This window comes from Brachybacterium sillae (genome assembly GCF_025028335.1).
GTDB classification, from domain to species: domain Bacteria; phylum Actinomycetota; class Actinomycetes; order Actinomycetales; family Dermabacteraceae; genus Brachybacterium; species Brachybacterium sillae.
Genome location: NZ_JAFEUW010000001.1, coordinates 915,708 through 1,030,094, shown reverse-complemented (window position 1 = coordinate 1,030,094; position 114,387 = coordinate 915,708). Strand labels below are relative to the sequence as shown.

104 protein-coding genes, 2 tRNA genes, 5 pseudogenes, 1 riboswitch and 1 other annotated feature (2 of these 113 running past the window's edge) are annotated in these 114,387 nt (G+C 70.6%); of the genes and pseudogenes, 66 read left to right on the top strand and 45 right to left on the bottom strand.

Annotated features, from left to right (window positions below; translation table 11 throughout):
• Positions 1–467: the 5' portion of a phosphotransferase family protein gene (locus tag JSY14_RS04765; RefSeq protein WP_259557609.1), read on the bottom strand. Its footprint begins 790 nt before the window's first position; only the first 467 of its 1,257 coding nucleotides appear in the window; it begins with the start codon at positions 465–467; the stop codon falls past the left edge of the window.
• Between the two features lie 94 nt (positions 468–561).
• Between JSY14_RS04765 and JSY14_RS04760 the strand changes: the two genes are divergently transcribed.
• The 7 genes from JSY14_RS04760 to purM are packed head-to-tail and all read left to right on the top strand — an operon-like array spanning position 562 to position 6,342.
• Positions 562–990: a DUF3151 domain-containing protein gene (locus JSY14_RS04760; protein ID WP_259557607.1), complete on the top strand. Its 429-nt coding sequence runs from the start codon at positions 562–564 to the stop codon at positions 988–990.
• Positions 991–1,039: 49 nt separating this feature from the next.
• Positions 1,040–2,335, top strand: coding sequence for an adenylosuccinate synthase (locus JSY14_RS04755; RefSeq protein ID WP_259557606.1), 1,296 nt, complete (start codon positions 1,040–1,042; stop codon positions 2,333–2,335).
• A gap of 1 nt (position 2,336) precedes the next feature.
• Positions 2,337–2,738 (top strand): sterol carrier family protein, encoded by a 402-nt coding sequence (locus JSY14_RS04750; RefSeq protein WP_259557605.1) that lies wholly within the window; start codon positions 2,337–2,339, stop codon positions 2,736–2,738.
• Positions 2,735–3,457, top strand: a complete 723-nt coding sequence (locus tag JSY14_RS04745; protein ID WP_259557604.1) for a copper homeostasis protein CutC — start codon at positions 2,735–2,737, stop codon at positions 3,455–3,457. Before JSY14_RS04750 ends, JSY14_RS04745 begins: the two co-directional genes overlap by 4 nt.
• Complete coding sequence (locus JSY14_RS04740) at positions 3,454–3,735, top strand: hypothetical protein (protein ID WP_259557603.1); 282 nt, start codon at positions 3,454–3,456, stop codon at positions 3,733–3,735. The genes JSY14_RS04745 and JSY14_RS04740 overlap by 4 nt, the downstream gene beginning before the upstream one ends.
• Positions 3,736–3,739: 4 nt before the next feature.
• A complete protein-coding gene (purF, locus tag JSY14_RS04735; protein WP_259557602.1) occupies positions 3,740–5,224 on the top strand; it encodes an amidophosphoribosyltransferase in 1,485 nt (494 codons plus the stop codon).
• On the top strand, positions 5,221–6,342 hold the full coding sequence (gene purM / locus JSY14_RS04730) for a phosphoribosylformylglycinamidine cyclo-ligase (protein WP_259557601.1): 1,122 nt from the start codon (positions 5,221–5,223) through the stop codon (positions 6,340–6,342). The genes purF and purM overlap by 4 nt, the downstream gene beginning before the upstream one ends.
• A gap of 9 nt (positions 6,343–6,351) precedes the next feature.
• Here the strand turns inward: purM and JSY14_RS04725 are convergent, their stop codons facing one another.
• Complete coding sequence (locus tag JSY14_RS04725; protein ID WP_259557600.1) at positions 6,352–6,570, bottom strand: DUF3073 domain-containing protein; 219 nt, start codon at positions 6,568–6,570, stop codon at positions 6,352–6,354.
• A 517-nt stretch (positions 6,571–7,087) separates the two neighbouring features.
• Between JSY14_RS04725 and JSY14_RS04720 the strand changes: the two genes are divergently transcribed.
• Positions 7,088–7,306, top strand: a complete 219-nt coding sequence (locus JSY14_RS04720; RefSeq protein WP_259557599.1) for a BldC family transcriptional regulator — start codon at positions 7,088–7,090, stop codon at positions 7,304–7,306.
• 104 nt (positions 7,307–7,410) lie between these two features.
• Entirely contained in the window at positions 7,411–8,265 is an 855-nt protein-coding gene (locus JSY14_RS04715; RefSeq protein WP_259557598.1) for an alpha/beta hydrolase, read from the top strand.
• Here JSY14_RS04715 and JSY14_RS04710 read toward each other — a convergent pair.
• Entirely contained in the window at positions 8,231–9,241 is a 1,011-nt protein-coding gene (locus tag JSY14_RS04710) for a flippase-like domain-containing protein (RefSeq protein WP_259557597.1), read from the bottom strand. The genes JSY14_RS04715 and JSY14_RS04710 overlap by 35 nt on opposite strands.
• A 43-nt stretch (positions 9,242–9,284) precedes the next feature.
• Between JSY14_RS04710 and pcrA the strand changes: the two genes are divergently transcribed.
• A complete protein-coding gene (gene pcrA / locus JSY14_RS04705) occupies positions 9,285–11,675 on the top strand; it encodes a DNA helicase PcrA (protein WP_259557596.1) in 2,391 nt (796 codons plus the stop codon).
• A 3-nt stretch (positions 11,676–11,678) separates the two neighbouring features.
• Here pcrA and JSY14_RS04700 read toward each other — a convergent pair whose 3' ends face one another.
• Genes JSY14_RS04700 through JSY14_RS04690 form a run of 3 tightly spaced genes read right to left on the bottom strand, consistent with a single transcriptional unit; the run spans position 11,679 to position 14,895 of the window.
• Entirely contained in the window at positions 11,679–11,990 is a 312-nt protein-coding gene (locus tag JSY14_RS04700; protein WP_259557595.1) for a hypothetical protein, read from the bottom strand.
• Positions 11,983–12,177 (bottom strand): hypothetical protein, encoded by a 195-nt coding sequence (locus JSY14_RS04695; protein WP_259557594.1) that lies wholly within the window; start codon positions 12,175–12,177, stop codon positions 11,983–11,985. The genes JSY14_RS04700 and JSY14_RS04695 overlap by 8 nt, the downstream gene beginning before the upstream one ends.
• 42 nt (positions 12,178–12,219) lie before the next feature.
• A complete protein-coding gene (locus tag JSY14_RS04690) occupies positions 12,220–14,895 on the bottom strand; it encodes a cupredoxin domain-containing protein (protein ID WP_349773588.1) in 2,676 nt (891 codons plus the stop codon).
• Positions 14,896–14,966: 71 nt separating this feature from the next.
• Here JSY14_RS04690 and sucC point away from each other — a divergent pair, with 71 nt between their 5' ends.
• From sucC to JSY14_RS04675, 3 genes are all read left to right on the top strand, one after another.
• Positions 14,967–16,136 carry an ADP-forming succinate--CoA ligase subunit beta gene (gene sucC, locus JSY14_RS04685; RefSeq protein ID WP_259557593.1) on the top strand — a complete coding sequence of 390 codons (1,170 nt, stop codon included), beginning with the start codon at positions 14,967–14,969 and terminating at the stop codon, positions 16,134–16,136.
• A gap of 12 nt (positions 16,137–16,148) precedes the next feature.
• Positions 16,149–17,039, top strand: coding sequence for a succinate--CoA ligase subunit alpha (gene sucD, locus JSY14_RS04680; RefSeq protein WP_259557592.1), 891 nt, complete (start codon positions 16,149–16,151; stop codon positions 17,037–17,039).
• 65 nt (positions 17,040–17,104) lie between these two features.
• Positions 17,105–17,977 (top strand): CPBP family intramembrane glutamic endopeptidase, encoded by an 873-nt coding sequence (locus JSY14_RS04675; RefSeq protein ID WP_259557591.1) that lies wholly within the window; start codon positions 17,105–17,107, stop codon positions 17,975–17,977.
• A gap of 10 nt (positions 17,978–17,987) precedes the next feature.
• Here the strand turns inward: JSY14_RS04675 and JSY14_RS04670 are convergent, their stop codons facing one another.
• Positions 17,988–19,157 carry a thermonuclease family protein gene (locus JSY14_RS04670; RefSeq protein WP_259557590.1) on the bottom strand — a complete coding sequence of 390 codons (1,170 nt, stop codon included), beginning with the start codon at positions 19,155–19,157 and terminating at the stop codon, positions 17,988–17,990.
• 84 nt (positions 19,158–19,241) lie between these two features.
• On the opposite strand from JSY14_RS04670, the gene JSY14_RS04665 reads away from it, so the two are divergent.
• Positions 19,242–19,970 carry a metal-dependent transcriptional regulator gene (locus tag JSY14_RS04665; RefSeq protein ID WP_259557589.1) on the top strand — a complete coding sequence of 243 codons (729 nt, stop codon included), beginning with the start codon at positions 19,242–19,244 and terminating at the stop codon, positions 19,968–19,970.
• Between the two features lie 194 nt (positions 19,971–20,164).
• On the top strand, positions 20,165–21,154 hold the full coding sequence (locus JSY14_RS04660; protein ID WP_259557588.1) for a C40 family peptidase: 990 nt from the start codon (positions 20,165–20,167) through the stop codon (positions 21,152–21,154).
• Between the two features lie 834 nt (positions 21,155–21,988).
• Here JSY14_RS04660 and JSY14_RS04655 read toward each other — a convergent pair.
• Positions 21,989–22,064 (bottom strand) — tRNA-Arg (locus tag JSY14_RS04655).
• Positions 22,065–22,097: 33 nt separating this feature from the next.
• On the opposite strand from JSY14_RS04655, the gene JSY14_RS12405 reads away from it, so the two are divergent.
• From JSY14_RS12405 to JSY14_RS04630, 4 genes are read left to right on the top strand one after another with little or no spacing between them, the layout of a single operon-like run.
• The gene (locus JSY14_RS12405; protein ID WP_285892249.1) at positions 22,098–22,643 is read left to right on the top strand and encodes a copper resistance CopC family protein; all 546 of its coding nucleotides are present in this window, start codon (positions 22,098–22,100) and stop codon (positions 22,641–22,643) included.
• Complete coding sequence (locus JSY14_RS04640; protein WP_259557587.1) at positions 22,640–23,452, top strand: DeoR/GlpR family DNA-binding transcription regulator; 813 nt, start codon at positions 22,640–22,642, stop codon at positions 23,450–23,452. Before JSY14_RS12405 ends, JSY14_RS04640 begins: the two co-directional genes overlap by 4 nt.
• A gap of 25 nt (positions 23,453–23,477) precedes the next feature.
• Positions 23,478–27,302, top strand: coding sequence for a DUF4011 domain-containing protein (locus tag JSY14_RS04635; protein ID WP_259557586.1), 3,825 nt, complete (start codon positions 23,478–23,480; stop codon positions 27,300–27,302).
• Entirely contained in the window at positions 27,236–27,820 is a 585-nt protein-coding gene (locus tag JSY14_RS04630) for a hypothetical protein (protein WP_349773617.1), read from the top strand. The genes JSY14_RS04635 and JSY14_RS04630 overlap by 67 nt, the downstream gene beginning before the upstream one ends.
• Positions 27,821–27,974: 154 nt before the next feature.
• Here JSY14_RS04630 and JSY14_RS04625 read toward each other — a convergent pair whose 3' ends face one another.
• Together JSY14_RS04625 and JSY14_RS12400 are read right to left on the bottom strand one after the other, a co-directional pair.
• Positions 27,975–28,487 carry a GNAT family N-acetyltransferase gene (locus JSY14_RS04625; protein ID WP_259557585.1) on the bottom strand — a complete coding sequence of 171 codons (513 nt, stop codon included), beginning with the start codon at positions 28,485–28,487 and terminating at the stop codon, positions 27,975–27,977.
• A gap of 35 nt (positions 28,488–28,522) precedes the next feature.
• Entirely contained in the window at positions 28,523–29,983 is a 1,461-nt protein-coding gene (locus JSY14_RS12400) for an HNH endonuclease signature motif containing protein (RefSeq protein ID WP_285892248.1), read from the bottom strand.
• A 143-nt stretch (positions 29,984–30,126) separates the two neighbouring features.
• On the opposite strand from JSY14_RS12400, the gene proC reads away from it, so the two are divergent.
• Positions 30,127–31,002 carry a pyrroline-5-carboxylate reductase gene (gene proC, locus JSY14_RS04615; RefSeq protein WP_259557584.1) on the top strand — a complete coding sequence of 292 codons (876 nt, stop codon included), beginning with the start codon at positions 30,127–30,129 and terminating at the stop codon, positions 31,000–31,002.
• A gap of 31 nt (positions 31,003–31,033) precedes the next feature.
• Here the strand turns inward: proC and JSY14_RS04610 are convergent, their stop codons facing one another.
• Both JSY14_RS04610 and JSY14_RS04605 read right to left on the bottom strand, forming a co-directional pair.
• On the bottom strand, positions 31,034–31,702 hold the full coding sequence (locus JSY14_RS04610) for a potassium channel family protein (protein WP_259557583.1): 669 nt from the start codon (positions 31,700–31,702) through the stop codon (positions 31,034–31,036).
• Positions 31,703–31,856: 154 nt separating this feature from the next.
• A complete protein-coding gene (locus JSY14_RS04605) occupies positions 31,857–33,272 on the bottom strand; it encodes a TrkH family potassium uptake protein (RefSeq protein WP_432803600.1) in 1,416 nt (471 codons plus the stop codon).
• Between the two features lie 93 nt (positions 33,273–33,365).
• Between JSY14_RS04605 and JSY14_RS04600 the strand changes: the two genes are divergently transcribed.
• The 4 genes from JSY14_RS04600 to JSY14_RS04585 all read left to right on the top strand — a co-directional run bounded on the left by JSY14_RS04600 (position 33,366) and on the right by JSY14_RS04585 (position 38,356).
• Complete coding sequence (locus JSY14_RS04600; RefSeq protein ID WP_259557582.1) at positions 33,366–34,577, top strand: acetoin utilization protein AcuC; 1,212 nt, start codon at positions 33,366–33,368, stop codon at positions 34,575–34,577.
• A gap of 18 nt (positions 34,578–34,595) precedes the next feature.
• Positions 34,596–36,407 carry a dynamin family protein gene (locus JSY14_RS04595; RefSeq protein WP_259557581.1) on the top strand — a complete coding sequence of 604 codons (1,812 nt, stop codon included), beginning with the start codon at positions 34,596–34,598 and terminating at the stop codon, positions 36,405–36,407.
• Complete coding sequence (locus tag JSY14_RS04590) at positions 36,404–38,086, top strand: dynamin family protein (RefSeq protein ID WP_259557580.1); 1,683 nt, start codon at positions 36,404–36,406, stop codon at positions 38,084–38,086. Before JSY14_RS04595 ends, JSY14_RS04590 begins: the two co-directional genes overlap by 4 nt.
• 171 nt (positions 38,087–38,257) lie before the next feature.
• Positions 38,258–38,356 carry a 30S ribosomal protein bS22 gene (locus JSY14_RS04585; protein WP_005504750.1) on the top strand — a complete coding sequence of 33 codons (99 nt, stop codon included), beginning with the start codon at positions 38,258–38,260 and terminating at the stop codon, positions 38,354–38,356.
• A 94-nt stretch (positions 38,357–38,450) separates the two neighbouring features.
• Here the strand turns inward: JSY14_RS04585 and JSY14_RS04580 are convergent, their stop codons facing one another.
• Together JSY14_RS04580 and JSY14_RS04575 are read right to left on the bottom strand one after the other, a co-directional pair.
• A complete protein-coding gene (locus tag JSY14_RS04580; protein WP_259557578.1) occupies positions 38,451–38,744 on the bottom strand; it encodes a glutaredoxin family protein in 294 nt (97 codons plus the stop codon).
• Between the two features lie 51 nt (positions 38,745–38,795).
• Entirely contained in the window at positions 38,796–39,338 is a 543-nt protein-coding gene (locus JSY14_RS04575) for a YceI family protein (RefSeq protein ID WP_259557577.1), read from the bottom strand.
• A 157-nt stretch (positions 39,339–39,495) separates the two neighbouring features.
• Between JSY14_RS04575 and JSY14_RS04570 the strand changes: the two genes are divergently transcribed.
• The 8 genes from JSY14_RS04570 (at position 39,496) to JSY14_RS04535 (ending at position 45,480) form a co-directional block, all read left to right on the top strand.
• Complete coding sequence (locus JSY14_RS04570) at positions 39,496–40,041, top strand: MarR family winged helix-turn-helix transcriptional regulator (RefSeq protein WP_259557575.1); 546 nt, start codon at positions 39,496–39,498, stop codon at positions 40,039–40,041.
• A 110-nt stretch (positions 40,042–40,151) separates the two neighbouring features.
• Positions 40,152–40,799, top strand: a complete 648-nt coding sequence (locus JSY14_RS04565) for a histidine phosphatase family protein (protein WP_259557573.1) — start codon at positions 40,152–40,154, stop codon at positions 40,797–40,799.
• Complete coding sequence (locus JSY14_RS04560) at positions 40,796–41,374, top strand: TlpA family protein disulfide reductase (protein ID WP_259557572.1); 579 nt, start codon at positions 40,796–40,798, stop codon at positions 41,372–41,374. The genes JSY14_RS04565 and JSY14_RS04560 overlap by 4 nt, the downstream gene beginning before the upstream one ends.
• A 6-nt stretch (positions 41,375–41,380) precedes the next feature.
• Complete coding sequence (locus JSY14_RS04555; RefSeq protein WP_259557571.1) at positions 41,381–42,154, top strand: cytochrome c biogenesis CcdA family protein; 774 nt, start codon at positions 41,381–41,383, stop codon at positions 42,152–42,154.
• On the top strand, positions 42,154–43,764 hold the full coding sequence (resB, locus tag JSY14_RS04550; protein ID WP_259557570.1) for a cytochrome c biogenesis protein ResB: 1,611 nt from the start codon (positions 42,154–42,156) through the stop codon (positions 43,762–43,764). Before JSY14_RS04555 ends, resB begins: the two co-directional genes overlap by 1 nt.
• Entirely contained in the window at positions 43,754–44,821 is a 1,068-nt protein-coding gene (gene ccsB, locus JSY14_RS04545; RefSeq protein ID WP_259557569.1) for a c-type cytochrome biogenesis protein CcsB, read from the top strand. The genes resB and ccsB overlap by 11 nt, the downstream gene beginning before the upstream one ends.
• 7 nt (positions 44,822–44,828) lie before the next feature.
• On the top strand, positions 44,829–45,158 hold the full coding sequence (locus tag JSY14_RS04540) for a PLD nuclease N-terminal domain-containing protein (RefSeq protein WP_259557568.1): 330 nt from the start codon (positions 44,829–44,831) through the stop codon (positions 45,156–45,158).
• A 4-nt stretch (positions 45,159–45,162) separates the two neighbouring features.
• Entirely contained in the window at positions 45,163–45,480 is a 318-nt protein-coding gene (locus JSY14_RS04535; RefSeq protein WP_259557567.1) for a DUF4229 domain-containing protein, read from the top strand.
• On the opposite strand, the gene JSY14_RS04530 is transcribed toward JSY14_RS04535, so the two are convergent.
• From JSY14_RS04530 to JSY14_RS04510, 5 genes and pseudogenes are all read right to left on the bottom strand, one after another.
• Positions 45,444–46,325 (bottom strand): 1,4-dihydroxy-2-naphthoate polyprenyltransferase, encoded by an 882-nt coding sequence (locus JSY14_RS04530; RefSeq protein WP_259557566.1) that lies wholly within the window; start codon positions 46,323–46,325, stop codon positions 45,444–45,446. The genes JSY14_RS04535 and JSY14_RS04530 overlap by 37 nt on opposite strands.
• Positions 46,326–46,327: 2 nt before the next feature.
• Positions 46,328–47,635, bottom strand: a complete 1,308-nt coding sequence (locus JSY14_RS04525; protein ID WP_259557565.1) for an AMP-binding protein — start codon at positions 47,633–47,635, stop codon at positions 46,328–46,330.
• Positions 47,636–47,687: 52 nt separating this feature from the next.
• Complete coding sequence (locus JSY14_RS04520) at positions 47,688–47,912, bottom strand: hypothetical protein (RefSeq protein WP_259557564.1); 225 nt, start codon at positions 47,910–47,912, stop codon at positions 47,688–47,690.
• A gap of 147 nt (positions 47,913–48,059) precedes the next feature.
• Positions 48,060–48,350 (bottom strand): annotated as a pseudogene (locus JSY14_RS04515) (integrase core domain-containing protein); the annotation flags it as partial.
• Between the two features lie 294 nt (positions 48,351–48,644).
• Positions 48,645–49,441, bottom strand: a pseudogene (locus JSY14_RS04510) (IS3 family transposase); the annotation flags it as partial.
• Between the two features lie 247 nt (positions 49,442–49,688).
• Between JSY14_RS04510 and JSY14_RS04505 the strand changes: the two are divergent.
• The gene (locus JSY14_RS04505; protein ID WP_259557563.1) at positions 49,689–50,615 is read left to right on the top strand and encodes a DUF4268 domain-containing protein; all 927 of its coding nucleotides are present in this window, start codon (positions 49,689–49,691) and stop codon (positions 50,613–50,615) included.
• A gap of 6 nt (positions 50,616–50,621) precedes the next feature.
• Here JSY14_RS04505 and JSY14_RS04500 read toward each other — a convergent pair whose 3' ends face one another.
• Together JSY14_RS04500 and JSY14_RS04495 are read right to left on the bottom strand one after the other, a co-directional pair.
• A complete protein-coding gene (locus tag JSY14_RS04500) occupies positions 50,622–51,413 on the bottom strand; it encodes a hypothetical protein (RefSeq protein ID WP_259557561.1) in 792 nt (263 codons plus the stop codon).
• A 62-nt stretch (positions 51,414–51,475) separates the two neighbouring features.
• Positions 51,476–52,246: a YfbU family protein gene (locus JSY14_RS04495; protein WP_259557560.1), complete on the bottom strand. Its 771-nt coding sequence runs from the start codon at positions 52,244–52,246 to the stop codon at positions 51,476–51,478.
• Positions 52,247–52,418: 172 nt separating this feature from the next.
• Between JSY14_RS04495 and JSY14_RS04490 the strand changes: the two genes are divergently transcribed.
• On the top strand, positions 52,419–52,640 hold the full coding sequence (locus tag JSY14_RS04490) for a hypothetical protein (RefSeq protein ID WP_259557559.1): 222 nt from the start codon (positions 52,419–52,421) through the stop codon (positions 52,638–52,640).
• Here the strand turns inward: JSY14_RS04490 and JSY14_RS04485 are convergent.
• The gene (locus JSY14_RS04485; protein ID WP_432803648.1) at positions 52,633–53,871 is read right to left on the bottom strand and encodes an IS256 family transposase; all 1,239 of its coding nucleotides are present in this window, start codon (positions 53,869–53,871) and stop codon (positions 52,633–52,635) included. The genes JSY14_RS04490 and JSY14_RS04485 overlap by 8 nt on opposite strands.
• A 39-nt stretch (positions 53,872–53,910) precedes the next feature.
• Positions 53,911–55,061 (bottom strand): IS3 family transposase gene (locus JSY14_RS04480; RefSeq protein WP_259557557.1). Its coding sequence is split into 2 segments (ribosomal slippage): positions 53,911–54,791 and positions 54,791–55,061, totalling 1,152 coding nucleotides; the frame shifts between segments, so codons are not numbered across the junction.
• Between the two features lie 427 nt (positions 55,062–55,488).
• On the opposite strand from JSY14_RS04480, the gene JSY14_RS04475 reads away from it, so the two are divergent.
• Positions 55,489–56,732 (top strand): IS3 family transposase gene (locus tag JSY14_RS04475; RefSeq protein WP_259557556.1). Its coding sequence is split into 2 segments (ribosomal slippage): positions 55,489–55,762 and positions 55,762–56,732, totalling 1,245 coding nucleotides; the frame shifts between segments, so codons are not numbered across the junction.
• Positions 55,758–55,892 (top strand) — a sequence feature (AL1L pseudoknot). It overlaps the preceding gene by 135 nt.
• Before the next feature lie 129 nt (positions 56,733–56,861).
• On the opposite strand, the pseudogene JSY14_RS04470 reads toward JSY14_RS04475, so the two are convergent.
• The 9 genes and pseudogenes from JSY14_RS04470 to JSY14_RS04430 form a co-directional block, all read right to left on the bottom strand.
• Positions 56,862–58,030, bottom strand: a pseudogene (locus tag JSY14_RS04470) (IS3 family transposase).
• A gap of 81 nt (positions 58,031–58,111) precedes the next feature.
• Entirely contained in the window at positions 58,112–58,408 is a 297-nt protein-coding gene (locus tag JSY14_RS04465) for a metal-sensitive transcriptional regulator (protein ID WP_144826720.1), read from the bottom strand.
• A gap of 137 nt (positions 58,409–58,545) precedes the next feature.
• Positions 58,546–59,118 (bottom strand): YdhK family protein, encoded by a 573-nt coding sequence (locus tag JSY14_RS04460; protein WP_144826719.1) that lies wholly within the window; start codon positions 59,116–59,118, stop codon positions 58,546–58,548.
• Positions 59,119–59,153: 35 nt separating this feature from the next.
• The gene (locus JSY14_RS04455) at positions 59,154–61,487 is read right to left on the bottom strand and encodes a heavy metal translocating P-type ATPase (RefSeq protein WP_144826718.1); all 2,334 of its coding nucleotides are present in this window, start codon (positions 61,485–61,487) and stop codon (positions 59,154–59,156) included.
• Positions 61,474–62,484: a DUF8832 domain-containing protein gene (locus JSY14_RS04450; protein WP_259557555.1), complete on the bottom strand. Its 1,011-nt coding sequence runs from the start codon at positions 62,482–62,484 to the stop codon at positions 61,474–61,476. Before JSY14_RS04450 ends, JSY14_RS04455 begins: the two co-directional genes overlap by 14 nt.
• Positions 62,484–62,693 (bottom strand): heavy-metal-associated domain-containing protein, encoded by a 210-nt coding sequence (locus tag JSY14_RS04445; RefSeq protein ID WP_144826716.1) that lies wholly within the window; start codon positions 62,691–62,693, stop codon positions 62,484–62,486. The genes JSY14_RS04450 and JSY14_RS04445 overlap by 1 nt, the downstream gene beginning before the upstream one ends.
• A gap of 213 nt (positions 62,694–62,906) precedes the next feature.
• On the bottom strand, positions 62,907–63,161 hold the full coding sequence (locus JSY14_RS04440) for a CDGSH iron-sulfur domain-containing protein (protein WP_144826715.1): 255 nt from the start codon (positions 63,159–63,161) through the stop codon (positions 62,907–62,909).
• Positions 63,158–64,429 carry an NAD(P)/FAD-dependent oxidoreductase gene (locus tag JSY14_RS04435; protein WP_144826714.1) on the bottom strand — a complete coding sequence of 424 codons (1,272 nt, stop codon included), beginning with the start codon at positions 64,427–64,429 and terminating at the stop codon, positions 63,158–63,160. The genes JSY14_RS04440 and JSY14_RS04435 overlap by 4 nt, the downstream gene beginning before the upstream one ends.
• Complete coding sequence (locus tag JSY14_RS04430) at positions 64,426–64,635, bottom strand: ferredoxin (protein WP_144826713.1); 210 nt, start codon at positions 64,633–64,635, stop codon at positions 64,426–64,428. Before JSY14_RS04430 ends, JSY14_RS04435 begins: the two co-directional genes overlap by 4 nt.
• A gap of 282 nt (positions 64,636–64,917) precedes the next feature.
• Between JSY14_RS04430 and JSY14_RS04425 the strand changes: the two genes are divergently transcribed.
• The 3 genes and pseudogenes from JSY14_RS04425 (at position 64,918) to JSY14_RS04415 (ending at position 68,002) form a co-directional block, all read left to right on the top strand.
• Positions 64,918–65,127: a heavy-metal-associated domain-containing protein gene (locus tag JSY14_RS04425; protein WP_144826712.1), complete on the top strand. Its 210-nt coding sequence runs from the start codon at positions 64,918–64,920 to the stop codon at positions 65,125–65,127.
• 131 nt (positions 65,128–65,258) lie between these two features.
• Positions 65,259–66,614, top strand: coding sequence for an MFS transporter (locus JSY14_RS04420; RefSeq protein WP_259557553.1), 1,356 nt, complete (start codon positions 65,259–65,261; stop codon positions 66,612–66,614).
• A gap of 219 nt (positions 66,615–66,833) precedes the next feature.
• Positions 66,834–68,002: pseudogene (locus JSY14_RS04415) on the top strand (IS3 family transposase).
• Positions 68,003–68,110: 108 nt separating this feature from the next.
• Here the strand turns inward: JSY14_RS04415 and JSY14_RS04410 are convergent.
• From JSY14_RS04410 to JSY14_RS04395, 4 genes and pseudogenes are all read right to left on the bottom strand, one after another.
• Positions 68,111–69,358, bottom strand: a complete 1,248-nt coding sequence (locus JSY14_RS04410; RefSeq protein ID WP_259557552.1) for an IS256 family transposase — start codon at positions 69,356–69,358, stop codon at positions 68,111–68,113.
• Positions 69,359–69,480: 122 nt separating this feature from the next.
• A pseudogene (locus JSY14_RS04405) lies at positions 69,481–70,181 on the bottom strand (transposase); the annotation flags it as partial.
• Positions 70,135–70,632 carry a hypothetical protein gene (locus tag JSY14_RS04400; RefSeq protein ID WP_259557551.1) on the bottom strand — a complete coding sequence of 166 codons (498 nt, stop codon included), beginning with the start codon at positions 70,630–70,632 and terminating at the stop codon, positions 70,135–70,137. The gene JSY14_RS04400 and the pseudogene JSY14_RS04405, both read right to left, overlap by 47 nt.
• Before the next feature lie 357 nt (positions 70,633–70,989).
• Positions 70,990–71,925, bottom strand: coding sequence for a 1,4-dihydroxy-2-naphthoyl-CoA synthase (locus JSY14_RS04395; protein WP_259557550.1), 936 nt, complete (start codon positions 71,923–71,925; stop codon positions 70,990–70,992).
• A gap of 61 nt (positions 71,926–71,986) precedes the next feature.
• On the opposite strand from JSY14_RS04395, the gene JSY14_RS04390 reads away from it, so the two are divergent.
• Genes JSY14_RS04390 through JSY14_RS04380 form a run of 3 tightly spaced genes read left to right on the top strand, consistent with a single transcriptional unit; the run spans position 71,987 to position 75,850 of the window.
• Positions 71,987–72,970: an o-succinylbenzoate synthase gene (locus tag JSY14_RS04390; protein ID WP_259557549.1), complete on the top strand. Its 984-nt coding sequence runs from the start codon at positions 71,987–71,989 to the stop codon at positions 72,968–72,970.
• Between the two features lie 4 nt (positions 72,971–72,974).
• Complete coding sequence (menD, locus tag JSY14_RS04385; protein ID WP_259557548.1) at positions 72,975–74,642, top strand: 2-succinyl-5-enolpyruvyl-6-hydroxy-3-cyclohexene-1-carboxylic-acid synthase; 1,668 nt, start codon at positions 72,975–72,977, stop codon at positions 74,640–74,642.
• The gene (locus JSY14_RS04380) at positions 74,639–75,850 is read left to right on the top strand and encodes a S1C family serine protease (protein WP_259557547.1); all 1,212 of its coding nucleotides are present in this window, start codon (positions 74,639–74,641) and stop codon (positions 75,848–75,850) included. Before menD ends, JSY14_RS04380 begins: the two co-directional genes overlap by 4 nt.
• A 45-nt stretch (positions 75,851–75,895) precedes the next feature.
• Here JSY14_RS04380 and JSY14_RS04375 read toward each other — a convergent pair whose 3' ends face one another.
• Entirely contained in the window at positions 75,896–77,170 is a 1,275-nt protein-coding gene (locus JSY14_RS04375) for an isochorismate synthase (protein ID WP_259557546.1), read from the bottom strand.
• A 122-nt stretch (positions 77,171–77,292) separates the two neighbouring features.
• Between JSY14_RS04375 and JSY14_RS04370 the strand changes: the two genes are divergently transcribed.
• Positions 77,293–78,624, top strand: a complete 1,332-nt coding sequence (locus JSY14_RS04370) for a cell division protein PerM (protein ID WP_259557545.1) — start codon at positions 77,293–77,295, stop codon at positions 78,622–78,624.
• On the opposite strand, the gene JSY14_RS04365 is transcribed toward JSY14_RS04370, so the two are convergent.
• Together JSY14_RS04365 and JSY14_RS04360 are read right to left on the bottom strand one after the other, a co-directional pair.
• Positions 78,589–79,008, bottom strand: a complete 420-nt coding sequence (locus JSY14_RS04365) for a hypothetical protein (protein ID WP_259557544.1) — start codon at positions 79,006–79,008, stop codon at positions 78,589–78,591. The two genes, JSY14_RS04370 and JSY14_RS04365, sit on opposite strands and share 36 nt — an antisense overlap.
• Positions 79,009–79,057: 49 nt before the next feature.
• The gene (locus JSY14_RS04360; RefSeq protein WP_259557543.1) at positions 79,058–80,377 is read right to left on the bottom strand and encodes a UDP-glucose dehydrogenase family protein; all 1,320 of its coding nucleotides are present in this window, start codon (positions 80,375–80,377) and stop codon (positions 79,058–79,060) included.
• A gap of 196 nt (positions 80,378–80,573) precedes the next feature.
• Here JSY14_RS04360 and purN point away from each other — a divergent pair, with 196 nt between their 5' ends.
• The 3 genes from purN (at position 80,574) to ppk2 (ending at position 84,056) form a co-directional block, all read left to right on the top strand.
• Entirely contained in the window at positions 80,574–81,158 is a 585-nt protein-coding gene (purN, locus tag JSY14_RS04355; RefSeq protein WP_259557542.1) for a phosphoribosylglycinamide formyltransferase, read from the top strand.
• Positions 81,159–81,199: 41 nt separating this feature from the next.
• Positions 81,200–81,278, top strand: a riboswitch (ZMP/ZTP riboswitch).
• 21 nt (positions 81,279–81,299) lie between these two features.
• The gene (purH, locus tag JSY14_RS04350; RefSeq protein WP_259557541.1) at positions 81,300–83,027 is read left to right on the top strand and encodes a bifunctional phosphoribosylaminoimidazolecarboxamide formyltransferase/IMP cyclohydrolase; all 1,728 of its coding nucleotides are present in this window, start codon (positions 81,300–81,302) and stop codon (positions 83,025–83,027) included.
• 123 nt (positions 83,028–83,150) lie between these two features.
• Entirely contained in the window at positions 83,151–84,056 is a 906-nt protein-coding gene (gene ppk2 / locus JSY14_RS04345) for a polyphosphate kinase 2 (RefSeq protein ID WP_259557540.1), read from the top strand.
• Between the two features lie 100 nt (positions 84,057–84,156).
• On the opposite strand, the gene JSY14_RS04340 is transcribed toward ppk2, so the two are convergent.
• From JSY14_RS04340 to JSY14_RS04330, 3 genes are all read right to left on the bottom strand, one after another.
• Positions 84,157–84,807 (bottom strand): polysaccharide deacetylase family protein, encoded by a 651-nt coding sequence (locus JSY14_RS04340; RefSeq protein ID WP_259559548.1) that lies wholly within the window; start codon positions 84,805–84,807, stop codon positions 84,157–84,159.
• A 302-nt stretch (positions 84,808–85,109) separates the two neighbouring features.
• On the bottom strand, positions 85,110–85,874 hold the full coding sequence (locus tag JSY14_RS04335) for a hypothetical protein (RefSeq protein ID WP_259557539.1): 765 nt from the start codon (positions 85,872–85,874) through the stop codon (positions 85,110–85,112).
• 171 nt (positions 85,875–86,045) lie between these two features.
• On the bottom strand, positions 86,046–87,569 hold the full coding sequence (locus JSY14_RS04330; RefSeq protein ID WP_259557538.1) for an aspartate ammonia-lyase: 1,524 nt from the start codon (positions 87,567–87,569) through the stop codon (positions 86,046–86,048).
• A gap of 90 nt (positions 87,570–87,659) precedes the next feature.
• Between JSY14_RS04330 and JSY14_RS04325 the strand changes: the two genes are divergently transcribed.
• On the top strand, positions 87,660–87,950 hold the full coding sequence (locus tag JSY14_RS04325; RefSeq protein ID WP_259557537.1) for a DUF3017 domain-containing protein: 291 nt from the start codon (positions 87,660–87,662) through the stop codon (positions 87,948–87,950).
• Positions 87,951–88,037: 87 nt separating this feature from the next.
• On the opposite strand, the gene JSY14_RS04320 is transcribed toward JSY14_RS04325, so the two are convergent.
• Positions 88,038–88,652, bottom strand: coding sequence for a carbonic anhydrase (locus tag JSY14_RS04320; RefSeq protein ID WP_259557535.1), 615 nt, complete (start codon positions 88,650–88,652; stop codon positions 88,038–88,040).
• Positions 88,653–88,718: 66 nt separating this feature from the next.
• On the opposite strand from JSY14_RS04320, the gene JSY14_RS04315 reads away from it, so the two are divergent.
• From JSY14_RS04315 to galK, 3 genes are all read left to right on the top strand, one after another.
• Entirely contained in the window at positions 88,719–90,176 is a 1,458-nt protein-coding gene (locus JSY14_RS04315; RefSeq protein ID WP_259557534.1) for a threonine/serine exporter family protein, read from the top strand.
• Positions 90,173–91,210 carry a lactonase family protein gene (locus JSY14_RS04310; RefSeq protein ID WP_259557533.1) on the top strand — a complete coding sequence of 346 codons (1,038 nt, stop codon included), beginning with the start codon at positions 90,173–90,175 and terminating at the stop codon, positions 91,208–91,210. Before JSY14_RS04315 ends, JSY14_RS04310 begins: the two co-directional genes overlap by 4 nt.
• A gap of 100 nt (positions 91,211–91,310) precedes the next feature.
• Positions 91,311–92,567, top strand: a complete 1,257-nt coding sequence (gene galK, locus JSY14_RS04305) for a galactokinase (RefSeq protein ID WP_259557532.1) — start codon at positions 91,311–91,313, stop codon at positions 92,565–92,567.
• A 4-nt stretch (positions 92,568–92,571) separates the two neighbouring features.
• On the opposite strand, the gene JSY14_RS04300 is transcribed toward galK, so the two are convergent.
• Entirely contained in the window at positions 92,572–93,645 is a 1,074-nt protein-coding gene (locus JSY14_RS04300) for an adenosine deaminase (RefSeq protein WP_259557531.1), read from the bottom strand.
• Positions 93,642–94,883, bottom strand: coding sequence for a pyridoxal phosphate-dependent aminotransferase (locus JSY14_RS04295; RefSeq protein WP_259557530.1), 1,242 nt, complete (start codon positions 94,881–94,883; stop codon positions 93,642–93,644). Before JSY14_RS04295 ends, JSY14_RS04300 begins: the two co-directional genes overlap by 4 nt.
• A gap of 124 nt (positions 94,884–95,007) precedes the next feature.
• Here JSY14_RS04295 and JSY14_RS04290 point away from each other — a divergent pair.
• The 17 genes from JSY14_RS04290 to fusA form a co-directional block, all read left to right on the top strand.
• Positions 95,008–95,080, top strand: a tRNA-Trp gene (locus JSY14_RS04290).
• A gap of 64 nt (positions 95,081–95,144) precedes the next feature.
• On the top strand, positions 95,145–95,417 hold the full coding sequence (gene secE / locus JSY14_RS04285) for a preprotein translocase subunit SecE (RefSeq protein ID WP_259557529.1): 273 nt from the start codon (positions 95,145–95,147) through the stop codon (positions 95,415–95,417).
• Positions 95,418–95,471: 54 nt separating this feature from the next.
• Positions 95,472–96,359, top strand: coding sequence for a transcription termination/antitermination protein NusG (gene nusG / locus JSY14_RS04280; RefSeq protein ID WP_259557528.1), 888 nt, complete (start codon positions 95,472–95,474; stop codon positions 96,357–96,359).
• A gap of 152 nt (positions 96,360–96,511) precedes the next feature.
• On the top strand, positions 96,512–96,943 hold the full coding sequence (gene rplK / locus JSY14_RS04275; RefSeq protein ID WP_259557527.1) for a 50S ribosomal protein L11: 432 nt from the start codon (positions 96,512–96,514) through the stop codon (positions 96,941–96,943).
• A 4-nt stretch (positions 96,944–96,947) separates the two neighbouring features.
• Positions 96,948–97,667, top strand: coding sequence for a 50S ribosomal protein L1 (rplA, locus tag JSY14_RS04270; RefSeq protein ID WP_259557526.1), 720 nt, complete (start codon positions 96,948–96,950; stop codon positions 97,665–97,667).
• 504 nt (positions 97,668–98,171) lie between these two features.
• Positions 98,172–98,519, top strand: a complete 348-nt coding sequence (locus tag JSY14_RS04265; RefSeq protein ID WP_259557525.1) for a hypothetical protein — start codon at positions 98,172–98,174, stop codon at positions 98,517–98,519.
• The gene (locus JSY14_RS04260) at positions 98,516–99,424 is read left to right on the top strand and encodes an oligopeptide:H+ symporter (RefSeq protein WP_259557524.1); all 909 of its coding nucleotides are present in this window, start codon (positions 98,516–98,518) and stop codon (positions 99,422–99,424) included. The genes JSY14_RS04265 and JSY14_RS04260 overlap by 4 nt, the downstream gene beginning before the upstream one ends.
• Entirely contained in the window at positions 99,421–99,873 is a 453-nt protein-coding gene (locus JSY14_RS04255) for a POT-type proton-dependent oligopeptide transporter (RefSeq protein WP_259557523.1), read from the top strand. The genes JSY14_RS04260 and JSY14_RS04255 overlap by 4 nt, the downstream gene beginning before the upstream one ends.
• A gap of 259 nt (positions 99,874–100,132) precedes the next feature.
• A complete protein-coding gene (rplJ, locus tag JSY14_RS04250) occupies positions 100,133–100,648 on the top strand; it encodes a 50S ribosomal protein L10 (RefSeq protein ID WP_259557521.1) in 516 nt (171 codons plus the stop codon).
• 156 nt (positions 100,649–100,804) lie between these two features.
• Positions 100,805–101,194, top strand: coding sequence for a 50S ribosomal protein L7/L12 (gene rplL / locus JSY14_RS04245; RefSeq protein ID WP_259557519.1), 390 nt, complete (start codon positions 100,805–100,807; stop codon positions 101,192–101,194).
• Positions 101,195–101,418: 224 nt separating this feature from the next.
• A complete protein-coding gene (locus tag JSY14_RS04240) occupies positions 101,419–102,150 on the top strand; it encodes a hypothetical protein (protein WP_259557517.1) in 732 nt (243 codons plus the stop codon).
• A gap of 342 nt (positions 102,151–102,492) precedes the next feature.
• Positions 102,493–105,981: a DNA-directed RNA polymerase subunit beta gene (gene rpoB / locus JSY14_RS04235; protein WP_259557516.1), complete on the top strand. Its 3,489-nt coding sequence runs from the start codon at positions 102,493–102,495 to the stop codon at positions 105,979–105,981.
• Between the two features lie 103 nt (positions 105,982–106,084).
• Positions 106,085–109,969: a DNA-directed RNA polymerase subunit beta' gene (locus tag JSY14_RS04230; protein ID WP_259557515.1), complete on the top strand. Its 3,885-nt coding sequence runs from the start codon at positions 106,085–106,087 to the stop codon at positions 109,967–109,969.
• Between the two features lie 322 nt (positions 109,970–110,291).
• A complete protein-coding gene (locus JSY14_RS12395) occupies positions 110,292–111,647 on the top strand; it encodes a septal ring lytic transglycosylase RlpA family protein (protein ID WP_285892247.1) in 1,356 nt (451 codons plus the stop codon).
• A 445-nt stretch (positions 111,648–112,092) separates the two neighbouring features.
• The gene (gene rpsL / locus JSY14_RS04215) at positions 112,093–112,467 is read left to right on the top strand and encodes a 30S ribosomal protein S12 (RefSeq protein ID WP_259557514.1); all 375 of its coding nucleotides are present in this window, start codon (positions 112,093–112,095) and stop codon (positions 112,465–112,467) included.
• Complete coding sequence (gene rpsG, locus JSY14_RS04210) at positions 112,467–112,937, top strand: 30S ribosomal protein S7 (RefSeq protein ID WP_259557513.1); 471 nt, start codon at positions 112,467–112,469, stop codon at positions 112,935–112,937. The genes rpsL and rpsG overlap by 1 nt, the downstream gene beginning before the upstream one ends.
• Positions 112,938–113,033: 96 nt before the next feature.
• On the top strand, positions 113,034–114,387 hold the 5' portion of the coding sequence (fusA, locus tag JSY14_RS04205) for an elongation factor G (protein ID WP_259557512.1). The gene runs 794 nt beyond the window's last position; 1,354 of the gene's 2,148 nt are visible here — the first part of the coding sequence; the start codon lies at positions 113,034–113,036; its stop codon lies beyond the right edge, outside the window.

Genomic DNA, 114,387 nt, shown 5'->3' with positions numbered 1-114,387 from the left:
CGCAGGACCGCGCGCCGCCCGGGCCGGTAGGCGATCACCTCGACGGACGCCACCGGCCCCACCACGGAGCCCAACACCCCCTGCAGCGTGGCCGTCGCGGCGTCGGGGAAGCACACGTGCGACAGGTACGGCAGCCACGGGTCGTGGGGGTAGCGCCACACCCGCACATCCATGTCCCCGTTGGTCATCACCAGCGAGCGATCCTCCGCATGCGGCGGTGTCTCCGGCTCCCCGAGATGCGCACTCGCCCCGAACAGCTCCTGACGCGGATCCGAGCCGGCCCCGTCGATGCGCGGCCACGAGACCGTGGCGCGGTACAGCGCGGTGGTGGAGCGTCCCGGCCGATGATCGACGTGGTCCAGATCCCAGCGGTGCAGCGTCCCCCCGGCGGCGACGACGGCCGACCGCAGCAGATCACCGGCTGCGGGGCCGGTCAGCAGCTCGGAGCCGTCCAGGGAATCGATCACACAGCCGTTCTATCAGGCGGGGCGTGGCGTGATCCCTGCATCATCCCGATGGACAGGCCCGCGTGCGACCGATTGGTCCGCATACGATGCCGTCATGTCCAACGATCCGACGCCGATCCGAGCCCAGAATCTGCTGGGTGTGCCGCCGACGCTGCTGCCCGAGGACCACCCGGACATGGCCGTGCGGCGCGCGATCGACGAGGGCGCCGACCCGGAGGACCTGGCGCGCGAGCACCCCGACTCCTCTCTGGTGTGGGCGCTGCTCGCGCAGGACGCCCTCAGCGACGGGGAGGATGTCGCCGCCTACGCCTACGCCCGCACCGGGTACCACCGCGGACTCGACGCCCTGCGGCGCGCCGGATGGCGCGGCCAGGGGCCGATCCCCGCCTCCCACGCCCCGAACCGCGGGTTCCTGCGGGCGCTGGTGATGCTGGGGGAGACGTCCCGGCGGATCGGTGACGAGGCCGAGGCCGACCGCATCACCGAGTTCCTGCGCGACGCCGATCCCACCCTTCTCGACTAAACTCGCGGCCGCCCCCACCTGACCGACACCCCCGAGTCGAGGAGCTGCCATGCCCGCCATCGTCATCGTCGGCGCCCAGTGGGGCGACGAGGGCAAAGGCAAGGCGACGGACCTCCTCGGGGAGCGCGTCGACTACGTCGTCAAGCCGAACGGGGGCAACAACGCCGGGCACACCGTCGTCGTCGGCGGGGAGAAGTTCGAGCTGAAACTGCTGCCGGCCGGCATCCTCTCGCCGCAGGTCACCCCGGTGATCGGCAATGGTGTGGTGGTGAACCTGCCCGCGCTGTTCGAGGAGATCGAAACCCTCGCCTCCCGGGGTGTCGCCACCGACCGGCTGCGGATCAGCGCCAACGCCCACGTGGTCGCCCCGTACCACCAGACTCTCGACAAGGTGACCGAGCGCTTCCTCGGCAAGCGCGCCATCGGCACCACCGGCCGTGGCATCGGCCCCGCCTACATGGACAAGGCCGGGCGCCTGGGCATCCGTGTGCAGGACCTCTTCGACGCCTCGATTCTGCGGCAGAAGGTCGAGGGTGCGCTGCGGCAGAAGAACGAACTGCTGGTGAAGCTGTACAACCGGCGGGCCGTGGAGATCGATGAGATCACCGACGGGCTGCTGCAGTATGCCGAGCGGCTGCGGCCGCACGTCGTTGACACCACGCTGCTGCTGAACGACGCGCTGGACCGCGGCGAGGTGGTGCTGATGGAGGGCGGCCAGGCGACGTTCCTCGATGTCGACCACGGCACCTATCCCTTCGTGACCAGCTCCAACCCGACGGCGGGTGGTGCCTGCACCGGCTCCGGCATCGGCCCCACCCGGATCGACCGCAGCATCGGCATCGTCAAGGCCTACACCACCCGCGTCGGCGCCGGCCCGTTCCCCACCGAGCTGGAGGACGAGTGGGGCGAGCATCTGCAGCGCGTCGGCCACGAGGTCGGCGTGAACACCGGGCGTCCCCGCCGCTGTGGCTGGTACGACTCCCTCATGATCCGCCACGCGGTACGCATCAACGGCTTCACCGACCTGGTGCTCACCAAGCTCGACGTCCTCACCGGCATCCCCGAGCTGCCCATCTGCGTGGGCTATGACGTCGACGGCGTCCGCCACGACACCATGCCGATGACGCAGACCGAGTTCCACCACGCCGTGCCCGTGTACGAGACCCTCCCCGGCTGGTCCGAGGACATCTCCGGTGCCCGCCGCCTCGAGGATCTCCCGACGAACGCCCGCCGCTACGTGGAGCGGCTGGAAGAGCTCGCCGGCTGCCGCATCAGCGCCGTCGGTGTCGGCCCCGACCGAGCCGACACCATCACCGTGCACGACCTCCTGCCGGAGAGCCGCTGAGGTGCCGGCTCGTCGCACCGACCCGGAGGCCGGACGCGCCGCCCTCGCCCGCTGGGCGCGGGAGGGGGAGCCCGAGCGCCCCGAGCGTCGCACTGTGCTCGGGGCCGCCGTGCGCCACACCCTCGCGCTCTTGGAGGCGGAGAACCCCGGCCGCGCCGTCGAGGTGCGCGTCCCGCCCTACGGCGCGGTGCAGATCCTCGCGGGTGTCTCCCACACCCGCGGCACCCCGCCCGCCGTGGTGGAGACCGATCCGCTGACCTGGCTGGCGCTCGCCGTCGGAGACCTCGACTGGGACCAGGCGCGCCGTTCCGGTGCGCTGCGTGCCAGCGGGGAGAGAAGCGATCTCTCCCCGCTGCTGCCGCTGCCCGGTGCCCGCCGCACTGCCGCGGAGGCTCGGGCATGAGCGTGCGCGTGGAGATCGCGGTGCAGGACGTCGCGGGCCTGGAGGCCGCGGCCCGCGCCGGGGCCGACCGCATGGAACTGTCCGTGGACCTGCGCCGCGACGGCCTCACCCCGCCGGTCGAACTGGTGGAGCGCTGCGCCCATCGGCTGCGCGCCCTGCGTGACGTCCAGGAGGCACGCGCCCACGCGAGCCTGCACGTGCTCATCCGCCCCGAGGACTCTTGGGGTGGTGAGCCCGCGCTGATGGCCCGGCAGGCCGCCGAGTCCGTCGCGGCCGGGGCCGACGGCGTGGTGATCGGCGCCCTCACCGACGGCGACACCCGGTTGGACCTTCCCCTGCTGGAACAGGTCCGCGATGCCGCCCTCACCGCCGCGGCGCAGCACCTGCGCGGCATCGACCTGACCCTGCACCGATGCGTCGATGCCCTGCCGGATGCCGCCGCCCGCGAGGAGGCGGTGCGGCAGGCTCTGCACCTGGGCGCCCACCGGGTGCTCAGCTCCGGTGGCGCCGTCCGAGCCCTCGACGGCGCCGCGGATCTGCGCCGGATGGTCGCCGCGGGGGAGGGGCTGGTGGAGATCATGGCCGGTGGTGGGGTGCGTGCCGACCACCTGGCGACGCTGGTGCGCACCACCGGGGTGGAGGACGTGCATCTGAGTGCCGGGGAACCCCTCGACATCGACCGCATCCGGGCCGCCGTCCGGGAGGCAGGAGAGCTGTGAACGACACCCCCTCGACCCCACCTGCAACCGTGTACGTGCGCCGCGGGCGCCGCCTCAGCCTCGGGGGTGCGGTGATCATCGCCCTGCTGGTGAGCGCCCTCGGCGGGGCGGTGGTGGCGCTGCTGGCGGGTGTCACCGCGGTGGGGGGCGTGGTGTACTTCGCCGTCACCGCCGCCTTCCTGGTCGGGGTGCCGCTCGCCGCGGTGATCGCGCTGGTCGACGCCCTGCGGGAGCGCCGACGGGTGATGCAGCGGGAGCACCGCACTGTGGCAGAATGACCACGTGGCACGCGGTGACGGAACCCTCTCCCACGACCTCCTGCCCGGGGAGAAGGGCCCCCAGGACGCCTGCGGTGTCTTCGGGGTGTTCGCTCCCGGTGAGGACGTCGCGAAGCTGACCTACTACGGGCTGTACGCGCTGCAGCACCGCGGCCAGGAATCGGCCGGGATCGCCACCAGCGACGGCCAGCAGATCCTCGTGTACAAGGACATGGGGCTCGTCTCGCAGGTCTTCGACGAGACCTCGCTGGAGACGCTCCAGGGGCACATCGCCATCGGTCACGCCCGTTACTCGACCACCGGCGGCTCCGTCTGGTCCAACGCCCAGCCGACCCTCGGCCCCCGGCCCGAGGGCACCGTGGCCCTCGCCCACAACGGCAACCTCGTCAACACCGCGGAGCTGCTGGCGCTGCTGGACGAGCGCACCGGCGGTCGCCACACCCGCCAGGGTGAGCTGCGCCGCGGCAACACCACCGACACCGTACTGGTGACCGCCCTGCTCGACACCGAGGGGCCGCTGGACCGGGCGCTGAAGGAGGTCATGCCGCTGCTGCGGGGGGCCTACTGCTTCACGGTGATGGACGAGCGCGCCCTGTACGCCGCCCGCGACCCCCAGGGCATCCGTCCGCTGGTGCTCGGCCGCCTGGAACGCGGCTGGGTGGTGGCCTCCGAGACCGCCGCCCTGGATATCTGCGGGGCGAGCTTCGTGCGGGAGGTGCGCCCCGGTGAGCTGGTCGTCATCGACGAGCAGGGCCTGCGCTGCGAGCAGGTGCTGGAGCCCCGCCCGAAGGGCTGCGTGTTCGAGTACGTGTACCTGGCCCGCCCGGACACCCGCATCTCCGGTCGAAGTGTGAACGAGGCCCGGATTGAGATGGGCCGCCGCCTGGCGCAGGAGCATCCCGTCGAGGCCGACCTGGTGATCCCCACCCCCGAGTCCGGCACGCCCGCGGCGATCGGCTACGCCCAGGCCTCCGGCATCCCCTACGGCCAGGGCATGGTGAAGAACGCCTACGTGGGCCGCACCTTCATCCAGCCCAGCCAGACCATCCGCCAGCTCGGCATCCGGTTGAAGCTCAACCCGCTGCGCGAGGTCATCGAGGGCAAGCGCCTGGTGGTGATCGACGATTCCATCGTGCGCGGCAACACCCAGCGGGCCGTGGTGCGGATGCTGCGCGAAGCCGGTGCCGCCGAGGTGCACGTGCGGATCTCCTCGCCGCCGGTGCAGTGGCCCTGCTACTACGGCATCGACTTCGCCAGCCGCGCCGAGCTGATCGCCAACGGCCTGGACGTCGAAGAGATCGCCCGGTCCATCGGCGCCGACTCCCTGGGGTACATCTCCCAGGAGGGCATGATCGCCGCCACCGGCCAGGACCGCGCCGACCTGTGCACCGCCTGCTTCACCGGCGAGTACCCGGTGGAGCTGCCCGACCCGAGCCTGCGCGGCAAGTCCGTGCTGGAGCAGCGCACCTCCCAGGAGCAGACCGCATGACCGACCAGCCCCTCACCTACGCCGCGGCCGGGGTCGACACCCAGGCTGGTGACCGCGCCGTGGAGTTGATGAAGGCCGCGGTCTCCGCCACCCACGGCCCGGAGGTGCTCGGCGGTGTCGGTGCCTTCGCCGGGCTGCTCGACGTCTCCGCTCTCAAGGAGTACCGCCGCCCGCTGCTGGCCTCCAGCACCGACGGTGTCGGCACCAAGATCGCCGTAGCCCAGGCCATGGACGTGCACGACACCATCGGCCAGGACCTGGTGGGCATGGTCGTCGACGACATCGTGGTGGTCGGCGCCCGTCCGCTGGCGATGACCGACTACATCGCCTGCGGTCGCGTGGTGCCCGAGCGCATCGCCGATATCGTGCGCGGCATCGCCGAGGGCTGCTCCCTCGCGGGCTGCGCCCTGGTGGGCGGGGAGACCGCGGAGCATCCCGGCCTGATGGGCCCCGAGGAGTACGACGTGGCGGGCGCCGCCGTGGGTGTCGTCGACGCCGACCGGCTGCTCGGCCCCGAGCGGGTGCGCGAGGGCGACGTGCTGCTGGGGCTCGCCTCCAGCGGTCTGCACTCCAACGGGTATTCGCTGGTGCGGGCGGTCGTCGCCGCGCAGGGACTCCGCTGGGATGCCGACATCCCCGAGTTCGGCCGCACCCTCGGGCAGGAGGCGCTCGAACCCACCCGCATCTACACGGGGGATCTGCTCGCGGTGCTCGACGGCCCCGAGGGTGAGCACGTGCACGCCCTCAGCCATGTCACCGGTGGCGGTCTCGCCGCGAATCTCGCCCGTGTGATCCCCGCCAGCCTGGGAGCCCGCGTGGACCGCGGCACTTGGGAACCCTCAGCGGTGTTCCGCCTGATGGGGGAGTGGGGCCGGGTGCCCCTGACGGACCTGGAGACCACCCTGAACATGGGCGTCGGCATGGTCGCGGTCGTCTCCGCCGACGGTGCCGACGCGGTGCAGCGGGCGCTGCAGGCGCGCGGTCAGCAGGTGCGCGTGATCGGTGAGGTGCAGCGTGAGGTCGCGCGGCCGACGAACGACACCGATGTGCTGGTCCACGGTGCGAAGGGCGTGGACGGCGGGGAGGTCCTGCTCACCGGGATGCACCCCGGGTGGTGAGCTGAGCCGTCAGCGGCGGCGCCGCGAGGAGGAGGAGTCGTCCTCGTCGTCCCAGTCGTGGTCCCCGTCCCAGTCCGCCGCCCAGTCGGCGGCGGTGTCCTCGGTGTCGTCGTGGGCGGACTTGGACTGCAGCTCGCGCTGGAGGGCCGACAGGTCTGTGGGCGGGCTGTAGTACTTGAGGTCGCGCGCCACCTTGATCTGCTTGGCCTTCTGACGCCCTCGTCCCATGGATGCGACCCCCTGTGTGTCGGATGTCCGGGCGGGCGCGCCCGCGTCTGGCTGTGTCTGCTCGGTGCCCCAGGGTACATCTCCCGAGCGGGAGAACCCGAATCGTCGCCCGTATCACACCGCGCGTCTCACAGGGGAGGGCCGCCTCACCGAGTCCCTCTTCGCACCGGATGACCGAATCGGGGGATTCGACGGAAGCACCCGTCTGACGTGGGCGTTCACCGTCGACACATTCAGTTTGAGATTCAGAGTTACTGGATGGTCGACGGGATGGGAGCGCTCCTCGCGCTTGGTGGACAGGTGTCAGATCGGCCCTGCCGGTGCGTCAATGCAGGGCAACCGGTACTTTCGGCCCCCATGTCCGATGAGGGGTGGTATGGTGGACATGTGTCAGGAGGTCGCCGACGACCGTCGCAGAACTCAACGACGGTTGCCTTGGCGCTCGTTGATCTCCGGGCATCTCGAATCCGTCCGCGTCCATCGACACCCGTCTCACCCCCGCCGGGAGGAACTCGCCATGGCCACTCACGACGACCACCAGCGCACCGATCTCGATGTCCTGTTGACCCCTGCCGAGGTCGCGAAGCTCTTCCGTGTCGATCCGAAGACCGTCACCCGCTGGGCGCAGGCCGGCAAGCTCTCCTCCATCCGCACGCTGGGCGGGCACCGTCGGTACCGCCGCCATGAGGTCGAGAACCTTCTGCGTGCAGCGACCCAGACGGAGGACGTCGCCTGACGACCGCGCCGGAACCCACCGAGGACCAGGTCCTCGGGCCCGGGTACACCGCTCAGGAGCTCCCTCTCGGCCAGGACGCCGAGGGGGAGCTCCTCGCTGTTCTGGTGCATCGTGACGGCCCGGCCGACGGGGAGCCGGTGCTGGTGCTCCACGGCTGGTCCGACTACGTCTTCGACCGTCCACTGCTGGAGCGCCTCGCCGCCCGCGGCCATGACGTGTGGGCGCTGGACCTGCGCAAGCACGGCCGCAGCCTGCGCCCCGGGCAGACCCCGACGGCCATCGATTCCCTGCTGGACCTCGACGACGAGATCGGCGCGGCCCTCACCGTCATCGGCCGACACCGGCCACCGGTGCTGGTGGCGCATTCCACGGGTGGGCTCGTCGCCGCGCTTTGGGCGGCCCGGTACCCGTGGAGCATCCGCGGCCTCGTGTTGAACTCACCGTGGCTCGACATGCACCTGACCACCTGGCTGGGGCGGGTGGCCCGCCGGCCGGTGGCGAGGCTGGCCCGGCCGGGGCGCGCCCTGCCGCGGGGATGGTCGCATTACGCCCGGACGGTGCACCGCGACTACGGCGGAACGTACGATTTCGATCTGGAGTGGAAACCGGCCCGGGGTCACCCCCTGCCGCTGAGCACTCTCGGTGCCGTGCTGGAGGCCCAGCATCTGCTGCGTCACGCCCCGGCGATCACCCTGCCGACGCTGGTGCTCCATTCCGACCGGTCACTGCTCGGCCCCCGGTTCCGTGAGGGCATGCGCCGGGCCGACACGGTGCTGGACGTGCGCACCCTCGCGCGGGCCGCTCGGCGGCTGGGACCGCAGGTGCAGGTGGAGGCGATCCCCGGGGCCCGGCACGACGTGTTCCTCTCCGAGTCGGCGGTGCGGGAGCGAGCGATTCGTCGGGTGGAGACGTTTCTCGACGGCCTCAGCGCTCCCGGCGCAGCAGCGTCGGCGCGGTGAACGCCCCGAGCACCAGCGGCAGCACCACCAGGGCGAGCGACGGCAGCAGGGACGCGGCGGCGGCCTCGGCCGCATCCACCCCGAGCGTGGACAGCGCGGCGGCGGAGGCCGCCTCGGTGATGCCGGTGCCGCCGGGGGTGAGCGGCAGCTGCGCCAGGGAGCGCCCCAGCGCGAAGACCCCGATCGCGGCGGCCGGACCGACGGCGACCCCGGTCGCGGCCAGGGCGAGGAACCAGGCCACAAGCTGCAACAGCCGCGATGCCACCGGGAGACCGGCCACTGCCAGGCCGTGCTCCGCCAGGAGGCGACGGCTGCGGAACTGCTGAGTGCGTACCAGCTCCCGCGCGCTCTCCGGCGGCAGGAACTCCAGACGTGCCAGCACCCCATCGAGGGAGCCCGGCCGCAGCAGCAGGGCGAGCACCGCACCCCCGAGGCCGAGGCCCAGTACGCCGCTCACGGCCAGCACCAGCCGCAGCCACAGTGGCCCGGCATCCGCGATCGTCAGGGCGACGGCCCCCACCAGGGGCAACAGGGATGAGAGCAGCAGGTCCATCAGACTGAGGATCGCGACTCCCGTCAGGGCGTCCGCGACGCTCACCCCGCGGCGGCGCACCGCGACCAGCAGGGCCGCGATGCCGATCGGGCCGCCCCCGGGTACGGCCAGGGCGAGGGCCTGCAGAGCGGTGCCCAGGCGCAGCGCCTCGGCCCCCCGCAGTGGCAGCATGGCCGCGCGCAGCGCCCCCACCTCGCACAGCAGGGTACCCGCGCCCACCAGCACCATCACCCCGACCAGCAGCGGATCGGCCGCCCCCACGACGCGCAGGATCTGCGGCCAGGACACGTCCAGCAGCCACGGCAGCACCACCCCGATGAGGAGCACCGCCAGTGCCAGGGACAGCAGCGTCCGCAGCACCGGGGGGCGTCGGGGGCGGGTCAGACGCGCGTAGACCAGGTCCTCAGGGGTGGTGGTCGGCATGGGCCGAGTCTCCCACGGGGCCGCGAACTATCCTGGTGCGGACATGGGCTCCTACCTCTTCGATGACATCCCCCTGCCCGCGGACCTCGTGGCCCGCCCGGCGCCGGGGCCGGATCTGCACGCCCTGGTGGACGGGCTGAACCCGCCGCAGCGGGAGGCGGTCGAACACCGGGGGTCGCCGCTGCTGATCGTCGCGGGTGCCGGTTCGGGCAAGACGCGGGTGCTGACCCGGCGCATCGCCCATCTGCTGGCCACCCGGGAAGCCCTGCCGGGGGAGATCCTCGCCATCACCTTCACCAACAAGGCCGCGGCGGAGATGCGGGAGCGGGTCGAGGAGCTCGTCGGGCCCGCCGCCCGCGGGATGTGGGTGTCGACCTTCCACTCCGCCTGCGTGCGGATCCTGCGGCGGGAGGCCGAGGCCGCGGGACTGCGCAGCAGCTTCACCATCTACGACGCCGCCGACTCCCTGCGCCTGATCACCTCGATCGCCAAGGACCAGGGCCTGGACGTGAAGAAGAACCCGCCCCGCGGGATCGCCGCCCGGATCTCCTCCTGGAAGAACGACCTGGTGGATCCGATCGACACGGCCGATGCGGCGGAGTCCTCCCGCAATCCGTGGGAGAAGACCCTGGCGGCGGTCTACACGGCGTACACGGAGCGGCTGCGGCAGGCGAACGCCGTCGACTTCGACGACCTGATCGGCCTGACGGTGCAGCTGCTGCGGGAGAACCCGGCGGTGCGGGAGTCGTACCGGCGGCGGTTCCGGCACGTTCTGGTCGACGAGTACCAGGACACCAACGCCGCCCAGTACGCCCTGGTGCGGGAGCTCGTCGGAGACGACCCGACCGCGGACCTCACCGTGGTGGGTGACTCCGACCAGTCGATCTACGCCTTCCGCGGCGCCACCATCCGCAACATCATCGAGTTCGAGCAGGACTTCCCCTCGGCCCGGACCATCGTGCTGGAGCAGAACTACCGCTCCACCCAGAACATCCTCACCGCCGCGAACGCGGTGATCCGTGAGAACCCGCACCGTCGCGACAAGACCCTGTGGACGGCCGCGGGCGAGGGCGACCCGATCACCCTGTATGTGGCCGACGATGACCAGGCAGAGGCCCGGTACATCGGCCGACAGATCGACGCTCTGGTGGATGCGGGCCGCTCCACCGGGGACATCGCGGTGTTCTACCGCACCAACGCACAGTCGCGCTCCCTGGAGGACCAGCTGGTGCGGATGGGATTGCCGTACCGGGTGATCGGCGGCACCCGCTTCTACGAGCGGCGGGAGATCAAGGACGCCATCGCGTACCTGCATGTGCTGCAGAACCGCGACGACGAGATCAACCTGCGGCGCATCCTCAACGTGCCCAAGCGCGGCATCGGTGACCGCGCCGAGGCCGCCGTGGCGCTGCTGGCGGAGCAGGAGCGGATCGGTTTCGCCGAGGCCCTGCGCCGCGCCGAGGAGGCCCCGGGGATCGCCACCCGCTCCCTGGGGGCGATCCGCAGCTTCGTGCAGATGATCGATGAGCTGCGCGAACGGATCGGTGAGGGGCCGGCGGCGCTGCTGGAGGCGGTGCTGGACCGCTCCGGGTACACCGCGGAACTGCAGTCCAGCGACGACCCGCAGGACGAGTCGCGGCTGGAGAACCTCGCGGAGCTGGTGTCGGTGGCCGCCGAGTTCGAGGCCCAGGTCGAGGCCGAGGCCGCCGCGGCGAGTGAGTACGCCGAGGAGGGTGAGGCCGCGCTGCCGGAGGTCGACGACCCGGAGGCGCCGCTGCTGGACCGCTTCCTGGAGAAGGTGTCCCTGGTGGCGGATTCCGATCAGCTGCCGGAGGGGGAGGACAACTTCGTCACCCTCATGACCCTCCACACCGCGAAGGGTCTGGAGTTCCCGGTGGTGTTCCTCACCGGGATGGAGGACGGCACCTTCCCGCATCAGCGGTCCCTGCAGGACCCGCAGCAGCTGGAGGAGGAGCGGCGCCTGGCGTACGTCGGCATCACCCGCGCCCGGGAGAAGCTGTACCTCACGCGCGCCCAGATGCGCGCCGCCTGGGGCGCCCCGCAGTTCATGCCGGCCAGTCGCTTCCTCGACGAGGTGCCCGGACAGGTGCTCGATGTCGCCCGGGCGGGTTCCAGCTATGGGGGCTCTTTCGCCGGGTCCATCGCCCGTGGCCCGTCGGTGACGGGGCTGGGTGTCGGGGGTGGGCGCCGCGACATCTCCCGTCCGTCGTTCGGGTCGGGCCGCACGCCCACGCGCACCGCGGATCTGCCGAGCCTCACGGTCGGGGACCGCGTCACCCACGACACCTTCGGGATGGGCACCGTCGCGGCGGTGTCGGGCGAGGGTGACAGGACCCAGGTGGAGATCGTGTTCCGTGAGCCCACCGGACGCAAACGGCTGCTGTTGCGCTACGCGCCGATCACGAAGCTGTAGGGCTCAGCGTCTGCCCATCAGGGCGTAGCCGATGCGCACTACCACCAGCACCAGCATCGCGGCGAGTACCCAGGTGACGGGGATGCGGGCCCCGGTGCGGGTGATGACGAACCACAGGATCAGCAGGGACACGCCGATGAGAAGGGTGTCCCGCACGGCGTCGCGCAGGCGGACACCGAGCCGCGCACGACGGGCGTGGCGGTCCGCGACCACCGCGTAGGCGGCGGCGTCACGGCGGGCGTGGGCCGCCCCGGCCGCGGCCTGCTTCCGGGCCGTGCGGCCGGCGGCCTTCGCGTAGACCTGCCAGTCACCCATGGTCGCGGCGGGTGCGGGCGCGGTGGTCGGCCCAGGCCGACAGAGCGAGGTTCAGTCCGACGGTGATCAGGATCGACAGGATGATGCTGGCGAAGGAGGAGCGCAGCCCGAGGAACCTCAGCACCACGGTGAGAAGGAGGATCGCGATGACGCTGAAGACGAGCGTGTCGCGCAGTCGTTGGGTCATGCTGCCGGAGGATCGCACTCCGCCATCGTAGGGGCACGGCGATCACTCGCTGACGGTGATGAGGGCTCGGGCCCCGCGCTCCATGTCGGCGAAGTTGTGGTTCACCGCCGTGTAGGTCCCGGGTTCGGCGAACACCAGCTCCACGAATCCGCCCTGTGCGGGCCCCAGGTGCAGGGCCTGCGAGCCGCCGCCGGTCGGCGTGTCGGGGTGCAGCAGATAGTCGCCCTCCTTGAACACCGTGTCGAAGATTCCGCCGACGACATGGAAGCTGATCCCTCGGGACGGCCCCGCGGCGAGCACCCAGATCCGGACGCGCTCGCCCACCTTCGCCTGCAGCGGCTCGTGCACATACTGGTTCGCGTGACCGTTGAAGACGGTGGCGTCGGGGCGCTCGGCGGCGATCTTCGCGGGGCTCACCGCATGTGCGGGGTCCGCCGTCGGTTCGAGGTAGTGGTCGGATTGGACGAGCACCCATTCCTGATCGACCGCGGCAAGACCCTCGGGCGGGACGATGAGCGCGCCGACCATGCCGGCCGCGAGGTGGACCGACATGGGCATCGTCGAGCAGTGGTACAGCCAGATACCCGCATAGTCCGTGGTGATCGAGTACTCGAGGGACTCGCCGGGAGGGATCGTGCGCATCACCTCATCGGGCGCGACACGGCCCGCGTGCATGTCCAGGGAATGCCCCATCGAGCCGTTGTTCACGAGGTCCACCGTGAGCCGTCCACCGAGGCGGGAGCGCAAGACGGGGCCCACGACCTGGCCGCCGAAGGTCATCGCCTGCAGCATCACGCCCGGGGCGATCTCCCGCTCGTGTTCGCTGATCTCCAGGGCGAGCCGCTGCGAGGTGCCGGGATCCTCCGGGATCGTCGGGTCACGGCGGACGTGGTCGGCCCCCGGGGCGGCGTTCAGATCCAGAGCGACTGGGGCCAGGGGATCGGTACTGCCCGTAGCGGGGGAGCTGTGAACCTGGGGGCCGACTCCGATCGGTGCGATGGTCAAGGTCATGCCCATCGAGCGATGGCCGACGATCGAGCACCAGCCCTCCACGGGGGCGCTGATCACCCCGGCCTCGAGGCGTGTCGATTGTCCCGGAGCCAGTCGGCCTGAGGTCGCACCGGAGGCGAGCACGAGGTCATGCACTTGCGACGGGTCGTCGTTGACCAGCTCGATCACCAGGTCATTCCCGGCCGGCACCTCCAGGGTGTCCGGGGTGAACCGCATGTCCGCCATGGACACCTGCAGCGTGGTCGTCTCCCCCGTGGGGGGCACAGCCCCGGCGGCGTTCTCCCGCGGGGGTCCTGGCGCCCGGTCCAGGGCGGCTCCCACGGCGGCCAGACCCACCACGCTGCTGACGCCGAGCAGGGTGCCGGTGAGGTGACGTCGGTCCATGGCGGGGGTACTTGGGGCGGGCTCGGGGGTGGTCTCGCGACGTACCCGCAGGTTGGTGCGCACCATCAGCACGGTGAGAACCACGAACCAGACGAGCACCGCGAATGCCGCCAGGGACAGAAGCACCCGTGACAGCGACCCGAGACCGGCCCACGCGACGACCACCAGCAGCACCAGGTTGAGCACGGCGACCCGGAACGCCGCCGCCCGGGACATGACGGCGAGTGAGGCCTTGACGGCGCGGGGGCCACCTCCCATCACCGTGGGCATGAGGTGGCTCATTGCCCCGAGCAGCACCTGCAGGGCGAAACCTACGACGAGTGGCACCGTGAGTCGCTTGACGTCCTCGGCGAGGAGAGACTCAGCGACGGGCCCGTCAGAGCCAGCCCACAGGGCGAGCAACCCGGCGACCGAGGCCGCGAACCACACGAGACCCGCCCCGATCGACAGGATGGGGAAGACCGGAAGCGGAGCCGGGTGCTGCTGTGACCACGAATGGCGTGCGGCCCCCGCAAGGGGCAACCCCAGCCAGAGCAGCGCCCCGAGATAGACCCCCACGGCCGCGATGCCGAGGGCGGGGATACCGAACAGGGCCCCGGCGACAGCACCCAACACAGCCCCGAGCATCACCGGCAGCGCATGGGAGGCCCGGACCACCCGCGGGCCGGTCAGCGAGGTGCGGAGAACCGTGGGCCACAGGGTCAGCAGCGTCCCACTGACCGTGATCCCGACAAAGCCCAGCACGTTCAGCAGCTGATGCGCGAGCAGCAGACGCCCCTGCCATGGCTCTCCCGGGCTGAACGCGAGAACGGTGCCCAGGAACGCTCCCAGCGGCAGCAAGCAGGCCGCCATCACGTAGGCGCGAATGGTGAACGCGTAACGGGGTGCCAGTGCAGAGCGGAGTTGGGAGATGAGAGACAACGCGAACCACAGGATCATCGCGGAGACCCCAACGGCACCGACAACCACAACGAAAGGCCAGGACCCCACGATGCCGATGCAGGTCAGGACGATCGAGACAGTGAGGATCCGAATCCTCAGCACCTGCCGGTCCCGTGTTTCAGGGCCGAGGCGGGTCTTCAGCAGAGCCTCGGCGAAATGCTGCCCCCACACCATGATCGATGTCGTCAGCAGACCGAGGGTCACCATGTGCACCAGCAGCCATCGGGACTGCGGTACGAAGGGGTGGACGCAGACCAGCACGATCAGCGCCAGCATCCACCAGGTGATCGGTCTCGTGGCGCGGCGGTGCCAGGACCGCCGGGACGTGCGGGCACGGTCAGCTGCGGCCTCCGTCGTCGGGTCAGGGTGGGAGGATCGCACCTCGCCATCGTAGGGGCCCGGTTAGGCTGTGTGCAGGACATCACCCTCGACAGCGAGAGGACCCAGAACCCGTGGACCTGTTCGAATACCAGGCCCGCGACCTCTTCGAGAAGCACGGGGTGCCCGTGCTCGGAGGAGTCGTCGCGGAGGACCCGGCGGCCGCGAAGGCCGCCGCAGAAGAGCTCGGCACCCCGGTGGTCGTCGTCAAGGCCCAGGTGAAGACCGGTGGCCGCGGCAAGGCCGGCGGTGTGAAGGTGGCGAAGTCCCCGGAGGAGGCCGAGCAGCGCGCCTCGGAGATCCTCGGGATGGACATCAAGGGCCACACGGTGCACCGCGTGATGATCGCGGCGGGTGCCGACATCGCCGAGGAGTACTACTTCTCCCTGCTGCTCGACCGCGCGAACCGCACCTACCTGGCGATGTGCTCGGTCGAGGGCGGCATGGACATCGAGCAGCTGGCGGAGGAGCGTCCCGAGGCGCTCGCGAAGATCGCGGTCGATCCGAACGTCGGCATCGATGAGGCCACCGCGCAGAAGATCGTGGAGGCCGCCGGTTTCGACGCCGAGACCGGTGCGAAGGTCGTCCCGGTGCTGCAGAAGCTGTGGGACGTCTACCGCGAGGAGGACGCCACCCTCGTCGAGGTGAACCCACTGGTCAAGACGGGTGACGGGGAGATCCTCGCGCTCGACGGCAAGGTCACTCTCGATGACAACGCGGACTTCCGCCACGAGGACCACGCCGCCCTGGTCGACTCCCGCACCGAGGACCCGCTGGAGGCGAAGGCCAAGGCCCTCGACCTGAACTACGTCAAGCTCGACGGTGAGGTCGGCATCATCGGCAACGGCGCGGGTCTGGTCATGTCGACCCTCGACGTCGTCGCCTACGCGGGGGAGAAGCACGGCGTGAAGCCCGCGAACTTCCTCGACATCGGCGGCGGCGCCTCCGCCGAGGTGATGGCCAACGGCCTCGATGTGATCCTCGGCGATGAGCAGGTCCGGGCGGTGTTCGTCAACGTGTTCGGCGGTATCACGGCCTGTGATCAGGTCGCGAAGGGCATCGTCGGCGCGCTGGAGAAGCTCGGCGATTCCGCCACCAAGCCGCTGGTGGTGCGCCTCGACGGCAACAAGGTCGAGGAGGGCCGCGCCATCCTGAACGAGGCGAACCACCCCCTGGTCACCCTGGCCGACACCATGGACGGCGGAGCGGCCTCGGTGGCCGAGCTCGCCGCGAACGGAAAGTGAGCACCGCGCACCATGTCGATCTTCCTCACTGAGAACAGCAAGATCATCGTCCAGGGCATGACCGGCTCGGAGGGCATGAAGCACTCCCAGCGGATGCTGGACTCCGGCACGAACGTCGTCGGGGGTGTGAACCCGCGCAAGGCCGGCACCAGCGTGGACTTCGAGGGTGGGCACAGCGTCCCCGTGTTCGGGTCCGTCGCCGAGGCGATGGAGAAGACCGGGGCGAACGTGTCGGTGGTGTTCGTGCCGCCGAAGTTCGCGAAGGACGCTGCGATCGAGGCCGTCGACGCCGGCATCGAGCTGCTGATCGTCATCACCGAGGGCATCCCGGTGAAGGACTCCGCGGAGTTCTTCAACTACGCCAAGGCGAAGGGCACCACGCGGATCATCGGTCCGAACTGCCCGGGCATCATCAGCCCCGGGAAGTCCAACGCCGGCATCATCCCGGCGAACATCACCGGTCCCGGCAAGCTCGGCCTGGTGTCGAAGTCCGGCACCCTGACCTACCAGATGATGTACGAGCTGTCCGACATCGGCTTCACCACCGCCATCGGCATCGGCGGTGACCCGGTCATCGGCACCACCCACATCGACGCGCTCGAGGCCTTCGAGAAGGATCCGGAGACCGTCGCCGTGGTGATGATCGGTGAGATCGGTGGCGACGCCGAGGAGCGGGCCGCCGCGTACATCGCGGAGAACATGACCAAGCCGGTGGTCGGCTACGTCGCGGGCTTCACCGCCCCCGAGGGCAAGACCATGGGTCACGCTGGCGCGATCGTCTCCGGTTCCGCCGGCACCGCGCAGGCGAAGAAGGAGGCCCTCGAGGCCGCCGGGGTGAAGGTCGGCAAGACCCCGACCGAGACCGCTGAGCTCATGCGCGAGATCGTCCGGGATCTGGGCTGAGCATCGCGAACGACCGCAGGGGAGGGGCCGCACCCGTTCGCAAGGGGAGGCCCCTCCTGCTCGGTGTGCTCCTCACTGCGGTGATCGCCGCGGTGGTGATCACGTGGCTCACCCAGCCGGATGGCGTCATCATCTCGAGCGACCCGGGCGCCGACCGCCCACCTTTGCCGCTCGTCCTGCTGCCTTCGCTGCTCATCATCGCAGCGGTCTCACTGTGCCCGCCCCGCGCTCTGCCAGCGGACCATGCTGCCCGGGTGGGAGAGTCGCTCGTGCAGGTGCTGCGGCCGGGCCGACTGCGCACCGAACTGCTGCTCCTGCTGGGGATCGCTGTTGCTTTCCCGGCGCTGGCGCCGCTGCTGCCGCTGCCCGAGGATTACGTCCTTCTCAAAGCTCTCCTCCTGCTGGCGCTTGCGCCTGCCCTCATCTGGGTTCTGGCCAGGCGCGGCGGTCCGTCGCTGCGTTGGCAGCGGCCGACGGTGTCGCTCGCCCTGTTGCTTGCGCCCGTAGGCCTCGCGATCGCCATGGACGTCTCCCGGGCTCTGCAGAGGGGCACCGCATATCTCGCACAGTATCCGCTGGGCATGCTGATTGTCGGGGCGGTAGCCACCGCCGTCACCGCAGGTATTGGTGAAGAGGTCTTTTACCGTCGGCTCCTGCAGACTCGCCTGGAGGCTCTCACCGGCCGCTGGCCGGGCATCCTGCTGGCGAGCCTGATCTTCGGCCTCATGCACCTGCCCTCGCACGGCCTGCTGCTGGGCGGCGGGGTGGCAAGCGCCCTCGGGCTCGGCGCTGCCCAGGTCATCGCGATCCAGGGCACGACAGGTATTGCCTTCGGCTGGGCCTGGTCTCGGTATCGGCGACTGTGGGTGCCGATCCTCATGCACCTCTCCACGAACGGCACGGCGGTGGTGGTCTTCCTCCTGACCGGCCAGTCCTGAACCGGGTCGGTCACCGGCACTTGCGGAAGGTCTTGCCGCCCGGCATGCCGTACCGCTTCCCGCTGTACCCGCCATCATCGGAGTAGGGGATCTCCGGACCATACGGTTCGCACGACCCGGACGACGACTTCTTGGTCGGTTCGGGTTCCTTCGTCCGTTCGGGTTCCTTGGTGCGCTCGGGTTCCTTCGTCCGTTCGGGTTCCTTGGTGCGTTCGGGCTTCTTGGTGCGTTCGGGTTCCTTGGTGCGTTCGGGCTTCTTGGTGCGTTCGGGTTCCTTGGTGCGTTCGGGTTCCTTGGTGCGTTCGGGTTCCTTGGTGCGTTCGGGTTCCTTGGTGCGTTCGGGTTCCTTGGTGCGCTCGGGCTTCTCGGTCGGCGCCGGAGTGGGCGTCGGGGTCGGCATTGCAGCCTTCACTTGGCGGCGGTACTCCTGAGCGCGGGTCTTCGCCTGGTCGCCGGCCGTCCTCGCCCGCTTCGCCAACTCATCGACACCGCTGTCGGGCAGCTGCGCACCGACGAACACCGCGGCTCCGAGCCCGGCGAGGTCCCCCGAGCTGAGGGCCTCGGCCATGGTGGCTGCCTCCTCGGCGAGGGCGACCGCCTGGTCCACCGCGGCGGCGGGATCCGCCGGGGTCGCGGGCAGGGCCTGGACCTTCTGCTCCACTGCTGCGACCTGCGCCGGGAGCGTGCAGTCCCGCTGGGGATCGTGGATGCCCTGCCCGGTCCGCTGCGCCTCGTCGGCCGCGTCGGTGACCTCGTCGAGGAAGAGCTCATTGGGTGCGAAGTACACCGGGAGGCCCAGCCCGGCGCGCGCCAGCTCCGCGTTGATGAGCTCGCCGCCCTCCGTCACCCCCGCGAGGGTGCGCCCGTAACGGTCCTCGCGCTCCTCATCGAAGGTGAGCTCCACCTCGGTGCCGGCAGGGAGCCGCTCGGTCAACCAGGCTGAGGCCTCCGGGCCCATGCACTGCACGGGCTCCTCGGGATGGTTCGTCTCGGGTGCGTCGACGTTCAGCAGTCGGACCGTGGTGTCGGTCCCGTCCAGACGCACCACCAGGGTGTCTCCGTCGACGACGCGGACCACGGTCACGGGGTCAGGCGCGGTGAGGGCTGCCACCCCGGCGACACCGGCGACGAGGCCTCCGACAGTGACCAGGGCAGGGAGGAGGGGGAAGGTACGGGCCACGGGAGTCCTTTCGAGGTGGTCAGGGCGAGAGCGGCGCGGACCGGCGGCTATGCTGGCTCGGTTCGCGGACGACGGAGGGGCGGCATGAGCGGCGATCTCATCGACACCACCGAAATGTACCTGAAAACGGTCTTTGAACTGGAAGAACAGGGTATCCCGCCGATGCGTGCGCGGATCGCCGAGCGGCTGGGGCATTCCGGGCCCACGGTGTCGCAGACGGTCGCCCGGATGGAGCGTGACGGTCTGCTGACCCTCGATGACGACCGGCGCATCCACCTCACTCCGGCCGGTCAGGCCACGGCCACGGCGGTCATGCGCAAGCATCGCCTTGCGGAGCGTCACCTCCAGGACCATCTCGGCCTCGACTACGTGCTGCTCCACGACGAGGCCTGCCGCTGGGAGCACGTCATGAGCGAAGCGGTGGAGCGGCGCATCGCCGAGCGGATCCGGCCGCCGTTCGTCGACCCCTACGGCAACCCGATCCCGGGCCTCGACGAACTGGGAGTGGTGTTGGATGAGACCGCCGCCACGCCGCCCGGTCAAGAAGCGGTCAAGTCGCTCCTGTCGATCGCTCGCCCGGATCACGTGATCGAGGTCGAGGTGCACCGACTGGGGGAGCGGTTGCAGAGCGATATGGGTCTGCTGCGGGAGTTGACCGAGCTCGGTGTCCATCCCGGGGGTCGCCTGCACGTACGCCGCGCCGAGGGCGCTGTGGAGGTCGGGCAGGTCGACGGGGGCCCGGCGACGGGGCGGTTGCTCCTGGACGACGACACGGCGTCGCAGATCTCCGGCCGGGTGCTGACCGGCGAGTAAAGGGCGGTCAAAACTCTGCCCCAGTGTCGTTCCGGCCCCCTGTGCGGGCGCACGGGCCACGCCTAGTGTCGAGGAGTCGCCCGCGGCAGCGCGGGCACACCGGCCCGGGCCCCCGCGTGCGCACCCGGAACGGTTCCAGGGGACTGTCGACCTCAGGTGCGCAGGCGGATCGCCGGGGGCACAGGAGAGAGATCGTGTCGAACCGCCTCGCGAACGCCCACCGTCGCCCCGGCCGCGCCGTCACCCCCGCCACCCGTGCGGGTCGCGGTGTCGCCGGCGCCGCCGTCGCCGTGGGTCTGCTGCTGGCAGGCGCCGGCTCCGCCACCGCCGACGACCCGGCCGTGCAGTCCGCCGCCGGTGCCCAGCCGGCTGAGGCTCCCGCCGTCGCCGCCGCCCCGGTCGAGATCCCCGTGGCTACAGCCACCCCGGCCGCCACCGCCTCAGCGTTCGGCCTGACCACCGCCGGCAGCGCCTCCGTGACCATCGAGGCTCCCGCGCCGGCGCCCAAGCCCAAGCCCGCCCCGGCTGAGGAGCGGGAGGATCGGGCCGCGACCCCGGCGGAGCCCGCGCAGCCGGCCGAGGACCGCGAGGCGACCCCGGCGGAGCCCGCGCAGCCGGCCGAGGACCGCGAGGCGACCCCGGCGGAGCCCGCCCAGGGTTCCAAGGCCGCCGAGCGTCGCCAGAGCCAGGACCGCGCCGACCGCAGCGAGCGTCGCGATGAGCCGCAGCGTGAGACCTCCAGCCCGAAGCCGAAGAAGAAGGCCAAGGCCACTTCATCGCCGAAGCCGACCGCCCAGGAGTCGGAGGCCCCGAAGAAGGAGACCTCCGAGGCCCCGCAGCAGGCCGTCAAGGGCAGCTCCATCCTGGCCACTGCCCGGAGCGGCATCGGTGTCCCCTACGTGTACGGCGGCTCCACCCCGTCCGGCTGGGACTGCTCCGGCTTCACCGCGTGGGTGTACGCCCAGCACGGTATCGATCTGCCCCACAGCGCCGGCGCCCAGGCCGCGGCCGGCCGCGTGATCCCCCGCTCGGAGGCTCGCCCCGGTGACCTCGTCTACAAGCCGGGTCACGTGGGTATCTACGCCGGTGGCAACAAGTTCGTCGACGCCGGTAACCCGCGCGTGGACACCTCCGAGCGCAATATCTACTCCGGCGACTGGACCTTCATCCGCATCGACGGCTGACGCGCCCGGGGCCTAGGCTTCCGTGCCATGCGCCCCCTTCGCGACGTCCTCGGCGCGATCCTCCTGATCGCCGCGACTCTTCTGGGAACGCTCTCCCTGCCTGCCGTGTGGCTTGACCGTCACGTGGTGGACAGGGAGGGCTTTCTCGCTGTGGCGGTGCCGGTGGGCAGCGACCCGCAGTTCCGTACCCAGGTGGCCGACGAGGCGGCAGCCCGGGTCGTCGGGAGCCCGCGCATCCCCCGCTGGCTGTCCTCCCGGGTGGAGCCCCTGGTGGAGGAGCAGGTGACGAAACTGACCGGCACCGACGTGTATGAGCGCATGTGGGCTGCGTCGATGGCCGCCTTCCATGACTCGCTGTTCGGGCCGGAGGATCCGGCCGTGCGGGTGAATCTGCAGCCCGCGGCGGAAGCGCTCGCGGCCCCCGTGGAGAACCTGCTGCCGCTGGACATCCCGCTTCCGGAGGACATGACGGTCACCCTCGCCACCTTCGCTCGCCCGGCGTGGCTGGAGCAGGTGCCCCAGTGGGCGGTGTGGGCGGACCGGCTGCTGCCCATCGCGCTGGTCGCCGCCATGCTCGGGCTGCTGATCGGGGCCCACCGGCGGGCGCTGCTGATCGTCACCGGTGTGACGGCCCTGCTCACCGGGGGAACGCTGTGGTACCTGCTGGGTCAGGTCCCCGCCCTGGTGCCCGACGCCCTCGACCGGGCACCGATCGTCGGGCGCGTGGTGCAGGCCTTCGAGACGAAGCTGACCACGGACGTCCAGCCGCAGGCGACGATAATCGTCGGCCTCGGCGCGCTGCTGATCGTCATCGGATGGCTGCTGCTGGCACTGTGGTGCCCCCGGCGCGATTCGAACGCGCGACACCCGCTTTAGGAGAGCGGTGCTCTATCCCCTGAGCTACGGGGGCGCCGGATCATCGTACGGCACGTAGGGTGGGGGGATGCGCCGTCTGTCCCGTCTCCTGCTGTCCCTGCTGGTGCTGGTCCTGGGGGTGTCGGTCGCCCCCGCGGCTCTCGCCCACGACCAGCTGGTGTCCTCGGATCCCGCTGACGGCACCACCGTCCAGGAGTCGCCCGAGCGCATCACCCTGACGTACTCCTCGGAGCCCCTCGACGTCGGCTCCCTGGTGGTGGTGACAGGTCCGGACGGCACCGAGCTGCAGCGGGGGGAGCCGACGGTGGACGGCCTCGATGCGACGCTGGACCTGGAGCAGCCGTTGCCGGCGGGCACCTCCACTGTGCAGTGGCGGGTGGTGTCCTCCGACGGGCACCCGATCGAGGGCACGCTCAGCGTGACGGTGGACGGGCCGACCCCGAGTGCCACAGCCACCTCAGCACCCGCCCCCACACCGAGCCCCACGACCGCACCTGAGCCCGCCCCAGCCCCGTCGAGCGGGGCCCCGTGGCTGCTGATCGGCGTCGGCGCCTTGGCCGTGCTGGCGGTGGGGGCAGGGATCCTGCTGGCGCGGCGCACAATGGACAGGTGAAATCCCTCCCCGACGCCCCCCGCGACAAGTCGAGCCGCTGGGACCACATCCTGGGTCTCCTGGCGGAGTCCAAGCGCCTCTCGGTCGCGCAGGTAGCCGAGCAGCTGGGCATCAGCGAATCGACCGTGCGGCGTGACTTCCTGGAGATGGAGCGCGCGCAGCTGGCGCGACGCACCCATGGTGGCCTGGTCGCCATCGATGTCGCGTACTCCCTGGCGACCCCGCCGCGCTCCGGAGGCGACGGCGCCGCGGCCCGGGAACGGGTGGCGACCGCTGCCGCGGCCCTGGTGGATCCCGGGCAGATCGTCGGGTTCAACGGCGGCCGCACCACCACCTCCACGGCCCGCCGCGTGGTCTCCCGCACCGACCTCGACGCCCGCGACGGCGCGCCTGGCCTGACGGTGGTGTGCGCGGCGCTCAACATCGCCACCGAGGCGGTCCTGCGCCCCGCGGTGCGCACGGTGGTGCTGGGCGGTGTGGCCGAGCCGTACAGCTTCGAGCTCACCGGCCCGCTGGCCACCGCCACGATGCGGGACCTGTGGCTGGACGTCATGTTCGTCGGGATGATCGGCCTGGATGTCCAGGCGGGTCTGACCTGCAATTCCGACGCAGAGGCCGGGGTGACCCGCACTATGATTAGCCACTCCCGCCGGGTGGTGGGCCTCGCGACCGCGGAGAAGGTGGGACACCGTGCCCTGGCGGGGATCTGCCCCATCGCGACCCTCACGGACCTGGTGATCGCCGGACCGGTCGATGCGGAACTCCACGAGCACGCGCGCGAGCATTCGGTGCGGTTGCACGAGGTCTGAGCCCCGGGACCGGTAGCGTGGAGGGGTGAAGTGGAACCCCCTGCGCCGTCGACCCCGCCCTGAGGACGAGACGCCGGAGAGCACCCCGAAGGAGAGTGCCGAACCGGTGATCGTGCGGCCCGCGCCGCCCGCTGCGCCGTCGCCCGCGGCCTCGGCGATCGCCGTGGCGGTCGACCACCGCACGGGCCCCGTCGACGCCGGGGTCGCCCCCGATCAGGACCAGGTCTCCCTGCCCCCGCGTCCCTTCGAGGCGGAGCGCATGAGCCGCGCGGACATCGTCGGGGAGGCGCTCGCCCGCTGGGCGGTCACCATGGGCGCCGGCACGGAACGTCGCAGCTTCCTCACCCACATGCGCGACGCCGGGCAGGTGCTCGACCTCACCCATTCCCACCCGTCGGGCCTGGCGCAGCTGCTCGCGGGCCGCGGCGCCACGCGCCTGTCCTCCCTGGTGCGGGAGGTCGGCGCCCTGGCCGATGCCCGCGCCCACGCCCGCGCCATCCGCGAACAGGCCGAGCGGGCCGCCGACGAGATCGGCCTGACCACCTGCCACCTGGCGATCGGGGAGGCCACCTGGACGCCCGCCGACGGCGGCCGCCCCCTGCAGGCGCCCGTGCTGTTGCGCCCCATCACCCTGCGGTTGCGCGGAAACGCCCGCGAGGACGTCGAGCTGGATCTCGACACCACGGTCGACCTCAACCCGGTGCTGCTGCGGGCACTGCGCGACGCCGGGGTGGCGGTCGACGCCCGGGCGCTGCTCGCCACCACCGACGGGCCCTACGGATTCGACCCGACGCCGGTGCTCGACGCGTTCCGCGCGCTCGGTGACCCCCTGCCCGGGTTCCGGGTCTCGCACGCGCTGGTGGTCGGCAACCTGTTGGACGCGACCGGTGCGGTGGTCGACGACCTGGAGAGCGACCCGCATGACTGGGTGGAGCATCCGCTGGTGGCGGCGCTCGCCGGGGACACCGACGCCCGCACGGAGCTCACCACCGCCGCACAGGAGGCCGGCGACGGGGAGGCACTCGACGAGGCCGAGTTGGTAGCGGCCGTCGATCCTGACCGCACCGCAGTGCTGCAGCGGGTCCTCGCCGGCAGTCACCTCGCGGTGACCGTCCCCCCGGGCACCGACGGTCTGGGCCTGGTGATGGACCTCGCGGAGGAGTTAAACGCCCGCGGTCGCAGCGTGCTGCTCGTCTCCCAGCGCCGCAGCAGCCTCACCGCCCTGGTGCACGCGGCCCAGGAGCGGGGCCTCGAGGACCTCGTGTTCGACCTGTCACCCGATCCCGCACTGCAGCGCAACGCCTCGCAGGCTCTGCTGCAGAGCCTGCGTCGTGCCGGCAGCATCACCTCACCCGTGAGCACGCAGGAGCCGCCGGAGCTGGCGGAGGCGCGCTCCACCCTCATCGGGCACGTCGAGGCGATGCACCGGATCCAGGAGCCGTGGGAGGCCTCCGCCCACGATGCGATCTCCGCGCTCGCGGAGCTGACCCGTCGACGTCCGGCGCCGCGCACCACGGTGCGGCTGCGCGCCGACGTCGCCGCCGCGATGGTGGGCCGGGAACGGGAGGACTACGCACGCGCCCTCCAGGAGGCCGCCGAGATCGGAGTGTTCGCCACCGGCCCGGAGGACTCCGCCTGGTACGGAGCCGCGATCAGCTCCGACACCCAGGCCGCCCGCGCGGCAGACCTGCTGGACGAGCTGCGCGAAAGACTGCTGCCGCAACTGCGCACCGATGCCGGCGCCACCGGTGAGGCGATCGGACTGCGCGACGCCACCACCCTCGATGAGCTGCGGGCTCGTGTCGGTCTGCTGGAGCGGGTGCGGCAGGTGCTCGCCGTGTTCCAGCCGGCCGTGTTCACCGCGGAGCTGGGGCAGATGGTGGCCGCCACCGGAGACCGGCAGTGGCGCGAGGAGCACGGGGTGACGCTCGGCTGGGGCGCCCGTCGGGCCCTGCGGAAGGAGGCCGCGGCGCTGCAGCGACCAGCCTCCCTGGCGCCCGACCTGCACGCCGCCCTGATCGACGCCCGTCGCGTGCGGGATGCCTGGCGGAAGGACCAGGTGCTCCCTCCGCGGACGCCGTCGGTGCCCACCGAGGTGGAGCGCACCGAGCAGACCATCGCCGAGACCCAGCGGGTGTTCGACGAACTCGCGGTGCTGCTGGACGGCACCCCCGCCGGTGGAGACCTGGCGCGCACGTCCTTCACGGATCTGGAGGCGCGGGCCGAGGCACTGCACCGCGACCGGGACGACCTCGAGTCGTTGCCCCGCCGCACGGTCCTGGTGCGCCGCCTGGAGTTCGACGGGCTCGGCGAGCTGGTGGAGGACCTGCGGGTGCGCCGGGTCCGACCCGTCCACGTGGCCGCGGAACTGGAGCTCGCCTGGTGGCGGTCGGTGCTGGAGCTCATCGCCGGTGCGGAGCCGACGATCTCCCAGTACGACGGCACCTCCCTGTCGCAGGTGGCGGAGCGGTTCCGGCGTCTGGACGCCCAGCATCTGGCGCAGGCGCAGCATCGGGTGCGGTCCGCCGCCGACGAGGTGCTGGTGGAGACGATGAAGCGTTTCCCGGACACCTCCCGCGCCGCGATCGCGGAGCTCGCCCGGTCCTCGACCATCTCGGTGCGTGACCTCGCTGCGAAGTACGAGGACATCCTGTTCCGGGCGCGCCCCACATGGATCGCGTCCCCGTACCTGGTGCCGCAGGTGGTTCCGCGGGGCCGGCACGTGGACGTGGTGATCATCGCCGACGGTGGCCGCCTGCCGACCGCCGCCGGTCTGCCGGCGATCGCCCGAGGCGCCCAGACCGTCGTCGTCGGTGATGCCCTGGAGTACGCCGGCGGGCAGGGCCCGAGCCTTCTCGATGAGATGCGCCAGGTGGTGCCGACGGTGTCGCTGCACCGGGACCCGCATGTCGCCACCGACGGGGTGCGGTCCTTCGCGCAGCGCCGCAGCGGCATCGACCCGCTGCTGGCGGTGCCGAGCCCCGTCGGGCTGGAACCGGACCGGCTGGTGCTGGTGGAGAACGGACGCGGCGCCGTGAGCCAGGACGCCGAGTACGTGGAGAGCACCGAGGCGGAGCTGCGGCGCGTCACCGACCTGGTCATCGAGCACGCCCGCACCCGACCGGAGCGGTCGCTGGCCGTGCTGACCCTCACCCCGGCCCATGCCCGACGGGTGATGGAGCGCGTGGTGAACACGGTGACGGTGATCCCGGGGGTGCGGGAGTTCTTCGACCCCGGGCAGAAGGAGTTCTTCACGGTGGCGCACGCCGCGCAGGCCTCCGCTCTGGTGCGGGACGATGTGATCGTCTCCCTGGGCTTCGGGAAGACCCCGCACGGCCGGGTCCTGCATCGCTTCGGACCGCTGTCGGAGGCGAGGGGCCGACAGGCCCTCGCGACCGTGCTCACCCGAGCCCGTGGCCGCACCACGGTGGTGTCGGCGCTCGCCGCGGAGGATCTGGACCCGTCACGCCTGCGCCATGACGGCACCCGCGACCTGCGCGCACTGCTGGTGTACCTGCGCACCGGTGAGGACGACCTGGATCTGGCCCAGCCCGCGGACGCCCCCGCCGAGGCCCCTGCCGACGAGGCCGATCTCGACGCCGCCCTGGACGCCGCTCTGGCGGAGGAATCCCCGAGGACCCGGACACCCCCGAGGAATCGTCGGAGGAATCGAACGAGCCATCGACCGCGGAGTCCGGCTCCACCACGGCTGAGCCCGCCGAGGCACCCGCCGAAGCCGATGCGACCCCGCAGCGCCCTGCCCGAACCCCGGAGACGGAGGCTCTGCTGGCGGATCTGGCCGACCGCCTGTGGCGGCACGGGCTCATCGTCGAGCCGGATTACGGCCTGACGGATGACCGGATCGAACTGGCGCTCGGTCATCCGGAGTTGCCGGGTCGGATGCTGGTGGCGGTCGACACCGATGGTGAGCCGTACGTGAACACCCCCAGTCAGCGCGAACGCGACCGGCTGCGGGCGGAGCGGCTGGAGTCCGCCGGGTGGTCGACGGAGCGTGTGTGGTCGTGGGCGCTGTTCATCGATCCGGAGGGCGAGGCCGAGCGGATCCGTCGGGCGGTCGACCGGGCCCTGATGCTGGCGCGCAGCGAGGAACAGCCGCGTTCGCCGCAGGGGGTCGGCACCATCCGGAAGCGGCTGCCGCGGCCGCAGATCCCCGCGGGGCACCCGCTGGCGTTCTATGGTCCGGAGGATTTCGATGCCGTGGTGGAGTACATCTGCTCCGATGGGCGTGCCCGCCTGGAGGATCAGCTGGCAGCGGAGGTGCGCAGCTTCCTCGGCTTCGAGAAGCGCTCGGTGCTGCTGGACGTGTCGGTGAGCTCTGCGATCCGTCGTTACCAGGAGCGGCAGTGAGCGAGCATCCGGTCGTGATCTCGTCCCTGACGGGCCGTCCGATGGACCCACCAACACGTGAGGGCGAGCGTCTGCAGGATCGACCCGAGGACCGGCCTGATCCGGAGTCGAACGACGCACGACTGCTGCGGGACGTCCCCCCGCACTGGGGGCGTTAGAGGATCCGCTGGTAGAGCATCATCGTCTGCCACTGCCCCTGCAGGCGCAGGTACTCGGGTGCGAGGCCGTAGGGGAGGAACCCGCATCTCTCGGCCACGCATCGTGAGGCGATGTTGGTGGGCATGATCTCCGCCTGCAGCCGATGCAGACGCAGCTGGTCCCGGGCGAGGGCGACCATCTGGGCGAGCGCCGCGCCGGCGACACCGCGACCGGTGTGCGTCCGGTCGACGGCGTAGTGGACGCTCGCGGATTGGAACGCCCCCCGGGTGATACCGCTCAGGCCGATCCGGCCGATCACCGCACCGTCCTCCTCGATCAGCATCAACAGGGCGGTCCCCTCGGCGCGATGGTGCAGGGCATCCTCCAGCACGCGCCGCTGCCCGTACGGGGTGTAGAAGGACTCGGGCCGCTCCGGATCACCGGTCGCGAAATGCTCCCTGTTGGCCCGCACCAGGGCGACGAGGATCGGCGCGTCCTCCACAGTGGCGTCGCGCAGGGTGATCGACATGCGCGCCAGGATACGGCGCATGGGGTGGGGCTGGGTCAGAACGGGGGTGGCCCCGGGTCCCGGACCGTCGGGGGGTCGCCGTCGCGCTCGCGGGCGCGGTCAGCCATCGCTGCGGCCCGGTGCAGGGCCGCCGCGCTGTGGAACGTGATGATGTCGATGTCGACGTCGAGTTCGATGTCCGGGTGCAGTCCCGGAGGGCCGAGGGTCCATCGGGTGCGGCCGGGTGGGTCGTCGGGGAAGCGGTGGGGGTCGATCCGGCGGGCGGTCTTCAGCTGGTGATGGCGCCAGCACAGCAGGTGGAGGTTCTCCAGGCTGGTCGGGCCGCCGGCGAGGGGATTGCGGTGGTCGAACTCCTCGATGTGGTCGGCCTCGGCCCCGACGACCGTCGGCCGGGAGCAGCCGGGGGCCGCGCATTCGGGGTGTCGCAGGCGCAGGTGTTCGAGCATCTGCGCGGACGGGGTGTAGCGGGTGATGTCCCGTTCCAGGAAACGGCCGGTCATCGGGTCGGTGAGGATGCGGAACCACTCCTGGGCGCCCTCCCCGCTGCCGGCGAGCCGACGTGCCATGTCGGCGGGGATCGGGGTCGCTCCCTCGATCAGCGCGGGGTCGTGCCCACCCATCAGGGTGAGGGCGGGCACGGTGACGGTGAGGCGGAAACGCGGCGCGGTCGAGAAGGTGCCGTCGACATCCCGCACGCTGCGGGTGAGGATGAGGAACCGCAGCTCACGGCGGCTCAGCGCCCTCCCGGTGGCGGCGACCACACCCTCCGGGTCATAGGGGATCTCGACCTGTTCGGCCCCGGACTCGTCCCCGGCGGCCAGCAGCTCGCGAATCCTCGCCAGGGCCGCGCGCTGAGCGGTGGCGGCATCCCGCGCCGCCTGATCCAACTGGTGGCCGAGCGCGAGGATGTCGAGGGCGGGCCCCTGCACCAGCAGGGTGCCGGTGCCGGTGCGCGGATCGGTGTGGCACAGCTCGACGCTGCGGGTGCTGCGGGGTTCCGGAGGGGTGGCCTCACGGGTCTGCAGGCGGCGGATCTCCCGGCCCAGGCGACGGGAAAAGGCGGGGGCGTCCAGGCGTTCCAGGTCCCATCCCGCGACGGTCGTGTCGAGCACCGGGCAGGCGTCGTCCGGCAGGCCGTCACTGTCGCTGAGGAGCTTCTCGAACCAGCGCTCGGGGAAGGCACCGCTGCGCAGCACCTCAAGGCAGGTGCCGAAGTGCGTCACCGCCCTGTGCGCCCGACGGATCGACCAGGCGGCCTGTCCCAGGTGCAGGTGAGCGGAGGCGGCGAGCGCGGCATCGACCTCGTCCGGGGCGAAGGGATCGTTCTCCGAGTTCTCCCGCAGCGCGTGCAGCGGGGCGAGGTCCTCGAGCTGGTCGGCGAGCAGGCGGGAGCGATCGCGTTGGCGCCGGCGTTCACGTTCCAGCAGCTCGGCCACGGGTACTGCAGGGGACCCGGCAGCAGGGGCGGACGGTCGGTCCGTCGCGGGTGCGGTCATCTCTCTCACCTCCTGGCACTCACGCTACGGGGACCCCCCGACAGACGAAGCGGGGGAAGCGAACTGGGGACGAACCGCGCGTGGGGAGGAACCGTCATCCACCGCCCGGGCCGTCACCCGGTCTCCCGTGAGACAGTGACGACATGCCTGAGACCGACGCGACCCCCACAGCCGCGACCCCCACCGAGCCGACCCCCACCGAGACGACCGCCCTGCTCTCCTCCGTCACCGTCGTGGTGCTCGGGGCCGGGAACATGGGCGGGGCCTTCCTCCGTGCCGCCCGTGCGGCCGGGCTGCCCGCCGAGCGGGCCGTGGTCGTCAACCGCAGCGAGGAGTCCTCCCGCCGTGCGGCCGACGCCCTCGAGGCCACCGCCGGGACCTGGGACGACATCGCGCGTGCCGATGTGCTGGTGCTTGGGGTGAAGCCGTATCAGCTTGACACGGTACTCCCGCAGGTCGCCGAGCGGTTAGCGGCCGGCACCCATGTGGTGTCCCTGGCCGCCGGGGCCACTCTGGCGTTCCTGAAGGAGGGCCTGGGCGGGCATGCGGCACTGACCCGCGCGATGCCGAACACCCCGATGGCGATCGGGGAGGGGGTCACGGCCCTCATGCACACCGACGGCGTCTCCGCCGAGCAGCGCGAGCGGCTCGAGGCGCTGCTGTCGGCCTCCGGGGTGGTGGAGGAGATCCCCGAGGGCCAGGTCCACGCGATCATCGGCGCCGCGGGAAGCGCCCCCGCGTTCTTCTTCGCGGTGATGGAGGCGATGGTCGACGAGGCCGTGCGGCAGGGTCTGCCGCGGGAGCTGGCTGCTCGGGCGGTGGCTCAGTCGGCGCGGGGCGCGGGCAGCCTGATGCTGGAGCGCGGTGAACACCCGGCGGTGCTGCGGGCGGCGATCTCCAGCCCCGGCGGCACGACCGCCGAGGGCGTCGCGGCGCTGGAGCGGGCGGGGGTGCGTCCGGGGATCGCGGCGGCGATGGAGGCGGCGGCCCGACGATCCCGGGAGATGGCGGGAGAGTGACGCCCGCGGGGTCGTGGCCCCCGCGCCCGCCTCAGGGCCGGTTCGCGAACCGCTCGATGAGGTCCGTGTGGCCGGACACGATCAGCAGGTCATGCCCCACCACCCGCGTGTCCGGTGTGGCGTAGGTGAAGTCCCGCCCCGGGGATTTCACCCCCACCACGGTCACCCCGTACTTCGAGCGGATGTCCGACTCCGCCAGCGTGTAGCCCTGGATCTCCCGCGGCGGGTTCATCTTCACGATGGCGAAGCCGTCGTCGAACTCGATGAAGTCGATCAGGCGGCCGTTGACCAGGTGTGCCACCCGCTGCCCGGCATCCTTCTCCGGGAACACCACATGATGGGCGCCGATGCGCTCCAGGATCTTGCCGTGCGAGGCGCTGATAGCCTTCGCCCAGATCACGGGGCGTCCCAGGTCCACCAGGTTCGCGGTGATGAGCACGCTCGCCTCGATGCTGGTGCCCACCCCCACCACGGCGGCACCGAAATCCGCGGCACCCACCTGCTGCAGGGCTTCCATCTGGGTGGCGTCGGCCTGCACCACGTGGGTGAGGCGGCCGGAGAACTCCTGCACCAGGTCTGCGCTGGTGTCCATGGCGAGCACGTCGGTGCCGAGCTCCTCGAGCGTCTCGGCCATGGCGGCGCCGAAGCGACCGAGACCGATGACCAGCACTCCGCTGTTCCCGCGGCGGCTATCCGGCACGGCGGCTCCTCAGGGTGGGGCGGACAGGTGACCGGGCCAGGGTAGCGGGCCCATGCCCGGCCCAACGCCCCATGCCCGGCCCGACGCCCCATGCCCGGCCCGACGTCCCTTGCCCGGCCCCGCGCCGACGCCCGCCCCGCGCCCGCGCGATATCTCAGCCGACGATCGGCCGCTCCTCCGGCAACCGCACCACTCGCGCCCGGGAGCGCAGCGCCAGCGCGGCCCCCAGAGACATCGGCCCGATGCGCCCCAGGTACATGCACGCGATGATCACGTATTTTCCGGCGGTGCTGAGGTCCCCCGTGATCCCGGTCGACAAGCCCACGGTGCCGAAGGCCGAGAGCACCTCGAACACCACCTGGTCCAGGGAGAACGGCTCGAGCCGCAGCACCGCGAAGGTCGCCACGAAGATAATCGCCGTGGACATCACCATCACACCGATGGCCTGACGGATGGTCTCGTGGGGGATGCGTCGGTTGAACACCTCGACATCCCTATCCCCCCGCGCCTCCGCGATGATCGACAGCACCAGCAGCGCGAAGGTGGTCACCTTGATACCGCCGCCGGTGGAGCCGGAGCCGCCACCGATGAACATCAGCAGATCGGTGAACAAGCGCGTCTCCTCGTGCAGAGCGCCGATGTCGATGGTGCTGAACCCGCCGGAGCGCGGCATGACGGAGGCGAAGGCGGAGGCCAGCATCTTGGTGCCGAGGCCGTGGGGGCCGAGCGTCGCGGGGTTCGACCACTCCATCACCAGATACCCCAGGAACCCGGCGGCGAACAGGATCGCGGAGGTGGACAGCGTCAGCTTCGCGTGGAGGGTCCACAGGCGGGGCGTGGACCAGCGCCGCACCAGCACCAGGATCACCGGGAAACCGAGCGCGCCGACGAACACTGCGAGGCCCACGGGCACCGAGAACCATGGGTTCGCGACGTACTGCAGGGTGCCGGCCGCCTCCGGCACGAACCCCGCGTTGTTGAAGGCGCTGATGGCGTAGAACGCCCCGAGGAACAGCGACTCGCCCCACCCGTGCTCCGTGCTGATCATGTACGGGACCAGGGCCAGGAACGTCAGCAGTTCGAAGCTGGTCGAGGTGATGACGATGGTGCGCAGCACCCCGCCGACCTCCGCGAGTTTCTCGGCGCGGGTCTCCGAGGCGGTGATGATCCGCTGCGCCAGGCCCATCTGCCGCATCACCGACAGCCCCAGCAGCGAGGCGAGGGTGAGCAGCCCCAGGCCGCCCATCTTCATGGCGATCATCAGCAGCACCAGGCCGAAGGTCGACCAGTGGGTGCCGGTGTCGACGGTCACCAGGCCGGTCACGCAGATCGCGGAGACAGCGGTGAACATCGCGTCGACCAGTGGGGTGCGCTGCCCGTCGGCGGCGGCCGCCGGGAGGGAGAGCAGCCCGGTGAAGACCACCAGCATCAGCGTGAACACCACCAGGGCCAGACGCGCCGGGGAGGATTTCGCCGCGTTCCCGACCACCTCCGAGACAGCGGTGCGCAGGCGCAGCGCGGGGCCGGGTCGGGGCATGGTGCGGCCCGTCGGATGCCCGCCTCGTGCCATCCGCTCCTCCCGCCGCTGCTCGTGTGCCGTTGATCCTCGTGTGCCGATGATCCCGGGCGAGTCTACGGGCAGGGCGGCCGCTACGCTTCGGCCATGTCCACCGCCGTCGTCGTCCTGGATGCCGCCAGCACGGCCTACGACTTCGCCCCCGACCACCCCATGCAGCCGGCGCGGCTGGTGCTGCTGGAGGAGTTGTCGCGGCGGCTGGGCGTGCTGGGCCGGCCCGGGGTCGAGGTGCTGCCCGCCCGGGTGGCCGACGACCAGGAGATCCTCACCGTCCACGATTCCGACTTCGTGCGAGTGGTGCGCGCGGCCTCCGACCCGACCACCCGACCCGTCCTGCCGAAGCTGCTGGCGTATGGCATCGGCGGGGATGACGTCCCCGCCTTCGACGGCATGCACGAGGCGGCCGCACGCCTGGCCGGCGGCACCCTGGAGGCGGTCGAAGCGGTCGTCGCCGGGCGAGCACCCCGCGCGGTCCACGCCGCCGGGGGCATGCACCATGCACGGGCGTCACAGGCCGCGGGCTTCTGCGTCTACAACGATGCGGCGATCGGCATCCGGCGGGCCCTCGACCGCGGCGTGCGCCGGGTGCTCTACGTGGACCTCGACGCCCACCACGGCGACGGCGTGGAGCGCACGTTCTGGGACGACCCGCGGGTGGTGACGTTCTCGATCCACGAGACGGGGGAGGTGCTATTCCCGGGCACCGGGTTCGTGCAGGACCTCGGGGGCGCGGGGGCCCTGGGCACCGCCGTGAACCTGCCGCTGCCGCCCCGCACCGGCGGTGAGGGCTGGCTGCGGGCCCTGCAGGCAGTACTGCCGGTGCTGGCCCGAGCGATGCGACCGGAGCTCATCGTCTCCCAGCACGGCGCCGACGCCCACCGGGACGACCCGCTCGCCGACCTCGCCCTCACCCTGGAGGCGCAGCGGGAGGCCGCCCTGCTGGTGCGGGACCTCGCCGACGAGCTGTGCGAGGGCCGCTGGGTGGCGGTCGGTGGTGGCGGGTACGCCATCACCGACGTGGTGCCGCGCGCCTGGACGCACCTGCTGGCGATCGTCACCGGTGACCCGCTGCCGGCGAACGGCCCCTTGCCGCAGGACTGGACACAGGTCGCCACCCGCATCGCACGAGAGCACGGTCTGCCCGACCCCCGGCATCAGACGACCCTCGGGGACCACCATGAGCTCGCGGTGCGCGACTGGAGCCGCGGGTACGACCCCGAGGACCCGCTCGACCGTGCGGTCCAGGCCTGCCGCCGCAGCGTGTTCCCCGAATGGGGGCTGGACCCCTTCTACGACTGACCTGCCACAATGGCGGCCATGAGCACCCTCAGCGCGGGCTCCGACGCCCTCGACCGCCTCGCCGCGGACCTCGATCACGTCGAGCTGCCCCTTCCCGTCGACGGGGTCGACACCGGCCGTGCCGCCGTCTCCGCGGCCCGCACCCAGATCGTCGACCACGTCGCGCCCCGCCTGGATTCCCTCGACGCCCCGCTGCTGGTGGTGATCGGCGGGTCCACCGGCGCCGGGAAGTCCACCCTGGTCAACTCGCTGCTGGGGCGGGTGGTCAGCCGCGCCGGGGCGATCCGCCCGACCACGCGGCGGCCGTTGCTGCTGCACCACCCGGAGGACGCCGCCTGGTTCGACGGCGCGCGCATCCTGCCGGGCCTCGCGCGCGTGCGCGCCGGTGGGGAGGCGGAGCGCGCGGACGTCAGCGATGCGCCCGCGACCAGCCTGGAACTGGTCTCCGACGGCGGCATCCCGCGGGGCATCGCCCTGCTCGACGCGCCCGACATCGACTCGGTCTCCTCCGGGAACCGGGAGCTCGCCCGCCAGCTGCTGAGGGCGGCCGACCTGTGGCTGTTCGTCACCACCGCCAACCGCTACGCCGACGCGGTGCCGTGGGAGGTGCTGCGCACCGCCGCCGCCCGTGACGTCACCGTCGCCGTGGTGATGAACCGCATCCCGCCGCGGCCCGGGGTCGCCGAGGAGCTGTCGGCCGATCTGCGCACCTACCTGGACCGCGAGGGTCTGGAGGCCTCTCGGTTGTTCCTGGTGGAGGAGTCGGACGTCGACGATCTCGGTCTGCTCGCGCCCGAGCGGGTGCGCGAGATCCGCGAGTTCCTCGACCAGTTGGCCGGGGATGCTGATGGCCGGGGCGCGATCGCCCGCCGCACCCTCGCGGGGGCCCTGGACTCGCTGGCCGGCTCCGCGGAGGAGATCGCGCTGGCGCGGGAGTCCCAGGAGCGGACCCGCGACGCGCTCGCCGCGGAGGTCGATGATGCGTTCGCGCAGGCCCGCCGCCGCATCGAACAGGTGCTCGGCGACGGCTCGCTGCTGCGCGGGGAGGTGCTCGCCCGCTGGCAGGACGTGGTCGGCACCGGGGACGTGTTCCGCGGCCTGGAGTCCTTCGTGGGTCGGGTGCGTGACGGCATCGGGCGTGCGCTGCGCGGGGAGCCGGCGCCGGCGGCAGCCGCGGAGGCGGCGCTGGAGTCCGGCCTGGTGCACGTGGTGGTGGACGAGTCCGCTCGGGGTGCCGAGCAGGCCGAGACCGCATGGCAGGCGACACCCGCGGGGCGGTCCCTGCTGGAGGGTGTGGACCTCAGCCGCATCCCGGAGTCGTTCCGAGCGGATGTCGCCGCGGAGGTGCGGGCCTGGCAGGGCGATGTGCTCGCCCTGGTGCGGGAGGAGGGTGCGGATCGGCGACTGCGCGCCCGCGTGCTGTCTCTCGGTGTGAACACCCTGGCCGTCGCCCTGATGGTGGTGGTGTTCGTCTCCACCGCCTTCATCCCCACCGGTCTCGAGGTCGGTGCGGGAGCGGCCACCGCCATCGCCGGGCAGCGTCTGCTGGAGGCGATCTTCGGGGAGGACGCCGTCCGACGGCTCGCGAAGATCGCGAAGGACCGCCTGGCCACGCGTCTGGACCGCCTGGTGGCGCAGCGCTCCGCCCCGTTCCATGAGCGGCTCGACGTCGTCGCCGGAGGCACCACCGCCGAGGAGCTGCGGGCCGACGCCGCCGACCTGCGCGATCTCGCCGGGTCGATCCGCGCCCAGGCCCGCCGCGCGCTGTCCGACGAGACCGCGACCGGCGAGACCGCGACCGACGAGACCGCGACCGAGGAGACCCGATGAGGCTCGGCGGCCGACGCACCCCCACCCTGGTCGAACGCCTCGATGCCCTCGACCGTGCCCGCGCGGCCCTGCACGGCGTGGCGCCCGAGGCGGAGCTGCAGCACGCCGAGGACGTCCTCGATCGGATCGACCGGCGCCGGGCGCTGTCCGCGGAGCACACCGTGATCGGGTTCTTCGGAGCCACCGGCTCCGGCAAGTCCTCGCTGGTGAACGCCCTGGTCGGGCGGGAGATCACGCGGGCGGCAGTGCGCCGGCCCACCACGGCGCAGCCGGTGGCCGCGGTGCTCGGCGGGCCCGACAGCGAACCGCTGTTGGACTGGCTGGAGGTCTCGGAGCGGCACGTGCTCGATGGCACCGGCACCCCGCTGGAGGAGGCGCACCGTCGCGGTCGCAGCCGCCGTCGGGGAGAGGACGCCGACACCCTGCCCGGACTGCTGCTGCTGGACCTGCCCGACATGGACTCGGTGGAGCTCGCCAACCGCGAGGTCGCCGAGCGCATGACGGGTCTGGTCGACGTGCTGGTGTGGGTCACGGACCCGCAGAAGTACGCCGATGACGTGCTGCATCACGACTTCGTCACACCCTTCGCCGGGCACGACGCGGTGACGATGGTGGTGCTGAACCAGCTGGATCGGATCCGCCCCACGGAGCGCAAGGGCGTCGTCGCGTCCCTCACCCAGCTGGTGCGTCGTGACGGCCTCGAATCCGCCCCCGTGCATGCGGTCTCCGCACAGACGGGGGAGGGTCTCGACGACCTGCGCCGTGCCCTGCTGGACATCTCCCGTGGGCACGACGCCGCCGCGCAGAGACAGAAGGCCGATGTGCGGGAGGCCGCGGAGCGCCTCGACCATGTCGCCTCCCCCGCGGGCCTGCCGCAGCAGGTGCGTCCCGGGGATGTCGACGCCCTGGTGGAGGACCTCGCCGCAGCCGCCCGGGTGGACCAGGTGGGCCGCGCGGTCGGGGCCTCCTATCGGCACCGGGCCTCGGCCCGCACCGGCTGGCCGCTGCTGCGATGGATGGCGCGGCTGCGCCCCGATCCGCTGCGACGCTGGAACATCGGGCAGGAGCGCGCCCCCGAGGGCCTCTCCCGCACGTCCCTGCCGGAACCCGATGCCGCCACCCGGGCCCGTGCCTCGGCCGGGGTGCGGGGGTTCGCCGATGCCAGCAGTGCGGGGGCCGGGGACCCGTGGCGTGCCGAGGTGCGCCGTGCCGCCCGCTCCCGCGAGGACGAGCTGCCCGACGCCCTGGATCAGGCCGTGGCCGGTGCCGACCTGCGCGCCCGCGAGGGCGGCTGGTGGTGGCCGGTGCTCGATGTGCTGCAGTGGCTGGCGCTGCTGTGTGCGGTGGTGGGGCTCGGCTGGCTGGCGCTGAACGCGGTGCTGCTGTACTTCCAGGTGCCCCCGCCGCCCATGCCGATGATCCGTGAGCTGTGGGTGCCGATCCCGTTGCCGACGGCCCTGGTGGCCCTCGGACTCCTGGCGGGCGTGCTGTTCAGCGTGGCCTCGGTGTTCGCGGCAGGCCTGGCGGCGGCGCATCATCGCCGCCGGGCGGTGCGGATCCTGCGGGAGAGGGTCCGGGACGTCGCCCGCACGCATGTGGTCGAGCCGGTGGAGGATGTGCTGGACCGCGGCGCCGATACTGCGACCGATCTCTCGACCGCCCGGGGGGAGCGTCGCTGAGGCTGCGTAGTAGACTCGACCCCTGACTGTGGCACGGCCCGGGCACGCCCGGTGCGCCGCGGCACCGCCTGGCCGGTGGTCCGCCGCATGGCGCAGGCCCGGCGAGCGGGCGCGTGCAGCTGATCATCCCGACGAGCGCAGGCCCGCGTGCCTGCAGAAACAGAGGCACCGATGGGTTCCGTGATCAAGAAGCGCCGCAAGCGCATGTCGAAGAAGAAGCACCGCAAGCTGCTGCGCAAGACGCGCCACCAGCGTCGCAACAAGAAGTGAGTCGCTGAGGCACCGAGCCTCCGACAGCACAGCGCCCCCGACACCGGTCTGGTGTCGGGGGCGCTGTGGCATGAGCGGGAGGCGGCGCTGGGCGTCAGCGGCGCAGCCGCGCGAGCCAGCGGGGTCGTCGCAGAGCGCCCCGCAGTGCCTCGGCCTCGACCCGGTAGCGGGCGAGCAGGCGGCCGTCGACGATCACCACAGGCACGTCGTAGGTGAACCGCTCCCGCAGGGCGGGGTCGGTGTCGATGTCGACCACCTCCACCCGGGTGCCGGCGCGGTCGGCCTCGGCCCGCACGGTCGGCAGCGCCTCCTCGCACAGGTGGCAGCCGTCGCGGCTGAGCACCAGCACGCGAGCATCCGGGTCCTGGGGGCGGGGGAGCGAACTCATCGGCCCAGCCTACGCACCGGGGTCGGCCGGAGCGGGATCACCGGAGCGGGATCAGGCCGCGGTCGGAGCCACGAACTGCGCGTCAATGGAGATGCGCACCTCGTCGGACACCAGCACGCCGCCGGTCTCGAGCGCGGCGTTCCAGGTCAGCCCGAACTCCTTGCGGGAGATCTTGGTCTCCCCGGAGAAGCCGGCGCGGAACACGCCGAAGGGATCGGTGGTGGCGCCCTCGTAGGAGAAGTCCAGGGCCACCGGCTTGGTGACACCCTTGATGGTGAGGTCACCGTGCAGGGTGTCGCCCTCGACCTTGGTGGAGACGAAGCGGATTTCCGGGTGCTCGGCGGCACCGAAGAAGTCCTCGCTCTTGAGGTGGTTGTCGCGGTCGGCGTTGCCGGTGGAGATGGACGCGACCTCGAGCACGGACTCGAAGCGCAGATCCTCCAGGGAGTCGCCCACCTGCAGGCTGCCGCTCACCGTGGTGAACTGGCCGCGGACCTTCGAGATGCCCGCGTGGCGGACGGTGAAGGTGGCGTCGGTGTGGGCAGGATCGAGGTTCCAGGTGCCGGCGGTGAGGCCCTCGGGCAGTGCGGTCATGGGGGTCGTCCTTTCGGTCGGAGGGTTCGCGGCCCGGTGGTGGCGCCGCGCTTGTTTGAAATGTAAACTAGCGTCGTGTCGTCTGGCAAATCCGCGGGGCGACACGTTCCGAACCACGCCGACCGACCTGCTCGTCGCAGGATCCGAGGACCACAGCATGACCACCGATGCCGACATCCGCCACGACAGCCCCGCCCCCTCCGCGGCCACCGCGCAGTGGCTCGACCGGGACGAGCAGCTCGCCTGGCGCACCTTCCTTCACGCCGTCTTCACCCTCACCGAGCGCATCTCCGACGCCCTCGAGCAGGACCCGGAGATCGATCTCAGTCTCGCCGAGTACGAGATCCTCGTGCGCCTGAGCGAGTCCGAGACCGGGCGTCTGCGCATGTCCGAACTGGCCGACCACCTGGTGCACTCGCGCTCCCGCCTCAGCCACACCGTGGCGCGGCTGGAGAAGCGCGGACTGGTGGACCGGGAGCGCTGTCAGGCGGACGGCCGTGGGCGCGAGGCCGTGCTGACCCCGGCGGGCCTGGCGCTCCTGCGGGCCGCCGCGCCGCGACACGTCGCCTCCGTCCGCGCCGAACTGCTGGACGTGGTGGGCCGTGAGGACTTCCTCACCCTCGGACGGATCCTGCGCTCCACCCTGCCGGAGGAGCTCGATGTGATGCCGCCCGAGAACCCTGCCGCGGACCGGCGCGGGTGACCGACGCATCGCCGCCCGCCACCCCACCGCCCAGCCGGGATTGGTAGCGTGGCGGGCTGACCACGACGCCCCGGGTCGACACCGGCCGTGACGCGAGAGGACCGCACCGCATGAGCACCACCACCGTGCACCTCGTCCGCCACGGCGAGGTCCACAACCCGGAGAAGATCCTCTACGGCCGCCTGCCCGGGTACCGGCTCTCCGAGCGCGGCCGGCAGATGGCCCAGATGGCCGCCGATCACCTCGCCGACCGCGACGTGGTGCTGGTGCGGGCCTCGCCGCTGCTGCGCGCGCAGCAGACCGCCGCGCCCATCGCCGCCGCCCACGGCCTGGAGGTCGGTACCGAGGACCGGGTGATCGAGGCCTGGAACCACTTCGAGGGGCAGCGCATGGGCCACGGGGATGCCCGCTTCACCGACCCCCGCAACTGGCGCTGGTTCGCCGACCCGCTGCGCCCCTCCTGGGGTGAGCCCTACCGGGACCAGGTGCGCCGCGTGATCGCCGCGGTGCGCGACGCCCGCGCCGCCGCCGAGGGCCACGAGGCCGTGCTGGTCATGCACCAGCTGCCGATCTGGCTCACCCGCCGCAGCGCCGAGGGCCGCCCCCTGGTGCACGACCCCCGCCGTCGCGAATGCGCCCTGTGCTCCGTCACCAGCCTGCGCTTCGACGGTGCGCGCCTGGCCGGGGTCGACTACGCTGAACCCGCCGCGCCCCTCCTGGCCGGGGCCGTCGATGCCACCGGAGGGAGACTGACGTGACCACCGTGACCCGTCGCCGCCTGCTCGCCACCACCGGTGGCGGACTCGCCTCCCTGGCCCTCGCCGCCTGCGGCACCGACACCTCCCAGCGCTACGACACCGGGTACGTCGCCGGGGACGGCGTCACCACCGAGATCCCCGCCGACCAGCGCGGCGAGCCGCTGAGCTTCCAGGGCACCACCTACGCGGGGGAGGCCTTCGACAGCTCCCGGCTGCGGGGTGCGCCGCTCGTCGTCAACGTCTGGTACGCCGCCTGCCCGCCCTGTCGCAAGGAGGCCCCGGACCTGGTGGCGATCCACGAGGAGTACGCCCCGCAGGGGGTCGGCTTCATCGGGGTCAACGTCCGTGACGAGGCCGGGCCGGCGCAGGCCTTCGAGAAGGCCCACCACATCCCGTACCCCTCGCTGCCCGACCTGGACGCCACGATCATGTATGCCCTGCGCGGCCAGGTGGCCCCGAACGCGGTGCCGTCGACGCTGGTGCTCGATGCCCAGGGACGTGTGGCCGCACGGATCTCCGGCGCCATCGATCCCTCGGTGCTGCGGGCCATGCTCGACCGGGTCGTGGCGGAGTGAGGTCGGATGCTCGCTGACGTCGGCTCCGCGTTCTCCGCGGCCGTGGTCTCCGGCCCCCTGCTCATCGCCCTGGCGGTGTCGGCGGCAGCCGGACTCGTCGCCTTCCTGTCCCCGTGCGTGCTGCCGGTGGTCCCCGGATACCTCGGGTACGTCTCCGGCCTCAGCGGGGACACCGGCGCCGAGGGCTCCCGACGCCGGGGCCGCAGCGGCCGTCTGCTGGCCGGCAGTGCCCTGTTCGTGCTCGGGTTCGCCGCCGTGTTCATGGTGCTCGGCGGATTCGTCGGCGCTCTCGGGCATCTGCTCCTGGCCCACCAGGTGTGGGTGAACCGTATCGCCGGGGCGATCGTGATCCTCATGGGCCTGGTGTTCCTGGGGGTGTTCCCGAGCCTGACCGGGGAGCGGCGCCCGGCACAGCGGCCCGATGCCGGTCTGTGGGGCGCCCCGCTGATGGGGGCGATCTTCGGCCTGTCCTGGACGCCCTGCATGGGGCCGACCTACGCGGCCGTCATGGCGCTGTCGCTGGACAGCGCCTCCGTGGGCCGCGGGGCGCTGCTGGCGCTCGCGTACTCCCTGGGCCTGGGCATCCCCTTCCTGCTGTTCGCGCTGTTGTTCGACCGGGCCCTGGGGGCCAGCCGCGCCCTGGCGCGGCACCGCCGCACCATCGCCCTGCTCTCCGGTGCCCTGCTGATCGCCATCGGGGTGCTGTTGATGACCGGCCAGTGGGCCGCGTGGATGGCGCACCTGCAGGGGTACGCCGCCGGTTTCGAGACGGTGGTGTGATGGCGCGCAGGGGAACCGACGCGACACTGCCCGCCCTGGGGCCCCTGGGCTGGCTGCGCTTCCTGTGGCGGCAGCTGACGAGCATGCAGACCGCCCTGTTCCTGCTGATGCTGCTGGCGATCGCGGCGGTGCCCGGTTCGCTGTACCCGCAGCGGAACGTGAACCCGGGTCTGACGGAGCAGTACCTCGCCAACAACGGCCGCTGGGCGGAGATCCTCGACCGCCTGGGTTTCTTCGACGTGTTCTCCTCGCCGTGGTTCTCGGCGATCTACCTGCTGCTGTTCCTCTCCCTGATCGGCTGCGTGGTGCCGCGCCTGCGGCAGCACCTGCAGCAGCTGCGCGCGCAGCCGCCGCGCACCCCGGCCCGTCTGGGGCGCTTCGTCGGCCACCAGCAGCGGGACCTGCCCGCCGGGTCCGACGGGACCGCGGAGCTCGAGGCCGCCCGGGCGCTGCTGCGCCGTCGCCGCTACCGGCTGCGCCGCGACGACGACACCCGGTCCGTGAGCGCCGAGCGCGGCTACCTGCGGGAGACCGGCAACCTGCTGTTCCACCTGGCCCTGCTGGGGGTGCTGATCGGCGTGGCCGCCGGGCACCTCACCCAGTACCGCGGGCAGATCACCGTGGTGGAGGGGGAGGGGTTCTCCAACTCCCTCACCCACTACGACTCCTTCACCCCGGGGCCCTGGTACGACCCCAGCCGCCTGCCGGACTTCCGTTTCACGCTGGAGGATTTCCGCGCCGAATACGACACCACCCCCGGGGAGCACACCTTCGGTCAGCCCCGCATGTTCGAGGCCGACGTCTCCGTGCAGACCCCCCAGGAGGAGTACTCCCGCACGGTGCGCGTGAACCAGCCGCTGCAGGTGCCGGGCGCCGATATGTTCCTGCTGGGCAACGGCTACGCCCCCGAGCTCACCCTTACCGACCCGCAGGGCACCGTGGTGGCCGACGGTCCCGTGATCGCCCTCCCGATGGACACCGGGTACACCTCCCAGGTGGTGCTGAAGGCCCCCGACGCCCGGCCCGAGCAGACCGCCGTCGTCGGCCTGTTCATGCCCACCGCGAAGATCGACGAGCGCGGCCCGCACTCGCTGTACCCGGACCTGGTGGACCCGGCACTCGCCCTGACCGTCTACCACGGTGACCTCGGCCTCGACGAGGGGGTGCCGCAGAACGTCTACGAGATCGACGTCAGCACCCTGCAGCAGGTCACCCAGGAGGACGGCTCACCGCTGCTGGTGCAGCTGCGGCCGGGGGAGCAGGTGGAGCTGCCCGACGGCTCGACCCTCGCCTTCACCGGAGTGCGCCGCTTCGCGGCCTTCGACATCCGCCATGACCCCTTCCAGCCGCTCACCCTGGTGATGTCCCTGCTGGCCCTCGCCGGGCTGACGCTGTCACTGTTCGTGCCCCGCCGCCGCGTATGGGTGCGGGTGGTGCCGCGCGGTGACCGCATGGTGATGGAGGTCGCGGGTCTGGCCCGCAGCGAGGACCCGTCCCTCGCCGACGACGTGACCCGCCTCCTGGATCGTCTGGTGCCGCAAGAGGCAGAATCGGACACCACCACGGCCGGAGCGGACCGTGCCCCCACCGGAGGACCCCGTGAACCCTGATCAGCTGGCCGACCTGTCGAACCTGTCGGTGGTCATCGCCATCGTGCTGTATGTCCTGGCTCTCATCGGCTTCACCGCGGACCTGGCCCGCACCACCCAGGTGCGCAGCGACGCCCGGCTCGCGGCCCGGGAGCGGGTCGGCGCGCGCAGCGGTGCCGCCCATGTCGTGACTTCCGGGAGCGGGGGCACCGGCACCCTCACCCTGGAGCGGCCGACGGAGGGTGACGGGGACGGCCCCGGGAAGGCCCCCGCCGTGGCGGCGCCCGCGCAGCCGGGCGGGCTCTCCGCCCGCCAGTTCGGGGTGCTCATGGCCACGCTCGGCGTGGTGCTGCACCTGCTCGGCATGGTGCTGCGAGGGGTGGCGACCTCCCGCGTGCCGTGGGGCAACATGTACGAGTTCGCGATGACGGGCAGCGCCGTCGTCGTCGTCCTGTTCCTTCTGCTCAGCGCCCGCCGCCGGGAACTGCAGGAACTCGCCGTGTTCGTCATGGGCCCGGCGTTGGTGCTGATGTTCCTGGCGCAGACCCTCTGGATCGTCCCCGCCGCGCAGCTCACGCCGAGCCTGCAGAACTCGCACTGGCTGGTGATCCACGTGCTGGTGGCGATCCTGTCCTCCGCCCTGTTCACCCTGGGGGCGGTGGTCGCGGCCCTGCAGCTGGCCGCCTCCCGCCATGAGGCGGCGCTCGCCGCCGGTCGCGCCGCGCACTGGGGCCGCTTCGGGGCGGTGCTCGACCGCCTGCCCGGGTCCCGCGAGCTCGAGGCCCTGAGCTTCCGCATCCATGCCATCGCGTTCGTCGGCTGGACCTTCACCCTGATCGCCGGTGCCATCTGGGCGAACTACGCCTGGGGGCGCCCCTGGAACTGGGACCCCAAGGAGGTGTGGACCTTCGTGATCTGGGTGGTCTACGCCGCGTACCTCCACGCCCGCGCCACCCAGGGGTTCCGCGGCAACCGCGCCGCCTGGTTCGCGCTGGCCGGGTTCGCCTGCATCATCGTGAACTTCACCATCGTGAACACGGTGATCAACGGCATGCATTCCTACTCGGGCCTGACCTGATCCGGCCATGCCCCGCGTCGTCCTCGCCGTCATCGCCCTGGCGCTCGCGCTCTACGCGTTGAGCGACTGCCTGCAGAGCCCGCGCTCCCGGGAGGCTTTGGGGCCGCGGTGGGTGTGGGTGGTGGTGATCCTGCTGCTGCCGATCGTCGGCCCGCTGCTGTGGCTGCTCATCGGCCGCACCGCGACCGTGCGGCGGCCGGAGCCTCCGCGAGCGCTCGCCCCCGACGACGACCCGGAGTTCCTGCGCCGCCTGGACGAGCAGATCCGCCGGGAGCGGCGCGACCGTGAGCGCGGCCAGGACCCCGACACCCCCGATGATCCCCACCCCCGAGGTTGACCCCATGCGTTCCGTCCTCGTCTACTCCGTGCTGCGCCTGGCCCTGTTCGGGCTGCTGTGGTGGCTGCTGCACCTGGCCGGACTGGGGCTAGGGCTGGCGGGCATCGCCGCCGCGGTGGTGGCGATGCTGGTGTCGATCCTGGCGCTGGGCCGGCAGCGGGAGGCCGCGGCCCGGGCGTGGCAGGCGGCCGATGAGCGTCGGCGGGAGCGCCGCGGGGAGGTGCGCGACGAGGACGCCGACGCCGAGGACGACCTGCTCGACGGCCGGACGCCCGGCGCCGGATCTCAGAGCGCCAGCCCGAGCAGCAACAGGAGCGCGTAGACCAGTTCCAGGCGGCCGATGGAGCCGATCGCCGGGATGAGGTCGCGGCCCTGATCGCCGCGGCGCACCGCCCGCACCGCCGGCAGGGCCAGCGGCAGTGACAGCAGGGCCAGCAGCGCCGGAAGATGCAGGGCGCCGATCACCACCGCCAGCAGTGCCGGCACCGCCAGGCAGGCGAGGAACAGGACGCGGGTGCGCGGGTCCCCGAGCCGCACCGCCAGGGTGCGCTTCCCGGCCACCGTGTCACCCGGGATGTCCCGCAGATTGTTCGCCACCAGGATCGCGACGGCGAGCAGGCCGATCGCCACCGCCCCCAGCAGGCTGATGAGGGTGACGGTGCCGGTGATGGCGTAGGTGGTGCCGCACACCGCCACCAGGCCGAAGAACACGAAGACGAACACCTCGCCGAGGCCCATGTACCCGTAGGGGCGTTTCCCACCGGTGTAGAACCAGGCGGCGGCGATGGCGGCCGCGCCGATCACAAGGGTCCACCAGATCCCGGCGATCGCCACCAGCAGCACCCCGGCGAGCCCCCCGACGGCGAGGGCACCGATGGCGGCGGCCTTCACCGCCGAGGGGCGGGCGAGACCGGAGCCGGTCAGTCGCAGCGGCCCGACGCGGTCATCGTCGGTGCCGCGCACCCCGTCGGAGAAGTCGTTGGCAAAGTTGACGCCCACCTGCAGGGCGAGCGCCACCACCAGCGCGAGCAGCGCCCGGGAGATCACGGTGGCGGCATCCACCCCGCCGTGCTCCAGGGCGGCGCCGGTGCCGACGGCCACCGGGGCCACAGCGGCGGGAAGGGTGCGGGGGCGGGCGCCCTGCACCCACTGCGAAAGGGTCGCCACGCTCAGTCCTCTCCTTGGGCGGGATCATCGGCCCGCTGTGCCAGGCGGCGGGCGGCGGACCGATCGATCTTACCGATGCCCAGCAGCGGCAGCTCCTGGACCACATGCACCCGCCGGGGGATCCGGTGGGAGGGCACCTCGGTGGTGCGCAGCGCCGCCCGCACCAGGGCGGAAGCCTCCGCGGGATCCACCCCGGGGGCCAGGGTCACCAGCGCCTCCACCCGTTCCCCCCATTCCGCATCCGGCACCCCCACGACGACGCTGCCGGTGACCATGCCGCGCAGCATGAGGGACCGTTCGATGGCGCGCTCCACGTCCTGCGGCTGCACCTTGCGACCCCCGGTGGTGATGACGTCATCGGCGCGGCCGAGCACCCGCAGCGTCGGCTCATGCCCCGCCGACAGGTTCGCGAGGTCGGAGGTGCGCAGCCAGGGGCCGCCGGGATCGTCGACCAGGGCACTGCGATCGATCACACCCTCGGGGCCCAGGTGGCCGGTGAGCAAGGTGGGGGAGGCGATGAGCAGGCGGCCGCTGCCGTCATGGTCGGGATCCTCGATCCGCAGCCGCACACCCGGCAGAGCACGGCCGTCATAGACACAACCTCCGGCGGTCTCCGAGGAGCCGTAGGTGGTGCGCACCCGCACGCGGGCCGCGCGGGCGCGGGCCAGCAGATCGGGGGCGGTGGCGGCGCCGCCCACCAGCACCGCATCGAAGCGGGTGAGCAGGGAGCGGGCGCGGGCGGCGGTCCCGGTGGCACCGGTGACCAGACGCTGCAGCTGGGTGGGCACCAGAGAGGTGAGCCGCGGGACGCCGTCGGGCACGGAGGCGAGGAACGGCTCGGCGGCGGCGACGAAGGCGTCCGCGTCGAAGTGGGTGCTGAGGTCCGGGAGCACCGGAAGGGTCCAGGGAGTGTCGACGGCTGCCGGGGGTTCCTCGCAGTCTCCCCGGAGGGCGGTGTGCCAGGCGCGGGCGATGACCTGCACCCCCGCGATGTGGGTGGGTGGCAGCAGCGGCAGCCAGGCGCCGTGGCCGCCGAGCACCTCGGCGGTCGCGTCCTGCGAGGCCATGAGCGCGCTGCGGGTGAGGAGCACCGCACGGGGCTGTCCGGTGGAGCCGGAGGTGGGGACCACCAGCACGGGTTCGGTGAGGTCGGCCCGGATCGTGGCGGGCGGATCGAGGGACGGCGGCCCCAACCACACCGAGGCCTCGCCCCGCTCCAGAGCACCGAGCGCCGCCACGTGGGCGGCAAGGGACCGGGGGGTGCCGTCGAACGGCGGGGGAGTGATCCAGTCGAGGCGGGTGCTGGGCATACCGCCAGGCTAGTGGCCGGTGGGGCGGTTGATCGCCGCCCCCCCGGGTGGATCACGACGAGCCGATCGGGGAGCCGGTGGTGGTCTTGGTCGTGGTCTCGTTGGTGAGCGTGGACGTCGAGTAGGTGATGGTCGTGGTCTTCGAGACTGTCGGCGTGAGGCTGTAGTTACAGCGGTTGGTCACGCGGCTGAAGTTGATGAAGTACCCGGGCAACGAGGTGCCGGAACCCGCCGTCGAGGTGGAGGTCTCGAGCAGCGTGGGGGTGTTCCACGTCATCGTCAGCGTCCTGCCGTCGGCCGAGAGGTTCATGCTCCAGCCGTTCAGGGTCGTGCATCGGGTCCAGCGGGTGGAGCCGAGGGTGTTGTAACTGCCATCGGGGCAGGTGTCGATGCGCAGGGGCTCGGAGATGGTGAGCCGCCCCCTTCATTCGGTCCGGACGTTCTGTGAGTCGTCGGTTTCCATTTGATGGGTGCACTGCCGAGCGTACTCGGCCGGGGGTAGGTAGCCGAGCGAGGAGTGCCGACGCTGATGGTTGTACTCGTCCTTCCAGTCGCCGATGATGACCTGGGCGTGCAGCAGCGAGTAGAAGCTGTTGATGTTGAGGCACTCGTCGCGGATCCGGCTGTTGAACGACTCGACGTACCCGTTGCGCCACGGCGAGCCCGGAGGGATGTAGGACAGGCCGGTGCGGGTGCCAGCCCAGTCGGCCATCGCCGGCTCTTCCGAGTTCCGGTGGGGGTGAGCGGCGCGCCGGTGTCGTGATGCCCGGGTGAGAGGGGTCGAGGCCTCCAAGATCGGGAGCGACCAAGCACCCTGTCCGGAAGGCCTCGACGTTGTCTGAGCCTACGGCGCACATCGCTGCGCGCTGCCATGACCACACCGACTACTGCTCGCGTTGCGACCTGCTCGTCGGGCTCGGCGAGCTGCCCGATCCCGGAGATCAAGCGACTCGGGAAGACCCTGGGCCTTGACCCCTGGTGGTGGACACGGGGGTGGTGGTTACGCAGGGATGGCCAGGGCCAGGTAGAGGAACCCGCCGGTGGCGATCGGCAGGTAGGTGATGTCGCCGACGTACTTGCGGTTCGTTGCCTCGGCGGTGAAGTCCCGCTTGATCAGGTCCGGGACGTCCTGGTCGGCAGGGGCCGGGATCGTGGTCCGCACCCGGCGACGCAGCCGCAGCCCGGGCAGGTGATGCTCGCGCATGACCCGGGCCACCCGTTTGTGGTTCACCCGCTCATCGGGGTCGACGCCGTCGTTGAGCTCGGCAGTCACCCGTGGTGCCCCGTAGGCCGGGTCGTCCTTCTGCACCGCCCGGATCCGGTCGGCGAGCACCTGGTCGTCGACGGCCCGCTGCTCCCGGGCAGGGGCAGCCTCGACCCAGGCGTAGAACGAGGACCGGTTGATCTCCAGCACCTGGCACAGCCGCTTCACCTCGTAGGTGTCTCGGTGGTCGGCGACGAACTGGAAGCGGCTCACCAGTTCGTCTCCCCGGCGAAATACTTGGCTGCCTTGCGCAGGATGTCGCGCTCGGTCGCCAGCATCCGCTTGTCGTCCTCCAGGCGACGTACCTGGGCCTCCAGGCGGGCGATCCGGGCCTGTGGGGACTCACCCTCGGGCGCGTCGCTGTGCGGGTCGGAGGCTTCGGTCCTGGGGCCGGTGTACCCCTGCTCGCGCCGCCAGGTCGCCAGCGTGCCGCGGGAGACGCCGAGATCGGCAGCGACCCCTCTCAACGTGGCGCCCGGGGTGTGCTCGTACAGCTCGACCGCCTCACGCCGGAACTCATCGGTGTAGTTCTTCCTGGGCATGGTGTAGATCTTCTCGCTTCCTCCAGCCAGTGCTGGGTTCGGCGTGTCCACCCTCCGGGGTCAGGGCCCCCTCGCCGGTTGCAGGCTCCGGTGCCGGTCGCCGGAAGGCCTCACCGTCGAACAACTCCTCACCGCTCATGACCAGATTCTCCCGGCTGCCGTGCCCTCAGCCGCGGACCGGGGCTGGCGTGTTACTGACCCACGCTCCTAGTGTCTACGCCATGGCTGGACTGGTGAGAGGCAACAGATGACTGTGCTGGGCAAGCTGGAGCAGGTGCCGCTGCGCGAGGTCTGGAAGCACGAGGCCTCCGACTTCACCCAGTGGCTCGCGATGCCGGACAACATCGACCTGCTCGCAGAGGTGATCCTCGGGGGCGGGTCGCTCACCGTGACCGACACCGAGGTCAACGTCGGCACCTACAAGGCCGACATCCTCGCCGTCGACTCCGAGGACCGCGTCGTCGTCATCGAGAACCAGCTCGAGCAGACCGACCACGACCACCTGGGAAAGATCCTCACCTACGGCGCGGGCAAGCAGGCCGAGGTGCTGGTGTGGATCGTCAAGGATGCCCGTGAGGAGCACGAGAACGCGGTCAACTGGCTCAACGAGCACACCGACGACTCGATCCACCTGTTCCTGATCCAGATCGAGGCGTGGCGCATCGGGGACTCGATACCGGCTCCGCGCTTCAACGTCATCGCCAAGCCCAACGACTGGCTGAAGGTCGTCAAGCAGAGCACCACCGCCGGCTCGGTCAGCGACCTGAAGCTCCAGCAGCAGGCGTTCTTCGAGGAAATCCGGGCCGCGGGCGTGGACGGGGCTCCGCATGTGAAGAGCTGGGCCAAGCCGACCCCGCAGCACTGGTACGACGTGCGTGTCGGCTCGGGGAAGGGACAGATCTCGATCACCCTGAACTCGCAGAAGACTTATGTCGGCGTCGAGTTCTATGCCAACACCAAGGAGACCTACTACGCGCTCGAGGCCCACCGCGCGGTCATCGACGAGCAGCTCGGGATGGCCTGCGACTGGCAGGAGCTGCCGACGAAGACCGCGAGCCGGATCCTGGTGAAGAGGGACGGGGACTTCCGCGACGAGCTGCTGCGCGGGGAACTCCGCGAGTGGGTGGTCGCCACGGTCGACAAGTTCGCTCAGGTCTTCCCGCCGTACCTGTAGGGCGTCTCAGTACGGCGGGCGCGAGCGCTGCTCGTGCAGCTTGAGCAAGTCCTGCGTCAGGTTCATCGCCGCCCAGACCAGGTAGAGCGCCCGCGTCAGGTCCGTCGAGAACCGCACCGCCATGACGTTGGGGTCCGCGGTCGGGTACGACTCTCGCTCAGAGAACGAGAGACTCGCCCACGGCCGCCCGTGGGCGAAGCCGGAGCAGAGCTGCCAGGGGAGGAGAACGCCGAGACGTGAGCCGGAGTGGGCGTCGGCGTACGTCACTGTCGCAGTGCTCGTGTACCCGCGCCTCACGGCCGCCACGTCGACGCCAGGGTTGCGCCCCGCGATCTCCAGGATCCTCGCGAGGCGCTGCTCCTGGGGCCTGTAGCCCGTGAGGCCCAGCGGCTCGATCGCCCGGTGCTGGTCGGTCGCGTTCTTCCAGTGCCACCGCAGGCACCTGGTCACGCGCTCTGCCCGGGACGCCGGATGGAGGATCCAGTACGCCGTGGCCATATTCTCCAGGGCACCGCGCACCAGCGACGCGGGTGCAGCGACATGGAGCTTCTGCGCATCGATGATCAGCACCTTCACGGCGTGCAGGTGGTCGACCCCGGCGACGATGCACGCCTTCACCGCGTGCGAGACCTGGTACGGATCAGCCCACTCGTCGTCACGCGCCAGCGGGGAACGAGCCAGGACAGAGAAGTCGTCCTTGTCGTCGGTCCGGTCGTTCAGCTTGTCGATGAGGGGCGCGATCTCGAGCCACTTCGCCGACACCTGCTCCTCGGTCAGGGCAGTGGGCTCGTCGGTCACGAGGCGATTCAACCGCGACCCGCCGACAGTTTCGGTCCGCGCACATGCGGCAGCCCCCGCCGCTATCGCCGCGACGGGTGGACCCGGGCGTCGCGGATCTGCTGCAGCTCCTCGGCGGAAAGGAGGTAGTCGAGCCTGTCGAAGCTGCCCTGGTCCCGGCTGTCCATGATGCGGCGGTACTCGGTCAGCATCCGCATGTAGGTGTCAAGCATCGGGGAGTGCGAGTTCCCGTTGTCGTGGCGCTCAATCTGGGGCTGCAGCTCGGTCCAGCGGTCGCCGTCGCGCATCTGGAACGCGACGTAGTCGGCCATGTGGCCCTCCAGCGAGTCGTTGAAGTCGAATCCCTGGAACTCCAGCGCCCGAGCCAGTTCCTCGTCGACCGGCGTGCCCTCCTTCACCAGGTGATCGATGCTGTAGGTGAGGATCCAGAACATCTGCAGGATGTCGATCACCCGGCGGCAGTCGCGCCGCGACAGCTCGGTCCGGAAGCCGGCCACCTCGTAGGAGTACTCCGAGGTGAAGCCGTCCTCGAGGATCTGTGCCCGCATCAGCTGGTACTCGCGGTCGCCATCGACGTCGTTCGCGTCCTCGGGCAGGACCCGCGCGAGGATCCTGTGCAGCAGCGAGAGCATCTGACGGTCGACGAGCCTCATGCTCTCCGGGGCGGGCTCCTCACTGCGCCGCCGCCCCCGGTCCTCGTCGTCGTACACGGGGACGACGGCCTCCATGAGCAGGTCGCGGACGAACTCGCTGAGGGTCACTCCCTCGTCGTCCGCCATCTCCTTGAGCTGGTCGCGGACCCGGTCGTCCACGCGGATGTTCAGAACAGCCATCTCGACCTCCTGTAAGACTGTATGACGCCAAGCGTAGCACTGTCATACAGACATGGTGCGAATGATGACGCCGGCAACCTGCGCCCATCGCACCAACAGCCGCTCACACGTGCGGAAACAGCACCGCGCCGAGCCCTTCAGAACGACGTCTTCGCCCTGGAGACTCGATGCCATGCCGAAGCCGCCTGACTACGAGTTCCCGCCCGACGCCACACCGCTGCGCAAGATCTCCTCGGCTCGAGCCTGGGGTGACCCCGACCTCGTCCTGCCCTACGTCAAGGAGGCGCTCGACGGCGGCATCCCGCGCAAGTACATCGACCTCGCAACCGGGCGGCGACGCTGGGATCGGGTCTGTCAGATTAACGGTGGATCTGGTCTGGCGCATTTCAGTTGATTCGGCCTTCGAAGGTGATCGCGAAGGCGTTGAGTGCGGGCTTCCACCTCGTCACCCAGCGTGCCCGACCTCGGCCGGTAGGGTCAAGCGACCGCGTCACGAGATACAAGTACTTCAATGCGGCGGCGTCGTTCGGGAAGTGCCCTCGGGCGCGCACGGCGCGGCGGTAGCGGGCGTTCAGGGACTCGATCGCGTTGGTGCTGCAGATGATGCGGCGGATCTCGACGTCGTAGTCCAGGAACGGGATGAATTCCGTCCAGGCGTTCTCCCACAGCTTGCGGATCGCCGGATACATCGTGCACCACTTCTCGGCGAACTCCTCGAAGCGTGCTCTGGCCGCAGCCTCGGTCGGCGCGGTGTAGACCGGGCGCAGGTCACGGGCGATCTGGTCCCAGTACTTGCGCGACGCGAACTTGAACGTATTGCGGATCAGATGGATGATGCACGTCTGCACGACCGCGAGTTCCCACGTCGTGGTGATCGACTCCGGCAAGCCCTTCAGACCGTCGCAGACCACGATGCACACGTCCTCGACGCCGCGGTTCTTCAGCTCGGTGAGCACCCCCAGCCAGAACTTCGCGCCCTCGCCGCCGTCGCCGGCCCAGATCCCGAGGATGTCGCGTTCCCCGGCCGTGGTGACGCCGACGGCGACGTAGAACGGCTTGTTGCGCACCTGCCCGTCCCGGACCTTCACCACGATCGCGTCGATGAACACCACCGGGTAGACCCGGTCCAGTGGACGATTCTGCCACTCGGTCATCTCCTCGATCACCTTGTCGGTGATCTTCGAGATCGTGTCCTTGCTGACGCTCGCGCCGTAGACGTCGTCGAAGTGCGCCGCGACCTCACCCGTCGTCAGCCCGCGCGCGGTCAGCGATAGGACAATCTCGTCGATCCCGTCCAACCGCCGCTGCCGCTTGCGCACGATCTTCGGCTGGAACGACCCGTCACGATCTCTCGGCACGTCGATCTCGACGGCACCGACCTCGGTGAACACGGTCTTGGGCCGGGTCCCGTTGCGCGCGTTCTCGCCGTTCGATGACGCGTGCTTCTCATAGCCAAGATGCTCGGTCATCTCCGCGTCGAGCGCGGTCTCGAGCACGGTCTTCGTCAGACCGCCCAGCAGGCCTCCCGGCCCGACGAGGCTGACGCCCTGCTCCTTCGCCTGCGCAAGCAGCTGCTCGGCGATCTGTTGTTCATCGATGATCTCTCCCGTCACAGGATCGATCATCTCGATGGTCTGGCTCATAGCACTTCTGAGCCGCCCCCTTCATTCGGTCCGGACGTTCTGTGAGTCGTCGGTTTCCATTTGATGGGTGCACTGCCGAGCGTACTCGGCTGGGGTTAGGTAGCCGAGCGAGGAGTGCCGGCGGTGGTGGTTGTACTCGTCCTTCCAGTCGCCGATGATGACCTGTGCGTGCAGCAGCGAGTAGAAGCTGTTGATGTTGAGGCACTCGTCGCGGATCCGGCTGTTGAACGACTCGACGTACCCGTTGCGCCACGGCGAGCCCGGAGGGATGTAGGACAGGCCGGTGCGGGTGCCAGCCCAGTCGGCCATCGCCTCGCTGATGAACTCCGGCCCGCTGTCCGACCTGAGCACCGCCGGGGCGCCCCGGGCGGCGACGAGGTCCTCGAGGTGGGCGGTGAGTCGGTCGGCGGTAATCGAGCGCTCCACGAGCCCGCCGATGCACTCCCGGGTGTGTTCGTCGACGATCGAGCAGATCTTGATCAATCGTCCGTGCTCGTCGGCGTCGAACTGGAAGTCCACCGCCCACACCACGTTCGGCGCGTCCGCCGTCGGCGCGTCGACGGTCGAGGACCCGACGCGCTTGCGTCGACGCCGCTGCGGGCCCCGGAGCCCTTCGTCACGCCACAGGCGTTGGATCTTCTTGTGGTTCACCACCCACCCCTCGGCGCGGGCGTCGTGATACGCCCGCCGATACCCGTAGCGGGGATGGTCCTTCGCCCAGGCGCGCAGCCACTCCCTGAGCGCCCGATCCGGGTCCGTGACCGTGTCGCCCTTGAGCGGTCGCCGGTACGCGCAGCGGCTCAGCCCGACCAGACGGCACGCCATCCGTTCGCTCACCCGCAACTTGCGCTTGAGGTGATCGACGGCGGCGCGGCGCCTGTCCGGGCTTAGAAGTTTCCCTCAGCCAGCTCCTTGAGCGCGGCCTTCTCCAGCTCCGCTTCCGCGAGCAGACGCTTCAGGGTCGCGTTCTGCTTCTCCAGCTCCTTCAGGCGCTTTGCGTCGTCGGCCTTGAGGCCGCCGTACTGGTTCCGCCACCGGTAGTACGTCTGCTCGGACACCCCCAGCTCCCGGCACACCGCCGCGACGTCCTGACCATCGGTGAGCATCCTGTCGGCCTGCCCGAGCTTACGGACGACCTGCTCCGGGGTGTGACGCTTCCTGCTGTTCGTCATGATCTGACCAGTCTCCCTGCCCGCGACCGCGGGCAACAGGACGACTCTCATAACGACTGGACCTACGAAACGGGGTCAGCCCAATGAGTGGTTCGCGGTCTGACCCAGGACCAGGGACTGGGCCGTCACCGATTGGAACGGGCCGACGCCGGGATGTCATGGTCCCCGTCGGCCCGTTCCACTATTGCATCCACTCTTGAGGGTGGAGCGTTCCAGACAGTTCAGCGTGGTGATCACCAACGCGTCGGCCTGACGGAGTTGAGTCCCTGATAGTGGTGTAACCCTCCCCGGCCGCCAACACCGTCCCCAGCATGGACGCGGTCACCGTGGGAGCCTTCGAGTGAACCTTCCACAGCACTCTCGAAAGGGACATTGAAGCGTCCCGGGTGTGATGCCGCTTCCTTTCGAGTTCGAGAGGATGTTGTTCATGCCGAAGAAGTTCGATCCCGAGGTGAAGGACCGCGCGGTGCGGATGGTCCTGGACCGTGTCGAGGAAGCCGGGTCAGTCACGAAGGCCGTGGCTTTGGTGTCGCCGAAGGTCGACGTGGGGCGCGAGACCTTGCGCCGCTGGGTCTGTCAGCACCGCGTCGACGCCGGCCTCAAGGACGGGCCGACCAGCGATGACCTGGCCGAGCTCAAGCGCCTGCGCGGCGAGGTCAAACGATTGCGGGAGGACAACGAGATCCTGCGCAAGGCCTCGATTTTCTTCGCGGGGGAGCTCGACCCCCGCAACCGATGATCATGGGATTCATCGATCAGATGCGCGCCAAGGGGCATGCGGTCGAGTCGATCTGCAGGGTGCTCCGTCAGGAGGGCTGTCAGATCGCCGCACGCACCTACCGGGCGTGGCGCCGCCGCAGCGCGTCGGCTCGTGACACGTCCGACGCGGTCCTGCTCAACGTCCTGCACGACCTTGTCGGCACCCCGGAAGGGCTGTACGGGCGTCGGAAGATGACCGCGTGGCTGCGTCGACAAGGTCACCAGGTCGGCGCCGGTCGTGTGGACCGGCTCATGCGGGTTGCGGGGATGAACGGTGTGCGTCGAGGCAGGCCAGTGCGCACCACCGTCCCGGCCAAGGACGGCTGCCGTGCCGGTGACCTGCTCAATCGAGACTTCACCGCGGCCGCGCCGAACACGAAGTGGGTCGCGGACTTCACCTATGTGCGCACGTGGGCGGGCTTCGTATACGTCGCGTTCGTGCTGGACTGCTACTCGCAGAGAATCCTCGCCTGGCATGCCGCGACGGCCAAGACGACCCCGCTGGTCCTGACCCCGCTGCGGATCGCGTTGTGGGACCGTGACCGGCACGGGCACCCTGTGCAGCCCGGCGAGCTGATCGCGCACAGCGATGCCGGGTCGCAGTACACGAGCCTTCGCTTCGCCGAGCACCTGGCCGCCGAGGGCATCGCCGCGTCCATCGGGACCGTCGCCGATGCGTATGACAACGCGCTCATGGAATGCGTCATCGGTTTGTACAAGACCGAGTGCATCACCACCACGATCTTCCACAACGGCCCGTACAAGACCATCGCCGACGTCGAGTACGCCACCGCCGGATGGGTCGAGTGGTACAACAATCGAAGGCTCCACTCGTCCCTGGCTATGACCACCCCGGCCGAGTACGAGACTGCCTACTACGCCGCCCTCAACCGAGAGCTGGCACCCACATAGGAGCGGCACGAAACCCGGGACGCTTCATTCTTGGCACTGCTCATGGGGGGATCTCCTCAAAAAACCATTCAGTCCTCGTCAGGAACGAGGGACTGCTGAAGGTTCGGTTGACACTTCGGGTGTGGTGGTTCAGGCCGCTTTCGTCGGCCAGTAGATGGTCTCAAACTCGACCGGTGTCGTCTTTCCAAGGGCGCGCTGCCGGCGTCGGCGGTGGTAGGTCCGTTCGATCCAGGTGACGATCGCCAGCCGCAGCTCAGCGCGGCTGCTCCACCGGCGGCTGTTCAGGACGTTCTTCTGCAGGAGGGCGAAGAAGGACTCCATCGCGGCGTTGTCCGCGCTGGAGGCCACCCGTCCCATCGACCCGACCAGTCCGGCCCGGTGCAAGGCGGTGACGTAGGGCCGAGCACGGAACTGGCTGCCCCTATCGGCGTGCACCACGCAGCCGGTGACCTCGCCCGGGCCGCGGCGGGCGACGGCCATCTCGAGGGCGTCAACCGCGAGGGCGGCCGGCATCCGGTCGTCGATCGAGTAGCCGACGATCCGGCGCGCCCACACGTCCTTGACCGCGCACAGGTACAGCTTCCCCTCGGCGGTGGCGTGCTCGGTGATGTCGGTCAGCCACAACCGGTTCGGGCCTGTCGCGGTGAAGTCCCGCTCGACGAGGTCATCGTGCACGGGCGGGCCCGGCTTCTTCCACCGGCCACGAGTGCGGGCGTGGGCGGAGACGATCTGTGCTTGGGAGCAGATCTTCCACACCCGCCGCTCCGAGATCTCGTGCCCGGCCGCGGCGAGCTCGTCGGCGATGAACCGGTACCCGAACCCAGGGTCGTCACGGTGGACCTCGAACGCGGCGTTCATCGCGTAGGCGTCGACCAGGTCCCGCTCGCTGACCGGGTCGGCGCACCAGGCATAGAACGCCTGGGTCGAGAACTTCAGCACCCGGCAGGTCACCGTCACGGGGATCCCGTCGACGGCAAGGTCACGGACCAGCGGGTAGGTCATTTTGGGCTCTGACCCAGCCTCAAGTTCGCCTGCGACAGGTACGCCGCGGCGCGGCGCAGGACCTCGTTCTCCTGCTCCAGTAAGCGGATCTTCTTCCGCGCCTCGCGCAGCTGCTCGTTCTCGGCCTTGGTCACGCCGGGACGGTGGCCGTCCTCGACATCGGCCTGATGGAGCCAGTTGCGTAGGCAGGACTCGGAGATCCCGAAGTCCTTGGCGAGCTGAGCGATCGGGGCCTCGCCACGACGGGCGACCGCGACCACGTCGTCACGGAACTCCTTGGGGTGTGCTGCAGGCATGTCGACATCCTTCCAGCGGGGACCTCATGTCCCCACAGATCAGGTGTCAACCGAACCTTCAGCAGTCCCTGCCCGCGACGCCTAGGACTTCACGAGTCGGCTGATGGCGGCGAAGGACTCGGTGAGCTTCTGGTCCACTTCGTCGGACCCGTTCTGGATCGCCTCGGCGACGCAGTGTTTGAGGTGGTCGTTGAGGAGCCCGAGCGCGACGCCTTCGAGTGCTGCGGTGATCGCACTGATCTGGGTGAGGATGTCGATGCAGTAGGCGTCTTGTTCGACCATCCGATGGATCCCGCGGGTTTGTCCCTCGATGCGCTTCATCCTTGCCAGGTAGCGGCTCTTGTCGTTGATGTAGCCAAACGCCGGTGTCGTGGTCATGGTGGTGTCTTTCTCTGAAAGCGTCGGCGTCTCGGTGCCGGCTGCGCGATGGTCAGATCGCCCCGTTGACCTACCTGCCGCGAGGACGCGGTTCAGCAGGTGAACGGGGCGATGAGGGTGGGACGGCCGTTGTCCGGTTAGGAGGTGGGCTGCATCTCGCTCTCGGTGACCCATTTGTGGTTGGTCATGGTCATGCCGTCGGCTTCGTAGTCGACGACGTAGACGGTCTCGTCGGTTGACGAGGCGATCGTGGCCTCAGCTCCGTTCATGCCGTCCATATGGTCGGCCGCGAGGGTCACCGTGCTGCCGTCCGGCAGCCGCGCGTCCTCGACGCCGCCGAGCTCCTCGTGGACGACCCACTTGTGGTCGGTGACCGGTGCGCCGCCGGTGGTGGGCGTGTAGTCCACGGAGTAGGCGTAGGTGTCGTAGGCGCCCACCACGGTCGCTCTCGCCCCGTTCATGCCGTCCATGTGATCGGCGGTGAGGATCACCTCGGTGCCGACCGGGTAGGCCGGGTCGGTGGCATCCGTCATGCCCTCAGGCACGGGGCCGCCATCGGTCGGGTGGTCCATGTCCCCGTGACCACCGGAGGCCTCTTGGCTCTGTGTCGGCGAGGGATCGGCGAGCGGATCGCTGGTGGCACAGCCGGCCAGCAGCACGGCCCCGCCGATGACGCCCATAGTGGCCAGTGTCGCGAGTCGTTTGTTCATTGAAGAAGTCCCTTTCGGATCGATGTGCGTGGGGTTCAGGCCATCGCGGGTTCGCGTTCGGGCGCGGCCTGAGCAGGGCCGGCGTCTCCGCTGTCGTCGGCGCGGGCTTTGAAGGTGCGCAGCCTGAGGCTGTTGGAGACGACGAACACGCTGGACAGTGCCATCGCGGCACCGGCGAGCATGGGGTTGAGCAGCCCGAACGCCGCCAGCGGGATCGCGGCGGAGTTGTAGGCGAAGGCCCAGAACAGGTTCGTCTTGATCGTGCCCAAAGTTTTCCGCGACAACCGGATGGCGTCAGCAGCAGCCCGCAGGTCGCCGCGGACCAGGGTGATGTCGGCGGCCTCGATCGCGACGTCGGTGCCGGTACCCATCGCCAGGCCGAGATCGGCCTGAGCGAGGGCGGGGGCGTCGTTGACGCCGTCGCCGACCATCGCCACGACCTTGCCCTGGCTCTGGAGTTCGGTGACGACATCGACCTTGTCCTTCGGCAGGACCTCGGCATACACCTGATCGATGCCAACTTCGGCGGCCACCTGCTCGGCCACGGTCTGGTTGTCCCCGGTCAACAGCACCGGGGTCAGCCCCAGCTCCTTGAACTGCGCGATCGCCTGCGCGCTGGTGGGCTTGATCCGGTCCGAGACCACCAGCACCCCACGCGCCTGGCCGTCCCAGCCGATGGCGATCGCAGTCTTGCCCTCGGCCTCGGCGGCCTGCTTCGCGGCCCGCAGTTCCTCGTCCAGGTGCTGAGACCAGTCGGCAAGCAGGGACTCGCGTCCGGCAAGCACGGCGTGGCCGTCGATGACGCCCTGCACGCCCTTGCCTTCGATGTTCTCGAAGGATTCCGGGGTGGGCAGTTCGCCGACCTCGGCAGTGGCCCCGGCGGCGATGGCCTGGGCGATGGGGTGCTCGGAAGCGTCCTCCAACCCGCCTGCCAGTCGCAGCAACTCGGCCCGGTCGACTCCGTCGGCGGTGATGACATCGGTGAGGGTCATCTTGCCGGTGGTCACGGTGCCGGTCTTGTCCAGCACAATCGTGTCGACCTTGCGGGTGGATTCCAGGACTTCGGGGCCCTTGATGAGCACGCCCATCTGCGCGCCGCGTCCGGTGCCGACCAGCAGCGCGGTCGGCGTGGCGAGGCCGAGGGCGCAGGGGCAGGCGATGATGAGCACCGCCACGGCGGCGGTGAACCCGGCCGCGAGCGGGAACCCGGCACCGATCCACGCGCCCAGGGTGGCGACGGAGATCGCGATCGCGATCGGTACGAACACGCCGGAGACCTTGTCGGCCAGGCGCTGGACCTCGGCCTTGCCGGACTGGGCGTCCTCGACGAGCTTGGCCATCTGCGCCAGCTGCGTGTCCGAGCCGACGCGGGTGGCCTTGATGACCAACCGGCCGCCGGCGTTCACGGTGGCTCCGGTGACGTTGTCGCCGACGGCGACCTCAACAGGCACGGATTCGCCGGTGAGCATGGAGGCGTCAATCGCAGAGGACCCGGAGGTGATGACCCCGTCGGTGGCGATCTTCTCACCAGGACGGACCACGAACTCATCCCCGACCGACAGTTCCTCGATCGGCACCCGCGTCTCGACACCGTCGCGGAGGATCGCGACCTCTTTCGCACCAAGCTCCAACAGGGCCCGCAGCGCGGCCCCGGCACGACGCTTGGAGCGCTTCTCGAAGTAGCGGCCGAGCAGGATGAAGGTGATCACCCCGGCCGCGACCTCCAGATAGATCGAGGACAATCCGTCGGTGCGGGCGATGGTGAACTCGAACGCGTGCGTCATGCCGCGGTCTCCGGCGGTGCCGAAGAACAGCGCCACCAGCGACCACAACAGCGCCGCAGTGGTGCCCACCGAGATGAGGGTGTCCATGGTCGCGGTGCCGTGCTTGAGGTTCATCCACGCCGCCCGATGGAACGGCCAACCCGCCCACACCACCACCGGCGCAGCCAGCACCAGGGAAGCGAATCCCCAATAGTCGAACTGCAACGCCGGGACCATCGCCAGCGCGATCACCGGCACCGCGAGCACTGCCGAGACGATCAGCCGGGTCCGCAGGGTACGCAGCTCGGCGTCCTCGGCCGACTCACCCTCACCGTCGCTGCTGCCCGCGCCTGCCTGGTTCTTCGGGGCGGGGAGGGCGGCGGTGTAGCCGGTCTTCTCGACCTCGGCGATGAGCAGCTGCGGGTCGTAGCCGTCGGGGGCGGTGACGCTGGCCTTCTCGGTCGCGTAGTTCACGCTCGCGGTGATGCCGTCGAGCTTGTTGAGCTTCTTCTCGATCCGGTTCGCGCACGACGCGCACGTCATGCCCCCGATCTGCAACTCCACACTGCTACCGGCCGCGCTCGTTGTGGTCTCAGCCGTGCTCATGATCGCCACCTTCCTCCTGTGGCTCGGACTCCTCGCCCTCACCGGATCCCGACGAATCTGAGGATCCGGACGTCGTAGAACCACCGGTGGTCTCGAGGACCAACGGGGCGCTATGGACCTGCCCATCAACCTGGAAGTCGAAATACAGCAGGTAGCGGCCCGGGTTCGGGATGGTCGCCTCGAACACCACCTCCGGCCCCGAGGTCTCGCCCGCGGCCGGCGCGTCACCGTGCGGGTGCACGTGCAGGTAGGCCAGGTCCCCATCGCGCAGCGCGACCAGGTGACCAAACGCCCCCAGATACGGCTCCAACTCTGTGACCGGCTCACCGTCACGAGACACCGACAGTGTCAACGGCGACCCCTCACCGGCCACCAGGTCACCGGTCACCGTCACGGTGTACCCATCGACCTCAACCTCAGTGACCGGGCCGGTCGCAGGCTGGGCCTCGACCTCGCCGGAGACACTCACTGTGGTCGACAAGGTCAGGCCCTCACCGGTGGCTCCGGGGACGAAGTCTGCGAACACTCGGTAGGAGCCGGCCTCGGCCCACTCCCAGGGAATCGACCACGTGCCGTCAGCAGCCCGTTCGGGGTGGACGTGACGGAACTGCTGACCATCGGCGCGCACCACGATCAGGTGCAGCTCCTTCTCATGCTCCAGATCGAAATCGGTCACCGCCTGACCGTCATCGTCGCGCACGACCAGGCTCAGCTCACCTGTCTCACCAACCTGGGCCGGTGCACTCACATCGGTGAGGGCGAACCCGTTCTCCGCCTGAGCCAGGCCGAGCGCGGACGCTCCGCTGCCTGAGTGATCCATGCCTTCCATATCGCCTTCTCCTGTCGTCTCGTTCTCGTTCATGCCCGCATGACCAGCGGGAGTGCTCCAGTTGTCCACGGTGGACTGGGGCACGACCGTGTTCGCGGTCACCGCCGCCGTGGCGAACACTGCGGCCAGGCCCAGCCCGAACAAGCTCAGTTTCAGAGGGGTCCGCATCAGGTCCGCACCGCCTCATACCCGGCCTCATCGACCGCGGCCAGGACCGCCGCGTCATCGATCGGGCCCTCGGCGGTGACCGCCAGGTGCCCGTCGTTGGCGCTGACCTCGATGCCGGTGACCCCAGCGATCTGCTCGACCTCCGTGCGGATCGCGACCTCGCAATGGCTGCAGCTCATCCCGGTCACGGCGTACGTGTTCGTGTTCATCGTCCTTGTCCTCTCTCGATACGTACAACTATACCCCCTAGGGGTATTAACAGTAGGGTGTGCGGGGATATTCCGCCCGGGTCGGCTTCGCGCGGTCCAGGCGCTTAGTCAGGGCGTGGTGAAGCGCCGCGGTGGCGCATCCGAGCAGGCAGCGCAGTCCCGTCCGGACCATTGGTGATTGGCTCGTGTGGGCGAGTGCTGTTCGCAGGTGGCTCATGTGGTCTCCTGGTCGCTGGCGCGTCCGGTGGCGGTGAAGCCTTCGCGTTTGTGGCTGCCGTCGCAGAACGGTTTCGTGGCCGAGTGCCCGCAGCGACACAGGAACGCGGTGCGCCCAGGGAAGTCGTAGGCGTCGCCGTTGTGGTCGACGACCTGGAAGGAGCCCTTGATCTGCAGGGGGCCGTCATCGACGGTCTTGATCGTCGCCTGAGGCTGCTGAGTCTGCTCGGATCCTGGGGTGCTGGTGGTCATGTCTCCTCCTGCGTGGTTGACACGGCGCTCGGGCCGCCGCCATCGGTGATGGCCTGGGGTGGGTTCTCACGTTGCGTGGCCGTGGCGATGGCGCGGCGGTAGCGGGCTAGGCTCCGAGTGGTGCCGACTCCGGCCGCGCCCACCGTCTGCTGGTTGCGGGTGTAGGCGATGAGGAAGCGTCCCTCGGAAGGGTCGCCTTCGACGACGGTGGCGTAATCGGCCAGGTGCGGCAGGCCCACGGCGAGGATCTTCTGGTCGTACTGATCGGACCAGAACGACGGCACCGCAGCATGCCGAACCACGGGAGCCGTGTTGCTGAGGTCGGCGAGCAGCGTTGCGGCGGCGGTCTTGGCGTGCTCGTTGGCGTTCGACCAGTGCTCGACCCGGACGGACTCGACGGGGAACAAGGGGTGTGGGGAGCGGGCCACGTCTCCTGCTGCGACGATTCCCGACACAGGGACCCTCGCCCGGTCGAGCACGCGAAGGCCAGCATCAGTGTGGACGCCGTCGCCGGTGAGAATTTCAGTGTCGTCGAGCCATTCGGTGTTGGGGATGGCTCCGATGGCAGCGACCACGAGGTCGGCCTCGATGACTTCCCCGCCCGCCAGCCTCACCCGATATCCATCAGGGGTATCGGTGACCTCATGTGCACCCTGACCGGCCCGGACATCGACACCGTGCCGCCAGTGGAGGTCGGCCACGAAGCGGCCCATCGTCTGCCCCAGGGCGCGTGTCAGCGGGTTCGATTCGCGGGCGATGAGGGTGACCTGCCAGCCGAGCTCGCGGGCTGAGGCAGCGAGCTCGGTGCCGATGAAACCGGCACCGATGACCACCAGGCGCCCGGCACGCCCCGTCAGTGCTGCCCGGAGTCGTCGGGCGTCGTGGATCGAGCGGATCGTCGGCACCCGCACGGAACCCGGTAGAGTCCGGGCGCGCAGCCCGGTGGCGATGACGAGTCCATCGAACCCCAGCGAGACACCGCCGCGCAGATGCAGGACCCGCTCTCGCGCCGACAGTCCTGCCGCCTCGGCGGTGACGCGCTCATCGGCATCCAGTTCGGCGGCACGAGGAAGGCGTATGTCGGCCTCGGAGTGGGTGCCGGTCAGGAATCCTTTGCTCAGCGGTGGCCGGTCGTGATCGCACTCGGGGTCTCGGTCGAGCATCGTCACTCGGCCATCAAAACCGGCATCGCGAAGGGCGGCGACCGTGCGGATCCCGGCCAGGCCGCCACCGGCGACCACCACATGCTGCCCAGTACTCGACCTCACGGTGCTCCTCCCGCGGGGTCGTCATGGAGAGTGAGGGCCTGGACGGGGCAGGCGCTCACCGCGTCTTCGACATCAGCACGCAACGACTCATCGGGGAACGAAGCGACATGGAGCACCCCATCGTCGTCGAGGTCGAAGACCTCCGGAGCGCTGAGCACGCACAGACCGTTGGACTCACACCGTTGACGATCCACTTCCACTCGCACGGCCACTCCTTCCACTCACCAACACAACTGCATCATCGATGTACGACTTGACTGATACCCTACAGGGGTATAGCTTGTTGTCAAGTGGAATTCGCGCACGAGAGTACAGGTTGACGTGAGGGCGGCGACCTGGCCGGTGCGACGAGCCCCACCAGCGTGGGATTCACCCCACGACGCCAGGCGCCTCCGTCACGGAGGCGCCTGGCCCCGCCCTCGCGGTGGGACACCTGCGGACGCCCGTCCGCAGGGATGCAGAAGGAACGAGACGAGGAGTCGCATCTCATGAGCACGAGCACCTACACCGTTGAAGGAATGACTTGTGGCGGCTGCGCCGGCAAGGTCACCAGTCAGGTCGAGCAGATTCCTGGCGTCACCGACGTCGATGTCGATCTGGCCACCGGTGGCATCACCCTGAGCGCGGACACCCCGGTCAGCGATGACGCCGTGAAGACGGCGGTCGAACAGGCGGGCTACAAGCTCGCCGCTTCCTGACCCGCGCTCCTCCGCGCCCCGGCCCGCGACCACCCAAATCCTTGCGCGGCCGGGGCGCGGCACGTCACCCGACCACAACAAAGTCTGGTGAGTGGAGCACGAGCAACGATCACACGCCTGGGAGGCACCCCATGAAACTCTTCGCGATTCGCGACTACCGGCACCTGTTCGGTGCGCAGATCATCGCTCTGTTCGGCACCGGGCTTGCGACCGTCGCGCTTGGCCTGCTCGCCTACGAGCTCGCCGGCCCCAGCGCGGGTGCGGTGCTGGCGACCGCGTTGACGATCAAGATGGTGATGTACGTCGTCATCGCCCCTATCGCCGGGGCCTACGCGGATCGGCTGCCCAGGCGGGCCTTCCTGACTTTGCTCGACATCGTGCGTGCCGGAGTCGTGCTGGTGCTGTCGTTCGTGACCGAGGTGTGGCAGATCTACGTCCTCGTCGGGGTGCTCCAGGCGGCGTCTGCGGCGTTCACCCCGACGTTCCAGGCCGTCATCCCCGATATCGTCACCGAGGAGTCCCAGTACACGCGCGCGCTGTCGGCATCTCAGGTCGCCTCGACCATGGAGAGTCTGCTCAGTCCCGTGCTCGCTGCCGTCGCACTGACGTTCATGACGTTCAACTGGCTGTTCGTCGGGACCGCGGTCGGGTTCATCGTCTCCGCTGGGCTGGTGCTGTCCACTCGGATCCCGAATGCGTCCCCGAGCGGGCAGACCCGCGTCTGGGACCGCATCTCCTCGGGCATCCGCACCTTCGGCGCCACACCCCGGCTCCGCGGAGTGCTCGCCCTGAATCTCGTGGTGGCTGCGGCCGGGTCGATCGTGGTCGTCAACACCGTCAACTACGTCCGCGATGTGCTCGGCGGCTCCGAATCCGAGGTCGCCTGGATGCTCGCCGCCTCAGGCGGTGGCACCCTCATCGTCGCCCTGACTCTGCCGAAGGTCCTCGACCGCATCTCCGACCGACCGGTCATGCTCACCGGCGCCACCGTACTCGTCGTCGGCGTACTTGCCGCGATCACCATGACCCTGGTGGGCATCGTCTCGTGGGCGGTCACTGCACCGATCTGGGTGCTCATCGGCGCAGGCATGGCACTGATCATCACCCCCACCGGCAGGGTCATTCGCGCCTCGGTGGACGCCCCGGCCCTGCCGGCCGCGTTCGCGGCGCAGTTCTCCCTGTCGCACCTGGCCTGGCTCATCACCTATCCGATCGCCGGGTGGATCGGCACCGCTTCCGGCCTCGGACCCGCCTGGATCACCCTCGGTGCCCTTGCCCTCATCGGCGCGATCGCAGCACCACTGCTCTGGCGAGGTGAGCCGACCCCAGCGACCGACATGGCCACCCCGCCCGAGCATCACGTCGATGCAGACACCGGCCGCACTGCTGTTTTGCAGCCTGCCGGAGCACCATCACCTAGTGGGAGTGACACGGCGGCAGAGGGAACTCTCATCGCTGGGCAGTGCTCCTGCGTCCGCCCCGTCTAACAGGGCTAAGATTCGCCGCCCCGGCTGGCCGAGGTCAGTCTGTGGCGGCGAATGCCGGGGCCAGGGTGGCGTTGATGAAGCGGGGAGCGTCGGCAGGTCGGAGCCTGCCCGCTGCCGATTCCGCGGCGGCGGCGTTCATCGCCGCATGAGGGGACTGCTGAAGGTTCGGTTGACACCTGATCTGTGGGGACATGAGGTCCCCGCTGGAAGGATGTCGACATGCCTGCAGCACACCCCAAGGAGTTCCGTGACGACGTGGTCGCGGTCGCCCGTCGTGGCGAGGCCCCGATCGCTCAGCTCGCCAAGGACTTCGGGATCTCCGAGTCCTGCCTACGCAACTGGCTCCATCAGGCCGATGTCGAGGACGGCCACCGTCCCGGCGTGACCAAGGCCGAGAACGAGCAGCTGCGCGAGGCGCGGAAGAAGATCCGCTTACTGGAGCAGGAGAACGAGGTCCTGCGCCGCGCCGCGGCGTACCTGTCGCAGGCGAACTTGAGGCTGGGTCAGAGCCCAAAATGACCTACCCGCTGGTCCGTGACCTTGCCGTCGACGGGATCCCCGTGACGGTGACCTGCCGGGTGCTGAAGTTCTCGACCCAGGCGTTCTATGCCTGGTGCGCCGACCCGGTCAGCGAGCGGGACCTGGTCGACGCCTACGCGATGAACGCCGCGTTCGAGGTCCACCGTGACGACCCTGGGTTCGGGTACCGGTTCATCGCCGACGAGCTCGCCGCGGCCGGGCACGAGATCTCGGAGCGGCGGGTGTGGAAGATCTGCTCCCAAGCACAGATCGTCTCCGCCCACGCCCGCACTCGTGGCCGGTGGAAGAAGCCGGGCCCGCCCGTGCACGATGACCTCGTCGAGCGGGACTTCACCGCGACAGGCCCGAACCGGTTGTGGCTGACCGACATCACCGAGCACGCCACCGCCGAGGGGAAGCTGTACCTGTGCGCGGTCAAGGACGTGTGGGCGCGCCGGATCGTCGGCTACTCGATCGACGACCGGATGCCGGCCGCCCTCGCGGTTGACGCCCTCGAGATGGCCGTCGCCCGCCGCGGCCCGGGCGAGGTCACCGGCTGCGTGGTGCACGCCGATAGGGGCAGCCAGTTCCGTGCTCGGCCCTACGTCACCGCCTTGCACCGGGCCGGACTGGTCGGGTCGATGGGACGGGTGGCCTCCAGCGCGGACAACGCCGCGATGGAGTCCTTCTTCGCCCTCCTGCAGAAGAACGTCCTGAACAGCCGCCGGTGGAGCAGCCGCGCTGAGCTGCGGCTGGCGATCGTCACCTGGATCGAACGGACCTACCACCGCCGACGCCGGCAGCGCGCCCTTGGAAAGACGACACCGGTCGAGTTTGAGACCATCTACTGGCCGACGAAAGCGGCCTGAACCACCACACCCGAAGTGTCAACCGAACCTTCAGCAGTCCCGATCTTGATCGGTCAAGTCCCTGGAAGTGGTGTAACCGTCTTCGAGGTTGTAGGGGGCTTGTACCTGTCAGGTCTGCAGGGTCGGCATCACCTCCGTGCTCATCACGGTCTCTTGCTCCGTGGTCAGGGGCTCACGGCACCGGGCGAGCAGTTCCAGGCCGAGATACCGGCGGCCTTCGGCCCGTTCATCGGTCTGCTCGGCCAACACAGCCCCGACCAGACGCACCACGGCATCCCGGTTCGGGAAGATGCCCACCGAGTCCGTGCGGCGCCGGACCTCCCGGTTCAGCCGCTCGGCAGGGTTGTTCGACCAGATCTGGGACCACACGTCCCTCGGGAACGAGGTGAACGCGAGGATGTCCTCCCGTGCTGCATCGAGGTGCCCAGCCACCGCGGGCAACCTGTCCTGCACGTAGTCCAACAGGCGCTCGAACTGGGCGTGCACGGCCGGCCCGTCGGGCTGGTCGTACACGCTGTGCAGCATGGCCTTCACCGCCGGCCACATGCTCTTCGGGGTCACGGCCATCAGATTCGCCGCGTCATGGGTGCGGCAGCGTTGCCACACGGCCCCGGGCAGGTTCGCCGCCACTGCTTCCACGAGGCCGCGATGGGAGTCCGAGGTCACCAGTGCCACCCCGGCCAGCCCCCGGGCCACCAGGTCCGCGAAGAACTCGTTCCACCCCGCCCCGGACTCCGTGGTGGCCACCCTCAGCCCGAGGACCTCGCGGCGCCCGTCCGCGTTGACCCCGGTGGCGACCATGGCCACCGCGTTGACCACACGCCCGCCCTCACGCACCTTCATGGTCAGGGCGTCGGCGGCGAGGAACACGAACGGGCCGGCCTCGCCCAGCGGCCGGTGACGGAAAGCCTCGATGTGCTCGTCCAACTCCTGTGCCATCCGGCTGACCTGGGACTTCGAGAGCGAGTCGATGCCGAGCTGACGTACGAGCTTGTCCATGCGCCGGGTCGAGACCCCGGCCAGGTAGCAGTCCGCGACCACGGTGATCAACGCGGACTCGGCCCGTTTGCGGCGCTCGAGGAGCCATTCGGGGAAGTACGTGCCGGCCCGGAGTTTGGGGATGGCCACATCGATCGTGCCGGCGCGGGTGTCCAGGGGTCGGTGGCGGTAGCCGTTGCGCTGCGCTGTCCGGTGTTCGGAGGGCTTGCCGTACTCGGCCCCGCAGACCGCGTCAGCGTCGGCGGAGAGCAGTGCGTTGATCACGGTCTGCAGCAGGTGGCGCAACAGATCGGGAGAGGCCTCCCCGAGAGCTTCGCGCAGCAGCCGTTCAGGGTCGACAATATGAGGAGCGGTCATCGTGGTGATGTCCTTTCGAGAGTGCTGTGGAAGGTTCGCTCGAAGGCTCCCACGGTGACCGCGTCCGTCTCGAAGATGGTCGTGGCCACCGGGGAGGGTTACACCACTATCCGGGACTCAACTATCTTGATCGGTCGTCCGTGCTCGTCGGCGTCGAACTGGAAGTCCACCGCCCACACCACGTTCGGCGCGTCCGCCGTCGGCGCGTCGACGGTCGAGGACCCGACGCGCTTGCGTCGACGCCGCTGCGGGACCCGGAGCCCTTCGTCACGCCACAGGCGTTGGATCTTCTTGTGGTTCACCACCCACCCCTCGGCGCGGGCGTCGTGATACGCCCGCCGATACCCGTAGCGGGGATGGTCCTTCGCCCAGGCACGCAGCCACTCCCTGAGCGCCCGATCCGGGTCCGCGACCGTGTCGCCCTTGAGCGGTCGCCGGTACGCGCAGCGGCTCAGCCCGACCAGACGGCACGCCATCCGTTCGCTCACCCGCACCTTGCGCTTGAGGTGATCGACGGCGGCGCGGCGCCTGTCCGGGCTTAGAAGTTTCCCTCAGCCAGCTCCTTGAGCGCGGCCTTCTCCAGCTCTGCTTCCGCGAGCAGACGCTTCAGGGTCGCGTTCTGCTTCTCCAGCTCCTTCAGGCGCTTTGCGTCGTCGGCCTTGAGGCCGCCGTACTGGTTCCGCCACCGGTAGTACGTCTGCTCGGACACCCCGAGCTCCCGGCACACCGCCGAGACGTCCTGACCATCGGCGAGCATCCTGTCGGCCTGCCCGAGCTTACGGACGACCTGCTCGGGGGTGTGACGCTTCCTGCTGTTCGTCATGATCTGACCAGTCTCCCTGCCCGCGACCGCGGGCAACAGGACGACTCTCATAACGACTGGACCTACGAAACGGGGTCAGCCCAAAGGTGTAGGTGACCGTCACCGACTCCACACGCACGGTCGCGCTGGTGGCCGCCTCGAACCAGATCCCGATGGAGGTGTTGGGGTCGCGGCGGCAGTCGCCGTCCTTCTTCCCGAGGGTGGTGGTGGGGCCACCGCTCGGCGTGCAGGCCTCGGTGTTGATGTACCCGCCGGAGGTGCGGCAGGAGAGCGAGGTGCCGGACTCCCAGAAGTAGCGGAACTCGTAGCTGTGAGGGGTCACGGTGGTGGCCGTCGGACGGGAGGCGGCGAGCGCGGGAGCGGCCGTGGCCATCAGCGCGGTGGGGGCGGCCCAGGCGACGCCGCGGGCGATGGCGCGGCGGCTGATGGTGGGGGTGGTCTCGGTGTGCACGGCTCCTCCTCGGTGCCTGCCTCGTGGAGGCCTCGCCGACTCCACGAGAAGGGGGCATTAAGCCCAAAACAGACATCTGCGGCGATGCGCACACCGTACTGGTGCGAAAGGATGAGATCAACCATCGCGCAGTGCGTGTGAAGGGCGTCACTCACCACAGGGGTGGTGGAGTGATCACTCAACGAGCGTTTGCCGAAGCTGCAGGTCAGCACGTCTTACTGCGGAGTCGATCGACCGCCTTGTTGTCGGACGGCCCGGATCGGAAGCGACGGCACCCCCGACGAAAGTCGGAGACGCGGATCCGGGGAACCGCGTCTCCGACACACCGCCCGGTGCGCACCCGCACCGGGGTGACCGTCACTGGGGGTGGGGGAACGCGCTCCAATCGGGCTCGCGCTTGGCGAGGAACGCGTCGCGGCCCTCCTGCGCCTCCTCCGTCATGTAGGCCAGACGGGTCGCCTCCCCGGCGAACACCTGCTGTCCCATGAGGCCGTCATCGGCCAGGTTGAAGGCGAACTTCAGCATGCGGATCGCCTGCGGGGACTTGGTGGCGATCGTCGCGGCCATCGCCAGCGCCTCCTGCTCCAGGTGGTCGTGGTCCACCACGCGGTTCACGGCGCCCCAGTCGTAGGCCTCCTGCGCGGAGTACTCCTCGGCGAGGAAGAAGATCTCGCGGGCCCGCTTCTGTCCCACCTGCTTCGCGAGGTACGCGGAACCGTAGCCGCCGTCGAAGGAGCCCACGTTCGCGTCGGTCTGCTTGAAGCGGGCGTGCTGCCGGGAGGCGATCGACAGGTCCGCCACCACATGCATGGAATGGCCGCCCCCGGCCGCCCAGCCGTTGACCACGGCGATGACGACCTTCGGCATGGTGCGCATCAGGCGCTGCACCTCGAGGATGTGCAGACGGCCCGCGGAGCGCTGCCGCACATCGGCCGAATCCTCCTGTTCGGAGTACTCGTAGCCGCTCCTGCCGCGGATGCGCTGGTCCCCGCCGGAGCAGAAGGCGTAACCGCCGTCCTTGGGGGAGGGGCCGTTGCCGGTGAGAAGGATCGTGCCGACGGTGGTGTCCAGGCGGGCGTGATCCAGCGCCCGGTACAGCTCATCCACGGTGCGGGGACGGAACGCGTTGCGCACCTCGGGACGGTCGAAGGCGATGCGCACCGCGGGCACGTCCACCGCGCGGTGGTAGGTGACGTCGGTGAACGGCTCCCCGCCGTACTCACCCGGACTGACCTCCCGCCACGCAGCGGGGTCGAAGGTGTCGGAGATCCGGGGTGCGCTGTGCTCACTCATGCCGTCAGGCTAGCGGCGGACCCGACCGCGCAGGAGACCGGCCCGACGCGACAATGGGACCATGCGCATTCCCGCTCCGCTGCGCGACCGGGGCATCGACCGCGCCGTCGCGTTCTCGATCCCGATGACCACCCGCTTCCGGCGGATCGACGTGCGCGAGGGCGTGCTCCTGCACGGCCCCGCGGGCTGGGCGGAGTTCTCCCCGTTCCGCGACTACGACGCCGGCGAATCCGCCGCCTGGCTGCGCGCCGCCCTCGAGGACGCGACCACGGCCCGGCCGGCGGCGCGCCGCACCACGATCCCCGTCAACGCCACCATCCCCGTGGTCGACCCGCAGCGCGCCCAGCGGATCGTCCGCGAGTCCGGCGCCCGCACCGCCAAGGTGAAGGTCGCCGACCCCGGGTCCTCTCTGGAGGCCGACGTCGAGCGCGTCGCCGCCGTGCGGGACGCCCTCGGCCCCGGAGGCCGGGTGCGCATCGACGCCAACGCCGCCTGGACCCTCGAGGAGGCGTTGCGGGCGGTGCCCGTGCTGGACCGCGCCGCCGGGGGTCTCGAATACGTCGAGCAGCCCGTCGCGGCGCTGGAGGACCTCGCCGAGCTGCGCTCCCGGCTGGACGTGCCCGTGGCCGCCGATGAACTGGTGCGGCGCGCCGAGGACCCGCTCCGGGTGGCCCGCGCCCGCGCCGCCGACGTGCTGGTGCTGAAGGTGCAGCCCCTCGGCGGAGTGCAGCGCTGCCTGGACCTCGCCGCCGAGGCCGGCCTGCCCGTCGTCGTCTCCAGTGCCGTGGAGACCAGCATCGGGCTGTCGGCCGGACTGGCGCTCGCCGCCGCCCTGCCCGAGCTGCCGTACGCCTGTGGTCTCGGCACCGGCAGTCTGCTCACCACGGATGTCGTCGCCACCGACGACCGGCTCGTCCCCACCGCGGGGGAGCTGCCGGTCACCCGGCCCCCCCTCGCACCGGAGACCGTCGAGTCTCCGACCGACCCGGAGGTGGGCCAGTACTGGCAGCACCGCCTCACCGACTGCGCCGCCCGGTTAGCCTGAGCACGTGACCGCCGCCCCACCCGAGACCATCCGCCCCGCCGCCCCCACCGGTTCCGGGGCGGTCGACGCCGCGATCGTGCTGTGGCGGGCGCTGATCGGTCTGGGGGTGCGCGACGTGGTGCTGTCCCCGGGCTCCCGCTCGGCCCCGCTGGTGCATGCGCTCGCCGCCCCCGACCTCGCCCGGGATCTGCGGGTGCACGTGCGGATCGATGAACGCGCCGCCTCTTTCACCGCCCTGGGGCTCTCCCGCGGGGCGCCGCAGCATCCCGCGGCGGTGGTGACGACCTCGGGCACCGCCACTGCGCACCTGCACGCCGCGATCCTCGAGGCCCACCACGCTCGCGTGCCGCTGCTCGCCCTCACCGCCGATCGTCCTGCGGAGCTGCGCGACACCGGTGCCAACCAGACCGTCCACCAGGTGGGCCTGTACGGCGACGCCGTGCGGTTCGCCGCCGATCTGCCGGCCCCCGCCGCCGACCGCGCCGAGGCGGCACACCTGCGCACCGTCGTCGGCACCGCCGCGCGAGCGGTGGCCGCTGCGCGCGGCGAGATCGGCGCCGCGGCCGGGCCGGTGCACCTGAACCTCGGTTTCCGCGACCCCCTGGTGCCGTCCGCGCCCGTCGGTGCCGACGACCCGTCGGCACCCGCCCTCACCCTCACGCGCCGGATCCCCGCCTCCGCGCCCGAGCCGGTGCCGGTGGAGGTGACCGGCCGCACCGTCCTGGTCGCCGGTGATGGCGCCGGGGTCGAGGCCGCCCGTCTGGCCGAGGCCCACGACCTCCCGCTGCTGGCCGAACCCGCCTCGGGTGCCCGCCGAGGAGCGGCCCTGATCCCCACCTACCCGACCCTGCTGCCGCAGGTCCTGGCGGGGGAGGAGCACCCGGCCCGCCCCGACCGGGTGCTCGTGCTCGGTCGCCCCACCCTCTCGCGGCCCGTGGTGTCGGGACTCCTCGGCGATCCGCGGGTCGACGTGGTGGTGGTCGACCCGACCGGCCCGTGGCCCGATGCCGCCCGACGCGCCCGCCTGGTGGCGCCCGCCGTGGAGCCCGTCGCCCCCGGCTCTCAGATGGCGCAGGCGCAGCGGGACTTCGCACAGCAGTGGCGGCGGCTCGCCGCCGACGGGACCGGCCCGGGGTCCCTGCCGTGGCAGGCTCAGGCGGCCCTCGCCGTGTGGGAGGCCGCAGGGCCGGAGGACGTGCTGGTGCTCGGCTCCAGCAGCCTGGTGCGCGACCTCGAACGCAGCGCCGGACCCACGAGAGCCACCGTCCTCGCCAACCGTGGTGTCGCCGGGATCGACGGCCTGCTCAGCACCGCCACCGGAGTGGCACTCGCCCGTCGCGACGCCCCCGGACGGGTGCATGTGCTCGTCGGGGACCTCACCGCCCTGCACGACCTCACCGGGCTGATCATCGGCCCCGACGAGGAGCAGCCACCTCTCGACGTGATCGTGGTCGACGACGACGGGGGCCGGATCTTCGCCGGCCTCGAACACGCCGCCGCCCCCGCCGCCCTGGTGCGCCGCTTCTTCACCACCCCCCACGGCACGGACATCGCCGCGGCGGCGCAGGCCCTCGGGGTCCCGTCCCGCACGCTGCGTGCCACCGACCTGCCCGCTGCGCTCACCGACCCCGCGCCGCGCCGCCGACTGCTCTGCGTCAGGGAGGATTCATGAGCGCCCCGTACCCCGCCCCCGGTCCCGGTCAGGAGCCCCACGACATCCATCTGCTGCGTCCCGCCCCTGAGGCTCCGGCCCCCACCCGCCGCGGCCCCGGGTGGTGCGGCGCCGGAGCCCTCGCCCTGGCCGCGGCCCTGCTCGGCTCCGGGCTCACCCTGGTCGGGGACACCGCCGTCGAGCGCTTGCTGCCCGGGACCACCGCCGAGGCCCCCACCGGGGACCGTGCGGCGGACCGCAGCGACGAACGCACCGCCGACACCGCCTCCCGTCCCGCCGACGGGACCACCACCGACCCCGACTGGCAGCAGGTCGCCGCCGAGGTGTCCGCCAGCACCGTGGCGATCACCGCCGAGCTGCCGCAGGGCACCAGCCAGGGCACCGGGGTGATCCGTGACGACCAGGGGAACATCGTCACCAACAACCACGTCGTGGACGGGGCCCGTGAGGTCGCGGTGTCCCTCGCCGACGGCCGCATCTATCAGGCGCGCATCGTCGGCCAGGACCCCTCCACCGACATCGCCGTGCTGCGTCTGGAGGACCCGCCGTCGGACCTCACCGTCGCCACCTTCGGTGACTCCGACGCCGTGCAGGTCGGGCAGCCGGTGATGGCCGTCGGCACCCCGCTGGGACTGCAGAACACCGTCACCACCGGCATCGTCTCCGCCCTCCACCGCCCCGTGGTGACGGGGGAGCGGGACGCCACCGCTTACACCTCCGCGATCCAGACCGATGCCGCCATCAACCCCGGCAACTCCGGCGGGCCGCTGGTCGACGCCACCGGGGCCGTCATCGGCATCAACTCCTCCATCGCCTCGTTCGCCGACGAGCAGCAGCGTGCCGGGTCCATCGGCCTCGGGTTCGCCATCCCCTCCGCCACGGCCCTCAGCATCGCCGATCAGTTGATCGCCGGGGGCCCTGCGCGGCATGCCCGACTGGGGGTCGTCGCCGAGGATGCCGAGACCACCGTGGGCGGGGCCGGGGCGCGCGGCGCCCGGGTGCGGACCGTGGAGGACGGGCAGGCCGCCGCCGCGGCGGGGGTGCGACAGGGCGATGTGATCCTGCGGGTCGATGACGTCCCGGTCGACGGCGCCGCAGCCCTCACCGGTGTGATCCGCGGCATGACCCCGGACAGCGACCACCGGCTCACGCTGGTGCGCGACGGCGAGGTCCAGGAACTCCCCGTCAGGCTCGGGGCCGACGGCTGACCCCGAGGGTCGGGCGCGTCTCAGACGCGCGTCAGGCGTGCCCCGTCAGTCGCGCAGTGCCCGCAGCACCGGCCGCATCTTGGCCAGCGCCTCTGCATGCTCACTCACGGGATCGGAGGCCGCGACCACCCCGCCGCCGGCCTGCAGGCGCAGGGTGTGCGCATCGACCACATGCCCCATCCGCAGCGCGATCGCCCACTGGCCGTCACCGCGGGCATCCATCCACCCGACCGGCGCCGCATACCCGCCGCGATCCAGACCCTCCAGGGCGGAGATGACCTCTTCCGCCGCGGCCCGCGGGGTCCCGCACACCGCCGCGGAGGGATGCAGCACCCCTGCTGCCTCGAGGCTGGAGACGTGCTGCGGCAGGCGGGCGGTGACATCGGAGGCCAGGTGCTCGATACCCGGCAGACGCAGCACGAACGGCTCCGCCGGGGCCTGCACCTCGACGGCGATGCGCTCCAGCGACTCCACCACGGAGGCCACGGCGAAGGCATGCTCGGCACGCTCCTTGGCGTCGTGGCGGAACGCGCGCCGGTCGGCCTCCGCCAGCGGCGCGTCGTCCTCCACGGGTCGCGAGCCCGCCAGGACCCGGCTGCGCAGGGCGCCGGCCTCGGTAGCGGCGAGCATCTCCGGGCTCGCCCCCAGCACATCGCCCACCCGGTACACCCAGGTGGAGGGGAAACGATCAGCCAGGCGCGCCAGCACATCACCCAGGACGATCGGGCACCGGCTGCGGGCCGACATCGTCGCCGACAGCACCACCTTCTGCACCGCGCCCGCGCGGATCCGCTCGATGGCCTCGGCGATCACCGACTGGTACTCATCGGGGGTCAGGTGCGGCTCCAGGTCGATGAGGCGCTCGGCGTCGGCGGCGACCGCGCGCACCGGGAACACCCGGTCCACCGGTGGCATCTGCGTGACCGGGCCGTCGGTCGAGATCACCGTGAGGAACCCCTCCCCGTCGCGCACCCCCAGCAGAGCTCGCGGCACCACCAGGCGCGACGGGCGCGGCGAGGTGGCCGCATAACTGAGGGACCCGAGGGCCACCAGGCCGCTGCCGCGCACTCGCATCGCGTCCTCGACCCGTGCCCGTGCGGCGAGGGCGCGGAAGTCCTCGGCCAGGCGGCCGGCACGCTGGGGACCGGTGGCGGTGAGTTCGGCGGCGGCGCCGACGGCGAGCAGCCCCTCACCCTGGTGCAGCCACACGCCGCTGGGGTCGGCGGGGATCCGCTCACGCAGGGCGACCGGTGCCTCGAGGCGCACCGTGCGCACGTGCAGCATCGGCGGGGAGGACGGGGCGGAGGCGGGCGCGGGCATCGTTACCATTGTGCCGCACCTGCCCCGCCCCGGCGCGCCTGCACCCGCCCTCGGTGCCCTCGGGTGCGAGCATGGGATGCGGTCCCGGGCTCCCCCGGGATCTCCCCGTGCACGGAGGCCTGGTGAACCGCAACGTCCCCCACAGTGCGTCCCCGCTGATGCAGGGCGCCGTCTCGGCGCTCATCGCAGTGGCCACGGTGCTCGCCCTGACGGTGGTGCCGGCGCTGGCGGCGCAGATCGCCGGCAGCCGCTCCACCGCCACCGTGCTGGACGCCCTGCTGCTCGGCATCCACGCGACGATCCTCGGGCACGGCGGCGGGCTCGTCGTCTCCACCGGTGTGGTGGACGGCGCCATGACCCTCACGCCCTTCGGGCTCACCGCGGTGATGCTGGCGGTGAGCGCGGAGCGGCTGCTGCGGTTGGGCCGTGCGCTGGGGCTGGTCGAGGGCGGTCACCTGCGCCCCCATGCGCTGCGTGACGCCGGGGCGGCCCTCACCGGGTACACCGCGGTGTATGCGGGGCTGCTCGGTGCGATCGCCTCCGTGGCTCAGCATCCGCTGGTGCGGCCGGTGGTGTTGTCCGCCGTCGTCAGTGGCGCACTGGTGGCCGTGGTCGGCGGTCTGGCCGGGATCGGTCTGGCCCTGGCGCGGCCGCGCCGCGACGGCCGTGCGGCCCCGGCCACTCCGGCGCTGCTGCCCACCCCCGTCGGGGCGGTCGCGCGGGCGCTCGCCGTCGGCGCCGCCGGACTCACGGCCCTGGGCATGCTCACCATGGCGGTGCTGCTGCTGGTGGCGGCGCCCCGCGTGGTGGCCCTCACGGACGCCCTGGCCCCCGGGCCGGTGGGCGGGGTGGTCCTGATCCTGCTGCAGCTGGCGCTGCTGCCCACGCTCGGCGTGTGGGCGCTGGTGGTGCTGTGCGGCGGGTCGGTGACGCTCGGCACCGGCACCCTGCAGACGCTGGGCGCCTCCAGCACGGGGGTGATGCCCGCTCTGCCGCTCCTGGCCGCGGTGCCGGACCCGGGCGAGCACCCCCTGGCGGTGCGCGCCCTGGTGCTGCTGCCCGCCGCAGTGGTGGCGCTCGGGGCGGTGCTGCTGGTGCGGCAGACCCGCGACCTGGAACCTCGGGAGCGGTGGGGTGCCTGGGTGGCCTACCCGCTGCTGCTGGCCCTGGGGATCCAGCTGCTGGCGGGATTGTCGGCCGGCAGCATCGGCGCCGGCCGCCTCGCCGAGGTGGGCCCGCGGGCCACCGACCTGGTGCTGCCAGTGCTCGCGGTGTGTGTGCTGCCGACGGTGGCGGTCATCGCCGTTGACCGGCTGGGCCTCGTGGACCGCGGCCGGGCGGGGCTGGAGGATCTGCGGCGGCGCGTGGAACGGGCCGAGCAGATCGAGCGCGGCGGGCAGCCGCCGCGCGACCAGGGATCAGCCGCCGAGGAGACGACCGACCCACTGCGCTGAACTCTCCCGGGCCTGCTCATCGCACTGCGTGCGGGCCTGTTCCGTGAGCGCCTCCGCGCGGCAGTCCTCCAGCTCCTTCATCGGGCTGTAGAACGCGATGCTGAGGGCCGACCCCGCCAGCAGCATGAAGCACACCGGCACCCCGAGCAGCGCCGTCAGTGTGGCGAGGGGCCGGCGGCCCTCCCGCCAGGTCTGCACCACCGCGATGATCATGACGACCAGCGCGGCCAGGCCGATCAGACCCGCGAGCAGCGAATACGGCAGCGGCAGCAGCATGCTCACCCATGCGGCCAGCAGCAGCACCGACAGCAGCCGCAGCGTGCCCCGCGACCGCGGCACGGAGTCGTCACGGACAGGGTGGGATGCGGGCTCGGAGGGGCTCATGCCCTCCATTGTCCCCCGCGGTCGCGCGGGCGCTGTCAGGGACGGGATCTCAGGGACGACCGGTGCCGATGTACTCCCACCCGGCATCCCGCCAGGTGCGCGGGTCCAGGGCGTTGCGACCGTCCACCACGATCGGCTGCGCGACGAGCTCACGGGTCGCCACCGGGTCCAGCTGCACGAACTGCGGCCACTCCGTCCCCAGGAACACCAGGTCGGCACCGCGCACGGCCTCCTCGACATCGTCCACGGCGCGCAGCACCGGGAACTCCCGACGCACGTGGTCCATCGCGGCCGGGTCGGTCACCCGCACCGTCGCACCCCGCAGCGCCAGTTTGTTGGCCACCGCCAGGGCGGGGGAGTCACGGATGTCATCCGACAGCGGTTTGAAGGCCGCCCCCAGCACGGCGATGGTGCGCCCGGTGAGGACACCCTCCAGGGCACGGGAGACCCGGTCGGCGGCATGCTGCCGGGCACGGGCGTTGATCAGGTCGATCTCCCGCAGGAACGACAGGGAGTCGCTGGCGCCGAGCTCCCCGGCGCGGGCCATGAACGCCCGGATGTCCTTGGGCAGGCACCCGCCGCCGAAGCCGATGCCGGCATGGAGGAACTTCCGCCCGATGCGCTCGTCGATGCCGATGGCGTCAGCTAGGACGGTGACGTCGGCCCCGGTGCGGTCGCACAGTTCCGCCATCGCATTGATGAAGGAGATCTTGGTGGCGAGGAACGAGTTGGCGGCGACCTTCACCAGCTCGGAGGTCTCCGCCCCGGTGACGATCCGCGGGGTCCCGTCGGCCAGCTGCCGGGCGTAGACGGCGTCGAGGATCGCCACTGCCTCGTCCTGCTGCCCCGGCTCCAGCACCCCGTACACCAGACGATCCGGGGCGAGGGTGTCCTGCACGGCGCGACCCTCCCGCAGGAACTCCGGATTCCACAGCAGAGTCATGCCGCGGGCGCGCAACCGCTCCCCGACCTGCCGCGCGGTCCCCACCGGCACCGTCGACTTCCCCACCACCAGCGGCCGTGTCCCCGGTCGCTCGGCGACGGCGTCGATCAGCGACCTCACCGCCGCCTCCAGGTAGCTCAGATCGGCGGCGGCGCCGTCGGCCCGCTGAGGGGTGCCCACCCCGAGGAAATGCACCTCGGCGTCGGCGGCGTCCTCCATCCGGGTGGTGAACCGCAGACGCCCCGAACCCACGTGGGTGGCGAGCAGCTCCGGCAGACCGGGCTCGACGAAGGGGGCCCGCCCGGCGGCCAGGCGCTCGATGCGGGCAGGATCCACATCGACCCCCACCACCTCGTGGCCGTTCTCCGCCATGCACGCGGCGTGCACCGCTCCCAGGTATCCGCAGCCGATGACGCTGACTCTCATGTCGTGCCGTGCACCTCGTCCGGTCGGGTGAGTCGTGGTGGGGGGTCTGTCGTCACTGTAGGAACGGCCTGGTACGGGGAACGGACCCGGCGGGCACAGGTCGCGCAGTGTTCGGCCGCCCGTCACGACCAGGTTACGCGGCGGACACCCAGGGGGTGGGTGCCGGGGGACCGCGGCCCGCTCGTATGCTCCGGGTGTGAGCAGAACCCGTGTGACCGTCCTGATCTCCGGCACCGGCAGCAACCTCGCCGCGCTGCTGGCCGACTCCCGCCGACCCGACGCCGCCTACGAGGTGGTGGCCGTGGTGGCCGACGTCGATGCCCCCGGCCTGGAGCACGCCCGCCGGGCCGGCCTGCCCACCGCGGTGGTGCGCCTGACCGACCATCCCGACCGTGCGGCCTGGGACCGGGCGCTCGCCGCGGAGGTCGCCCGGCATGATCCGCAGCTGGTGGTGCTCGCCGGGTTCATGCGGCTGGTCGGGGCGCCGCTGCTGGAGGCCCATCCCGGGCGGCTCCTCAACACGCACCCCGCGCTGCTGCCGTCGTTCCCCGGTGCCCACGCGGTGCGGGACGCCCTCGCCCACGGGGTGAAGGTCACCGGGGCCACGGTGATCGAGGTCGACGCCGGGGTGGACACCGGTCGGATCCTCGCGCAGCGGGCGGTGGAGGTCGCCGAGGACGACACCGAGGAGAGCCTCCACGAACGCATCAAACAGGTCGAACGGGAGCTGCTCCCCGCCACCGTCGACACCCTCGCCCGTCGCCTGGGCGCGACCCCCTGAGAACCGTCGCACCGCACGGACCGATCCCCGCTCCCGCTACCCTGGGGGGACACGACTGGCGACGGTGGAGGACCACCAGGGAGTGACCACGTCGGCGCATCGTCCGCCTGGGTGCGCCGCGACCGCCGATCGAGGAGGACCATGTCCCGCCAGCCCATCCGCCGTGCCCTCGTCTCCGTCTACGACAAGACCGGCCTGGAGGATCTCGCCCGCGCCCTGCACGGCGCCGGGGCGGAGATCCTCTCCACCGGGTCCACCGCCGCGACGATCCGCGAGCTCGGGATCCCCGTCACCGACGTCTCCGCAGCCACCGGATTCCCGGAGATGCTCGACGGGCGGGTGAAGACCCTCCACCCCGTCATCCACGGCGGCATCCTCGCCGACCGCACCAAGGAGGCCCACGTCCAGCAGCTGGAGCAGCACGGCATCGCCCCCATCGATCTGGTGGTGGTGAACCTCTACCCCTTCGAGGAGACCGTCGCCGCCGGCGGCACCGATGCGGAGATCATCGAGAAGATCGACATCGGTGGCCCCGCCATGGTGCGCTCGGCCGCGAAGAACTTCGCCTCCTGCGCCGTGGTGGTGCATGCCGCCCACTACGCCCTCGCCGGTGAGGCGGCCGCCCGCGGTGGCTTCACCCTGGCTGAGCGACGGCTGCTGTCGGCTGTGGCCTTCGACCGCATCGCCGGGTACGACGACGCCATCGCCGAGTGGACCCTCGAATCCTCGGCGGCGTCGGCCCTCGAGGAGGGCGAGGAGGAGACGCAGGCGCGGCTGGCGATCCTTGGGGCCCTGCACGGCGGGGCCGACGAGGACCACCTCGTCGACGATGCCGACGAGGTGGAGGACGACGAGCTCGACGACGGCGCCCTCGAGGAGCTCAACCCGCTGGACCTGCCCGAAGACGAGGCCGAGCTGATGGGCTTCGCCGCCACGCTGCGGTACGGGGAGAACCCCCACCAGCGGGCCCGCCTGGCCGTCGTCGACGACCGCGCCGCCGGGCTGGCGGGTGCCGAGCAGCTGGGCGGCAAACCGATGAGCTACAACAACTACGTCGACGCCGATGCCGCGCTGCGGGCCGTGTTCGACCACCCGCAGCCGTGCGTGGCGGTGGTCAAGCACAACAATCCCTGCGGCCTGGCGATCGCGCGCGACGGTGAGGACGTGGCCGTCGCCCACGCCAAGGCGCATGCCACCGATCCGGTCTCGGCGTACGGCGGGGTGATCGCCGTGAACCGACCGGTGAGTGTCGCCATGGCACAGCAGGTGGCGCCGGTGTTCACGGAGGTGATCGCCGCCCCCGGGTACGAGGACGGTGCCCTCGAGGTGCTGCAGGCGAAGAAGAACCTGCGCATCCTGCAGGTGACGGGCCGGCCCGACTCGCCGGTGCTGATCCGGGAGATCTGGGGCGGAACCCTGATCCAGGACGTCGACCACTACCAGGCCGAGGGCGATGACCCCGCGCAGTGGACCCTGGCGGCGGGGGAACCCGCCGACGCGCAGACCCTCGCCGACCTCGAGTTCGCCTGGCGCAGCGTGCGGGCGGTGAAGTCCAACGCCATCCTGCTGGCCTCCGACGGTGCCGCCGTCGGCGTCGGCATGGGCCAGGTGAACCGTGTGGACTCCTGCCGCCTCGCGGTCGAGCGCGCCAACAGCCTTGCCGAGGACGGCGCCGAGCGCGCCCGCGGAGCAGTGGCCGCCTCCGATGCCTTCTTCCCCTTCGCCGACGGGCTGCAGATCCTGCTCGATGCCGGGGTGCGGGCCGTGGTGCAGCCCGGCGGGTCGATCCGTGACGACGAGGTGATCGAGGCCTGCCGCGCGGCCGGGGTGACCATGTATCTCACGGGGGCGCGCCACTTCGCCCACTGAGCCTCGACGGGGGAATCACCGGGCGACGGTGACGGGCCCCTGGGCCCCGTGCGGACCCAGGGGCCGCCTCGTACCCTGGAGAAGCGGCATCGGTCTGCCGCTCGAGACCCGAAGGAGCGCCCCGTGAAGATCCCCGACAACCAGTCACTGCGCGAGTACATCGAGCACCTGCGCGAGGAGGGGTACTCGGTGCAGGACGGGCACACCCCGGACCCCGACCTCATCGACCCGCAGGGCAACCCGGTGTACACCTGGCAGGAGGGGTACCCGTACGAGACGCGCATGGACCGCGAGGAGTACGAGTTGGAGAAGTACCGCCTGCAGGTGGAGCTGCTGAAGTTCCAGTACTGGCTGGAGGACAACGACCAGAAGGCCGTCATCATCTTCGAGGGCCGTGACGCCGCCGGGAAGGGCGGCACCATCAAGCGCTTCACCGAGCACCTGAACCCGCGCACCGCCCGCGTGGTGGCCCTGAACAAGCCCAGCGACAGGGAGCGCGGCCAGTGGTACTTCCAGCGCTACGTGCAGCACCTGCCCACCGCCGGGGAGATGGTGCTGTTCGACCGCTCCTGGTACAACCGCGCCGGGGTGGAGCGCGTCATGGGCTTCGTCGACGACGAGCAGTACGAGACCTTCATGACCCAGGTGCCCCACTTCGAACGCATGCTCGTCGACTCGGGCATCCACCTCACGAAGTTCTGGTTCTCGGTGTCCCAGAAGGAGCAGCGCACCCGCTTCGCCATCCGCCAGCTCGACCCGGTGCGTCAGTGGAAGCTGTCCCCGATGGACCTCGAATCCCTCGACCGGTGGGAGGCGTACACCGCGGCGAAGGAGGAGATGTTCCGGCGGACCGACAAGAAGTACGCGCCGTGGACGATCATCCGCTCCAACGACAAGAAGCGCGCCCGCATCAACGCGATGCGCTACTTCCTCAGCCAGTTCGAGTACGAGGGCAAGGACCACGAGGTCGTCGGCTCCCCCGACCCGAAGCTCGTCATGCGCGGCAAGAAGGAAGAGGCCGACGAGTGAGCCGGCTGGGCGTTCCCGTCTGAACGCGTTCCGGTCTATACGCAGCGGGGGCGGAGGGGTGTCTCCCCTCAGCCCCCGCTGCGTGCGTGGGTGGCCGGCCTCAGGCCTCGCGGATCAGGCCGTGGGTGTAGTGCTTGCCCGCCCACATCTGGTTCTGCCCCAGTTCGGAGCAGGTGAGCAGGGTGTAGTCGTTCTCGTCGAGCCACTGCAGCACCCGCGGGGTGGCGTCCACCGAGGCCTGGTGGATCTCATGCATGAGGATGATGGAGCCGCGACGGGTCTGCGAGGTGACGGCGTGTAGCGTCTTGTCACCGTTCTTGTGCTGCCAGTCGAGGGTGTCGACATCCCACAGCTGCACGCTCTGCCCGTCCTGACCGGCGCGCTCGTCGACCTGCTTGTCCCGGGCGCCGTACGGCGGGCGCATCACCAGCGGGCGGCGGCCCAGCGCGTCGCGGATCACCTCGGTGGTGTGCCCGATCTCCTTCTCCAGCTTCTCGGAGCCGGTGCGCGCGAGGTCGCGGTGGGTCCAGGAGTGGCAGCCGACCTCGTGTCCGTCGGCGGAGGTCGCGGCCACCAGATCCTCCTGCCCCGGCACGATGTTGCCGATGAGGAAGAACGTCGCGGCCGCGTGATGCTCGTCGAGGTGGCCGCGCAGCTCCTCGTTCAACCCGCGGGCGGGGCCGTCGTCATAGGTCAGGGCGACGGCGCGCAGCAGCCGGGCGTCGGGGGCGACGACCGCCGAGGGCGCCACACCGGAGCCGCTGAGCGGTGCCAGCTGCAGGGCCGGGCCGGCACCGTCGCTCTCGCGAGCCCGTTCCCCCGGCCCGATCTCCGAGGGCACCTCGTAGACTGGGTCACCCTTGACGGAGTCGGGCTCGGGAACGGTCACCGCCGCCGGATCCCACGCCGCCGGGGTGGCGAGCGCCGCGATCGCGGCCCGGCCCAGGTCGGACAGCAGCGGGGCGGCGGCGTCCTTCCCGATCCGGACGACCTTCGGCACACGGGAGCCGGAGACCGCGGCGGCGGGGAAGAACAGGGTGAGGGAACCGTCCTTCACCGGGATGATCGTCGGGCCGTTGCCGAAGGGTCGCGGCTGCTGCTGCAGGTAACCGTCGAGTGCTGCCGTGTCCAGCCCGGAGACGGAGGCGCCCGCCGCGACGGCTGCGTCGCGCAGGGCCCCCACTGGTCGTCGGCGATCAGGGCGGGGGAGAGTGACGCCCGGTCCCCCTCGGCGCGATGCCACACCAGGATCGGGGCGGAACCCTCCGGGGTGGTGACATCGAGGAGGGCGCCGAGCAGACCCGGCCCGGAGGCGACGATCCGGCCGGAGACCTTCAGATCCGGCTGGCCCTCGGCGGCATGCCGCTCGCGCAGCAGTTTGGAGACGCAGATGTCGAGGGCCGCATCGAGCCCGCGGGCACCGGGCACCTGCGGGATCGACAGGGGAAGACCGAGCCTCTCGCTCAGGTCCACGCTGCCGGCGTCCGGAACCTGCGCGGAGACATCGGTGAGAGCGGTCAGTGCCGCCACCTCCGGCGGGGGCGGGGTGGTGGCCGCGGGGGCCTTCGCAGTGCGGCCGCGCCGTCGCCCGCCCCCGGCGTCGGAGGATCCGCCGCCCCCAGCACCGACAGCCTGGCAGGCGGCGAAGCTCCCGACGCCGATCACGGCCAGGGCCGACCCTCCGAGCAGCAGGCGGCGCCCCGGCCGCTCCGGTCGGCGCTCGGTGCGGCGACCCTGCGGTGCCTCCCCCTGCTGATGCTGCCGGCCACCACCCTGCTCGCCGTGCACGATCATGTCGAACTCGTCGCCTGCGGCCACGATCCACTCCTTGAGATGTCGTCGGTTCCCCCTGGTGCCCGCCCCGTCCTCCCGTTCCCCATCGACGGCGAGACGCGCGAATCTCACCGTAGACCTCAGGGCAGGGGGGAGCGGGGCGGCACGCGGTGGGGCGCCGACCACGTCACACGACGGGCGTCCCTGATGCCCGGATCACACCGTGTCGTTCGCGGTGTCCTCCGGGGTGTCGGTCCGTTCGGCCACCGGCGGGGCGACGTCCCCGGATTCCGTGGCGGGTGCGACCACCGGCACCGTCCCGGTGAGGCTCGCCCGGTGCGGCTGCGTCATGGAGGCGGGGGAGAGCAGCTCCCGCAGATGCCGCTCGTCGAGCAGACCGGCCTCGAGCACCAGGTCGGAGACCGGGCGCCCGGTCTCCAGCGCCCTCTGCGCGATCTCCGTCGCGGAGGCGTACCCGATCACGGGCACCAGGGCGGTCACGACGCCGATGGAGGAGCGCACGTACTCCTCGAGCCGGTCGTGGTTGGCGCGGATCCCCACCACACACCGCTGCGAGAGGGTGTGCATGGCGCGGGTCATGATCCGCGTCGACTCCAGGATGTTGAAGGCGATCACCGGTTCGAAGGCGTTCAGCTGCAGCTGACCGGCCTCGGCCGCGAAGGTCACGGTGAGGTCGTTGCCGATGACCTCGAAGGCCACCTGGTTCACGACCTCCGGGATCACGGGGTTCACCTTGCCCGGCATGATCGAGCTGCCCGGCTGCACCGCCGGCAGCGAGATCTCTGCGAAGCCGGCACGCGGACCCGAGGAGAGAAGCCGCAGGTCGTTGCAGACCTTGGAGATCTTCACCGCGATGCGCTTGAGCACCCCGGAGAAGGTCACGAAGGCGCCGGTGTCGCTGGTGGCCTCCACCAGGTCCGCGGCCACCGCGAAGGGGATGCCGGTGATCTGCGACAGTTCCTCCGCCGCATACCCCGCGTAGCGCGGGTCGGAGGTGATGCCGGTGCCGATGGCGGTGGCGCCCAGGTTGATCTCGCGGAACAACTGCGCGGTGCGGGTGAGGCGCTCGACGTCCTCCTCGATGGTGGTGGCCCAGGCGTGGAACTCCTGGCCCAGCGTCATCGGCACGGCGTCCTGCATCTGGGTGCGGCCCATCTTCAGCACGTCGGAGAACTCCTCGCCCTTCGCGCGCAGGGCCCCGATGAGCTCGTCCATGGCGTCGGCCAGGGCGGGGAAGGACAGCAGCATCGCCAGGCGCAGCGCCGTCGGGTACACGTCGTTGGTGGACTGCCCCAGGTTCACGTGGTTGTTGGGGTGCAGGCGGGTGTAGTCACCACGCTCGGCGCCCAGCAGCTCCAGCGCCCGGTTGGCGATCACCTCGTTGGCGTTCATGTTGGTGCTGGTGCCCGCACCGCCCTGGATCATGTCGACCACGAAGTGCTCGTGGAGGGCGCCGTCCGCGATCTCCTCGCAGGCGCGCTCGATGGCGTCGGCGCGCTCCGCGTCCAGCACCCCCAGCCGCCGGTTCGCCCGGGCCGCGGCCTGCTTCACCCGGGCCAGGGCCACGATCAGCCGCGGGAAATGCGACAGCGGGACATCGGTGATGCGGAAGTTCTCCTGCGCCCTCAGGGTCTGCACGCCGTAATAGGCATCGGCGGGGACGTCACGGTCGCCGAGCAGGTCATGCTCACGGCGGGTGGCGCGGGTCGTCTCGGTCATGGCGGGGTGTCCTCCTGGCGAGATGAGTGCGTCGTCGTCGACGGCCGTCGCCAGCCTAGCCGCGCCGGGCTCCGCCCCTACGATGGTCCGGTGCGACCCACCCGTGACCCTCGCAGCCTCGGCGCCGCCGTGCGGCGTCAGGCCGCGCTGCTGTCGGTCCTGGTGGGGGTGGCCCTGGCGGTGGCGGTGGCGCTGACGGGACGGGCTCCCGCCGGGGGGCTGATCCTCGCCGCCGTGTTGGTCTACGCCGCGGTGATCCGACTGGTCGCACCGACGGCGCGGGTGGGGGCGCTGGCCGTGCGCAGTCGGGTGCTCGACGTGATGGTGATGGTGGTGCTGGCGGCGGGGCTGGTCGTGCTGTCCGGCACCCCCAACCTCTGAGTCAGAGCCTCCCCGGTCGGAGACCGCCCGACTGTCGTCCGGGGTTCCGGATGGTTGTGTCGGCCGCCGCGTGGCATCGTGTGGTGCTCACTCGAGGGCGCCGCGATCCTGGCTCCACACGGGGCGCACCGTGCCGTCGTCTAGGGCGTAGACCGCTCCTGCCACCGCGATCTCGCCCCGTTCCAGGGCCGTGCGCACCAGCGGGGAACGCTCCAGGAGATCCTCGATCGTCCCGCACACGTGCCGGACCACCGGATCGCCACTGCCGTCCTCGGACAGATGCGGCCGCACCAGGTCCACCAGCACGGGGATGCCCGCCGGCAGCTCGGTACCCTCCCGCATCGCCGACACCGTCGCGGCCACCGCGCCGCACGACTCGTGCCCCAGCACCATCACCACGTCCACCCCGAGCTCCGCCACCGCGAACTCCACCGAGGCGAGCGTGGAGGACCCCGGCACATGCCCGGCGTTGCGGATCACGAACAGATCCCCGAACCCCTGGTCGAACAGCATCTCCACCGGCACCCGGGAGTCGGAGCAGCCCAGCACCGCGGCGAAGGGTGCCTGGCCCCGGTCCAGGCGGGTGCGGAAGGCCGGATCCTGATGGGGACGCTCGGGGTGGCCGGCGACGAAGCGGGCGTTGCCGTCCCACAGTCGGCGCAGTGCGACGGCGTGGTGCTCATCGGGGACGGGCCAGAGCATGGGGGCCTCCTGGGGTCGGGCGGCGTGAGGGTGCGCGTGCGGGCCCAGTGTGACACGATGCCGAGCGTGCCCACCGATCTCGAACGCCTGAACTCCGTGTTCGACCTGGCCCAGCGCATCGGGGTGGGGATGTTGGGCGCCGGTGCCGCCGCCTCCGAGGTCTCCGCCACCGTGCTGCGCGTGGTCTCCGCCTCCGGCATCCGTTCGGTGGCCGTGCAGGTGACCTTCGACGAGGTCTCCCTGTCCTACCACCCCGAGGGGGCCACCACCCCCATCACCCGGATGCGGCTGTCGGGCCCCCGCGTGCAGGACTTCGCGCGGCTGGCGGAGTATGAGGTGATCACCGAGCGTTACATCGACGGCGGGGTGAGCCTGGAGGCCGCCAGCGAGGAGGTGCGGCGCATCGCCCGGCGCGGCCGGATCTACCCGCTGTGGCTGATCACCATGGGCCTGGCCCTGATGGGGGGTGGAGCGGCCCTCGGTTTCGGGGCCGGCAGCCTCGTGGTGATCGTCGCGACCCTCAGTGCCGGGGTGCTGAACCTCGTCATCGAGTATCTGTTGCGGTGGGGGATCCCCCTGTTCTACGCCCAGGTGGCCTCGGGCCTGGTGGGGGCGCTCGGCGCGGTGGTGGCGCACAGCATCGACCCCAGTGTGAACTCGTCGATCGTGGTGGTGGCCTGCATCATCATCGTGCTGTCCGGTCTCACCAGCATCGGTGCCGTGCAGGATGCCGTCACGGGCTGGTACATCACCGCCTCCGCGCGGGTGCTGGAGACGATCATGCTCACGGTCGGACTGGTGATCGGGGTGCGCACGGGGATCGTCGCGGCGAACGCCCTGGGTGCGGACATCGCCGTCACCGCGCAGATCCCGCTGTCCCTCTCCTCCGTGCTGGTGGTGACCGTCTCCGGTCTGCTCGTCGGCCTCGGATACGGAGTGGGGACGCAGGTGCCTGCCCGCCTGCTGGCGCACACCGCGCTGGTCGCGGCGGGCTCCAGCGTCATCGCGCACCTGGCGTCCTCGGTGCTCGACCGGCTCGCGGCGGTGGGTGTCGCCTCGATGGCGGTCGGGGTGATCAGCGTGATCGCGGCCCGCCGGGTGCACGCCCCCGCGCTGATCTTCGCCATGGTGGGCTTGATCCCTCTGGTGCCGGGCAGTCGTATCTATCGCGGACTGCTGGCCGTGGGGGATGACGTCATCACCGGCGTCACGGAGCTGTTCGCCGCGGCGGAGATCGCGATCGTCATCGCCGCCGGGGCGGTCTTCGGCCAGCTGGTCGCCTCACGCCTGCTGCGTCCGACGAGCCGGGCCGCCGCGGCGTTCACCCCGGTGATCGCGGCGCCGTTCTCGACGCTGCGACGCCGACGTCTGGTGGACCGGCCGAAGCGTCGGCGCCGACGGGCGACGGCCACCCTGGAGCCCTCTACGATGACGGGGGAGATGGCGGCAGTGGCGCCGCATCTCCTGGACCTCGCGAGCAGCGGGGATCCGACACAGCCCGAGGGGAAGGAGGGCCAGCGGTGACCACATCCGAGATCATCGTCGCCACCGGCTCGTACACGAGCGAGGAACGCGGGCGCGGCACGGGTGTCGACCTGCTCGCGGTGACGGAGCAGGGGGCCGTGCGGCGCCTCACCCAGGTGCCGCTGGAGGACCCGTCGTTCGTGGTGTGGAGCGCCGACGGCACTCTCCTGCACGTGGTGCACGAGACCGACCCGACCCGGGTGAGCACCCTGCGGGTCAGCGCCGACGGCACCGAGGCCGAGGTCGTCGCCGACCTCACGCTGCGCGGCAGTGGCGGGTGCCACATCGCGCTCGGCGCCCGCGGACGCACGCTCGTGGTCGCCAATTACGGCAGCGGCTCGGTCGAGACCATCGCGCTGTCCGAGGAGGGGTTGCTGGCCGAGCTCATCGACCTCGACGACCACGGCCGAGCCGACGGCCGCCGCCGCTTCCGGGACCCGCACCCGCATCAGGTGACGGCGCTGCCCGGGACGTCGCTGCTGGCAGTGACCGATCTCGGTCTCGACGCCGTGTTCCTCTACGAGCAGTCGCCGTGGGGGTCGCTCGATCTCCAGGGCCAGGTGATGTTCCCGCGGGGCAGCGGGCCGCGCCACCTCGCCACCGACCACGAGGCCGCCGAGCTGCACCTGGCCTGCGAGCTCGACGGGACCGTCACCACCGCCGTGCGCCGCCGGAACCCCGAGACGGGGGAGATCAGCTGGGTGAGCCGCGGCTCCGTGCGTTCCACCCGCCACGACGGCGACTGCGCCCCCTCGCACATCGAGATCACCCGGCACGAGAACAACCTGCTGGTGGCCAACCGCGGCCCGGACACCCTGGCGGCGCTGTCACTGGGGCAGATGCGTCCGACGATCATCGACGAGATCGAGGTGGGGGCGCATCCGCGGCACTTCACCCGCGTGGGGGAGCTGACGCTGGTCGCGGCCCAGGAGGGTGACCGCATCGACGTGCTCGCGTGGAACGGTGATCGGCTGCGCGTCGTGGCCGACCCCTTCCCCTCCCCGTCGGTCACCTGCATCGCCCCGCGTCCCTGACCCCACCTCGCCGCCCCCGCGGCCCGGGGGTGAGCCGGCGGTCCCGAAGGACGCGGCGGCGCCCCCGTAGACTCGGGGCGTCCCCGGACCCGAGAACGCGATGAGCCACCCCTCCGATCAGCCCACACCCGCCCCGACCGCCGCTGACGCCGCGCCAGGCCCTCGCCTGGCCAGCGCCCCGGACCGGGAGCTCCGTGCCCGCCGCACCGCCGAGCTGTTCCAGGACGCCTGGGGGTACGCGCCCGACGGGGTCTGGTCCGCGCCCGGCCGGGTGAACCTCATCGGTGAGCACGTGGACTACCAGGATGGGCTGTGCCTGCCCATGGCGCTGGAGCACCGCACCTACGTGGCGGCGGCCCGGACCCCCACCGATCGGGTGCGGTTGCGCTCCGCCCAGGCCGAGGGCGTGGTGGAGCTGTCCGCGAAGGACCTCGAACCCGGCACGGTCGCCGGCTGGCCGGCGTACGTCGCGGGCGTCCTGTGGGCGCTGCGCGGTCACCTCTCCGGGGGTGAGCCGTGGGGCCTGGATCTGGTGGTCGACGGGCAGGTGCCGCTGGGGGCGGGGTTGTCGTCCTCCGCCGCCCTGGAGTGCGCGGTCGCCGCGGCCCTGGAGGACCTGTTCACCCTGGGCACGGAGCCGGTGGAGCGCATCCGCGCCGCGATCCGCGCCGAGAACGACTTCGTGGGCGCCGCGACCGGCGGGCTCGACCAGTCCGCTGCGGTGCTCGGCCGTCGCGGTCACGCGCTGCTGCTGGACTGCCGGGACTTCTCCGTCGAGCCCGTGCCGTGGGATCTCGCCGCCCAGGGCCTCGCGCTGCTCATCACCGACACCCGCGCCGAGCACTCCCTCGTCGGCGGCGAGTACGCCGAGCGGCGCCGACAGAGCGAGCAGGCCGCCGAGGCCCTCGGGGTGGGGACGCTGCGGGATGTGGACCCCGCCGGTCTGCCGGGGGCCCTCGAGGCGATCGCGGACGAGACGGTGCGGCGGCGCGCCCGGCACATCATCACCGAGATCGAGCGGGTGCGGCGCGTCGGGGCTCTGCTCGAGGCGGGGAGCGTGCGCGGGCAGCTCGATCAGATCGCCGCGCTGATGGATGCCTCCCACGACTCTCTGCGGGATGACTACGAGGTGACGGTGCCCGCCCTCGACAGCGCCGTGGACGCCGCCCGGGCGGCCGGAGCCCATGGGGCACGCATGACCGGTGGTGGTTTCGGGGGCAGCACCATCGCGCTGGTCGAGCATGACCGGGCGGAGGCTGTCGCCGAGGAGATCGCCCGGGCCGCGGAGACCCGAGGGCTGCCGGCCCCGCACTTCTTCCTGGCGCTGCCGGGGGACGGCGCGGGCCGGGACCTCTGAGGGGTCAGTCCGGGGAGGTCGAACCCGGGGGAGTGCGCCGCCACTGCTCGATGCCGTCGAGCAGACGAGCCACCACATCGTGCGGGGCGCGGGAGGCGCGGACGCTGCCGGCGGCGAGATCGGCGAGCTCGTCGTCGCTGAGGCCCATCGCCCGGGCGGTCTCGTACTGTGCCACCAGCCGCGAGCCGAACAGCAGCGGATCGTCGGCGCCCAGCGCGATCGTGGCGCCCGCATCGAGGAGGGTCCGCAACGGGACGTCCTGCGCCGTCGGGTAGACCCCGAGCGACGCGTTGGAGGCGGGGCACACCTCGAGGGCGACGCCCGCCTCGACGATCCGGGTCAGCAGCTGCGGGTCCTCGGCCGCCCGCACTCCGTGGCCGAGACGATCCGGTCGCAGGGTCCGCAGGACCTCCTGCACGTGGGCGGGGCCGAGCAGCTCCCCACCGTGCGGCACGGAGGCCAGGCCCGCGGCGCGGGCGATGCGGAACGCAGGGGCGAACTCCTCGGTGATGCCGCGGCGCTCGTCGTTCGACAGGCCGAAGCCGACCACCCGCCCCGCATGACGCACCGCCAGCCGGGCGAGGGTGCGGGCATCCAGCGGATGCCGGATCCGGGAGGCCGCGACGATGAGGCCGACGCTCACCCCGGTGTCGCGCTCCGCCGCCGCGGCCTCATCGAGGATGATCTCCAGCGCCGGTGTGAGGCCGCCGACGTGCGGGGCGTAGCTGGTGGGGTCCACCTGCAGCTCGAGGCGGCCCGAGCCCTCCGCGGCGTCGTCCTCGACGGCCTCGCGCATGGTGCGGCGCAGGGCCTCCTCATCACGCACCACCTGGCGGGCGGCGTCGTACTGCCGCTGAAAGCGGAACCAGCCGCGTGCGGTCGGCTCGACCCGCAGCGCCACATCATCGGTGAGGGAGGACGGCAGCCGGATCCCGCGGTGGGCGGCGAGGTCCTGCAGGGTCGCCACCCGCATCGAACCGGTGAAGTGCAGGTGCAGGTGCGCCTTCGGCAGCGCCGCCAGATCCCGGCGCGGTGCCGTGGACTCCTCGGAGCTCACCGCCGCGGCCGCGGGGCTCACCGGGACAGCAGGGTGGCCACGCGGTCGATGCCCTCCTCGAGGTCGGCGTCGGCCAGGGCGTAGGAGAAGCGCAGATGACCGGGGGCGCCGAAGGCCTCGCCGGGCACGGCCGCGACCTCCGCCTGCTCCAGGATGATCTGTGCCAGCTGCGAGGACGACTCGACGGTGCTGCCGGCGACCTCTTGGCCGATCACCCCGGTCACGTCGGGGAAGGCGTAGAAGGCACCGGTGGGGGTGGGCACCGTGAACCCGGGGATGGCCGCGAGCTTCTTGACGATGGTGCGGCGGCGCCGGTCGAAAGCGGTGCGCATCTCGTTGACGGCGTCGCGCGGCCCGGTCAGCGCCGCGATCGCCGCGCGCTGCGCCACGTTGTTCACGTTCGAGGTGAGGTGCGACTGCAGGTTCGAGGCCGCGGCGATCACGTCGCGCGGGCCGATGGTCCAGCCCACGCGCCAGCCGGTCATGGCGAAGGTCTTCGCGACGCCGTTGAGCAGCACCGTGGAGTCGGCGAGGTCCGGCACCGCCGCCAGCACCGAGGTGAACTCCACCCCGTCGTAGGTGAGGTGCTGATAGATCTCGTCGGAGATGACCCACAGGCCGTGCTCCAGGGCCCAGTGGCCGATGCGAGCCAGGAGCTGAGCGTCCATCACGGCGCCGGTGGGGTTGGAGGGGGAGCAGATCACGATTGCGCGGGTGCGGTCGGTGCGAGCGGCCTCGAGTTGCTCCACGGTCGGCAGGTAGCCCTGGTCGGCGCCTGCGAGCACCGGCACCTCCCGGCCGCCGGCGAGGCGGATGGCCTCCGGGTAGGTGGTCCAGTAGGGGGCGGGGAGGATCACCTCATCGCCCGGATCCAGCAGGGTGGCGAAGGTCTGGTAGACGGACTGCTTGCCGCCGTTGGTCACGAGGACCTGCACCGGATCCACGCTGATCCGGTCGATCTCAGCGGTGGCGGCGGCGATCGCCTCGCGCAGCTCGGCCAGACCGGACGTGGCGGTGTACCGGTGGTTGCGGAGCTCGGCGCAGGCCTGCTGGGCGGCCTCGACGATGTGCGCGGGGGTGGGGAAGTCCGGCTCCCCGGCGCCGAAGCCGATCACGGGCCGTCCGGCGGCCTTGAGGGCCTTGGCCTTCGCATCCACGGCCAGGGTGGCGGACTCGGCGATGGCGCCGACGCGCCGGGAGATCCGGCGGCCGGCAGGGGTCTGGGAGGGTGGGGTCGCGGCGGTGGTGTCGTTGCTCACGCCCCCTATGGTCCCACGGAAGTCGCACGGCCTGCGAGGACTGGGTATGCTGTCCCGTGGCCCTTACCGCCGAGACGCCCCACTGCGGGGTGTCATGGTGTGGGCCGCGCGGGTCCACCCGCGAAGGGTAGTGGCGCAATTGGTAGCGCAGCGGTCTCCAAAACCGCAGGTTGCAGGTTCGAGTCCTGTCTACCCTGCTCGTCCGGTCGGCTCGGCCGTCCAGGACGGCCGATGACCCCGACCTGATCGGATCGCCTCACCGTGAGCTCTCAGCCCAGTGTCCCGACCTCCTCCGAGGAGGACCGCGACCGCCCCGGCTCGAGCCGCAACCCGTTCGTCGCGATCGGCCTGTTCATCCGCCAGGTCATCGCCGAGCTGCGGAAGGTCCACGTCCCCACCGGTGGTGAGCTGGTGGCGTTCACGATCACCGTGCTCGCCTTCGTGGCGTTCATGATCGTCCTCATCTTCGCCCTGGATCTCGCCTTCGGGTGGCTGTCGGAGCTCACGTTCTCCGACGCGCAGCGCGCCGGCTGAGATCCGCCCGCCGCGCTGAGCGCGGCCCCGTTCGAGCAGAAAGCAGGTGCCCCGGTGTCCGACGAGCAGAACGCTCCCCAGGATTCCTACGCGGACGTCGACGACAGCCTCTCCTTCTCCGCGTCGCAGCCGTCCACCGATCCGTTCCACGCGCCGCAGGCCGACGAAACCGTGGATGCGCCGACGGAGGACGTGACCGCGGTCGACCCGGAGGGCGAGGACCTCGACGCGTCGGTCGAGCCGGCGGACGCGACCCCGGCGGAGGCACCCGCTCAGGTGGCCGCCGCACAGGACGATGAGCAGGCCGACGAGCAGGCCGACGCCGCCTCCGCGGAGGACGATGCTCTCGAGCAGCTGCGCCGCCACCTGCTGGTCGCCCCCGGCGAGTGGTACGTCATCCACTCCTACTCCGGCCACGAGAACCGCGTGCGCACCCAGCTGACCACTCGCATCGAGACCCAGGACATGGAGGAGCAGATCTTCCAGGTCGAGGTCCCGATGGAGGACGCGGCCGAGGTGAAGAACGGCCAGAAGAAGATCGTCCGTCGCGTGCGGATCCCCGGTTACGTGCTGGTGCGCATGGACCTCACCGACGAGTCGTGGCGAGTGGTCCGGGACACCCCGGGCGTGACCGGCTTCGTCGGCAACGCCACCGACCCGACGCCGCTGAGCACCGACGAGGTGTTCTCCATGCTGGCGCCGAGCGTGGGCCTGCCCGAGAAGAAGCGCAGCTCCGGCGGCTCCTCGAAGTCCTCCGCGCCCGCCGCGGTGCCGGCCTTCGAGGTCGGGGAGTCGGTGACCGTCATGGACGGTCCCTTCGAGACCATGCCGGCGACGATCCACGAGATCGACACCGAGCATCAGAAGCTCCAGGTGCTCGTGTCCATCTTCGGACGCGAGACCCCGGTGGAGCTGGCCTTCGACCAGGTCGCCAAGATCTGAGCGAAGCGAAGATCACGTCGGCCCCGGGTCGACGTCGTCGCGGCGCCCAGGTAGCGTCGCTTCGGGCCCGCCGCGCCGAGCGCGCGGCGGGTCCCGCAGTGGGAGGGCATCCTGCCGGGATGCCCGCCTAGACCACGGAGAAAGAGGAAAGCATGGCTGCGAAGAAGAAGGTCTCGCGGATCATCAAGCTCCAGATCCAGGCCGGGCAGGCCACCCCTGCCCCGCCGGTGGGTCCGGCGCTGGGTGCCGCGGGCGTCAACATGATGGAGTTCGTCAAGGCGTACAACGACGCCACGGCGGCCCAGCGGGGCAACATCGTCCCCGTGGAGATCACGGTCTACGAGGACCGCTCCTTCACCTTCATCACCAAGACCCCGCCGGCGGCGGAGCTCATCAAGAAGGCCGCAGGCCTGCAGAAGGGCTCGGCCACCCCGCACACGGTCAAGGTCGGGAAGCTGACCCAGGCTCAGGTCCGCGAGATCGCGGAGACCAAGATGCCTGACCTGAACGCGAACGACATCGAGACGGCCGCGAAGATCGTCGCGGGCACCGCTCGTTCCATGGGCATCACGGTGGAGGACTGACGACATGGCATTCCGCAGCAAGGCGTACAAGGACGGCGCGGCGAAGATCGAGGAGGGGCGTCTGTACTCCCCGCTCGACGCGGTCCGTCTGGCGCAGAAGACCAGCACCACGAAGTTCGACGCCTCCGTCGAGGTGGCCATGCGCCTGGGTGTGGACCCGCGCAAGGCCGATCAGATGGTGCGCGGCACCGTCAACCTGCCCAACGGCACCGGTAAGACCGCCCGCGTGATCGTGTTCGCCACCGGCCCGCAGGCCGAGGCGGCTCGTGCGGCGGGCGCCGATGAGGTCGGCGACGACGACCTGATCGCCAAGGTCGAGGGTGGCTGGACCGACTTCGACGCGGCCGTCGCCACCCCGAACCTCATGGGCAAGGTCGGCAAGCTGGGCCGCGTGCTCGGCCCCCGCGGCCTCATGCCGAACCCGAAGACCGGCACCGTCACCATGGACACCGCCAAGGCGGTGGAGGACATCAAGGGCGGCAAGATCGAGTTCCGCACCGATCGCGCCGCGAACCTCCACTACATCATCGGCAAGACGTCCTTCTCCGACCAGCAGCTGGTGGAGAACTACGTGGCGGCCCTCGAGGAGATCCTGCGCCTGAAGCCGGCCTCTTCCAAGGGTCGGTACATCACCAAGATCACCGTGTCCACCACCATGGGCCCGGGCATCCCGGTCGACGTGAACCGTACGCGCAACCTCACCGAGGACACCGACGAGGCCTGACCGGCCAGCAGTCTGACGACACGGCGCCCCTGCTCGACTGTGGAGCAGGGGCGCCGTTGTTCGTCCTTCTGGCGTTCTCCCTGCTCAGTAGCCGGACGCCGGAGCGCTGTGGCGGATCCTTACTCGCCCGCGCTCCCGGCGTCCTTGGGTGCGGTTGCGGTCCGGTGTCGTGCTGTGCCTGTTCCCGTGACGTGCTGCCTCTGTTCCCATTTCTGGAACGGAAACGGCACGTCACGGCGGAGTGCCCCGTCGGCCACCCCGCGCCCACGGTCGCGCTCCGCGCCCTCCGCGTCCGCCGCGCCCGCCCGCCGCCCGCCCCTGTGATCGCGGGGGACCCAAGGCCCGACCGTCCGCCCCGGGTCCGAGAGCCCGGACGCAGGGTCCGTCCGGAAGCGCCCGCGGGCCCTTTCGGCCCTCGGTCCCGGATTCCTGAGCGCACGCTGGGAGCACCCCAGAACCCCGGTCGGCGAGGATGCTGGCCGCACACGCGAGAGGACACGCATCATGTCGCACGATGCGGAGCGGACCCCCGGTTCGACATCTCTGGACCCGGTGCCCACCGACGGGACCCCCGGCCCCGGAGACCCGGTGCCCGAAGGGGCACGCAGCTCCCTGTACGTGCCGAAGGGTCTGCGCACGGGCCCGTCTCTGGAGGACCGCGCTTTTATCGGTCACCCGGGCGGGCTGCCGTGGATGCTGCAGGTGGAGATGTGGGAGCGCTTCTCCTGGTTCGGCATGCGCGCGATCCTGCTGTACTTCCTGGTCGACACCCTCGCCAACGGGGGTCTGGGCCTCAGCACCAACACCGGCCAGGTGGTGGTCTCCGCGTACGGCGCCGCTGTCTGCTCATGACCATCCCCGGCGGCATCTTCGCCGACCGCATCCTCGGGCCGTGGATCTCGACCCTCATCGGGGGCTGCATCATCATGGCCGGTCACGTGGTGCTCGCCATCCCGCTGGTCGTCACGTCCTGGGTGGGTCTGATCCTCATCGCCCTGGGCACCGGGTTCATCAAGCCGAACCTTGCCACGGTCGTCAGCGGTCTGTATGACGCCGACGATCCTCGTCGTGATCAGGGCTTCCAATACTTCTACATGTCGGTGAACGTCGGCTCGCTCGTGGCGCCCTTGGTCACCGGTTTCCTGAAGGACCACTTCGGGTACCACGTCGCGTTCATTTCCGCTGCCATCGGTATGGCTCTGGCCCTGGTGTCCTTCGCGTACGACCGGCACAAGCTGGGCCGCTTCGCCTACACCATCCCGAACCCGCTGCAGCCCGGGGACGGCAAACGTCTGGTCCTGTTGGCCCTCGGCATCATCGCCCTCGCCACCACCCTCATCAGCCTGTTCCGCTTCCTGGTGTTCGCCGGGGCGGAGTCCTCCGAGGCGTGGGTGAATTCGATCGCGTGGTCGCTGTTCCTCTTCGCCCTCGTGACCTCCCTCGGGTACTTCCTCACCATGGCGCGCAGTCCCCGGGTCACCAGCCAGGAGCGCGTGCACCTGCGGGCCTTTGCCCCGCTGTGGGTGGGCAGCGTGCTGTTCGTGCTGATCTTCGAACAGGCCGCGGGGAAGATGGCCACCTTCGCCGCGGAGAACACCGACCGCTCCGTGGGCGGCCTGGTCGAGCTCAGTGCCGCTCAGTACCAGTCCTTCAACCCGTTGTTCTTGCTGCTGTTGGCGCCGCTGATCGGCGCCCTGTTCGCGCGCCGGGCGGGTCGGTTCCCGAACACCGCCGCGAGTTCGCGATCTCCCTGGTGATCATCGCGTTGTCGGCCATGATGATGGGTTACGGCTTCACCACCTGGCCCGGTGGCGCCGGGGCGCTCGCGCCGTTCTGGTACCTCATCGCGGTGTTCTTCGTGCAGACGATCGCGGAGCTGTTCCTCAACCCGGTGGGTCTGTCGGTGACCACGAAACTGGCCCCGCGGCACTTCGCCTCCCAGACCATGACGCTGTGGTTCCTGGCCCCCGCGGTGGGCCTGGGCCTCACCTCCGTGGTGATCAGCCTGACCGAGGGACTCGGCGATGGGCTGTATTACTACGGCCTGGGTGCGGTCACCCTGCTGGTGGCTCTGGTGATGTTCCTGATCGGCCCATGGATCCAGCGGAACATGGACGACGTCGACCGTCGGAGCGTGAGGGCGCCCGTCTCGAGGAGGAGCTGGAGCACCAGCACTGAACGCCCGCGGGGCGGGCCCGTGCTGTGAGGCAGCTCGCGCGGGGGTCGGTGGCGGCCCCCGCGCCCGCGCCGGTACAGTGGTCGCTACCGAAGACCGCCGGTCGTCGTGCCCGCCACCGGGTGCGACCGAAGGAGTCCCCGAGGGAACGGCCTGCGCAGGTGACCCGATACCGCCCCGTGGGCGTCGTCCGTCGACGCGCCGAGGCCGAGCCCGGATGCCTGCGCATCCGGGCTTTTCCGTCGTGGCCGCTTTCAGCCGGGGGACCGAGACCTCTGGAAGGAGGGCCATGGCGAACCCCGAGAAGGTCGACGCCGTCGCGGAGATCACGGAGCTGTTCCGCAGCTCCGACGCCGCCGTCGTCACCGAGTACCGCGGGCTCAGCGTGGACCAGCTCAAGCAGCTGCGTCGTGCTCTGGGCTCCGAGACGACGTACGCCGTGGTGAAGAACACGCTCACGGAGATCGCCGCCCGCGAGGCCGGCATCGACGTGTTCGAGGGCAAGCTGTCCGGCCCCACCGCCATCGCCTTCATCAAGGGCGAGCCGGTGGAGCCCGCCAAGGCCCTGCGTGACTTCGCCAAGGAGAACGACAAGCTCGTCATCAAGTCCGGCTACTTCGAGGGCAAGGCGCTCTCGGAGGAGGACGTCAAGAAGCTCGCGGACCTCGAGTCCCGCGAGGTTCTGCTGGCCAAGGCCGCCGGCGCCATGAAGGCGTCGATGTCCAAGGCCGCCGCCGTGTTCCAGGCGCCGCTGTCGAAGGCCGCGCGCACCGTGGACGCGCTGCGGGCGAAGCAGGAGGCCTGAGCCGCACCGGCTCCGGCCACTCGCCGACCCCTCTCAGCGCGACCGCGCTGACCCGCCGCCGCCTCCCGATGGGGCAGCGGACTGCTTGACCTGGCGCTCCGGCGCCGCACACCACGAAGCCGGGACCCCGTCCCGCAGACAGGAAGGAACGCCCTCATGGCGAAGCTCACCAAGGACGAGCTCATCGAGGCTTTCAAGGAGATGACCCTGATCGAGCTCTCTGAGTTCGTGAAGGAGTTCGAGGAGGTCTTCGACGTGACCGCCGCCGCCCCCGTGGCCGTGGCGGCCGCCGGTGGCGCCGCTGCCGGTGGCGGCGAGGCCGCCGCCGAGGAGAAGGACGAGTTCGACGTCATCCTCGAGTCCGCCGGTTCCGCCAAGATCGCCGTCATCAAGGAGGTGCGCGCCCTGACCTCCCTCGGCCTGAAGGAGGCCAAGGAGCTCGTCGACGGCGCTCCGAAGCCGGTCCTCGAGAAGGTCGCCAAGGACGCTGCCGAGAAGGCCAAGGAGCAGCTCGAGGGCGCCGGCGCCACCGTCACCCTCAATTGATCCGGCGCTGAGCACCGCTCAGCTGTGTAGTCGCAGCCCGTCCCGGTCCGCCGGGGCGGGCTGCGGTGCGTCCGGGGGGCGTGACGTCGCGGCATCGTCGCCTGGTGCGAGCGTCGCGTCGCGACCCGGGGGAATCCCGTCGCAGCTTCGCGACGACCCTGTGGTGGGTGGGAGAGCCCCGAATAGATTCGGGGTATCCGATGATCCCTGACCGAGGAGAACCCATGTCCCGCACGCTCCGCCCCCTGGCCGCCTCGTTCACCGCTCTCGCCGCCCTCTCGCTCACCGGATGCGGGGGGCTCACCCTCCCCGGCATGGGAGCGCCGGAGCGGGTACCCGTCGTGACTCCAGCCGCGTCCTCGGAGAGTCGGGACAGCTCCCCGGCGTCCCCGCAGGATCGCGTCGAGGCGATGCTCGTGGAGCCGGAGGAGACGCCGTTCTCCTCCGTGGTCGAGGAGGACCAGACGTTCTCCGCCGGGGAGGACGAGGACGCGACGGCCTCTCTCAGCCTCTCGCTGACGGCTGACACCATCCCTACGGAGTGCGAGAGCGCCGTGCAGGCCGTGGACACGTATGAGGAACCGGTGGACGCCATCGTGCTGCGGGAGTTCGTGGTGGAGGACGAACCGACGGGGCCCGGGGAGCTCGAGGTCTTCCAGATCGCCTTCAGCGGTGCCGATGCCCGCCCGACGGTCCCGCTCTACCAGGAGGTCCTGCAGGAGTGCGCGACCGTGGGCGACCTCAACCAGGGCATCGTGCGGGTGGACTCACCACAGGGTCGGCCCGATGTGATGCGGATGTCGCTGGGTCCCGAGGGGGCGGAGATGATGGTCATCTACGCCGCGTCCTTCGACAGCGGGGCCGATCACTCAGTCGTGATGCTGTCCGGAGTCTCCGAGGAGATCGCTCTCGAGATGATCGACACCGCCGCGGGCAACATGCCCTCGGGCGGCTGACGGCTCACTGTGGGACTGCCCGACGGCGCGCCGCTTGACGTGACGCCGCGACGGGCCCATAGTTGGGGGCGATTCAGCGCGCTGTCCCTGCCGCTGAGCTCCCGTTCCGGAGGCACCGAGCGGTCGAGCGACCGAGAACCAGGCAGGGGGCCGCGGACCACGCCAGGCATATGGCGGCCGACGTGGGTGTGACTCGGGACGCTCCGTGCGCCCCTTGTCGTCCCCTGCGCGCTCCCGTATGCTTGGTCCTTGCGCTGTGCCCGCACTCTCCCTGCCGCCCCGTCCCGTGGTGGGTGTCGCGGGCGCGCCTCCGCCACTGCCGCACCTGTGGAAGGACCACTCTTGGCTGCCTCGAGCACCGCACCCACTCCTGCCGTCGCCTCCCGCACCGCGTCGCCGCGGGTCACCTTCGCCAAGCTGGGCGACCCGCTGGAGGTCCCCGACCTCCTGAGCCTGCAGACCACCTCCTTCGACTGGCTGCTCGGCAACCAGCGCTGGCAGGAGCGGGCCGAGGCCGCCGCCGCCGCGGGGCGTGAGGACGTCCCCCAGACCTCCGGCCTGGCCGACATCTTCGAGGAGATCTCGCCGATCGAGGACTTCGCCGGCAACATGGCGCTGTCCTTCCGCGACCACACCTTCGATGAGCCGAAGTACACGGTCGAGGAGTGCAAGGAGAAGGACCTTACCTACGCCGCTCCGCTGTACGTGATCGCGGAGTTCATCAATCACGACACCGGGGAGATCAAGACCCAGACGGTGTTCATGGGCGAGTTCCCGCTCATGACCGACAAGGGCACCTTCATCATCAACGGCACCGAGCGCGTCGTCGTCTCGCAGCTGGTGCGTTCCCCGGGCGTGTACTTCGAGGAGGCTGTGGACAAGACCTCCGACAAGCGCATCTACAGCGCGAAGATCATCCCCTCGCGCGGCGCCTGGCTGGAATTCGAGGTCGACAAGCGCGACCAGGTGGGCGTGCGCATCGACCGCAAGCGCAAGCAGTCGGTCACCACTCTGCTGCAGGCCCTGGGCATGAGCCACGCCGAGATCCTCGAGGAGTTCGGCGAGTACGAGTCGATGCGCTCCACCCTGGAGAAGGATCGCATCACCTCGCAGGACGAGGCGCTCATGGACATCTACCGCAAGCAGCGCCCGGGGGAGCCGCCCACGCGCGATGCGGGCGAGGCCATGCTCAACAACCTGTACTTCACCGAGAAGCGCTACGACCTGGCGAAGGTCGGCCGCTACAAGATCGGCAAGAAGCTCGGCATCGAGGCCCCGCTGTCGCAGTCGGTGCTGACCCTCGAGGACATCGTCGCGACCATCAAGTACATCGTGGCGCTGCACGAGGGTCAGACCGAGATCCCCGGCGCCGACGGCAGCACCGTGCGGGTCGAGACCGATGACATCGACCACTTCGGCAATCGCCGCATCCGCGCCGTCGGCGAGCTGATCCAGAACCAGGTGCGCACCGGCCTGTCGCGCATGGAGCGCGTGGTGCGCGAGCGCATGACCACGCAGGACGTCGAGGCCATCACGCCGCTGACCCTGATCAACATCCGCCCGGTGACGGCGGCGATCAAGGAGTTCTTCGGCACCTCGCAGCTGTCGCAGTTCATGGATCAGAACAACCCGCTGTCGGGTCTGACCCACAAGCGGCGCCTGTCGGCCCTGGGCCCCGGCGGTCTGTCCCGCGACCGCGCCGGCATGGAGGTCCGCGACGTCCACCCGTCGCACTACGGCCGCATGTGCCCGATCGAGACCCCTGAGGGTCCGAACATCGGCCTCATCGGCTCGCTGGCGACTTTCGCCCGCATCAACCCCTTCGGCTTCGTCGAGACCCCGTACCGGAAGGTCGAGAACGGTCGCGTCTCCGACGAGATCGTCTACCTCACCGCCGATGACGAGGACCGGCACGTCATCGCCCAGGCGAACGCGCCGCTGTCCGAGGACGGCCACTTCGCCGAGGACCACGTGCTGGTGCGTCTGTCCGGCGGCGAGCCCGACCTGGTGCCCGCCTCCGAGGTCGACTACATGGACGTCTCCGCCCGCCAGATGGTGTCGGTGGCGACCGCCATGATCCCGTTCCTCGAGCACGACGACGCCAACCGTGCGCTCATGGGCTCGAACATGCAGCGCCAGGCCGTGCCGCTGCTGCGCACCGAGATGCCGCTGGTCGGCACCGGCATGGAGCGCCGCGCGGCAGTTGACGCCGGTGACGTGGTCGTGGCGCAGAAGGCCGGCGTGATCGAGGAGCTGTCCGCGGATCTCATCTCCGTGATGGCAGACGACGGCACCCGCCAGACCTACCCGATCGGGAAGTTCCAGCGCTCCAACGCGGGCAACTGCTACAACCAGCGCGTGCTGTGGAACGAGGGCGACCGCGTGGAGGCCGGCTCGATCCTGGCCGACGGCCCCTCCACCGATCAGGGTGAGCTCTCGCTGGGCAAGAACCTGCTGGTCGCCTTCATGTCGTGGGAGGGCCACAACTACGAGGACGGCATCATCCTGTCCTCGCGGATGGTCCAGGACGACGTCCTCACCTCGATCCACATCGAGGAGCACGAGGTCGATGCCCGTGACACGAAGCTCGGCAAGGAGGAGATCACCCGCGACATCCCGAACGTCGGCGACGACGTCCTCGCGGATCTCGACGAGCGGGGCATCATCCGCATCGGCGCCGAGGTCGAGCCGGGCGACATCCTGGTCGGCAAGGTCACCCCGAAGGGTGAGACCGAGCTGACCCCGGAGGAGCGCCTGCTGCGCGCCATCTTCGGTGAGAAGGCCCGCGAGGTGCGCGACACCTCCCTGCGTGTGCCCCATGGTGAGTCCGGCACCGTCATCGGTGTGCGCGTGTTCACCGAGGAGGACGAGGGGGACATCCTGCCCACCGGCGTGAACGAGATGGTCCGCGTGTACGTGGCCCAGAAGCGCAAGATCACCGACGGCGACAAGCTCGCCGGTCGCCACGGCAACAAGGGCGTCATCGCGAAGATCCTGCCGGTGGAGGACATGCCGTTCCTCGAGGACGGCACCCCGGTCGACATCATCCTCAACCCGATGGGTGTGCCCGGTCGTATGAACATCGGCCAGGTGATGGAGACCCACCTGGGCTGGGTGGCGAAGAACGGCTGGGACCTCGACCCGTCCTCGGAGGCGGCGAAGAACCTGCCGGAGGCCGCGCTGCATGGTGAGCCCAACACCCCGGTGGCGGTTCCCGTGTTCGACGGCCTCTCCGGCGACGAGCTCAACGCCCTCATCGAGAACCACACGCCCAACCGCGACGGCGAGCGGATGGTGCAGCCCTCCGGCAAGGCCCGGCTCTTCGACGGCCGCTCCGGCGAGCCGTTCCCGGACCCGATCTCCGTGGGCTACATGTACATCCTCAAGCTGCACCACCTGGTGGACGACAAGCTGCACGCCCGCTCCACCGGCCCGTACTCGATGATCACCCAGCAGCCGCTGGGCGGTAAGGCGCAGTTCGGCGGCCAGCGCTTCGGTGAGATGGAGGTGTGGGCCCTGGAGGCGTACGGCGCCGCCTACGCCCTGCAGGAGCTGCTCACCATCAAGTCCGATGACATCTCCGGCCGCGTGAAGGTGTACGAGGCCATCGTCAAGGGCGAGAACATCCCCGAGCCGGGCATCCCGGAGTCCTTCCGGGTGCTGCTGAAGGAGATGCAGTCGCTGTGCCTGAACGTCGAGGTGCTCTCCTCCGACGGCACCGCCCAGGAGATGGGTGAGAACGACGAGGAGGTCTTCCGCGCGGCGGAGGAGCTCGGCATCGACCTGTCCCGACGCCCCCACGAGGGTGTCGGCTCCATCGACGAGGTCTGACGGATCGGGCCCGGTCCCGCCGCTGTGTGCGGCCGGGACCGTGCCCGCCCCGCGGCCCTGATCCCTCAGACCATTCGACAGACCATCCGAGAGAAGGACACCAGTGCTCGACGTCAACACCTTCGACGAGCTGCGCATCGGCCTCGCCACCGCGGACGACATCCGCGCCTGGTCCCACGGCGAGGTGAAGAAGCCGGAGACCATCAACTACCGCACCCTCAAGCCCGAGATGGACGGCCTGTTCTGCGAGCGCATCTTCGGTCCCACCCGGGACTGGGAGTGCTACTGCGGCAAGTACAAGCGCGTGCGTTTCAAGGGCATCGTCTGTGAACGCTGCGGCGTGGAGGTCACCAAGTCCTCCGTGCGTCGTGAGCGCATGGGCCACGTGGAGCTCGCCGCCCCGGTGACCCACATCTGGTACTTCAAGGGCGTGCCCAGCCGCCTCGGCTACCTGCTGGACCTGGCGCCGAAGGACCTGGAGAAGGTCATCTACTTCGCCGCGTACATGATCACCAGCGTGGATGAGGACGCCCGCCACGAGGACCTCCCGGACCTGCAGGCCCGCTACGACCTGGAGATCAAGGACCTCGAGAACCAGCGCGACGCCGCGATCAACGACCGCGCCGTCGCCGCCGAGAAGGACCTCGCCCAGCTGGAGGAGGAGGGCGCGAAAGCCGATGCCAAGCGCAAGGTCCGCGACTCCGCCGAGCGCGAGCAGGCCCAGATCCGCAAGAAGATCGACGCCCAGATCGACCGCGTCACCCAGGTGTGGGAGCGCTTCAAGAACCTCAAGGTCGCCGATCTCGAGGGTGACGAGCAGCTCTACCGCGAGATGAAGCGCCGCTACGGCATGTACTTCGAGGGCGGCATGGGCGCCGAGGCGATCCAGAAGCGCCTGCAGGACTTCGACCTCGACTCCGAGGCTGAGACGCTGCGCGAGATCATCGCCACCGGCAAGGGCCAGAAGAAGGCCCGCGCCCTGAAGCGGTTGAAGGTGGTCTCCGCCTTCCGCACCACCAGCAACTCGCCGAGCGCGATGGTGCTCGACTGCATCCCGGTGATCCCGCCGGACCTGCGTCCGATGGTGCAGCTGGACGGTGGCCGCTTCGCGACCTCCGACCTCAATGACCTGTACCGCCGCGTGATCAACCGCAACAACCGTCTCAAGCGGTTGCTGGACCTCGGGGCCCCCGAGATCATCGTGAACAACGAGAAGCGCATGCTGCAGGAGTCGGTCGACTCGCTGTTCGACAACGGCCGCCGTGGTCGCCCGGTGACGGGCCCCGGCAACCGTCCGCTGAAGTCGCTCTCCGACTTGCTCAAGGGCAAGCAGGGCCGCTTCCGTCAGAACCTGCTGGGCAAGCGCGTGGACTACTCCGGTCGCTCCGTGATCGTGAACGGTCCGCAGCTGAAGCTGCACCAGTGCGGTCTGCCCAAGGGCATGGCGCTGGAGCTGTTCAAGCCCTTCGTCATGAAGCGCCTGGTGGAGCTGTCCCACGCGAAGAACGTGAAGGCCGCCAAGCGGATGGTCGAGCGCGCCCGCCCCGAGGTGTGGGACGTGCTCGATGAGGTCATCACCGAGCACCCGGTGCTGCTGAACCGCGCCCCCACGCTGCACCGCCTGGGCATCCAGGCCTTCGAGCCGCAGCTGGTGGAGGGCAAGGCGATCCACCTGCACCCGCTGGTGTGCGCCGCCTTCAACGCGGACTTCGATGGTGACCAGATGGCCGTGCACCTGCCGCTGTCGGCGGAGGCGCAGGCCGAGGCGCGCATCCTGATGCTGTCCTCGAACAACATCCTCAAGCCGTCCGACGGCCGCCCGGTCACCATGCCGGCGCAGGACATGGTCATCGGCCTGTACCACCTCACCACCGTGCGTGAGGACACCGAGGGCGCGGGCCGGTCCTTCTCCTCCGAGGCGGAGGCGATCATGGCCTACGACAGCCATGAGCTGCACCTGAACGCCCCGGTGACGATCCGGTTCCGCGACATCGTGCCGCCGGCCGGGTGGGAGGCGCCGGAGGGTTGGAGCGAGGGCGACCCGGTCACCCTCACCACCACCCTGGGCACCGTGTTCTTCAACGAGACCCTGCCGGAGGACTTCCCGTACGTGGAGGGCCAGGTGGGCAAGAAGCGTCTCGGTTCGATCGTCAACGAGCTGGCCGAGCGTTACCCGAAGGTGCAGGTGTCGGCGTCGCTGGACGCCCTGAAGTCCTACGGGTTCTCGTGGTCGACCCGCTCCGGTGTGTCCTTCGCCTTCTCCGACGTGGTGGCTCCGCCGAACAAGCAGGAGATCCTCGCGAAGTACGAGGAGAAGGCCGCCCAGGTGCAGGCGAACCGCGACCTCGGTCTGGTGTCGGAGCAGGAGCGCAACTCCGAGCTGATCGACATCTGGACCGAGGCCACCAACGAGGTGGACGCGGCGATGCGGGAGAACTTCGAGGCCACCAACACCGTGTTCCGCATGGTGCACTCCGGGGCGCGAGGCAACTGGATGCAGATCCGCCAGATCGCCGGTATGCGCGGCCTCGTGACCAACCCGAAGGGTGAGATCATCCCGCGCCCGATCCTCTCGAACTACCGCGAGGGTCTGTCGGTGCTGGAGTACTTCATCGCCTCGCATGGTTCCCGCAAGGGCCTGGCCGACACCGCCCTGAAGACCGCCCAGTCGGGGTACCTGACCCGTCGTCTGGTGGACGTGTCCCAGGACGTGATCGTCCGCGAGGGCGACTGCGGCACCTCCCGCGGTCTGACCATGACCATCGGCGTCGAGGAGGCGGGCACCGTCCGCGCGGCCGACCAGGTGGAGACCACGGTCTACGGCCGGACGCTCGCAGCGGCGGTTACCGACAAGGAGGGCCAGGAGCTCGCGGCAGCGGGGGAGGACGTCGGCGACGTCCTGCTCGAGAAGCTGCTAGCGGCGGGCGTCACCGAGGTGAAGGTCCGCTCCGTGCTGACCTGTGAGTCCGCGGTGGGCACCTGCGCCCTGTGCTACGGCCGCTCCCTGGCCACCGGCCAGCTGGTGGACATCGGCGAGGCCGTCGGCATCGTCGCGGCGCAGTCCATCGGCGAGCCCGGCACCCAGCTGACCATGCGCACCTTCCACACCGGTGGTGTGGCCAGCGCGGACGGTGACATCACCCATGGTCTGCCGCGTGTGCAGGAGCTCTTCGAGGCCCGCACCCCGGCCGGCTTCGCGCCGATCACGGAGGCCGCCGGTCGGGTGGAGATCGAGGAGACGGACAAGCAGCGCCGGATCACCGTCACCCCCGACGACGGCTCCGAGGCCGTGACCTACACGGTTCCGCGCCGCGGTGTGCTGCTCGTCGGTGACGGCGACCACGTGGAGGTCGGCCAGCAGCTGACCCAGGGTTCCGTCGACCCGAAGCAGGTGCTGCGCATCCTCGGCCCCCGCGCGGTGCAGCAGCACCTGGTGGACGAGGTGCAGAAGGTGTACGTCTCGCAGGGTGTGGACATCCACGCCAAGCACATCGAGGTCATCGTGCGGCAGATGCTGCGCCGCGTGACGATCATCGAGTCCGGTGACACCGACCTGCTGCCCGGTGACTTCACCGAGCGCTCCGTGTTCGAGGCGGAGAACCGCCGCGTCCTCGCCGAGGGCGGACGCCCGGCCTCCGGTCGTCCGGAGCTGATGGGTATCACCAAGGCCTCGCTGGCCACGGACTCGTGGCTGTCGGCCGCCTCCTTCCAGGAGACAACCCGTGTGCTCACCGAGGCCGCGCTGAACCGCAAGAGCGACCGCCTGATGGGTCTCAAGGAGAACGTCATCATCGGCAAGCTCATCCCGGCCGGCACCGGCCTGCCGCGGTTCCGCCATATCGAGGTGGAGCCCACCGACGAGGCCAAGGCCCAGATGTACCAGGTCACCGGCTACGACGAGCTGGACTTCTCCGGTCTCGGCGGGGTGCCGAGCGTGAACCTCGACGAGATCGACTTCGCCGACCCGTTCCGCTCCGACTACCACTGATCCCCGGCCTCCGGTCGGATCATGACGGCCCGGCCCCGCAGCGAGTGCGGGGCCGGGCCGTCGCGTCTGCGACCGCCGTCACCGCCCCGGCGTGACCGCCGTCGCCCATGCGGTCAAGGGAGGGCAAAAGTCCGTCCGGACCGTGCCCAAACCTCGGGCCGTCTCCTGCCGCGGTCATCGGATGCCTCCGAGGATGGGGGAAGCGGCGCGTGCGCACCTTCCCCGGACCTCTCCTCTGGTCCCGCGGTGCCGCCGCGGGGGCTCCGGCCCCGACGACGACGCATGAGGGGCCGCAGGGAGGCCCGACGAGGTGGGAGAGAGAATGTCGAAGAAGCCCGTGATCCTGGGTGCGGCCGCGACCGCGTGCGCTCTGGCGCTCGGCGGCGGCGGTGCGGCGTACGCCGTGTCGGACCAGGTGGATCTCACCGTGTACGGCGAGCACAGCTCGGTGCGCACCTTCGGCGGAACCGTCGAGCAGGTGCTCGCCTCCCAGGGGGTGACCCCGCGGGCCACCGACCTCGTCACTCCTGCGCTCGACACTCCGGTGGATGATGACACCACCATCCAGGTGGTGCAGCAGCGACCCGTCACCGTCACCATTGACGGCAAGGCGACCGAGGTCCTTACGCCCGGCACCACCGTGGCCGATGCCCTGCGCGGATTCGAGGCGCCGCTGGCCGGGGCCACCATCACCCCGGCCCCCACGACGAAGCTCCAGGCCGAGGGCAATCAGGTCACCGTCGTGACCCGCAAGACCGTCACCTTCAAGGGGCAGTACGGGCAGGACACCTTCGAGGTCAACGCGGTCACCGTGGATGAGGCCATGAAGAAGGTGCTGCAGGACATCCAGCCCTCCGACACCGCGAACCCGGGTCGCGACACGCTACTCAAGGACGGCATGGTCGTCACCGTGCAGCGGGTGCGCGAGGGCGACCGCACCGTCACGGAGAAGATCCCCTTCCGCACCGTCGAGAAGAAGACCGACGAGCTGTTCCAGGGGGAGCGCAAGGTCCAGTCCGAGGGTGTCGAGGGCGAGCGCACCGTGGTGCTGCATGAGAAGAAGGTCGACGGCAAGGCCGGCGCCCCCGAGCGTTCCTCCGAGAAGGTCACCAAGCAGCCCCAGGATCGCGTGATCCTCGTCGGCACCAAGGAGCGCCCGGCCCCGAAGCCGCGCACCAGCGGCGAATCCCAGGCCTCCTCCCGCAGCGAGGAGCGTCGGGAGGCGGCGTCGTCGAAGCCCTCCAAGGCTCCGGTGGAGGAGTCGACGCGGTCCTCGGAGAAGAGCTCCGCGCCGCGCAAGACCTCGAGCCCGGCCCCGCGGAAGACCTCGACGCCGAGCCCGACCCGCAGCTCCGAGTCGTCGCGTTCCACGGATCAGGGGGGCACCCCGCAGGGGAGCGTCAACACCTGCGGTGCATCGTTCTACGACGAGGGGCAGATGACTGCCTCCGGTGAGCGCTTCAACCCGAACGCCATGACCGCCGCCCACAAGACCCTTCCCCTGGGCACCCGGGTGCGCGTGACGAACCCGGACACCGGGGCCAGCGTCACCGTGCGGATCAATGACCGCGGCCCGTACATCAGCGGCCGTTGCCTGGACCTGTCCCGCGCCGCCTTCGATGCGATCGGCGACCTGAACCAGGGCCACATGACCGTCCAGTGGCAGATCGTCGGCTGACGTCGACCCCCACACGTCCAGCGGCCGGGAACGGCCGCATCAGCGGGCTCCGTCCTCCGGGGACGGGGCCCGCTCCGCGTTCACGGGCGGGAGCGTGGAGTGTGATGTGCGCCCGGTCGCGGTGCACCCTTTGACCCTGTCCGGAGGCGCTCAGTAGACTGACGGATGCGTCCGGAGTGCCCTCTGGTCGTGATCCGGGACCCCGGTCCCCCGCGAGGAGCGGATCCTTGCGGCATGCCCATTCACGGGAGTCGAGTCTCGGCCCGGCTGCCCGGGCTCACGAGCACGGTGCCCCTCGGTGCCCGGTCGGAACCCCGGCCGGACCGGGTCGTCCGCACCCGCCCCTGAGGGGGAGGAGGCGGACGGGTCGGCGGTCGCCCCGGCGGCCGGAAGACGGTGATCCGCAGGCCCCAACACGGTCTGCGGCGGAGCAGGAAGAGAATCAGTGCCCACTATCCAGCAGCTGGTGCGCAAGGGGCGAAAGGCCAAGACCTCCGCCTCGAAGACGCCTGCGCTCAAGGGTTCGCCCCAGCGCCGCGGCGTCTGCACGCGCGTGTACACCCAGACCCCGAAGAAGCCGAACTCGGCGCTGCGCAAGATCGCGCGTGTGCGTCTGTCCACCGGCATCGAGGTCACCGCCTACATCCCCGGCGTCGGCCACAACCTGCAGGAGCACTCGATCGTGCTCGTGCGCGGCGGCCGTGTGAAGGACCTCCCGGGCGTCCGCTACAAGATCGTTCGCGGTTCGCTCGACACCCAGGGCGTGAAGGGCCGCCAGCAGGCCCGCTCCCGCTACGGCGCGAAGAAGGAGAAGAAGTAATGCCTCGTAAGGGTGCAGCTCCCAAGCGCCAGCTCGTGGTGGATCCGGTCTACGGGTCCCCGCTGGTCACGCAGCTCATCAACAAGGTCCTGCTCGACGGCAAGAAGACCGTCGCCGAGTCCATCGTCTACGGCGCCCTCGAGGGCTGCCGTGAGAAGAACGGCCAGGACCCGGTCGCCACGCTGAAGAAGGCGCTGGACAACGTCCGTCCCAGCCTTGAGGTGCGCTCCCGCCGCGTCGGCGGCGCCACCTACCAGGTGCCGGTCGAGGTCCGTCCGGGCCGGTCGACCACCCTGGCCCTGCGCTGGCTCGTCGGCTACTCCCGCGCCCGTCGTGAGCACACCATGACCGAGCGGCTCATGAACGAGATCCTCGACGCCTCCAACGGCCTCGGCGCCGCGGTGAAGCGCCGCGAGGACACTCACAAGATGGCCGAGTCCAACAAGGCCTTCGCACACTACCGCTGGTGAGTCGAGGTGGGGCCCACCCCGCTGGGCCCCACCTCCTCTCGTCCGCAGTCCCTGTCCCGTCGATCCGCATCAGCCCACCAGAAAGGCGACAAGCCCGTGGCACTCGCAGTGCTCAGCGACCTCAAGAAGGTCCGCAACATCGGCATCATGGCCCACATCGATGCCGGCAAGACCACCACGACCGAGCGCATCCTGTTCTACACGGGTGTCAACTACAAGATGGGCGAGACCCACGACGGCGCCGGCACGATGGACTGGATGGAGCAGGAGAAGGAGCGCGGCATCACCATCACGTCCGCCGCGACCACCTGCTACTGGAACGACAACCAGATCAACATCATCGACACCCCCGGCCACGTGGACTTCACCGTGGAGGTGGAGCGCTCGCTGCGCGTGCTCGATGGCGCCGTCGCCGTGTTCGACGGCAAGGAGGGCGTGGAGCCGCAGTCCGAGACGGTGTGGCGCCAGGCCGACAAGTACGACGTGCCGCGCATCTGCTTCGTCAACAAGATGGACAAGCTCGGGGCGGACTACTTCTTCACGGTGAAGACCATCATCGAGCGCCTCGGTGCGAAGCCGCTCGTGATGCAGGTGCCGATCGGCGCCGAGAACGACTTCCGCGGCGTGGTCGACCTCCTCACGCTGAAGGCCTACGAGTGGCCCGAGGTGTTCCCCGAGGACGACAAGAAGTTCAACGCCAAGAAGGGCGACGAGACCAAGGGCCAGCTGCAGATCGAGGTTCCGATCCCGGCCGAGCTGCAGGACACGGTCGACGAGTACCGCGCCAAGCTGATCGAGGACGTCGCCGAGAGCTCCGAGGAGCTCATGGACAAGTACCTCGAGGAGGGCGACCTGTCCCTCGAGGACCTCAAGGCCGGCATCCGCGCCCTGACCATCTCCTCGCAGGCCTACCCGGTGTTCGCGGGTTCGGCGTTCAAGAACAAGGGCGTGCAGCCCATGCTCGACGCCGTGATCGACTTCCTGCCCTCCCCGCTGGACGTGCCGCCGATGATCGGCCACGACCCGAAGGATGAGGAGAAGGAGCTCACCCGCAAGCCGTCGACCGACGAGCCGTTCTCCGCGCTCGCCTTCAAGGTGGCCACCCACCCGTTCTTCGGCTCCCTCACCTACGTGCGCGTGTACTCGGGCCAGGTCGAGACCGGCGCCCAGGTGCTCAACGCCACCACCGGCAAGAAGGAGCGCATCGGCAAGCTGTTCCAGATGCACTCCAACCAGGAGAACCCCGTGGATGAGGCCTTCGCCGGCCATATCTACGCGTTCATCGGACTCAAAGACACCACCACCGGTGACACCCTCTGTGATGCGCAGAACCCGATCCAGCTGGAGTCGATGACCTTCCCGGAGCCGGTGATCTCCGTGGCCATCGAGCCCAAGACCAAGGGCGACCAGGAGAAGCTCTCCGTGGCCATCCAGAAGCTCGCCAAGGAGG

Excerpts from the sequence above, each read along its gene's own strand:
- JSY14_RS04450 (WP_259557555.1), bottom strand. The coding sequence starts at position 62,484 with ATGCGGACCCCTCTGAAACTGAGCTTGTTCGGGCTGGGCCTGGCCGCA.
- JSY14_RS04495 (WP_259557560.1), bottom strand. The coding sequence starts at position 52,246 with ATGGCTGTTCTGAACATCCGCGTGGACGACCGGGTCCGCGACCAGCTC.
- rplL (WP_259557519.1), top strand. The coding sequence starts at position 100,805 with ATGGCGAAGCTCACCAAGGACGAGCTCATCGAGGCTTTCAAGGAGATG.
- JSY14_RS04760 (WP_259557607.1), top strand. The coding sequence starts at position 562 with ATGTCCAACGATCCGACGCCGATCCGAGCCCAGAATCTGCTGGGTGTG.
- JSY14_RS04580 (WP_259557578.1), bottom strand. The coding sequence starts at position 38,744 with ATGAGTTCGCTCCCCCGCCCCCAGGACCCGGATGCTCGCGTGCTGGTG.
- JSY14_RS04360 (WP_259557543.1), bottom strand. The coding sequence starts at position 80,377 with ATGAGAGTCAGCGTCATCGGCTGCGGATACCTGGGAGCGGTGCACGCC.
- JSY14_RS04710 (WP_259557597.1), bottom strand. The coding sequence starts at position 9,241 with ATGCCGACCACCACCCCTGAGGACCTGGTCTACGCGCGTCTGACCCGC.
- rplJ (WP_259557521.1), top strand. The coding sequence starts at position 100,133 with ATGGCGAACCCCGAGAAGGTCGACGCCGTCGCGGAGATCACGGAGCTG.
- JSY14_RS04465 (WP_144826720.1), bottom strand. The coding sequence starts at position 58,408 with ATGACCACGACACCGGCGTTTGGCTACATCAACGACAAGAGCCGCTAC.
- JSY14_RS04745 (WP_259557604.1), top strand. The coding sequence starts at position 2,735 with ATGAGCGTGCGCGTGGAGATCGCGGTGCAGGACGTCGCGGGCCTGGAG.
- JSY14_RS04625 (WP_259557585.1), bottom strand. The coding sequence starts at position 28,487 with ATGTCGATCACCCTGCGCGACGCCACTGTGGAGGACGCGCCGATCCTC.
- purH (WP_259557541.1), top strand. The coding sequence starts at position 81,300 with ATGTCCCGCCAGCCCATCCGCCGTGCCCTCGTCTCCGTCTACGACAAG.
- JSY14_RS04455 (WP_144826718.1), bottom strand. The coding sequence starts at position 61,487 with ATGAGCACGGCTGAGACCACAACGAGCGCGGCCGGTAGCAGTGTGGAG.
- JSY14_RS04420 (WP_259557553.1), top strand. The coding sequence starts at position 65,259 with ATGAAACTCTTCGCGATTCGCGACTACCGGCACCTGTTCGGTGCGCAG.
- JSY14_RS04520 (WP_259557564.1), bottom strand. The coding sequence starts at position 47,912 with ATGACGTGGAACACCCCCACGCTGCTCGAGACCTCCACCTCGACGGCG.
- rpsG (WP_259557513.1), top strand. The coding sequence starts at position 112,467 with ATGCCTCGTAAGGGTGCAGCTCCCAAGCGCCAGCTCGTGGTGGATCCG.
- JSY14_RS04490 (WP_259557559.1), top strand. The coding sequence starts at position 52,419 with ATGCCGAAGCCGCCTGACTACGAGTTCCCGCCCGACGCCACACCGCTG.
- JSY14_RS04380 (WP_259557547.1), top strand. The coding sequence starts at position 74,639 with ATGAGCGCCCCGTACCCCGCCCCCGGTCCCGGTCAGGAGCCCCACGAC.
- JSY14_RS04575 (WP_259557577.1), bottom strand. The coding sequence starts at position 39,338 with ATGACCGCACTGCCCGAGGGCCTCACCGCCGGCACCTGGAACCTCGAT.
- rplA (WP_259557526.1), top strand. The coding sequence starts at position 96,948 with ATGGCATTCCGCAGCAAGGCGTACAAGGACGGCGCGGCGAAGATCGAG.
- JSY14_RS04755 (WP_259557606.1), top strand. The coding sequence starts at position 1,040 with ATGCCCGCCATCGTCATCGTCGGCGCCCAGTGGGGCGACGAGGGCAAA.
- JSY14_RS04390 (WP_259557549.1), top strand. The coding sequence starts at position 71,987 with ATGCGCATTCCCGCTCCGCTGCGCGACCGGGGCATCGACCGCGCCGTC.
- proC (WP_259557584.1), top strand. The coding sequence starts at position 30,127 with ATGCCTGAGACCGACGCGACCCCCACAGCCGCGACCCCCACCGAGCCG.
- JSY14_RS12405 (WP_285892249.1), top strand. The coding sequence starts at position 22,098 with ATGCGCCGTCTGTCCCGTCTCCTGCTGTCCCTGCTGGTGCTGGTCCTG.
- JSY14_RS04555 (WP_259557571.1), top strand. The coding sequence starts at position 41,381 with ATGCTCGCTGACGTCGGCTCCGCGTTCTCCGCGGCCGTGGTCTCCGGC.
- JSY14_RS04720 (WP_259557599.1), top strand. The coding sequence starts at position 7,088 with ATGGCCACTCACGACGACCACCAGCGCACCGATCTCGATGTCCTGTTG.
- sucD (WP_259557592.1), top strand. The coding sequence starts at position 16,149 with ATGTCGATCTTCCTCACTGAGAACAGCAAGATCATCGTCCAGGGCATG.
- JSY14_RS04605 (WP_432803600.1), bottom strand. The coding sequence starts at position 33,272 with ATGGCACGAGGCGGGCATCCGACGGGCCGCACCATGCCCCGACCCGGC.
- JSY14_RS04600 (WP_259557582.1), top strand. The coding sequence starts at position 33,366 with ATGTCCACCGCCGTCGTCGTCCTGGATGCCGCCAGCACGGCCTACGAC.
- JSY14_RS04425 (WP_144826712.1), top strand. The coding sequence starts at position 64,918 with ATGAGCACGAGCACCTACACCGTTGAAGGAATGACTTGTGGCGGCTGC.
- JSY14_RS04540 (WP_259557568.1), top strand. The coding sequence starts at position 44,829 with ATGCCCCGCGTCGTCCTCGCCGTCATCGCCCTGGCGCTCGCGCTCTAC.
- JSY14_RS04505 (WP_259557563.1), top strand. The coding sequence starts at position 49,689 with ATGACTGTGCTGGGCAAGCTGGAGCAGGTGCCGCTGCGCGAGGTCTGG.
- JSY14_RS04460 (WP_144826719.1), bottom strand. The coding sequence starts at position 59,118 with ATGAACAAACGACTCGCGACACTGGCCACTATGGGCGTCATCGGCGGG.
- resB (WP_259557570.1), top strand. The coding sequence starts at position 42,154 with ATGGCGCGCAGGGGAACCGACGCGACACTGCCCGCCCTGGGGCCCCTG.
- JSY14_RS04525 (WP_259557565.1), bottom strand. The coding sequence starts at position 47,635 with ATGCCCAGCACCCGCCTCGACTGGATCACTCCCCCGCCGTTCGACGGC.
- JSY14_RS04395 (WP_259557550.1), bottom strand. The coding sequence starts at position 71,925 with ATGAGTGAGCACAGCGCACCCCGGATCTCCGACACCTTCGACCCCGCT.
- JSY14_RS04330 (WP_259557538.1), bottom strand. The coding sequence starts at position 87,569 with ATGACCGAGACGACCCGCGCCACCCGCCGTGAGCATGACCTGCTCGGC.
- JSY14_RS04565 (WP_259557573.1), top strand. The coding sequence starts at position 40,152 with ATGAGCACCACCACCGTGCACCTCGTCCGCCACGGCGAGGTCCACAAC.
- pcrA (WP_259557596.1), top strand. The coding sequence starts at position 9,285 with ATGGGCTCCTACCTCTTCGATGACATCCCCCTGCCCGCGGACCTCGTG.
- JSY14_RS04445 (WP_144826716.1), bottom strand. The coding sequence starts at position 62,693 with ATGAACACGAACACGTACGCCGTGACCGGGATGAGCTGCAGCCATTGC.
- JSY14_RS04260 (WP_259557524.1), top strand. The coding sequence starts at position 98,516 with ATGACCATCCCCGGCGGCATCTTCGCCGACCGCATCCTCGGGCCGTGG.
- JSY14_RS04240 (WP_259557517.1), top strand. The coding sequence starts at position 101,419 with ATGTCCCGCACGCTCCGCCCCCTGGCCGCCTCGTTCACCGCTCTCGCC.
- JSY14_RS04695 (WP_259557594.1), bottom strand. The coding sequence starts at position 12,177 with ATGACCCAACGACTGCGCGACACGCTCGTCTTCAGCGTCATCGCGATC.
- JSY14_RS04375 (WP_259557546.1), bottom strand. The coding sequence starts at position 77,170 with ATGCCCGCGCCCGCCTCCGCCCCGTCCTCCCCGCCGATGCTGCACGTG.
- JSY14_RS04700 (WP_259557595.1), bottom strand. The coding sequence starts at position 11,990 with ATGGGTGACTGGCAGGTCTACGCGAAGGCCGCCGGCCGCACGGCCCGG.
- JSY14_RS04665 (WP_259557589.1), top strand. The coding sequence starts at position 19,242 with ATGAGCGGCGATCTCATCGACACCACCGAAATGTACCTGAAAACGGTC.
- JSY14_RS04365 (WP_259557544.1), bottom strand. The coding sequence starts at position 79,008 with ATGAGCCCCTCCGAGCCCGCATCCCACCCTGTCCGTGACGACTCCGTG.
- JSY14_RS04595 (WP_259557581.1), top strand. The coding sequence starts at position 34,596 with ATGAGCACCCTCAGCGCGGGCTCCGACGCCCTCGACCGCCTCGCCGCG.
- JSY14_RS04440 (WP_144826715.1), bottom strand. The coding sequence starts at position 63,161 with ATGACCACCAGCACCCCAGGATCCGAGCAGACTCAGCAGCCTCAGGCG.
- purM (WP_259557601.1), top strand. The coding sequence starts at position 5,221 with ATGACCGACCAGCCCCTCACCTACGCCGCGGCCGGGGTCGACACCCAG.
- galK (WP_259557532.1), top strand. The coding sequence starts at position 91,311 with ATGAGCCACCCCTCCGATCAGCCCACACCCGCCCCGACCGCCGCTGAC.
- JSY14_RS04570 (WP_259557575.1), top strand. The coding sequence starts at position 39,496 with ATGACCACCGATGCCGACATCCGCCACGACAGCCCCGCCCCCTCCGCG.
- JSY14_RS04320 (WP_259557535.1), bottom strand. The coding sequence starts at position 88,652 with ATGCTCTGGCCCGTCCCCGATGAGCACCACGCCGTCGCACTGCGCCGA.
- JSY14_RS04590 (WP_259557580.1), top strand. The coding sequence starts at position 36,404 with ATGAGGCTCGGCGGCCGACGCACCCCCACCCTGGTCGAACGCCTCGAT.
- JSY14_RS04485 (WP_432803648.1), bottom strand. The coding sequence starts at position 53,871 with ATGATCGATCCTGTGACGGGAGAGATCATCGATGAACAACAGATCGCC.
- JSY14_RS04410 (WP_259557552.1), bottom strand. The coding sequence starts at position 69,358 with ATGACCGCTCCTCATATTGTCGACCCTGAACGGCTGCTGCGCGAAGCT.
- JSY14_RS04585 (WP_005504750.1), top strand. The coding sequence starts at position 38,258 with ATGGGTTCCGTGATCAAGAAGCGCCGCAAGCGCATGTCGAAGAAGAAG.
- JSY14_RS12400 (WP_285892248.1), bottom strand. The coding sequence starts at position 29,983 with ATGACCGCACCCGCGACGGACCGACCGTCCGCCCCTGCTGCCGGGTCC.
- JSY14_RS04265 (WP_259557525.1), top strand. The coding sequence starts at position 98,172 with ATGTCGCACGATGCGGAGCGGACCCCCGGTTCGACATCTCTGGACCCG.
- JSY14_RS04725 (WP_259557600.1), bottom strand. The coding sequence starts at position 6,570 with ATGGGACGAGGGCGTCAGAAGGCCAAGCAGATCAAGGTGGCGCGCGAC.
- rplK (WP_259557527.1), top strand. The coding sequence starts at position 96,512 with ATGGCTGCGAAGAAGAAGGTCTCGCGGATCATCAAGCTCCAGATCCAG.
- JSY14_RS12395 (WP_285892247.1), top strand. The coding sequence starts at position 110,292 with ATGTCGAAGAAGCCCGTGATCCTGGGTGCGGCCGCGACCGCGTGCGCT.
- JSY14_RS04535 (WP_259557567.1), top strand. The coding sequence starts at position 45,163 with ATGCGTTCCGTCCTCGTCTACTCCGTGCTGCGCCTGGCCCTGTTCGGG.